This window comes from Synechococcus sp. Cruz-7E5, assembly GCF_024345995.1.
Classification (GTDB): Bacteria; Cyanobacteriota; Cyanobacteriia; order PCC-6307; family Cyanobiaceae; genus Regnicoccus_A.
Window position 1 is genome coordinate 1 of sequence record NZ_JAGQCE010000006.1, and the last position, 114545, is coordinate 114545.

The window sequence follows — 114545 nt, forward strand, 5'->3', positions numbered from 1 at the left end:
CAGGAACATTTGGCAGCTTGAAATGGCTGATTCACTGGTCGCTGTATAAATGTGTGTGCGAGCAGCCTACGCGCCTCTAGCTGGCAGCATTCGCATCGAGCCTGCAGTCTGCTTTTTCAGGAGTCCCTAAGTGAGCACATTGTCATAGAGGAGGAAGTCGGCCACGCTTCGGTCAGGACGACAGGTCCCCCGCAGGTCAAGTGCTGCACCTTCAGGCAGAAAGCGGTCAGCCAGCAACCTCGCCGCCGATCTCCTGACCAAATACGCAAAAGCTCCCCAGAAATGTGGCTCCCAGCGCACCCAGAGGATGCGGTGCTTGAGCTGCAGGTTCAGCAAGCGCTCGGTGTGGGCAGGATTGTTCAGGCCCAGTTGAAGGATCTGCCAATCAGGAGGTGCCTTGCTCAGCAATCTGTCGAGGCGAAGTCCGGGCCGAAGCAGGCAGTCGTCCTCCAGGATCAGCGCCGCATCATCCGGATCGCCGGGTTCAGCGCCAATCTCTCGCAGCAGGCGAAGATGACTGGTGAGACACGCCAGCTGCCTGGGCTCGTTCAGCACAGGCAGATCATTCAAAATCGGGGGAAGATCAGCAGGTGTGCAGGCCCTGAAACGAACCGGCTCAAAACCTTCTGCGGTGAGATGCACCCATAGAGCCTCCCGCCGGGTCTGCTCGGATTCAAGATTGATGAAATGGGCTTTCATCTAAAAGGCAGTCTCATGTCTTCGCAACAGCAGGGTAACGACCAGGGAAACGCGCTTCCAGGATCGCATAAACGCTGGCCAACTGTTGATGGCCTTGGAGAAGGCGGTCCGGCGTCAGTCTCAGGTCAGACTGGTCTGCATTGGGCCGCCTGTGGAAATCAGGATCGGTGAAGCGAACACCAAGAAAATTGGTGATCTGGCGGATCGAGCACTCCTGAAAGAGGGATTCGTAAAATTCAATCAGGACATCGGCAGGCGCGAAGGCTGCATCAATGGCAGCAAGGGTTCTGCCGTAATCGGAGCGATAGCCGCCAGGCAAACCTCCGTCCTGGAGGGCTTCATCGTAGAGGGCCAGAGGATCGCGCCCATAGCCGGGCGACCAGGAGGCGCGGGAGTGGTGCTTGCACATCGAGAATAAACGCTCCACGGGATCGCGGATCAGGTAGATCACCCTCAGGCGGAAATGGGGCGCCAGCAGATTCCTCACCTCACGCAGCTGATCGGCGCTGAGCCCGCAATAGGATGGGGTGATGTCACCCACAACATGGTGTTCCCTGGCCAGGGTGATGAAATGATCCCGGTAAGCCTGAAGATCCAGGCCCATCAGGCTGTAGCGAAGCACTTGGACCAGATCCCGGTTGAGCTTCTCATTCGGCCCATTCTTGTGATAGTCCTGCATCAACAGGGCCAGCCTTCTGAACCGCATCAGCTGGGCATTGGGCTCCAGGCCGAAATAGGAATCGAGCACGTGGTACTCCTTTCGACCACCGAACTGCACGAGGCCGTTCACGCTCAGATAGTCGTGCAGCCAGGTGGTTCCCGCCTTCTGGGCACCAAGTCCTAAGAGAAATGTAGGTCGAGCCATCCGTGTCAGCGCAGATACCTGCGCAGGCTCAGAAATGGTTTCTCCAGCACCCACCAGGCCAGCCAGGACAACCCGATCGACACGGCCAGATAGGCCAGAAAGGGGGCCAGGCCAGGCGCTGGGCCCACGAACCAGTGGTGCAGTGGCAGATGCAACAGGTAGAGGCTGTAGCTCACCGTGGAGAGGGTCCTGATCGGCAGCACCAGGGGTGCCCAGAGCATCGTGAAGCTGAACGGCCAGAGGGCAAGCAGGAACCAGCAGCTCAGCAGGCCCGACAGTGGATAGCCCAGCACCGCCAGGCACTGCCAGCCCAGCGTTTCGGAGATCCAGCCCAGATCCCCCTGCTGGCGCAGGACCAGGCTGAACAGCATCATCACCGCCAGGCAGGCGGCAAGATACCGCCAGGTTCCCTGACTCAGACGTTGGAACAGGGCCGGTGCCGCCGCCGCCGCCAGGGCCAACAGGGCCCCGTAGGCCAGGGAGTCGAGTTGCAGCGTCAGCACCTTCTTAAGCACCCCCCAGCTGGGGTCGGGCCCTGCGACATAACGAAGCCGCACAGCCATCGATATCACGATCACCGCCACCACCACTGCCGTGGAGATCCAGAGCACCACCCGCCGATCGGGTGGACGGCGCCACAGGCCCACAACCACCAGGCCGATCACACCGAGAATCAGATAGGACCATTCCTCGATCACCAGGCTCCAGGCCACCTCCAGCAAGCTCGGCTCCACGGAAGTGAGGCTGTGCAGAAACAGGGCATTGCGCCACACCACCTCTCCAGCCCAGCGGCCCGGCTGGAGCACCACCAGGGCGGCCAGCACCATCCAGTAAGTGGGCACCGTGCGCAGCCAGCGGCGCAACAGAAAGGTGACGGACCCCTTGCGGGAATGCCTGAGGATCACCTGCAGCACCTCCCGGCCGATCAGGTAGCCACTCATGGCGAAGAAGATCCGTACGCCCCACCAGCCGGGGCGCAGAAAAGCGGGGTTGGCGTAAGGCCGCCAGGGTTCCGGCAGCAGATCGATGCCATGGACCCACAACACCAGGAATGTGGCCGCGGCCCTGGCCAGCTCCAGACCCTCGATCCAGCGTGCGGGGGCAGCTGCCTGGATAGTGCGGTCGCAGGGTTGGGGCTGCTGCAGCGCCAGGGAGACCATCAGCCCTTCATCCATTGCGGGCCATCCTGCATGAACCGGCCGTCTCGCAGAGAGTTCTTGGTCAGGTGAGCATGAAGGTCATATCCGCCAGGTCAGCACAGCGGAATTCATCCCTTGGCGTCCTGCAGCGGTTGCAGGGCTTCCCTGAGCACACCTGCGTCAACGCGGCAACCAGGCGAATCCGGCACAACCACAAGCAAAGTGCGTTGGTTGTCGGCATATCAGAGGCTGGGGACGAAGGCTCGAGTCTTCCTCACCAGTGCAAGTCCGGCCGGCCAGACTGGCCTCGCTGAGCTGCAGCTCCCGTCAAAGCCACGACTCCTAAATCAACTCACTGGCTCTGGCAAAGAGGTCAGGCTGGTAGCCGTCCGCGTCAATGCCGCTCTTGTGATGCGTACGGAAAGCCACGCCAGATTGGCACCTGGTGTAAGTGATCACCTGGTCATATTGATGGAGTAGACGTCCATCGCAGGGCGCGGGCCCTCACCGCATCCGCACCGTAGGCGGCTCCCAGCTGATGCCGCAGTCGCGGGCCATGGCTTGGTAGGTGGAATCCAGCTGCGCACGCAGCCGCTGCCTCACCGCCGCCGGCACCGCCAGCGCCTCACCGCCGCCGGCATTGGCCACCGCCGGCGCCGGTGGCTGCCAGGGCGCCAGCTCCAGAAACGTCAGCAGCCGGCGCCAGAGCTCCGGGCTGCCGGCAAAGAGATCTTCGCTGCGCAGCACCAGCAGCTGCTCGGGGGCAAACAGTGCCTGGTAGCGCGCCAGCTGCTGCTCGTAGCGGCTGCGGCTCACGTAGCTGTGCTCCTGGTGGCTGCGGTGGCGTCCCCCATCGGCGCGCAGCACCTGCTCGGCGCCCGCCAGCCGCTCCGGCTCGGCCGCCAGGGCCTCCTCCAGCTCCAGGGGTTCGAACCCCAGGCGCCTGGAGTGGAAGTACTGCGAGAGCGCACGGTCCACAGGGTCCCGCAGCAGCACGATCAGACGGACCTCGGGCAGCAGGGCCTGAATCCGGCGCGGTGCCTCTGGATGGAAGATGTAGTAAGGCGTGATGTCGCCGCAGAGCGAGCCTGGCGGAGCATCAGCGAACCGGGCGGCGTACCAGGCGGGTCCGCGCTCGTGGTGCAGACTGAAATAGTGCAGTTCCTTGACCGGCGGCAGGTGAACCTGGGGATGGGAGGACAACCATCCGTGCAGCGTGGTGGTACCCCCTTTTTGCACCCCCAGCCCCAGAAAAACCGGGAGAGATCCTTCCATACACTCACCCCTCGGGAACGGAGCTGCGGAGCATGATCATCGCCGAGCGATTCCTCTGGCTCCACCTCCCCAAGACGGGGGGCACCTCGATGAACCGCCTGTTCCGCACCTGGGCCTTTCCCGGCATCAGCATCGATCCCGACGGCGATCGCGCCAAGCACGACTCCATCGCCCTGCGTGAAGCAGGGGAGGACTGGCGGGCAGGATCGCGGCGGCGTTTCATCACCATCCGGCGGCTGGACAGCTGGCTGTTGAGCGACTGGCAGCACAAGCGGCGGCACCTGTCCCTGCCGGATCTTGCCTTCGAGCCGGTCCAGCAGGGCCTCTTTTATTCATTGCGCCTCGGTGGGGTCTGGGTGGCCGCCGACTGGTGGCTGCGCTATTTCGAGCTGGACGAGCACGTCACCAGCCTGCGCCTGGAACACATCGCCGACGATCTGAACCGGCACCTGCTTCCCCTGCTTCCGGCAGGCACGCGGCGGCTGCAGCCCGAGACCCTGCCCCAGGAGAATGCGGCCCCACCGTCGGGCGCCACCACCAGCTCCCAGCTGGAGCCGATCTCCACGGCGGGCCTCTACGCCGTGAATCCACTCTGGGCCGCCTGGGAGCAGCGGGTGTACGGAACACGACCAGCCAGCTCCACCTTGCTGCGACAAGCCTCGCCATGAGCGGATCCGGGCGCGCACCCCTGATCCTGCTGCTCGGCATGCACCGCAGTGGCACCTCCCTGCTCGGGTCCCTGCTGCCGGCGCTGGGGGTCGCCGTGCCCGGCAAGCTCATCGATGGGGACCCGCACAACCCCGAGGGCTATTACGAGCGGGAAGACATCACGGCCCTTCAGGAGCAGCTGCTGATCGATCTGGGGCGATGGTGGCCCAGCGCGGATGGAGTACTCCCCCTGCCCGCCGGCTGGCTGGAGGCGCCCGCCACCCGCACGGTCCGGGAGAGGCTGCTGGAGATCCTCGTCAGCGAGCAGCGCCACCAGGTCGGGCCCTGGGCCGTTAAGGATCCCCGCACGAGCCTGCTGTTGCCGCTGTGGCGCGAGGTGGCCGGCCAACTGGATCTGCCCCTGCGTCTGGTGCCTGGGGTGCGCGATCCAGCCGAGGTGATGCTGTCCCTGGTGCGCCGGGACGGCCAGGCAGCAGGAATGACCCCGTGGCGGGCCCAGCAGCTCTGGTGGAAGCACAACCGGCAGGTGTTGCTTGATGGCGCGGGCCTGCCGATGCTGCTCATCGACTACGACGCCTGGTTCGAGCCGAACGCAGCCGAGCGGCAGCTGGATCGGCTGGCCCGGTTCTGCGGGCTGGAAACGACACCCTCGCTGCAGCGGGCCGAGGCCCTGGGGCGGATCCGGCCCGAACATCGCCGCAACCTGCCGCAGGATCGCCTGCCCCTGCCCCTCCACCACCAGGTGCGCCGGCTTCACAGGCAGCTCCAGGCCCTGTCAGCCCTCCAGGGGGCGTCCGGGGAGCGGCGACGGGAGCGGCTGCGCTCGGCTCTCGCCCCATCGCAATTGGAGGTCCTCCAGCCCGAGCGCAGCCCCAGCAGCAGGCTGCGCTCGGGCTGGAGCAGGGTCTGGAGCCGGCCGGATCCCCCTGCCGGCGAGCCAGCGGTGGCCCCTGCCTTCCATCCCTGGCGCGCCGCGGCCCTGGCCTGCGCCGGGGGCGACCCCGCTGCGGGGGAAGCCCGGCTGCAGCACTGGTTGAAGCACGGACTGGGCGCCCCCGATCTGCAGCAGATCCGCCGGGCTCCGGCCGAAGGCTTCCCGGAGCGCCCCCCGGAGCGCGACCCTGGCGCCCAATGGCCGCGCCGCTGCCGGGTGGTGGCTCTGGGCAGCCATCTCAGGGACTGGACCCTGCATGCCTGGCTGCAGCACTGCCCTCTACCGGAAGGCTTCGAGCCCCTGGACCCGGATCAGGACGACACAGGCAACGAGGCGGCGGTGGCTCTGCAGTTGCGCGAGCTGCCCAGCGGAGCCGAGAGCCTGGCGCTGGTGGCCTGGTGCGCCTTTCCCCTGGTGCTGGATCCCGACCCGGAGAGGGTCATTCTGCTCCAGCGGCTGGGAATCCAGGCCCATCCCCTGGAGCCCGGCGAGGGCGCAGCGGGCTGGCTGGGACGCGAGGGTGATCTGCAGGCAGCCAGTGCCAGGCTGGGCCTGCCGCCCCCAGGGGCGCTGCGAGCCGGCCTGGGGGCTGGCAGCGCGGGGCAGAGCACCGTGCTGCTCTGCCTCGGAACAGCTGGAGAAGCCTGGGAGCAGGAGCTGGAACCGGGGTCGGATCCATCCCTGGTCTGTCTCCCCGGCTTCGATCAGCTGGAGCTGAAAACGGTGGAGGAGGCCAGGCTGCTGGCCAGCTGGCTGGATGCGGCATCACGGCTGGGGCTCCAGCTGGTGCGCATCGATCCATGGGAGGGTGCCGACGCCTCCTTCAACGGAGAGGTCGCGGCGCGGGCTTGGAGGGCCCTGCGGCCGCCGGATCTGCCGCCGCAAGGTCCAGTCCCTGGGGCGCAGTGGCTGCCAACCCAATACTTCAGTGCTCCGTTATGCCCCTCGGAGCTGCGGGAAGAGCTGAGCTGGCGCTGGAGCGGCTGCCCGGAGCCACTCCCCCCCATCACGCCCCAGCCCGAGGCCAGCGTTCTTTGGCAGGGGGGCCGGGGTGACGTCCCCCCAAGGGCAAGCGTCTGCATCAGCCTGTTCAACTACGCCGATCGGATCCTCGAGGCCCTGGAGAGTGTTCACGGCCAGAGCGCCGCGCAGCTCGAGCTGATCGTCGTGGACGATGCCTCGAGCGATGGGGGAGCGGCGCTGGTGCGGACCTGGCTGGAAACGCACGGCGACCGCTTCAGCCGCTGCCAGCTGCTGGAACATGACCGCAACGGTGGCCTGGCGGCGGCAAGGAACACAGCCTTCGCTGCCACCGCAGCACCCTGGTGCTTCGTTCTAGATGCCGACAACGCCCTGCATCCCCGGGCCGTGGCAGCCTGCCTCGCGGTGGCGGAAGCCTCGCCGGCGGATACCGTCGTGGTCCATCCGCTGGTGATGGTGCACCGGCACGGCCCCTCCGACCAGCTCTTGTCCAGATCACTCCTGAGCCGGATCAGCTGGCAGCGCGGATGGCTGGAAGGCGGCAATCAGATCGATGCCATGGCCCTGATCCGGCGCTCGGCCTGGGAAACGGTGGGCGGCTACACCCACATCGAGGGCGGCTGGGAGGATTACGACTTCTGGTGCCAGTTGATCGAGGCCGGATTTCACGGTGTGCTCTGTCCCCAGATTCTGGCGATCTACCGAAGCCATGATCAGTCGATGACCGCCACTTCGACCCGGCGCGGGCTCAGGCGGATCAGCCGGCTGCTTCAGCACCGTCATCCCTGGCTGGAGCTGCCATGGGCCGTCCACGACCCGTTCAAGCCGGCCATGCAGCCATGACGGCGATCTGGGAGCTGGAGGTGATCCAGCAGCGTGAAACGACGGTGTTCATGACAGGCTGGCTGTTCGACACCCGGAGCCGCACCGAGGAGCTGGAGCTGGAGCTGGTGGAGCCGGGAGGGCGAGTGGTAGGCAGGATTCCGCTCGCCGCTGGAAAGCCGCGACCCGATGTCAAGGCAGTACACCCGCGGTACCCGTCCAGCCTCCATTCCGGCTTCGTGGCCGTAGGCGCCTGGCCCCGCAGACCCCGATCCAGCGATCAACTGCGCATCGCCGGGCAGCTGGAGGACGGACGAGCCGTGGAGGTGACCATCGCCAGCGAACGGTGGCAAGGGGCTTTCGCGACGCAGGGCCGGTGGCATCGCCTGCTGATCGGCCTGCGCACTCTGAGGTACTACGCCCGCCGGGCCCTGCTGCTGGTCGCCACCGGGCGCTTCGGCAGTTTGCGGGAGAAGGTCAGCCGTCAGCTGGCGGATCGGCCCCAGGCTCCACTCCCCACCCCCCCGGCCTGGCAGGCGCTGCTGAAGGGCACAGACCCGGAGGGTGGTGATCCGGAAACCCATCTGATCGTGGATCACCGCCTTGGTGGAGGCGCCAACCAGTACCGCCAGCGGCTGGTGGACGAGCATCGGGATCGAGGCGCGACGGTGCTGGTTCTGACCTTTCATCTGGCCAGCCTCAGCCCGATGCTGCTGGTGGAAACGGCCCGGAAGCGCCTGCGGTTTTCACTCGAGAGCACAAGCGAACTGCTGGACGCTCTGGCTGACCAGCCGCTTGCGAGCATCACCTACAACACCGCCGTCTCGTTCTCCCAGGCGGAGTCGATCCCGGCTCTGCTGGTGGCGCTGAAACAACAGAGTGGCGCCAGGCTCACAGTCCTGCTGCACGACTACTTCAGCATCTGTCCCTCCCACTTTCTGCTCGACGCCGACGGGACCTTCTGCAACATCCCCGATCTGGCCACCTGCCGGCGTTGTCTGCCTCGCAATCCCCACGGGTTCACGACCCTCTACGGCGGTGATATCGAAACCTGGAGGCAGGCCTGGGCTCCCCTGATCGGTGCTGCGGACACCATCCTCGCCTTCTCTGAAAGCTCGGCCCAGTTGCTGCGGCGGGCCTATGGGGCCGTCCTCGATGACCGAGCGATCCAGGTGCGGCCCCACACCGTGAACTATCTGCAGGCCCGCAGGATTCCATGGCCGGCCCAGGATCAGTTCACGATCGGCATTGTGGGACAGATCGGATTCCACAAGGGTTCGGAGGTGGTGCGCCAACTGGCTGATGCCATCAAGCGCGCAGGCGGACAGGAACGCATCGTGGTGATCGGCACGCTTGAAAGCCATGCCGATCCAACCATCCTGCGGCAATCAGGTCCCTACACCCACACGGAACTTCCGGCCCTGATCGAACAGTCGGGGATCACGGTGATGCTGATTCCGTCGATCTGGCCAGAAACATTTTCCTTCGTCGCCGAAGAAGTGATGCAGCTTGATCTTCCAGTTGCCTGCTTCGACCTGGGGGCCCCGGCCGAGCGCATCAGGCGTTACGCCAAGGGCATTGTCCTGCCATCCAGAGAACCGGATTCCATCCTGGAGAACCTGCATCGACTGGCCGATGAAACCGCTTCTTCAAGGGATCCCTGAACAGATCCTCGCCAGTCCATCTTCCCCAGCAGCTCCCAACCTCTCAGGTGATCATGATGCCTCAGAACATCCACGTCTTCACCAGTGCCGCACTGAACTATCTTCCGAAGGTGCGGATTCTGTTTCACTCACTGCGCCGACATCATCCAGAGTGGAAGCTGCATCTTCTCCTGGTCGACGAGTTACCGGCTGATCTCGATCTCAGCGATGAGCCGCTGGATGCAGTCACCCCGATTTCGGAACTGGGAATCGAGGAATGGCGCGGTTGGGCTTTTTGCCACACGATCACGGAACTGGCCACGGCCGCCAAGCCATTCATGCTGAGGCGGTTGCTTGATATCAGCGGCGAAGGGGGGAAGGTGCTCTATCTCGACCCCGACACCGTTGTCTTTTCCAGGCTGGACGACATCGCGGAGGCACTGGATGAAGCCTCGATTCTCCTGACCCCGCATCAAACCAGACCAGAAACCACTTTGGCCGCGGTGATTGACAATGAAATCTGCAGCCTCAAGCATGGCATCTACAACCTTGGCTTCATTGCCGTTGCCAACACACCAACGGGCCGTGATTTTGCGAAGTGGTGGAGCGATCGCACCTACTTCTTCTGCCGTGACGATATTCCCAATGGCCTCTTCACTGACCAGCGCTGGATCGACCTGGTACCCGCGCTGTTCACCGACGTGGCGATCATGCGCTCAGGTCGCCACAATCTGGCCACATGGAACATCACTACACGCACCCTTACAACCACACCGGATCACGCCTTTGAAGTGGATGGCGAACCTCTGGGCTTCTATCATTTCACCGGCTTCGACAGTGGCGCTCACCGGGTCATGGCCCTCAAGAATGGCGGCGACAATCCTGCCATGGCGGAACTGATTCAGTGGTACAGCGACAAAATCAAACCTCTGGCCACAGATCCCCTGACCCATCGCCGCTGGTCCTACATGGCATTCAGCGATGGCACGGCGATCAGCCGTGATCAGCGGCTGATCTACCGCCTGCGACGGGATCTGCAGCGACGCTTCCCTGATCCATTTCTGGCGGGAGATTATGACCAGTGGTGGGCATCCACTGCCCAGAAGGAATATCCCGATCTGTTCGTCCCCCAGCGGCAGGAGGCCGCCCGTAACAAGCTCACCGCATCCCTCACCCCAGGGTTCTTCGGCGCGGCGGAGACAGATCAGGCACCGCTCTCTTTGCCGTCTCTGCTTCAGCAGGCCATCCGTGATCCCAGAAGCGGCCTTGCTCTGGGCCGCAAGGGATGGGAGGTGCTGCGCAACGAGGGGATTGGAGGCGTCAAGCGCCGGCTTGGTTGATGCCTCTTCAGAGCCAGCGAAACCCCCACTTCCTGAAATACAGCCAGGCACTCTGAAAATTCACCAGGGTCAGCCACCAGCTGTGGTGATTGCCCCTGCCCCAGTTGTGTTGAATTGAGGCCACGGGCAGGTGAACGCAGCGACCACGGGCCCGCATCATGCGCGTCAGGTCGGCGTCCTCAAGATAAAGAAAGAACCTCGGGTCGAATCCTCCCACTTCCAGAAAAGCCCGGGAGCGGATCAGCATGCAACAGCCGCTCAAATAGGGCACATCAAAGACCCCATTCAGATCGCTATCCACCATCACATAGTCCGCGTCATAGCGACGCAGCCAGGCTGGTTTGAGCCATTGCGGCCAGAAACGCCTGCTCAGCAAGGCCAGGAGCGTTGGATCCTGCTTGCAGAGCGCCTGCTCCTGTCCTGCAGGGTCCTCAATCCTCGGCACGGCCAGCACCACCTCAGGATGCGCCTCCAGCCACTCGCCGAGCGACTCGATGCTGCCTGAGCTCCAGCCGAGATCGGTATTGAGAGCTCCGATCAGCGGCGGCAGGCGCCCACTGGATTGCAGTGTCGCCACAGCCAGATTCACGGCTCGGCCATAACCAAGATTGTCGCTGCTCCGCAGGAACAGGTCGGCAATCGGGGAAAGACGGTCGACCGGCTCTCCAAACTTGTGGTCGTTGGCAACCACCACGACACCGATCCAGGCAGCCAGAGCCTTCAGGCAGGAAGCCAGTCTCTCGACCTCGCGGAGCGACGGGTGAAAGGCGACGATCACCAGAACCAGGCGCCGCTGAGGAAACACCCTGGGCGACTGGTCAGCGGCCGGCTGGCCCCAGCTCATGGTGCTCAACCCGGCAGCGTCGCCATCAGGCTGCCCATCTCAAGCGCCTGCAGGGCATAGCTCCAGCCGAGGTTGCTCTTGATGCCCGCCCGCTCCAGGGCCTGTTGCATCGTGTCGGTGGTGAGCACACCGAAGATCACCGGCACGCCAGTGCTGCGCGACACAGCAGCCACCCCCTTGCTGACCTCTGCGCAGACGTAGTCGAAATGGGGGGTGTCCCCCTTGATCACGGCGCCCAGGGTTATAAGCACCTGATATCGGCCCGTAGCTGCCAGGCGCTGGGCCACCAGCGGAATCTCGAAACTGCCTGGCACCCAGGCCAGATCCAGCTGTTCGCTGCTGGGACTGGTGTCGATGCCGTGGCGAGAGAGAGCATCCAGGCAGGCGCTGAGCAGTTTGCCTGTGACCAGATCGTTGAAACGACCGACAACGATGGCGATGCGCAAGCCGCTGACGTCGGTGAAGCGTCCTTCGAAAACGGCCAAGGGCCTGGTGCGGCGGGCCTGCTCAGACTACGAAATAGCTCATGCCCCAGTTGAGCAGCACCAGGGCCACCCAGGCGGCACCACCCAGCAGGATCAGGCGGTTGGAGCGACCGCTGTCGTCGGTGCTGGCGTAGAGCACGGGAACCGCGACCACGAGGGCAAACGACATCACCACCAGGGCCAGAACGGTGAGGGTGTTGAGGATCTGCATGGGTCCGGCGGGGGCCTGTGCGTGCTGGAAAACGATTGTTTCACGCCGTTACGGCCGATCAGGAAGGCGGCTCGCGATCCTTCACAACTTGTCGGGAGGGGCCGTCAGCGCAAGGCCCTGCGCGACTTGCTCAAGGGTCCATGCCGACCCACCTACGATCGCGCTCTGGTGCGGGCGAAGCGTGACGGAGGAGGCCCAGACACAGTTGTCCCTGATCGCCTCTGCGGCGGTGCAGGGGAGCCTGTTCGGCCCCAGCGAGCCATCAGCGGCCCCTGGCTCTGAAGCATCCACGCTCAACTCAGTGAGCGCTGCCCCGGCCGGAACCGAGCTGGACGACGAGGCCCTGATCGCCGAGGCCACCGCCCGCCCCCGGCGGCGCCAGGCCAGGACAGCCGATCCCAAAGCCGACGGAACAGCGCCGGTCGCCGAGGCCGAGGAGTCGGCTGAGTCCGGGGAGCCCGCCGATGCGCTGCCCCCCTGGCACCACCACAGCCTGGTGGATCCGGAGGCGCTGCCACCGGTGCTGCGCCACTACGTGGAACTGAAGGCCGCCCATCCCGAGCGGGTGCTGCTATACCGCCTCGGCGACTTCTTCGAGTGCTTCTTCGAGGACGCCATCCGGGTGTCGCGGCTGCTGGAGCTCACCCTCACCGGCAAGGAGGGAGGCAAACGGATCGGACGGGTGCCGATGGCCGGCATCCCCCACCACGCCGCCGAGCGCTACTGCGGCGAACTGGTGCGCCGCGGCCTCGCCGTGGCCCTCTGCGACCAGCTGGAGAGCACGCCGGCACCGGGCGCCCTGCTCAGGCGGGGGATCACCCGCGTTCTCACCCCCGGCACCGTGCTGGAGGAGGGGATGCTGGCGGCACGCCGCAACAACTGGCTGGCGGCCGTGGTGCTGGAGCAGGGCCAGTGGGGGCTGGCTGTGGCCGATGTGAGCACCGGCGAATTCCAGCTGATGCAGCGCCAGGGCAGTGATCAGCTGCACCAGGATCTGCTGCAGCTGCAGCCGGCCGAGCTGCTCTGGCCCAGTGCCGAGCCCAGCGACGAACCCAGCGGGCCGGCCTGGGCGCCGGAGTCGATCCACCGCACACCGCTGCCGCTCACCCCCTTCACCCTGCCGGAGGCACGCCGCACCCTGCTGGAGCGCTTCGAGCTGGCCAGCCTCGAGGGCCTCGGCCTGGGCGAGGCGCCCCTGGCCCTGAGGGCCGCCGGCGGCCTGGTGCGCTACCTCGATGACACCCAGCCGGCCACCGACGAGCCAGCTGAAGCCACCGCCATTGCCAGCACCAGCCGCAACACCCTGGGGCAAATCCCCCTGGATCTGCCCACCCTTCTGCAGCGCAGCGATCAGCTGGTGCTCGATGCCCAGACCCGCCGCAACCTGGAGATCACCCAGACCCAGCGGGACGGACAGTTTCAGGGGTCCCTGCTCTGGGCCCTGGATCGCACCATGACCGCCATGGGCGCCCGGGCCCTGCGCCGCTGGCTGGAGGCCCCCCTGATGGACATCAAGGCGATCGAGGCTCGTCAGGAGGGCATCGGTGTGCTGGTGCAGCAACGGCCACTGCGGCTGGCCCTGCGCCGGTTGCTGCGGCCCATGGGCGATCTGGAGCGCCTGGCGGGCAGGGCCGGGGCCGGCAGCGCCTCGGCCCGGGATCTGGTGGCCCTAGCCGATGGACTGGAGCGCCTGCCCCGCCTCGCCGCCCTGCTGGAGTCGGTGGACGCGACCGTGTTCGGCCCCCTTCAGCAGCGCGATCCGCAGCTGGCGCAGCTGGCGGCCCTGGTGCGCCACACGTTGGTGGTGGCACCCCCGCTCAGCCTCAACGATGGGGGCCTGATCCACGACGGCGTCGACAGCCGCCTCGATGGGCTGCGCAACCGGCTCGACGATCAGGACCAGTGGCTGGCTGCCCAGGAGCAGGGGGAGCGCCAGCGCAGCGGCATCCCTGCCCTGCGGCTGCAGTTTCACCGCAGCTTCGGCTACTTCCTTTCAGTGAGCCGGGCCCGGGCCGAGCGGGTGCCGGAGCACTGGATCCGGCGCCAGACCCTGGCCAACGAGGAGCGTTTCGTCACCCCCGAGCTCAAGGCCCGTGAAGGCCGCATCCTGCAGTTGCGGGCCCGGGCCGCCCAGCGTGAATACGAGCTGTTCAGCCAGCTGCGCCAGCATGTGGGGGAGCTGGCTGGACCGATCCGTCAGGCCGCCAGGCGTGTGGCCGGCCTCGATGCCCTGGCCTCGCTGGCGGAGGTGGCCGCCACCCAGGGCTACTGCCGGCCGCAGCTTGAGCACAGCCGCTGCCTGCAGGTGGAGGCGGGACGGCACCCGGTGGTGGAACAGCTGCTGGTGGAAGAGTCGTTCAGCGCCAACGATCTGCACCTGGGGGAGGAGGGGCGCCCCGACCTGGTGGTGCTCACCGGACCCAATGCCAGCGGCAAGAGCTGCTATCTGCGCCAGAACGGGCTGCTGCAGCTGATGGCTCAGATCGGCAGCTGGATCCCGGCCCGATCGGCCCGCATGGGCCTGGCCGATCGCATCTTCACCCGGGTGGGGGCCGTCGATGACCTGGCCACGGGCCAATCCACCTTCATGGTGGAGATGGCCGAGACCGCCAATATCCTTCACCACGCCACTGACCGCTCCCTGGTGCTGCTCGATGAGATCGGCCGCGGCACCGCCACCTTCGATGGCCTCTCGATCGCCTGGGCGGTGGCGGAACACCTGGCGGCGGGGCTGCGGGCCCGGGCGGTGTTCGCCACCCACTACCACGAGCTCAACGAACTGGCCTCACTGCTGCCGGGCGTCGCCAACTACCAGGTGCTGGTGGAGGAAACGGGCGATCATCTGCTGTTTCTGCATCAGGTGCGTCCGGGTGGCGCCAGCCGCAGCTACGGCATCGAGGCGGCCCGGCTGGCAGGGGTGCCGCCCCAGGTGGTGCAGCGGGCCCGCCAGGTGCTCGGACGGATCGAGGCCAACAGCCACGTGGCGGTGGGACTTCAGGCCGCCGCCTAGGGCGTCAGAAACGATCCAGCCAGGCCCGGCGGAACGTCGATCGCCAGCCCCCTCAGTCCCCCCCGTACGACTTCTCCTCCACCAGGGCAGAACCGCTGCATTGATTGATGCGGCGCTTGAGGGCGGCCCGCACATCGTTGAGGCGATAGACCGATCGCGCCAGGGCGACAAATTCGGCGTCGAAGCGGCCGACCCGCTCCTGGGCGCGGATCGCCTCCTCCACATCCCAGAGCTCCCGGTTCACCCCCTCGAGCTGTCGGCCCAGCTCCGCCACGACGCCCTCGCCATCCCCCAGGCCCAGCTGCTGGGCCACGGCCTGGAGCTGATCGAACTCGGCGCACACATGACGGGCGCGCTCGGGCTCGACGATTCGTTCGCGCTTGATCGCCAGGATGGTGAGCTTGTCGATCAGCTCCCCCACGGCCACAGGCACCAGAGGCCGCGGGGCCCCACGCTGCCGATCCAGCCAGGCCCGGCGGAGCAGGGCGTTGCAGGTGGCTCCCACCAGGCCAGCGCCGCCCTTGCTGCCCTCGAGCCGGATCTGGGGCAGATCACTGGCGGCCAGGCGCCGCTTGCTCTCGGCCACCCCCACGAAGCCCACCGGCATGCCGATCACCAGGGCCGGCTGACTGGCGCCGCCGGGCTGATCGAGCAGGCGCTCCAGTGCGGTGGGGGCACTGCCGATCAGCACCACCGCCCCGGGGCAGGCCGCCAGGGCCGCCGCCATGCCCTCGGCCGTACGCGTGCCGCCCGGCGGCGCAACGGCCGGCGCCCATTCGAGAATGCTGCGCACCGGGTTGGCGAAGGTGCGCCGGCTCATCGGTGTGACGGCCGCAGCCGCCATGGCCGTGTCGGTGAGGATCACCGATCCGGCGGCCAGGGCCTGCAGTCCCCGGGCGCAGGCCTCGGCGCTGAAGCGCAGGTCGGCCGCGATCGCCAGATCACCGCTGCTGTGCACCAGGCGCTCAAGCACCTCCTGCTGCACCGGATCCAGATCGGTGGGGCCCAGCCACTGGCGGATACGCCTCACACTTTCACTGAAGATCGGATGATCCAGATCCAAGCCAGGCCGCCCCATGCCCATCCATCTCTACTGGGGTGACGACGAGGCCGCCAGGACCCGGGCGATCGAAGACCTGATCAACAGGGAAGTGGATCCGGCCTGGCACAGCATCAACCTCACCCGCCTCGACGGCTCCGACTCCGCCCAGGCGTCGCAGGCCCTGAGTGAGGCACGCACGCCGCCCTTCGGCGGCGGTTCCCGGCTGGTGCTGCTGCAGCGCAGTCCCTTCACCAGCGCTTGCTCGGCTGAGCTGGCCAGCCAGCTGGACGCCTGCCTTGACCTGATTCCCGAGAGCTGCCACCTGGTGCTGGTGGGCAGCGGCAAACCCGATGCCCGCCTGCGCACCACCAAGGCCCTGAGACAACGGGCCCTGGAAAAGAGTTTTCAGCTGCCATCGGCCTGGGATGGAGCCGGCCTTGTGGAGCTGGTGGCGCGCACGGCGCGGGAGCTGGGGGTGACCCTGGCGGCGGGAGCCGCCGAAGCCCTGGCGGAGGCGATCGGCAGCGACAGTGCCCGGTTGAGCAGCGAGCTGGAGAAGCTGGCGCTTTACAGCGGCAAGGCACCGGTGCAGGTCGCGGCGGTGATGGCCCTTGTGGGCGGCCACAGCACCACTGCCCTGGCCGTGGGGGATGCCCTGCTTGAGGGGAACGCCGGTGAGGCCATCGCCCTGGTCGACGACCTGCTGCAGGCGGGGGAGCCGGCCCTGCGGCTGGTGGCCTCGCTCACCAGCCAGGTCCGGGGCTGGCTGTGGGTCTGCCTGCTGGAGAGCCGGGGCGAGCAGGACGTGACCGTGATCGCCAAGGCGGCCGGCATCGGCAACCCCAAGCGGATTTACGTGATGCGCCGGCAGATCCGCGGGCGGAGCCCAGCGCGCCTGCTGACGATGCTGGCCCAGGTGCTGGAGGTGGAGGCCGCCCTCAAACGGGGCACCGAGGCCGGTGAGGCCTTTCGCGATGGGCTGCTGCTGGCCACCGCCCGATAATCGCGGCATCCCATCACATCTCCCGAGCGGAATGGCCCTGCTGGTTCAGAAATTCGGGGGAACCTCCGTCGGCAGCGTGGAGCGGATCCAGGCGGTGGCGCGGCGGATCGCCGCCAGCCGGGAGCAGGGCCACGACCTGGTGATCGTGGTCTCGGCGATGGGCCACACCACTGATGAGCTCACCTCCCTGGCGAGGGCGCTCTGCCCTGAGCCTCCCCAGCGGGAGATGGACATGCTGCTGGCCACGGGCGAGCAGGTCTCGATCGCCCTGCTGGCCATGGCCCTGCACAGCCTCGGCGTGCCGGCCGTCTCGATGACGGGGGCCCAGGTGGGCATCGTGACCGAGTCAGCCCACGGCCGCGCCCGCATCCTTGAAGTTCGCACCGAGCGGCTGCGCAAACGGCTCGAGGATGGCCAGGTGGTGGTGGTAGCCGGCTTCCAGGGCACCAGCAGTGGCAGTGCCGGCACACCTGAGATCACCACCCTGGGCCGAGGCGGCTCCGACACCTCCGCCGTGGCCCTTGCCGCCGCCCTGGGGGCCGACGCCTGCGAGATCTTCACCGATGTGCCCGGGGTGCTCACCACCGACCCGCGCCAGGTGAGCGATGCCCAGCTGATGGAGGAGGTGAGCTGCAACGAGATGCTTGAGCTGGCCAGCCTCGGTGCGGCGGTGCTGCATCCCCGGGCCGTCGAGATCGCCCGCAACTACGGCGTGCCCCTGGTGGTGCGCTCCAGTTGGAGCGATGCGCCCGGCACCCGGCTCACCAGCGGCATGCCCCGGCCGATCGGCAGCGAGGGACTGGAACTGGGCCGCCCGGTGGACGGGGCGGAACTGGAGAGCCAGCAGGCGGTGCTGGCCCTCACCCGGGTGCCCGATCACCCCGGGGTGGCCGCCCTGCTGTTCGAGGCCCTCTCAGCAGCCCAGCTGAATGTGGATCTGATCGTGCAGGCCACCCACGTCGGCGCCAGCAACGACATCGCCTTCACCCTCTCGGAGAGCCAGCTGGACGCCGCCCGGGAAGTCTGCCGGGGCCTTTTGCAGACGCTGGGGGTGGAGGACGGCGCCCTGAGCACCCAGGCGGGGCTGGCCAAACTCAGCATTTCCGGAGCCGGGATCATGGGGCGGCCCGGCATCGCCGCACGCCTGTTCGACACCCTGGCCCGCTACGGCATCAACCTGCGCATGATCGCCACCAGCGAAGTGAAGGTGAGCTGCCTGGTGGAGGGAAGCCAGGGAGCTCGGGCCCTGCGCGCCGCCGCCGAGGTGTTCGAACTGCAGGAGCACCAACTGCACCAGAACCCGCTCCCATGCAACGTTAATGATCCGGCGGTGCGCGGGGTGGCCCTCGACCGCGACCAGGCCCAGGTGGTGGTCCGCCAGGTGCCCGATCGTCCCGGCACCGCCGCAGCCGTCTGCCGTGCCCTGGCCGATGCCGGCATCAGCCTCGACACCATCGTCCAGTCGGAGCGCACCCATGGCTCAGCCCCCCAGCTCAGACGTGACATGAGCTTCACCCTGCGCCGCGACGACCTCAACCGAGCCCGGCAGGCCCTGCAACCGGTGCTTGCCCCCTGGCCGGAGGCACGCTTCGAAGAAGGCCTGGCCATAGCCCGGGTCAGCGCCGTGGGCGCCGGCATGCCCTGCACTCCCGGCACTGCCGCCCGCATGTTCCGGGCCTTGTCGGAGGCCGGGGTGAACATCGAAATGATCGCCACCAGCGAGATCCGCACCAGCTGTGTGGTGGCGGAAGCCGATGGGGTCAGGGCCCTGCAGGCGGTTCATGCCTGCTTCCAGTTGGGCGGCAGCACCGCCGCTGCCGTGGAGGCCATGGCCTAGTGCACTGGCTCCGCCACCGCCGCTGGCTGGCCCTGGCCGCGGGACTCGATGCCCTCGGCGTCAGCCTGTTGGCGGCCTGGATCGACCGGGAGCGGGATGGCTTTCTCGAGAATCAACTGCCCCTGCTGGTGATGCTGGTGGCGATCTATCTCAGCCTCGGCTGGCTGTTCGGATCGTTCACCCTGGTCAAGATGCGGCGTCTGCGCTGGAGCCAGCTGGTGGTGCGCCTGGCTATCACCAGTTCGGCCACCACGGCCAGCGGTGCCGTGCTGGGCTGGCTGTTGCGCACGGCCCCCGAGGTGACCCTGCTGCACCGCGGCAGCCTGCTGCCCCTGTTCGCCCTGGCGGCGCTCTGGAGTGGTGGGGTGCGGCTGCTGTTGCGCCAGCTGGCCCACGCCACCCGCCAGGATCATTGGGAGATCGTCAGCCTGCCCGCGGAGCAGGAGGCGATCCGCAGGGAATGGGAACGGATCGGTGCGATCAAGGCTCCCCCCATCCATGCGTTCAGCCAGGACATGACCCAGCTGGTGGCTGGACCGACGGGCAATGAGAGCAGTGGTCTTGCTCTCAGCCAGGGGGTTCTCGACCAGCCCGACGGGCTCGACATCTGCGTCTGGGCCTTGGGGGAGGATCGACCCGTCACCTCCCTGGCCCTGGCGGCCGAGCAGGAGCTGCAGCGGATCCCGCCCCGCTGGGTGGTGGATCGGTGGCTGCTGTTCTCCGATCGCGGCGATCAGCGCAGTGGCGGCTTCGAGCGCCAGCTCAAGCGCTATGCCGATGTGATGGTGAGCCTGCTGCTGCTGCTGATCTGCACCCCGGTGCTGGCCTTTGCGGCGGTGCTGATCCGCCTGAACGATGGGGGGCCTGTGCTCTACCGGCAGTGGCGCACTGGCCTGCAGGGGAAGCGCTTCGAGGTGATCAAACTGCGCACGATGGTCCCCGATGCGGAGGACGAGGGGGAGGCGATCTGGTCGGGGCCGAACGACGGACGCATCACGCCGGTGGGCCAGTGGCTGCGGCGCACCCGCCTCGATGAGCTGCCCCAGCTGATCAATGTGCTGCGGGGAGAGATGAGCCTGATCGGCCCGAGGCCGGAGCGCCCCGAGCTGGAGACGGACCTTGAGCGGCGCATTCCCAATTACCGGCTACGGCACTGGATCCGGCCGGGCCTGAGCGGCTGGGCCCAGGTGAATATGCCTTACAGCTCCACCATGGAGGACGCTGAACTGAAGCTGAGCTACGACCTCTTTTACCTGCGCAACAGCAGTGTCTGGCTGGATCTGCTGATCCTTTTCAAGACGATCAAGATTGTGCTCAAGGCCGCCGGACGTTGAGATCCTGGGCGTGGCCAACCAGCATCTGATCACAGACAAAGAGGTCAGAGCTCACTGCAACGAAAAAGTTGGCAGAAAGTTCGCAACGGTGCAGAGTTCAATATCTATGGCTCCAACATCGGTGAAATCCTGATTCGTCTCTCTTGTTCGCTCAATGAATCGAGCCGTTCTATCCCGCTGCTTTGTCAACCTCAGCAAGCGGTCAGTCCAGTGAGCTCGGGGCAGGTCAGGCGTGAGGCCCTGAAGGCCAAGGAACCAGGGAATGAGTGAACTGATGAGCTCAAGCGAACCAGACGATCGACGCGGGAATGAAGGCATGGAAATTCTGATCGACCGAATAAAGTCATGCTGCGACTCGGTGAGCAGCAGAGGCTCGACCAACCTAATAAGATCTACTCCAGTTGCACTCAAAGCCGCAAGAAAACGAACAGGATGACTACTGTATGAATCGATGCAATTAGATGGCTGTATACTTTTCAAGAGAATGCATTGTCGCATCTTCTCAATGTCAGTGCGGCCAAGCGAATAGTCATTGTGGCAATCATACCAGCGGCCTCGCTCATACCGAACTGGGCAGAGATACATTGGATTCACCAACTCAGAAGCAGCAGCATGATCGCCACAAATCACTGGCACCCCCGCAAAGCTTGCCTCAACAAGAACCCGGCCAAGGGTCTCCAGATTGGAGGTGCTTGGGAAGAGGAGCACATCGATCTGAGCCAGAAAGTCCCAGATCTCACCGTGAGCGCAAGCAGGGAAATAGCGAAACACATCGGAAAAACCAAGAGCCTCTTCCAACGTTCGAGCAACCAACCGTGGATGACAACTGGGCGAATGGACATGCCCGCAGGCAAAGAGCCGAAAGCGACGGCCGATCGATGACGGAGACGTTGCATGGAGCTCAATCAGCAACCGAATGAGATCCGGAAAGTTCTTGTCTTCCGAAATGCGCCCAAGATAACCAAGAGTAAGATCTGATTCTGGCCTTATTGTGTGCTGCCGCCAAACACTCTGGCGCTCCGGGAAACAGGCCGACAATGGATAGCACAATAGCGTGGGGTATAATGCAGTTCTTGGGAAAAGCGCCTCATAGACACCACGAGCATAAAAACTAGAAACCAGAAGAGTATCATCACTTCTCAGCAAAGAATGGCAGAGATACTCCTGGAATAGATAGCTACTCCACAGAGCCGTGCGCACATCCCTGATAATACGAAATGCAAGCCGGAAGCGCTCCCGCAGATAAAAATAATAATGGGCATGAGGCCCCACATTGCTAACTACGCAATCAGTGCTGCCTAATATCTCAATTGCATAGGAGTCATCGGCAAGCAGCCTGTTAAAATCATGAAAACGAACATCCAAGCCAGTGCCTGGCCGATGCTTCAACAGCCAGGCAATGCTCTCGTGAGCCAGATTGACGCCATCACGCTGGGAAAGTGCTGGGTCGGTGTGGTAGTCATGAAGGGTAATTCTGATGGTTTTCAGATCAAACTCTCCCCATCCATATTCTCATCCAATGGCAGACCTGCCAAAGTCAGAATCGTTGCCGGCACATCCTCAAGTCGACCAGATCGCAGGGAGGTGCCCGGCTGAATGGCCGGACCAAGAACTAAAAGAAGACTACTGACCTCCGTGCCATGCATCACATGCCCGCCTGAGCGGAAGAAGGGAAGAGGCCCGATCCGTCCAAACTCCTCGCACTCCAATGCATCGGCCGGAGGACCTGACTCACTCCATCGCACGACCAGATCGGGCGGCACATCAGGCCTTTGCAATGGCGTGTCACGCATGATCAGCGCATCATGAACCAAGGGCCGACCCGTGCGTGGGTTGACACAACCCAACAGCAGGTTACGCAACTCCAACAGTATGTGACCAAACTCCGCCGGATTGATGAGGCCATGGGCTTCCCGCCCACACACGTTCAGACGCACATAGCCATCGGACACGCTGGGGAGCGCGAAGGCGCGCATCCGGGGCCAGAGATTCTTATACCAGTTGGCCGGATTCCAACTGAGCGGATCTGCCTCAGCTTCCTGCTCAAACGGGCTGGCGATCCGAGCCTTTGCTGCCTCCGCAACGGTTGTCCAGACCTCGGCCTTCCAGTGCTTGGCGTAGTCCAAGCGCGGGGAGGGGAGCGGCGATCCGGCCGAGAAGACTGATCCAATCGCCTGCTGACCAGGGAAAGCCCAGCGATAGAGCAGCTCAGGCAGAAGAGCCATGGTTGGCACATCCATCCGATTGGAAACCGTATGGTCAATGGTATAGACAACAAATGATGCCTTTCGATCGGCCAACGCATGCAGCTTGGCGATAGAGCTGTCGATTTCACGATAGATCTCCCCGAAAGTCGAGCTGCCCTTGTCAGAATCAGGGCCAAGGGGATGGTCATGGCACAAGTGCCAGAGCATATGGTTGGCTGTATGGCATTCTGAGTAAAGCGCAAGGAAGAGATCCCAGCGATCTGCTTGCAGAAGGTCCGCACAGATCGCCGTACGACGGCGGATCGATTCAAGCAGTTGCCTCTTCAAACGCAGCAGGTCCTGCTCGACGTAAAGACTGGGAAGCGGAACTGAGCGCTCCGCCAGACCTGAGATCGGATCAATCACCGACTGGAGGCCATCCTCGAATCGAGGATTTAGTCCATGCATGGCCTCAAGCTTCGCCAACAGCCCCTCGGGCTGGCTCATGGGTGCGCAGGCATTGAGCTCACTACCCCAGCCGGTGATTTGAACGCCATTGAGCCGACGAGCGATCGGTGCCGGCAGATCGAACACACAGATGTGGTTAGAAAGGTAACCGGAATAGAACAGAGGTGTTGAACCAAGTTTTTGATGTACAGACAGATTGGCATAGCAATATGTTTCGGCATCGAAGCTGGATCCTGGATTCTGCAAAGACTGGCCAGAAAGGAAAACATCCCAACAGGATTCGTTGCGAAACAGTTTGGTGTGCGTGCATGTGCCGATCGCGCCTTGCTCGCGCATCCTGGCCAGAAAGGGGAGATCTCCATCATCCATTGCAGCCAGAAGCAGATCGGCATTCGGAGCATCGATTCCCAGTGCAATGACCGGGTGATTTCCTGTAACCGCCATTGAACCGCAGCAATCGGATGGTTGAGGAGAAAGGCTAGGCTGGGGTGATCCTTGCACTATCACGGCTGCGCAGAACCTCAACGTGGGGCTTGATCAGCTGCAGGAGCCGTCTGACGGTGTCGCTCTCCTCCGCCGCCGATCCAAGCAGGGTGCCCGTGGTCAATCCAGCAGCCGGAAGGCCGCGCTGCAGAATTTCAGTAACGCTCATCACAATCAGGCCTGATCTCAAGACCTGATCATGAATCATGACCTGAGCGGCAGAGAAGCCGTTGGAAGGCTGACAAGCCAACAACTTTCCATCAATCCATACACCATCCGCAGTTGCCAGCCCATTGCAGTTCAGACGCTTCGCTAACAGATGGGCTTGCCCATGCAGGACTCCAGACTCCATTCCTTCAGGGACAACCAGAAGATGCAGCTCAACAGGACCTGCAGCCTGAACCATTGACGCCATGATTTCATGATAGATCATGGGAGTGTCACGAATACCGATCTGAGGTTGTGCGTTCACTTCGCAGATGACGCCACCACAGCATTTCCAAGACGCTTTAATGTCGGGAATGATCAGATCAACCCCTGCGATATCAAGACGGAAGATTCGTACAACCTGAAGAGCGAGGTCCAGATTATCAGGGTGGACCTGCTCATGGTGGACCAAGACATGGGAGCCACCGGCTGAAATGTTGGCTTTTCCACGCAGACGCACAACACGGCCAGCCTCTGGAATCGAATCGGAATTCAGACCCTGGTAGCCCAGATGCATAAGCGCCTCAGCATCGAGCTCGAGGCGCATCTTTCCTGACATTCGCAAGATCTTCTGATTCCTCTCCGTTGACTGCTCCCTGGCAACGAGCTCGGCAACGGTCATCCTGTCATCGCCAACCACTCCACCTGGAACTCGGTGCATGATCTTGACGACACGACCATGAGCCACCGTAAAGCGATAGTCATCTCCAATGATAAACTTCTCAACGAGAATTTTGCTTGATAACTTTGCTGCTTCACGATATGCCATCCCAACGGATTGAGCATCCCTCAATCCAGCAAAGACCCCACGGCCCTGCTCCTGGTCCGCTGGCTTGATCACCACTGGAAAACCCAGATCGCCAGCCAGTCGAATGGCCTCTTCCTCTGAGCGGCAAACCCTGTGGGTGGGTGCCGGTAGCCCATGGTGCTTAAGGAACATGGCTGTCCGCTCCTTGTCCTTGGCCAGAGCCACGGACATGAAGGGCGCATGATCCGTCAGTGAACTGTCGATCCAGCGCGTCGAGACACCATGACCAATTGCCATGATGTTGCTGTCGATCCGGGTGGCTGGCAGGGCGAGATCGTGGGCTGCCTTTGCAAAATAAAAGTTGTTGGTCCCCTTCAGGCCGAAGGCACTCAGGTGGCTGATCAACTGATCCCTGCTCCGGCGAATCTCATCTCCGCGATTGCTCACGGCGGCAGGAGATCGCGCAAAGGCATTGATCAGGGATTCCAGCCAGCGCAGAGTGTCGACAGAAGCCCTTGGAAAGGAGTAAGGAAGGATGAGATCATGGACCTCCATGGGGCCATCCCTGCTTTCGGACCTTGCAAGAGTCGAATGACAGGGAGCAAAGACGGGAAGATTGGCCCGCTGCTGAAGCTCAAGATGGGTCGTCAGAAGCACATCGAGCAGATTCAGCGAAAGGGACTCGCACCGCTCGTGCTCAGGACTGGAGACAGGCTCAACGATGCTGCAGAGAAAGTCTGTGACTTGATCCGCTTCCTCTGGAAGGTGGCGGCGGATCTCGATCCTCGCTTTGAGGATCGGCTGACAGATGCCGAATCCCATGCCTTGATAGGCCCGGAACTGGCTAGAAAAACGAACCAGGGGCACTTTGTCGTCTGGTGGCTGAGATCGATTGAACTGTTCGGCTGTAGGGAGCGACACGTCTCAGGCCTCCAGGTGGCTCGACCTTCCGATGGGTTCCGTACGGAGTGACTCCAGAATGATGGTCTTGGCCGTATGGACCTCAAGGGCATGGACCAGAACGGCATCACCAGGAGCAGCTTCATCAAGGAACGCGGGAATGGCTGCATGGACCTCGCCGACATAGCGGAGGTCCACGGTCGGATCGGCAGCGCGGCCAGCCGCGAGAACCATGGCAGCGACCTCATCCTCGACACGCCCAGCAAGCTTTTCGCCTCGGGCGATCCGGACCACGTCGAACAGACGGCAGGCTTCCGCTGCCATGCTGCACAGCCAGCGATCGGGGGCACTGAAGCCCACCCGAAGCAGGATACGAGTTCGGGAATTCTGCGCTGATCGGAGCGACTCCAGCAGCACCGCCAAAGCCTGGAGCGCCTCAGGCGACCCCGCCCAACTCAGCAGAACGGATCTCGACGCCGCCTCGATCCTTTCGGCCCGGCCTGGATTGAGACTGGCATCAAAGCCAAGAATCTGCTCCCGGATCAGATCCGGAGCCACACCCATCCGCTCGGCCATCACCGCCACGAATGCCGCTGAGATCACGGTCCCACGACACAGGCCTCCCCAGGCTGCTCGAATGTCGGCGGCCGGGATCATGCAGAGCTGGGTATCACCGCGACAAAGCACCACCACACCATCCGGCCCATCACTCCACAAAGCCGCCAGTCCTCCGGCCGCGAGATGGTCGAGGAGCAGCCCATGGGGCGGCATGGAGCCGACCAGGCAATGCTCACAGGCGGCCTGGCGGTCGTAGACCCCCCGCAACAGGGGATCGTCAGCATTGAGTACCAGGGCACGGGTGGCGGCGCGGGCCACCAGAGACTTGATCTGGAGCAAATCCTCCCGCGACGACACACCGTCCTCACCGAGGTGGGCGTCAAGGATGTTGAGAATCGCGCCGACATCGGCCTCGAACAACCGCAACCCACCCTTGAGCAATCCTCCTCGGGACACTTCACCCACCACGGCCTCGACGCGAGGATCCTGGAGAAACCGGCGGATGGTGCCGCCATGGGCTGAATCCTCCTGGTTGACGATCAGATCATCCAGTTGAGAACCCGAGGTGGAGCCGAAGGCCACCCGTCGCCGGGTGCCGCGCATCACATGGGCCAGCATGCGGGTAGTGGTGGTCTTGCCGATGCTGCCTGTCACCAGAGCTGTCGGGATTCGTGCCGCCTCCGGCCCTCCGGTCCAGCGGAGAACCAACCTGCGGCAGAGATCCGAACTTGGATCTGCCACCAGATGGGGGCGGAGGCCCGGTGAGAGGTTGGCTTCGAGGACTCGAAGCCCCCCCTCGGTCCAGGACCTGCCGACATCCAAGGCCATAACGTCAAGGCCAAGGACATCCGTGCCAAGCAGGGAGGCGACATCCAGAGCAAGACGACGGTTGTCAGCGTGGAGCCGATCCGTCACGTCCGTGGCCCCACCCCCCTGAGAGATGTTGGCGGTGCGGGAGAGTTGTACCCGCCGGCCAGCAGTGGGAACGGACGCCAGGGTCAGTCCCTGCCGCGCCAGTTCCGCCTCCAGACGTTCATCCAGGGGAATCCGGTTCATCAATCGCTCATAGGCCACACCGCGCCGGGGATCGTCATTGACGGACCTGATCAGTTCATCCAGGCAACGGAGCCCATCCCCACAGACTTCAGCGGGATGACGGCGGGCTACTGCCATGACCTCGCCGTCACAGATCAGGAGACGATGATCATGGCCAGGCAACACCTCTTGCACCAGTTGGGTCGATCCGTCACCTGCATTGACCTGCCAGGCCCGCTCGAGTGCGTCACGTTGATCCAACCCAACCCAGACGCCCTTGCCCTTGCCCCCCTCGGCCGGCTTGAGCACAACCGGCCAGCCGAGCTCATCAGCCGCCTTCATGGCTTGATTCCTCGTGCGGGCGATCCGTTGCCGGGGGAGGGGAAAACCATGACCAGCAAGGACTTGATGCAAGGCTTCCTTGCCGTGGAACAGCTTGGAGAACAGACTGGTGCGGTCGGTCAGGGTTTCATGCAGCAGGCGCCGCCGCGCACCATGTCCGAGTTGAAGGAACTGCTGGCCGGCCCTTTCGATGCGGAAAAAGGGCACACCAACAGCACAAGCGGCTCGTGCCAAATGGGCATGGGTCTGATTCCAGCGACGGCTGTGGAAAGCACGGCAGAGCTCGACATCCTCCGACGACGGACTGGTGCCACGGAAGGCGCCGTCGAACCAGCGGCAGAGGAACTGGCCAGCCAATCCTGCCCCAGGGCCATCATCGATGGGCAGCCAGAGCCTGAGCTCCGTTGCCGTCGCCGTCAGAATCCGTGATTCAGCCGGCTCTAGCCGGCAGGGCTCGGTCAGCGCCATCAGCAGCCGCGACATCACGACGGGCAGAGCCCCCCGGAGATCGACGCCGGCCAACACCGACAGGAACGGAAAGCCCTGGATCCAGTGGAACAGGGCTTCGGGCTTGGGCGAAGCGTTTCCCGGGAGATCAACGAAGTGGAGGACAGCACCGCTGGTGGGACCCATCAGATTGAGACCCTCAAGCAACTGGCAGCCGCACACTCTCACCTCATGCCCTCCCCACCAGCTTCTGACGCAGCTTCTTGATGCGATCGCGCAGGTTGGCAGCTTCTTCGAACTCCAGGTTCCTGGCGGCTGCTTTCATCTTGTCCTCCAGCTCCAGGATCAGCTCAGGCAGCGCATCGAGGGGCACCATCGCGAACGAGGCCTGCTCAGCCTCGGGTTGTGGCCCATCATCCTGAGCTCGTCTGGACACTTCCAGGAAGCTGAGGATGGCATTGCCAGCGCGCTTGCCTGCCGGGCTGGGGGTGATGCCGTGGGTCTCGTTATAGGTCTGCTGGATAGCCCGGCGCCGTTCGGTTTCGGAGATGGCACGGGCCATCGAGTCGGTGAGGTTATCGGCATAGAGGAGTGCCATCCCGTCCACATGACGGGCCGCCCGACCGATGGTCTGGATCAAGGAGCGCTCCGCCCGCAGGAATCCCTCCTTGTCGGCATCAAGAATCGCCACCAGGGACACCTCCGGCAGATCCAGTCCTTCCCGCAGCAGATTCACCCCCACCAGGGCATCAAAGTCGCCGTTGCGCAGATCCTGGATGATTTCGATCCGCTCGATCGAATGGATCTCCGAGTGCAGATAGCGCACCCGGACGCCATTTTCAGCCAGGTAATCGGTTAGGTCTTCGGCCATTCGTTTGGTGAGAGTGGTGATCAGCGTGCGCTCATCCCGCTCCGCCCGCAGCCGGATTTCACCGAGCAGGTCATCCACCTGGCCCTCGGTGGGGCGCACCTCCACCACCGGATCGAGCACACCGGTGGGGCGGATCACCTGCTGGGTCACATGGCCGTGGCTCTGCTCGATTTCCCACGTCCCTGGCGTAGCTGACACGAAGATGGTCTGGCGGGCCTTCGACCAGAACTCCTCGGCCTTGAGCGGACGGTTGTCGGCGGCACTGGGCAGCCGGAACCCATGCTCCACCAGCACCTGCTTGCGGGCCTGGTCGCCGTTGTACATCGCATGGAGCTGGGAGCAGGTGACGTGGCTCTCATCCACCACCAGCAACCAGTCGTCGGGGAAATAGTCGATCAGGCACTCGGGCGGTGTACCGGCCTGGCGGCCCGCCAGGTGGCGGGCGTAGTTCTCGACGCCATTGCAATAGCCCACCTGCTGCAACATTTCCAGGTCGTAGGTGGTGCGCTGCTCCAGCCGCTGGGCCTCCAGCAGGCGGCCTTGGCCCTGAAGGTGCTCCAGGCGCTGGTGCAGTTCCTCGCGGATCGCCGCGATCGCTGAATCGAGCCTGTCCTTGGGGGTGACGAAGTGCTTGGCAGGATAGATATTTATAGTTTCCAAACTCTGCAGGATTTCGCCGGTGGTCGGATCGACATAGCGAATCGCCTCCACTTCATCGCCAAAGAGTTCGATGCGCACCAGCCGGTCTTCGTAGGCGGGGCCGATCTCGAGCACATCCCCCTTCACCCGGAAGCGGCCACGCCCGACTTCGATGTCGTTGCGGGAATACTGGTTGTTCACCAGCTCGCGCAGGGAACCGCGCAGGTTAAGAGGCTCACCCACCTGAAAGCGCACCGCAGCCTTGAGATATTCCGAGGGAATACCGAGGCCGTAGATGCAACTGATCGAAGCCACAACGATTACATCCTGGCGCTCGAACAACGAGCGGGTGGCGGAGTGCCGCAGCATGTCGATCTCTTCGTTGATCGAAGCCGTTTTGGCGATGTAGGTATCTGAGACCGGAACATAGGCCTCCGGCTGGTAGTAGTCGTAGTAGGAGATGAAATATTCGACAGCGTTGTTAGGGAAGAACTCCCGCAACTCATTGCAGAGCTGGGCCGCGAGAGTCTTGTTGTGGGCCAGCACCAGAGCCGGACGACCGGTGCGGGCAATCACGTTGGCAATGGTGAAAGTCTTGCCGGTGCCCGTGGCACCCAGCAGGGTCTGGTATCGCTCACCCCCATCAACACCGTCCACCAGGGCTTCGATGGCCGTTGGTTGGTCGCCCTTGGGCTCGTAGGGAGCCTGGAGCTCAAAGCGCGCCATGGCCGCTGGTTCCAGGTGGCCCCTGGATAAAGACAAAATTGATCCTAGGAATAAGCCCCTACTTGTGCCCGCCTGCAACACGGTCGGCTAACCGCATCAACCTCGGCAAACAACCAGCTGCGGCAGGCCCTCAGATCACTCAGCCAACGCCGACTGCCGCGGAGAGAGCGGCCGACGCTCGAGTGAAGCTCACATCAAGGCCAAGCCAGCCCAGGATCAAGGTGCTGAGCACGCTGTAAACGATGGCACCGAGGGCCGCGCTGATCAGACCGTTCTTGAGCCGGAAGCCCTGGATCAACCAGGCCGCCAGGGCAAACAGCACGATCGTGATCACCCAGTTGTAGACAGCGGTGATCGGTGTCACCATGCCGCCCAGGCTGGTGAGGGCCCAGGGCAGCGCCAGCACCAGCCTCAATGGCCAGATCAGCAGCGTTCCCAGCAGGCCGATCACCGCTGCTGAGAGCAGGGCGGTGCCAAAACTGTTGAATTCGACTCCGAGGGGCAAGACTCCCACGAACAACAGCACAAGAGCCCGGATGGGCCATTGCAGGAGCCAGAGGAACGGGCCCATATCAGAAATCACGGCGTCGGGGTCACGCTAATCAAAGCCCCCTGACTTGGCCAAGTCAGGGGTGTTGAACCGTCACAAGCAGGCGGTGTACTCGTGTCCTCAGGCGACCGACACCCGCGCCGGGGCAAGAGATTCACGCAGGCCGCGCACCACCGCCACCATGGCGAGTTCGTCATCAAGCCTGTTCACTGCCGAGCCCACACCCACCCCATGGGCACCGGCAGCGATGGCCAGGGGCAGGGTGACGGCCGACAGTCCGGAGGCGCAGAGCACCGGCAACTCAACCGCCCGGCTGATGGAGTGGGCAGCCGCCAGGGTGGGCGCTGCTTTCTCAATCAGGCCAAGGGCCCCGGGACTGAAAGGACGGGCGCTGGTGCCGCCTTCGGTCTGGATCAGGTCGGCGCCGGCAGCGGCCAGATCAATGGCCAGCTGCTGCTGTTGATCAAGGGGGAGCCCATGGGGCACCGTGACCGAGAGCACCACTTCCGGCAACAGCTCCCTGGTGTGCCGGGTCAGAGCGAGCACCTCCTCGGCGCCGAAGATCCGACCTTCGGGGTAGAACGAATCGAAATTGCCGATCTCCACCATCGCGGCGCCAGCGGCCACAGCGGCGGGGAACAGCTCCGGATCGACGGCCGAGACGCAGACCGGCAGGCCGGAGGCCGTAGCAGCCAGGCGCACAAGATCGGGATCGCAGGCCACATCGAGCAGGTCGGCGCCACCGGCTCCGGCCGCCCGGCTGATCCGCTCCACGCTGGCCGCCTCGAAGTTGCGCAAGCCGGCGATCACCTTCAACAGCCGCCGGGAGTGAAGCGCCGCTTGCAGGGGAGCAGGCAGGCTGGTGAGGCGCGACATCGGCGAGCGGGGCATATAGCAACGATTCTCCCATGGGGTCCCCTGCAGCACCGGCTGCACCGGCGTCTGCTGGCGGACCCCCAGCTCCTGCCCAGGGGCAGCCGCCTGCTGCTGGCCATCTCCGGTGGCCAGGACTCGATGGCCCTGACGGCCCTGCTGCTGGAGCTGCGACGCCTGCACGACTGGGAGCTTCACCTCTGGCACGGCAACCACGGCTGGCGAGAGGAAGCCGCCGATCAGGCCGCTGAGCTGGCGGCCTGGGCCGGCGGCCTGGGCCTGCCGATGTGGGTGGAGAACGCCCCCGCTGGGCCTGCCGCCCCCACCGCCGGCCAGGAAGAGGCTGGGCGCCGCTGGCGCTACGAGCGGTTGAACCAGCAGGCCCTGAGCCTGGACTGCCCCCGCGTCGTGACTGGCCATACCGGCAGCGACCGGGCGGAGACCCTGTTGTTCAACCTGGCCAGGGGTTGTGGGCTGCGGGGGCTGTGCAGCCTGCGAGCACGCCGTCCCCTCAGCGGCAGCATCGATTTGGTGCGTCCCTTGCTCGGCTTCTCGCGAGCAGAGACCGCAGCCTTCTGTAAGCAGCAGCGCCTGCCTTTGTGGCTGGATCCCAGCAATACCGATCTCCGCTTCAGCCGCAACCGGCTGCGCCTGGAGGTGCTGCCGGTGCTCGAGCAGCTCCATCCCGGGGCCTGGCGTCGTCTGAGCGCCACGGCCGAACGCCTGGAAGCCAGCGAGGGCATCACCGAGGAGCTGGCCCTGCTGGCCCTCGCGGCCCTGCAGGCGCCGGCTGCCCTCCCGGCTGCAGGCCAGTCAGAGCTCGGACCAGGGCTTCAACGCGAACGGCTGAGCGAGCTCTCCGCCAGCTGTCAGGAGCGGCTGCTCGATCTCTGGCTGGAGCGCAGCGCCGGGGTGCGGCTGGGGGCCCGGAACCTTGAATCCCTACGCCGCCGGTTGCAGCTGAGCCAGGGGCCTGGCAGCCTGGAATTGCCCGGAGGCAGGAGCCTCCTCTGGGACCGGCAGAGCCTGCGGCTGCAACCGGTCCCGAGCGAGCACGCGGATCCATCCGGCCCTGCCGAACCCGGTGCGGCCTCAGCCCCCTCCAACTGATGACCTCCAGCGGCTTCGATCAGGCTTACAAGAGCGTGGAGCTGGCCTACAGCCAGGGGCGCTTCGCCGAAGCCCTGCAGGAGGGGCAGGACCTGCTGGAGAAAACACCACTTGAGGCCAGTGATCCCCACAGCCTGCGACTGAAACTGCTGCTGGGGCACATTCACTTCTACGGACTGCGCCAGCCCGAAGACGCCGGCGAGCTGTACCGCCAGGTGCAGACCACCGCCGCCAAGGGGAGCACATACAACGACCTGGCCGCGGAGGGACTGGCACTCTGCGAGCAGAGCCGACCCGTGCCCAGCGAGGCGGCAGCCATGCCCTGGGCCACGGATCTGGCATCGATGGGGTCAGCCCCCCTGAGCCTGGCCCCGGCTCCTCCGGACAGCGGCCTCGAAGACGAGAGCAGCGTGGACGGGACACCCCAGGCCGTGGAAGCTGTGCGGGTGGAAGTGCTGGCCGAACCGGCCAGCTCCAGCCGCGATGTCCCAGGCGAACGCCGTTTCAGCCCAGAAGAGGAGGCTGAGCTGGCCAAGGGTCTGCTGCGGGTGGTGCTGGGCTGAGCGGCAGCGTGGCCGCCCAGCCCGCTGCCGCTCAGCTGGCGGCGGTGGAGCGACGACGACGCACCCGGTTGGCGGGCATCTCCGGTTCCTCCCGCTTGGCCTCTGCGACCTGCACAGCGGGTGCGCTTACGGGGGTCATGACGGCGACAGGCGTCGCGGCCACGGCCGCGACAGCACCGGAAGCCTGTACCCGCTGGGGAGCAGGTGCGTGGTTGCGGATCACAGGTTCACGTCCTGAACTTTCCCGGCGAGCGCCGCGGGGGGCTGGACGGCTGTCGGGCTCGGCATCAGCACGGCCCTTGTAGGCCGGGGTGCCCGCCGGAGCTGGCTGCACCAGGCAGATGATCAAGGGTTCCACCTGCAGTTCGCGCCGCAAGCGGCGCTGGAGGCCCACCTCGATTTCCCTCTGAACGCCCACCCAATCGACCTCGGGGGCCGTGCCACCGGTGTTGCGGGCCAGCTGATTCCAGCGGTTCTCCAGAACCCAGCCGATCTCCCGCTCGGCCCAGACCGAGAGCCGGCGGGCATCAGCGGTGGTGACCACACCGCGCAGGTTGACCCGCGGCGGGGCGCCCATCACGCCATCGGTACTGATCACGGTCAGCAGGGTGATCACCCCGTCTTCGGCCAGTTGCTGACGTTCCTTGAGCACACGGTTGTCGACGATGCCGTTGCGGGAGGCATCCAGCAGTTCGATGCCGGCCTTGACCGGATCCCCCTTGTGAATGGTCGTGGGGGTGAGCTCCACCACATCACCGTTGTCGATGATCAGCATGTTGTCGGCGGGAATTCCCATCGACTGGGCCGTGCGCGAGTGGCACACGAGCATGCGGTGCTCCCCGTGGACAGGGACGAAGAACTTGGGCCGGGTGAGCGCCAGCATCAGCTTGTGGTCTTCCTGGCAGCCATGGCCAGACACGTGGATGCCTTCGCCTTTGCCATAGACCACCTTGGCCCCCATCATCATCAACCGGTCGATGGTGTTCACCACCGAAATGGTGTTGCCGGGGATCGGGCTGGCGGAGAAGATGATCGTGTCGGTGGATTTCACCTGCACCTGGGGGTGCTCTCCACGGGAAATGCGGCTGAGGGCGGCGAGCGGTTCACCCTGGCTGCCGGTCATCAGCAGAAGCGTTTCACGATCGGGAAGATCGCGAATCTGCTTGATCGGCACAAACAGCTCGTCAGGGCAGCGGATGTAGCCAAGCTCACGCGCTTTGGCGATCACGTTGAGCATGGAGCGGCCAAGCAGACCAACCTTGCGGCCATGCTTCATCGCCAGCTCCAGGATCATCGAAACCCGGTGGACGGAACTGGCAAACGTGGTGACGATCACCCGGCCTTCGGAATTGGCGAAGTGACGATCGAGATTGGGGAACACCGACCGCTCGGGCGGGGTGAATCCGGGCACCTCGGCATTGGTGGAATCGCTGAACAGGCAGAGCACTCCCTGCTCGCCGTAGTGGGCCATCCGCTGGATGTCGAAGTATTCACCATCGACAGGGGTGTGATCAAACTTGAAATCGCCGGTAAAGATCACCACACCCACGGGGGTGGTGATCGCCAGGCTGAAGCTGTCGGCGATCGAGTGGGTGTTACGGATGAACTCCACCTGGAAGTGCTGGCCCACCTTGACCACATCCCGGGGGCTCACCGTCTGGATCACGGTGCGATCGGTGACGGCAGCCTCTTCCATCTTCCCCTGAAGCATCGACATGGCCAGCCGCGGGCCGTAGATCACGGGGATGCTGAAGTTCTTGAGGTGGTGGGGAATGCCGCCGATGTGATCTTCGTGACCATGGGTCACGATCATGCCGCGGATGCGCTTCTGGTTTTCACGCAGATAGCTGGTGTCGGGCAGCACCACGTTGACTCCGTGCATGCCATCGCTGGGGAAGGCCAGGCCGGCATCCACCAGCATCAGCTCATCGCCGTATTCAAAAACACAGGTGTTCTTGCCGATCTCATGAAGCCCGCCGAGGGGAATCACCCGCAGGGCGGGCTGTTTGTTGGCGGGGGAGGTCTTGTTGTTGCTTGAGCTCATGGGGTGGGTAACGAAGGGGTGCAGAACAGAGGAACGGGATCAGGGTGTTGCTGGTGCGAGAACTCCAGGCCGCACTGCGCTGGAGCTAAGCCATGGCGTCAGGTAGGACGCAGGGCAGCCAGGGCGGAGGTCAATCGGGCACGGACGTCGCTGTCGGCGGAGACCAGCGGAAGACGGGGGGACCCCACGGGCCAGCCCTCCAGTTCAAGGGCGGCTTTGACGGGAATGGGATTGGTGGTGGCGAACAGGGCCCGGCAAAGGGGCAGCAGGCGTTCGTGCAGGGCCAGAGCCGCAGCCAGCTCACCGGCGAGGAAGGACGAGATCATGCGCTGGATCTCGCGCCCCACCAGATGGCTGGCCACGCTCACCACGCCGACAGCACCCACCGCCAGCATCGGCAGGGTCAGGGCATCGTCGCCGCTGTAGATCGCCAGCCGGTCGCCGCAGAGCAGCCGCAGCTGGCTGACTTCATCGGTGCTGCCACTGGCGGCCTTGTAGCTGACCACGTTGGGGAGGTCGAGCAGGCGGGCCGTGGTGCGGGGCTCAAGGCTGCAGCCGGTGCGGCCGGGGATGTTGTAAAGCATCACCGGCAGGCCTGGGGCCGCCTGGGCGATCGCACGGAAATGGGCTTCCAGCCCATCCTGGGGCGGCTTGTTGTAGTACGGGACTACCACCAGGGCCCCATCGGCGCCTTCCTCGGCCGCCCGCTCGATCGCTTCGATCGCCTCGGTCGTGCAGTTGCTGCCTGTGCCGGCGAGCACCAGGGCTCGGCCCTCGACGGCCCGCTTCACCGCCTCGAACAGCTCGTGCTGTTCCTGCCAGCTCAGGGTGGGAGATTCACCGGTGGTGCCGCACAGCACCAGTCCATCTGAGCCGTTGTCCACCAGGTGAGCAGCCAGGCGAGCAGCCAGATCGAGGTCAACCGAGCCATCAGGGCTGAACGGAGTGACCATCGCGGTGAGCAATCGACCGAAGGGCGGTTGCGGCTGACTCGCGACGCTCTGTTGAGCCGTGGTACTCAAACGGCACCTCCGACACTGGAAGCGGATGGGACACCCGCCGTCTGGGTGGCGGCCTCTCGCCAGGCCGGATCCAGCAGCAACTCGGCGATCTGCACGGCGTTGAGGGCCGCCCCCTTGCGGATCTGATCACCACAGAGCCAGAGCTCGAGGGCGTTGGGATCGCTGATGTCCTGGCGAATGCGTCCCACCGCCACCGGATCCCGGCCGGTTACATCGGTGGGCATCGGAAAGCGATTGGCGGCGAAATCCTCCAGCAGCTCCACCCCTGGTGCCTGCGCCAGCAGGGCCCTGGCCTCCTCGACGGGGAAGGGTTGCTCGAACTCGATGTTCACCGCCTCGGAGTGGGCCCGCAGCACCGGCACCCGCACACAGGTGGCCGAGAGCCGCAGCTCCGGCAGAGCCATGATCTTGCGGGTTTCGTGCAGCATCTTGAGCTCCTCCTCGCAGTAGCCGCTGGGCTGCAGAGGAGAGTTGTGCAGGAAGAGATTGAAGGCCAGGGAGTGGGGCAGCACCTCGCTCACCGGCTCGCCCCCGTCCAGCACGGTGCGGCTGAGCTTCCGTAATTCCTCCATCGCCCGGGCCCCTGCACCGCTGGCCGACTGATAAGTGCTCACCACCACGCGGCGGATCGGACGGCGAGCCTGGAGGGGTGCCAGGGCCAGGGTGAGCAGGATCGTGGTGCAGTTGGGGTTGGCGATGATCCCCCGGTGGCCCAGGGCCGCCTGGGGGTTCACCTCCGGCACCACCAACGGCACCTCGGGATCGAGGCGGAAGGCACTGGAATTATCGATGACAACTGCGCCAGCTGCCGCCGCCACCGGCGCCCAGCGCCGTGAGATCGAGCCGCCGGCCGAGGCCAGAACCACATCCACGCCCTCAAAGGCGGCGGCGTCGACAGCCTCGATGGGGAGCTCGCGCCCTTGCCACACCAGCCGGCGTCCAGCTGAGCGGGGGGAGGCCAGCAGCCGCAGTTCACCGACCGGAAAGCGGCGCTCAGCCAGCAGAGCCAGCAGCTCCTGTCCAACGGCGCCAGTGGCACCGAGCACAGCCACCGTCAGGGGACGGCTGGGGAGTGGGTGAAAGGAGGAGGTGCTTGACAACGGCAGTAGAGGGGTGAATGCACTGGTCGTGAAGGCTGGACCCGTAGCTCGCAAAGGGGTACGACCCGGGCTCGGCTTGCGGCGGACGCTACGGCCTGAACAGAGGTGAACCTGATGGGCAGGGCTGAGCCTTCAGGCAAGAACTGGAGGGGAGAGGAAAGGGTTGCAGAGGAACAGGAAAACTTCGAGAGCCTGAGCCAGCGTCTCGCTCCGTGGGGCGGAGGGAGCTGAGCACGGAGGACCTGAGGCTCGGAATGGAACCAGTTGGTCCTGGTGGATATCAACGACCACATGTCGTTGAGCACACAATACGCGGCCTGGGTCTCAGGCGGGTCCGCTGGAGGGGCTGGAGCACGAGTTCATAGGATCAGGGGCTGCATCGCCGCGGCCCGGCCGTTTCGCCATGAGCTCCGCCCTGAAGGTCAAGACCAGCCCCCGCCCCGGCAGCCGGCTGGCGCTGGAGGTGGACGTCCCAGGCGGCCGCTCCCAGGCCAGCTACGAGGCCGCCGTGGTGAAGCTGAGCCGCAGTGTGCGCCTGCCTGGATTCCGCCAGGGCAAGGTGCCCCGGCCGGTGCTGCTCCAGCAGATCGGCCCGCTGCGAATTCGCGCCACCGCCCTCGAAGACCTGGTGGACAGCGTCTGGCGTGATGCCCTGGAGCAGGAGAAGATCGAGCCTCTCAGCAGCCCCGAGCTGAGCGGTGGCTTCGAGGCCCTGCTGGAGCGCTTCAGCCCCGGTGAAGACCTCACCCTCACCCTCGAGCTGGATGTGCAACCCACCCCCAGTCTCAAGGCCACCAAAGGACTCACGGCCGAAGCTGAGCTGATCAGCTATGAACCCGCACGGGTCGATGAGATGCTCGAGCAATCGCGCCGCCAGCTGGCCACCCTGGTGCCGGTGGAGGATCGACCCGCCGCCACTGGCGACGTGGCGGTGGTGGCCTTCAGCGGCAGCTTCGTCGACACCGGAGCGGCGATCGAGGGCGGCAGCTCCGATGCCATGGAGGTGGAGCTCGAGGAGAAGCGAATGATTCCCGGCTTCGTGGCGGGCATCCTCGGCATGGTCGTGGGCGAGGAGCGCGAGGTGAACTGCCGCTTCCCCGACGACTACCCCCAGGAGGAGGCTCAGGGCCGCGAGGCCAGCTTCAGCATCACCCTCAAGGAACTCAAGGCGCGCGAACTCCCCGCCCTCGATGACGCCTTCGCCAAGGAGGCCAGTGACAAGGACACCCTCGAGGAGCTCAGAGCCGATCTTGAGACCCGCCTGCGTGAGGACGCCGAGCGGCGGGCCCGCAGCAGCCGCCACGACGCCCTGCTGGCGGCACTGGTTGAGCAGCTGGAGGTCGACCTGCCCGAGACCCTGATCCAGCAGGAGATCCGCTCGCTGATCGAGCAGACCGCCTCCCAGATCGCCCAGCAGGGGATGGATGTGAAGAAGCTGTTCAGCCCTGACCTGGTGCGCAGCCTGATGGACAGCTCCCGCCCGGAGGCCGAGCAACGGCTGCGGCGCAGCTTCGCTCTCAAGGCCCTGGCCGAAGCCGAAGGCATCCGCCCGGAGGCCGCGGCGATCGAAGCCAAGGTCAAGGAGGTCAGTCAGGGTCTGAGCGACACCAGTTCGATCGATCCGCTGCGCCTGCGCGAAGCCGTGGCCGAGGATCTCCTGCGCGAGAGCCTGCTGGAGTGGCTCGAGGCCAACAGCACTGTCACCGAGAAAGCCCCTGAGGTCGAGACTGCTGACGGCGCCGACGACCAGGCCTGAGGCGGCCATAGATTGACGGTCTGTCCCGTTTCCCCTGCCCCAGCCGCGTGATCGAAGCCATTCGCTCCCATCCGATCCACAACAGCTGGCAGGCCTCGCCAGGCGTGCTGCCCACGGTGGTGGAGCAGTCGGGGCGCGGCGAGAGGGCTTTCGATATCTATTCGCGCCTGTTGCGGGAGCGGATCATCTTCCTGGGCACCGGTATCGACGATCAGGTAGCCGACTCCCTGGTGGCCCAGCTCCTGTTCCTGGAAGCGGAAGATCCCGAGAAGGACATCCAGATCTACGTCAACTCACCGGGCGGCTCCGTCACGGCCGGGCTGGCGATCTACGACACCATGCAGCAGGTGGCTCCTGACGTGGTGACCATCTGTTATGGCCTGGCGGCCAGCATGGGGGCGTTCCTGCTCTCGGGTGGCGCCAAGGGAAAGCGCATGGCACTGCCCAGCGCGCGGATCATGATCCACCAGCCCCTCGGAGGCGCCCAGGGACAGGCTGTCGACATCGAGATCCAGGCGAAGGAGATCCTCTTCCTCAAGGACACCCTCAACGGTCTGATGGCGGAGCACACCGGTCAGCCGCTCGAGAAGATTGCCGAAGACACCGACCGGGACTACTTTTTGTCTCCCCCCGAAGCCGTCAGCTACGGATTGATCGATCGTGTCGTGGATGACACGACTCCGGTTTGATCCTTAAGGTCTGCTGACGAACCACGGGTTCCGGCCGATCCTGGAATTCCGGCCCCTGCCCTACCCCCTGACCAGGACGCCCCAGCCCGATGGCCAAGTTCGACGCCCATCTCAAGTGCTCGTTCTGCGGCAAGTCTCAGGAGCAGGTGCGCAAACTGATAGCCGGACCCGGGGTCTACATCTGCGACGAATGCATCGATCTCTGCAATGAGATCCTTGATGAGGAGCTGGTTGAAAGCCATGGCAGCGCCAGGCCTCACGGGGACCACGGTCGCAAGCCAGCCGTCAAAAAGAGCAGCAAGCCCGCCCCCACCCTGGCGACCATCCCCAGACCCAAGGAGATCAAGGCCTTCCTCGATCAACAGGTAGTGGGCCAGGACGAGGCCAAGAAGGTGCTCTCGGTGGCGGTCTACAACCACTACAAGCGCCTGGCCTGGCAAGGAGACGGAAAGGGTGAGACCGACCGCAGCGCCACCCGCCTGCACAAATCGAACATCCTGCTGATCGGCCCCACCGGCAGTGGCAAGACCCTGCTGGCCCAGACCCTGGCCGAACTTCTTGATGTGCCGTTCGCGGTGGCCGACGCCACCACCCTCACCGAGGCGGGCTACGTGGGTGAGGACGTGGAGAACATCCTGCTGCGCCTGCTGCAGAAGGCCGACCTCGACGTGGAGCAGGCCCAGCGCGGCATCATCTACATCGACGAGATCGACAAGATCGCCCGCAAGAGCGAGAACCCCTCGATCACCCGCGATGTGTCCGGCGAAGGGGTGCAGCAGGCGCTGCTCAAGATGCTGGAAGGCACCGTCGCCAACGTGCCGCCCCAGGGGGGACGCAAGCATCCCTACCAGGACTGCATCCAGATCGACACCAGCCAGATCCTGTTCATCTGCGGCGGCGCCTTCGTGGGCCTCGAAGACGTGGTGCAGCGGCGTCTGGGGCGCAATTCGATCGGGTTCCTGCCCGCTGATGGCCGCGGCCGCGGCCACCGCGAACTCAAGGCCAGCCACGTGCTGCGTCACCTTGAACCCGACGATCTGGTGCGCTACGGCCTGATCCCCGAATTCACCGGCCGGCTGCCCGTTAGCGCCGTGCTTGAGCCCCTCGATGTGCGTTCCCTGGAGTCGATCCTCACCGAACCCCGCGACGCCCTGATCAAGCAGTTCCAGACGCTGATGAGCATGGACAGCGTGCGCCTGGAGTTCGAGCCCGGCGCCATCGAGGCGATCGCCCATGAGGCCCACCGCCGACGCACCGGTGCCCGTGCCCTTCGCGGCATCGTCGAAGAGTTGATGCTGGATCTGATGTACGACCTCCCCTCCAACACCGAGGTCAGCACCTACACGATCACCCGCGAGCTGGTGGAGCAACGCAGCAAGGCCAAGGTGCTCCCCTATCCCAGCGTGGTCAGCCAGCAGGAATCGGCCTGAACGGCAATCCACCCCTGACCGTCCTTGATCCACCCGCCAGCCCGGCGGCAGGGTGAAGCGGTTCTGCCCCGCGATCACGGCCCATGGCAGCCGCCGACCATCTCCAGGTACCCCGGCAGCACGGGCTGTTCAACCACCACGGCATCGACCTGGGGGATGGCAGCGTGGCCCATTACCTGGAAGGCAGGGCGATCCTGCGCTCACCCCTCGAAGACTTCAGCCGCGGTGAAGCCGTGGCGGTGGTCGGCTACGACCCCACCGAGGTCTCTCCGGCGGGCACGACCCTGCGCCGGGCCATGGGCCGGCTGGGGGAGCAGCGTTACAACCTGATCTTCAACAACTGCGAGCACTTCGCGATCTGGTGCAAGACCGGTCGTCACCGCAGTGCCCAGGTGGACAGCTGGCTGCACACCGGCAGCCTCGGAGCCCTGATGCTGGGCCAGCTGGTGCCGGCGGCCCTGATCACCGGCGTGCGCCTGCTGCTGCGGCAGGGGCTCAACCTGGATGGGGAGCAGCTGGAGAAGGGCCGGACACTGGCAGTTCAGAGCCTGGAGCAGCTCGATGGCCTGCGCCTGAAGCTGCAGCAGAAGCTGGAGACGGAGCTGGCCCGTGCAGAGGCCCGCTGGGGGGAAGGCCGAGACGGCGCATCGGAGTCGTTCGCCAAGCTGCGCCTGGCAGCCCAGAACCTGGCCGATCAGCTTGAGGAGGTGGAGGAGATGGAGGACCGTCTGGAGCGCCTGCTGGCCCCGAAACCGGCTGAGTAGCCTCATGGGCCAGGCCGTCCGGGGAGCAGCCTCCATGACCCAGGCCCGTGCCTATCTGCCCCTGCCTCAGAAGTACAGGCCCCAACGCTTCGACCAGTTGGTGGGACAGGAGGCGATCGCCTCCACCCTCACCAGTGCCCTGCTCCAGAACCGGATCGCTCCGGCCTACCTGTTCAGCGGGCCCCGGGGCACGGGCAAGACCTCCAGCGCCCGGATCCTGGCGCGATCGCTCAATTGCCTGACGGCAGCCGGACCCACCCCCGAACCCTGCGGCACCTGTGAGCTCTGCCGCTCGATCACCGCCGGCAACGCCCTCGATGTGATCGAGATCGATGCCGCCTCCAACACGGGCGTCGACAACATCCGGGAACTGATCGAGCGCTCCCGCTTCGCTCCGGTGCAGGCCCGCTGGAAGGTTTACGTGATCGATGAGTGCCACATGCTCTCGACCGCCGCCTTCAACGCGCTGCTCAAGACCCTGGAGGAACCACCGCCGCGGGTGGTGTTCGTGCTTGCCACCACTGATCCCCAGCGGGTGCTGCCCACGATCCTCTCCCGCTGCCAGCGCTTCGACTTCCGCCGCATTCCATTGCAGGCCCTGGAGGATCACCTGCGCTTCATCGCCAGCGAGGAGGAGATCGGCATCACCCCCGAGGCCCTGCACGTGGTGGCACTTCGGGCCCAGGGGGGGCTGCGCGATGCCGAAAGCCTGCTTGATCAGCTCAGCCTGCTGAGGGCGCCGATCGAGGCGACGGCGGTGTGGGACCTGCTCGGTGCAGTGCCTGAGCAGGAGCTGCTGGAGCTGGTGACCGCCATGGGAGAGGCCGATCCCCTGGGCATTCTCGAGACCTGCCGGCGCCTGCTCGAGCGGGGGCGGGAGCCCGGAGCCCTGTTGCAGGGTCTGGCCAGCCTGCTGCGGGATCTGGTGCTGGCCGGGGTGGCCCCGGACCGGCTGGAGCTCACAGCGGTCAGCGCCCAGCTGCAACCGCTGTTGCCCGAGCAGGCCCACCGCATCGGCAAGGCGCGGCTGCTCAGCTGGCAGGCCCAGCTCAAGGGCAGCGAACAGCAGCTGCGCCAGAGCGCCCAACCCAGGCTCTGGCTGGAGGTGCTGCTGCTGGGGTTGCTGGCGGAGCCAGCGTCGGCAGGGGGCGGTGGCCCGGTGCGGCCTGTCTCCGCGTCAGCGGCAACCAGCACCGCAACATCGGCGGCGTTGCCTCAGGAGCCGAAGGCAACACCAACACCAACGCCAAAGCCAAAAACTGCCGAACCACCGCCAGCAGAGCCCCGGTCGACCCCAGCGCCAGGCCCGGAACACCAGGATCTAGGGGAGCTCTGGCAGCAGATCCTCTCCAGCCTGGAGCTGCCCTCCACCCGCATGCTGCTCTCCCAGCAGGCCTCCCTGCTGCGCCTCGATCAGCAGCGGGCCGTGGTGCGGGTCAGCGGCAAGTGGATCGCCATGGTGCAGAGTCGGCTGCCCCTGCTGGAGTCGGCGCTGCACCAGGCTCTGGGCGCCCCCCGCCAGGTGCTGCTGGAAGCCTCCGACCAGCCCGCCAGCCCGACTGTCGCCCCACCAGTAGTGGCCAGGCCCGCTATGGAAGCTCCAGTAGCACCAGCTGTGGTGCCAGGTCCTTCAGTATCCGCGCCAGCGGCGACTTCCCAGGCGATGGCCACAGCCCAGACACCATCGCCTGGGCCCATCAAGGCCGGGCCAGGCCCATCGGCTGATCGACCTGAACCCCAACCTCTCGATGACCAGGCGCGCCGCCTGGCCGATTTCTTCAACGGCGAGGTGGTGAATCTGGAGGACTGAGCCAGGACTCCTCAGGAGACCTGAGTGGAGGGATCAGGCAGCTGATCAGCCAGGGGGTCGATGGCGAGCGAGAGATCGTCGGCGCTGCTTTCGGTGCCAGCTTCGCTGCCGAGGTGCTGGGTCTTGGCCCAGACCAGGCGCTTGGGCAGCAGGGCCATGCGCAGGGTGACCCAGGGGATGACCACGAACCAGTGCATGAGGTAAGCAATCCCGAGCGCGGCCGCCAGGGGATTCATCGCCGGCAGAGCAGGGCCTTCGCTGGGGCGGCGGCAGCCAGCCACGATGGCTGCGCCGGACAGGCCCAGGGCCACTATCGACAAGGGCCAGACCGTGGGGGCGGTGCGGGTGACCAAGGCGGTGAGCAGGTCGACGACCGAGACCATCGGCAGTACGTACTGCAGCAGGAAGAAGTTGGTGAGGTCGAACTTCTGGGCAGGGTTGAGGCGCTCCGAGAGCAGCCCCGGCCAGTAGTCAAAGAAGCGCTGCAGGCCACCTTCCGCCCAGCGCTGACGTTGGCGCCAGAGGGCTTGAACGGTGAGTACCGCCTCTTCCTCCACAGGGGGATCCCAGAGCACGCCCACGGGCTCACCGGCCAGCAACAGCCGAAAACTGAGGTCGAGATCATCGGTGACGGTGTCCTCGTTGAACCCGCCGGCCCGGGTGATCGCCTCCCGGCGCAGCAACTGGCCGTTGCCCCGCAATTCCGCCACCCCGCCGCCGGCCAGCCGGCCCTCCTGCACCAGCGCATCGAGGGCCATTTCCATCGCCTGGGCGCGGGTGAGCAGGTTGCAGCCAGCATTCACCACAGCTTTGCGGAGCTGCATCGCCGACCAACCGCCCTGCTCCGCCAAGGGGATCAGCCGCTCGAGCAGGTCCTCCTGCAGGCCGGCGTCGGCGTCGAGCACCAACATCCAGCTTCCTTCGAGCTGCTCAAGCACGGCATTGAGGGCCCCCGACTTGCCGCCACCGGCATGGCGTGGCCGCCGCAGCACCCGCAGCATCGGCGTGCTGGCCTCAAGCGCCTTCAGCAGCTCGGGTGTGCGGTCCTCGCTGCCGTCGTCGACCACCCAGAGGCGCAGAACCCCATGGCGGTACCTAAGACGGCTGACCCGCTCCACCAGACGGCCGACCACAGCCTGCTCATCACGGGCCGCCACCACCACATCCACCGCTGGCCAGGGCCCCGGCCAGGAACCCTCCCCGCTGGCGGCCTCGAGGCCGGGGCCGTCGGCTGAGCTCTGCGCCCGGTTGCGGTGCCAGAGCTGTCCGAGCACGTTGCGCACTAAATACGCGCCCAGCAGAAGGGTGAGACTGGCTGCAGGCAGAAGGTTGCGGGGCGGCTCCAGCCAGTGGGGCGCCACCCCGGCCCAACTGCAGAGCACGACAAACAGGGCGGCTTTGCCGCGACGGCCCCTAGGGCTGGAACCGGTGGGTGTCATGGCAACTCCGTCATGGCAACCGCGCCGGCGTGGCTGGTCCGCGTCGGATCGAACTCTAAAGGCCACCACTCAGGGCTTCGAGAGTCACCAGCTCGGTGCCCGGGTAGTAATGAGCCAGGATCCTGTTCTGGCTCCAGCCTCGACCGCCCAGATCGATGGCCCCCTGCTGGGATAGGCCGGCGCCATGGCCGAAGCCACCACCGGTGAAGCTCCAGCGGCCGGGCCCGTCGGGCTTGACCACAAACAGGGTGCTCGGCAGTTGACGAAACGTTCGGCGGATCGCGTCACGGCGCAGCACCCGCTGGCCGCTGCTGCCCACCAGCGAGAGGGCCAGCACCCGGCCGCTGGGACCGCGCTCGAGCACCTTGATCTCCCGGGGCTCTCCGACGCCGCCGGGGCCCTTCTCCAATGACTGGCGGGTGCGGGCGCTATCCAGCTGCCGGGTCCAGCGAAACAGCGGATGGTCGGCTCCATAGGCGGCGCCCCCCTGACGCAGCAGCTGCGGCAAGGAGGCGTCGGGCAGCGGCACCCCGAAGCGCTTGGCAAAGGCCGGCGGCCCATCTGGGCGGGCCTGGAGGTAAGGCAGGGGCGGCCCGCTCCAGACCTCCTCGAATCCCGCCGAGATACCACCGTTGCTCGCGTGGTACACCGCGTGAATGGGCTGACCCTGCCAGCTCAGCACCTGCCCGCGGGTGGCCTCCACGGCACGGCGCACGGCGGCGCCGGCCTGGCGTGGATCGGCATACACCTGGCACTGGGTGTCGGAGCAGAGGTGATACCCGTCAACGTCGTAGCGATGGCTGTTGCGCAGGGCCCAGGTGCGGGCGAGGACCGCCTGGACCGCAAGGGCCGCCGCTGGGGAGCCGGCACCGATCTCGTGGGGAACCACTCCCAGCAGGTAGCGCTCCAGGGGCACCTGCTCGATCAGGCTCCAACCGCCATAGGCATTGGCCTGCAATTGGAACGGACCTTGGAACACACCCTTGCCCCAGCGCAGGCCCTGGGGAGCCTTCAGGCGCAGGGGGCCCTCCAGCGCAACCACACTGCCGTCGGCCGTCGTGGCCTCCAGCTCCAGACGGGTTGTCTCCTCCCGCGTCCAGGCTCTGGCCTGGAACCCCTCGGGGGCAGCCGTGCGGGCAGGCGCCCAAACCTCCCACTCAGCCGGATGGGCGATCACTGGCTCCACTCCAAGCTGGCGCCAGGCCACGGCCGCCTGATCCGCCGTTTCGAAACTGGGGAAGGGACCCAGCACGGTGCGCTCCAGCAGCAGGGGCTCCTGCAGGGGCCGCTGCCGCCAACGCAGACTCAGGCTTGAGCCCTGGAGTTTGCGACCACCGGCGTCCTCCAGCTCGAGGCTGCCGGCAGCGGCCTTCAGCAGCAGGGGAGGCGCCTTGGCGGCAGCCACCCCGGGAGCCGGCCCCAGCCGGGCACCCACGGCAACCCAGAGCACCGGCGCGGTGCGCTCGATGGCGGGGCGAGGGGAGGTGGGCCAGTGCAGGGCAGCCGCCGGCATGGCACGGCAGCCCGGGGCCAGCAGCAGGGAGCCCCCGATGCCCATGGCGAAGGGCACCAGACGCGGCAGGGCGCACACTGAGAGCAGAGCGGGGAATCGCATCGAAAAACCGTACGACCGAGCGGATGATCCTGGAGGAGTTGGCGGAAGGGACATCTACGTCGTACTTTGGTTGTTTGTGAACGGGCGCCAGACATGCCGAAGCTCAAGACCCGCCGAGCAGCTGCCAAGCGGTTCAAGGTGACCGGCAGTGGCAAGTTCATGCGTCGGCGCGCCTTCCACAACCACCTGCTCGATCACAAGAGCCCCAAGCGCAAGCGCTATCTCGGCACCATGGCGGTCGTCGATGAGCGCGATGCAGACAACGTGAGCCGCATGCTCCCCTACGCAGGCTGAGGCCGGCCGAAAGCCGGCACCATCTTGAATTCAACTGTTCAACTGAGAGATTTTCATGGCCCGCGTCAAGAGGGGCAATGTCGCCCGTAAACGCCGCAACAAGGTTCTCCGTTTAGCCCGCGGCTTCCAGGGCAGCAACGGCAGCCTCTTCCGCACCGCGAATCAACGGGTGATGAAGGCCCTGTGCAATGCCTACCGCGACCGTCGTCGTCGCAAGCGCGATTTCCGTCGTCTCTGGATTGCCCGGATCAACGCCGCCGCCCGCCTCAACGGCCTGAGCTACAGCCGCCTGATCGGAGGTCTCAAGCGCTCCGATGTGCAGCTGAACCGCAAGATGCTTGCCCAGCTCGCCCTGGCTGATCCAGCCAGCTTCAGCGACGTGGTGGGCGCCGCCCGCGCCTGATCCCAGCCCCCGCACCAACTCCGCCCATAGCCCACACCCGCAGGCCCGATGGACCTTCTCCTTCCACAGGCCTATCTGATCGGCCTGATCGTTCTGCTGGGTGGGGCCGCCGTGGTGATCGGTCTGCAGGTCTGGCGTGTGCGCGCTGATGAAGTTCGTCTGGCCAAGCTGGAGATCCAGGTCAAGGAAGACTCAAAGGATTCCGCCACGCTCTACGAGCTGGCCTCGGTGCAGCTGCGCAAACGGCTCTACGACCAGGCGGTAGATACGCTCAAACTGGCCTTGAAGCGCTCGGATGGCGAACCGGGAGAAGCGAAAGCTCTCATCCAGAACGCTCTTGGCTTTGCCCTTGCCGCCCAGGGCAACCATGCAGCTGCCATTCGTCACTACAAATCGGCCCTGCAGGCCAAAGCCGATTACCCCGTGGCCCTGAACAACCTGGGCTATGCCCTTGAGCGTCAATCGTTGCCCGTAGAGGCCCGCATTGCCTACAGCCAGGCCCTCGCCCTCGATCCCAGTAACAAGACCACAAGCAAGCGTCTGAAGCTGCTCGACCGTCGTTTCCCTGCCGATCCGGCTGAACCGGTCGGCCCTGCCAAGGGGATGGGTCCAAAGGCCGGATCCACTGGAAACAAAACCGGCCCAGGCTCTTAGGGCTCTACTGAGAACGGTGTCTGAGAAGGCGCCTTTGGGCCGAAGCATGCGACCTGAAACCGGCAGCATGCCCTGACCCTGGCGATCAGCCTCTGGTCACCACAACCCTCGAACAGGTGCTCCCCCGGAAGGACTTGCTGCAGATGGGGCTACCGTCTGAGCAACCGGGCGCAGATCAAAGCGACCGCCGGGATTGGTCAGCCGCGGCGCTACCCAGCCCGCCAGCTCAAGCCCCTGCACACCGCTGATCTCCCCACCCGATTCCATGCCGCCGACCTCGCAGTCGCAGAGCATCAGCAGGTCGAGCTGATCGGATTTGGCGTTGAGGTTGCCCTGCACCGCCACGGTGGTCTCTCCCAGCTGCATCTCACCGCGCAGGTCGACCATCTGGCCCATGGGGGTGGCCTCCGCCAGGCGCAGCTGCACCGGCAGGGGTTCGCCGCCAGCGAAGGAGCGGTAGACGCCCGACCAAACCCTGGGCAGGTCGCGGGCCAGATCGATGGCCCGACCCGTGGGATCGAAGGTTTCCACGGGCCCGAGCTCGGCCTCGAACACCTGCGCCGCTGCAGAGGGCGGGGCGCCGAACGGCACCACACTTCCCACCGGCAGGGGATTCATGGCCAGCTGGGGGTCGGCGGCAGCCAGCAACAGCGGCAGAAGCAGCGGCATCGAAATGGTTCAGGGCTCGTGAGCGCAGGCTAAGGGCGGAGACGCCATCAGGCGGTGCAAAACAGCCGCCGGGGTCACCGTTCGCGGTAGTTTCGCGGCATGGCCTGGGCTTCGACGACATCCCGATGGACAGCGAAAGCCTGGTGATCGCGGGACGGCCTTTCCGCAGCCGCCTGATGACCGGTACCGGCAAGTATCCGAGCCTGGCGGCGATGAAAGCCAGCCTGGCGGCCAGTTCCTGCGAGATCGTCACCGTGGCGGTGCGCCGGGTGCAGTCGCTGGCAGCTGGGCATGAGGGCCTGATCGAGGCGATCGACTGGAGCCGCCACTGGATGCTCCCCAACACCGCCGGATGCGCCACCGCCGAGGAAGCGGTGCGGGTGGCGCGGCTCGGACGGGAGCTGGCGCGCCTGGCCGGCCAGGAGGACAACAACTTCGTGAAGCTTGAGGTGATTCCGGACAGCAGGCACCTGCTGCCGGATCCGATCGGCACCCTCCAGGCCGCTGAGGCCCTGGTGAGGGAGGGCTTCGTGGTGCTCCCCTACATCAACGCCGATCCGATGCTGGCGCGGCGGTTGGAGGAGGCCGGTTGCGCCACGGTGATGCCGCTGGGCTCTCCGATCGGCTCTGGCCAGGGGATCCGCAACGCCGCCAACATCGCCCTGATCATCGAGAGCGCCCGCGTTCCTGTGGTGGTGGACGCCGGCATCGGTGTTCCCAGCGAGGCGGCCCAGGCCATGGAGATGGGAGCGGACGCCCTGCTGATCAACAGCGCCATCGCGATGGCGGGCAATCCGGCGGCCATGGCCCGAGCCATGGCAATGGCCACTGAGGCGGGCCGCAGCGCTTACCTGGCCGGGCGGCTGCCGATGCGCCCCGAGGCCAGCGCCAGCTCACCGCAGCAGGGAATGGTCGGTACATCCGCTCAGGCCCAGGTCCCGTAACAGTCCTTCTCAGGGCTGGGCCAAGCCGGCCTGCGCTGGGTAACTTGCGGCTTCCCCTGCGCCCCAGCCATGTCAGTCACCGAGGAAGACGGCGGCAAGCTCAATGCCTTCGCCAGGGAGCCCCGCATGGAGGTGATCGAGACGGGGACAGGGCGTAGCCGCTCGACCATCCTGCTGCTGCTGGGGGGCGTGATCCTGGTGCTGCTGATGCTGGCGGTGGCGGCGGCGATCAGCTGAGCTCCTGGATCCTGGCTCTCTGCCGGGGGGGGGTCGGAACGCCTGTAGTAGCTTGCCCCCAGGAGCATCGGCTCGTTCAGCAGGAGTTCAGACGTGAAGGTTCTCGTTCTCGGCGGCGACGGCTTCTGCGGCTGGCCCTGCTGCGTGAACATGGCCCAGGCCGGCCACGACGTTGTCATGGTCGACAACCTCAGCCGGCGCAAGATCGACGTGGATCTGGGGGTGGAATCACTGACCCCGATCGCCACGGTGCACGACCGCCTGCGGGCATGGGAAGAAACGGGCGGCCGTGCCATCCGCTTCGTGCACCTCGACATCGCCCAGGATTACCACCTGCTGCTGGAGCTGCTGCGCAGCGAGCGCCCGGAAGCCGTGGTCCATTTCGCCGAGCAGAGGGCAGCGCCCTACTCGATGAAGTCGAGCACCACCAAGCGCTACACGGTCGATAACAACGTCAACGGCACCCATAACCTGCTCTGCGCCATCGTTGAAAGTGGCCTCGACATCCACATCGTGCACCTGGGCACCATGGGTGTGTACGGCTATGGGTCCCATCGGGGCGCCACGATTCCCGAGGGCTACCTCACGGTGGAAGTGCCCCAGGCCGACGGCAGCCGCTTCCGAGAGAAGATCCTGCACCCTACGGATCCTGGCAGCGTCTACCACATGACCAAGACGCTGGATCAGTTGCTCTTTTACTACTACAACAAGAACGACGGCATCCGTGTCACCGACCTGCACCAGGGCATTGTCTGGGGCACCAACACCGATCTCACCGACCGGGACCCCCGCCTGGTGAACCGCTTCGACTATGACGGCGATTACGGCACGGTGCTCAACCGCTTCCTGATGCAGGCCGCGATCGGCTATCCCCTCACCGTGCACGGCACGGGCGGCCAGACCCGCGCCTTCATCCACATCCGTGATTCGGTCAAGTGCGTGGAGCTGGCGATCGACCACCCCCCCGCCTCCGGGGAAAAGGTGCGGATCTACAACCAGATGACCGAAAGCCACAAGGTCAAGGATCTGGCCGAGAAGGTGGCGGCCGTCACCGGTGCCCAGGTGAGCCACCTGCCCAACCCGCGCAAGGAGGCGATCGAGAATGATCTGATCGTTGACAACCGCTGCCTGATCGAGCTGGGCCTCAAGCCCACCACCCTTGAGGACGGCCTGCTCAGCGAAGTGGTCGACGTGGCCAGGCGCTGGGCCGACCGCTGCGACCGCTCCCGCATCCCCTGCGTGTCCTCCTGGACCACCACTCAGGCAGCGGCCCTCAAGGCCGTCGTCTGAGCTGATGGCCAGGACCATGCCCCGACGGCAGCGCCCGTGAAGATCGCACTGTTCACCGAAACCTTCCTCCCAAAGGTCGACGGCATCGTCACGCGTCTCACCAAGACCGTGGAACACCTGGTGCGCGCCGGGGATGAGGTGCTGCTGTTCTGCCCGGAGGGTGCCCCCTCTCTGTTTATGGGAGCCCGGGTGATCGGCGTACCGGCCCTGCCCCTGCCGCTCTACCCGGAGCTGAAACTCGCCCTGCCCCGTCCGGCCGTGGCAGAGGCCCTGGAGGCCTTCCAGCCGGATGTGGTGCACGTGGTCAACCCGGCGGTGCTGGGCCTGGGAGGCATCTGGATGGCGCGAACCCGCCAGATCCCCCTGGTGGCCAGCTATCACACCCACCTGCCCAAGTACCTCGAGCACTACGGCATGGGCGTGTTCGAGCCCTTGCTCTGGGAGCTGCTCAAGGCCGCCCACAACCAGGCCGTGCTCAATCTCTGCACCTCCTCGGTGATGGTGGAGGAGCTGAGCCAGCGGGGCATCCAGCACACCGCCCTCTGGCAGCGGGGCGTCGACACGGAGATGTTCCGGCCTGAGCTGCGCTCGGTCGCCATGCGGCGGCGCCTGATGGGCCGCCACCCCGAGAGCGACAGCCTGCTGCTCTACGTGGGTCGGCTTTCGGCCGAGAAGCAGATTGAGCGGATCCGGCCCGTGCTCGACGCCCTGCCCCAGGCCCGGCTGGCTCTGGTGGGAGACGGCCCGCACCGTGCCCAGCTGGAGAAGGTGTTCGAGGGGACCGCCACCACCTTCGTGGGCTATCTGGGCGGCGAGGAGCTGGCCGGCGCCTATGCCAGTGCCGATGCTTTCCTCTTCCCCTCCAGCACCGAAACCCTGGGGCTGGTGCTGCTGGAAGCGATGGCGGCGGGCTGCCCCGTGGTGGGCGCCAATCGGGGCGGCATCCCCGACATCGTCACCGATGGGGTCAACGGCTGCCTGTACGACCCCGATGACGACGCCTCGCTCACTGCCGCCACCATGCGGCTGCTGGCAAGTCCCGAGCGGCGTGAGCAGCTGCGGCAGGCGGCCCGCCATGAAGCCGAGCGCTGGGGCTGGGCGGGAGCCACCGCCCAGCTGCGCCGCTTCTATCGCGATGTGGCCGGTGCCAACCTTCAGCTGGCGGCCTGAGCCGGCTTGAACCAGGTGGCCAGCAGGGCCTTCACCATCGGCACGGCGATGGTGCCGCCGTAGCCGCCACTGTTCTCGCCGAAGGCAATGATCACCAGATCGGGCTTGCCAGCCGGGGCATAGCCGCCGAACCAGGCGTGATCCGGCCGCGGGGGGTCTTCGGCGGTGCCGGTCTTGCCGGCCACCGCTGGCAGACTGGGATCGTTGAGCGTGGTGGCCGTGCCGTTGGTGACCACCTCGCGCAGACCCTGGCGCAGCACCTGGAGGGTGGTGGGCTTGAGGCCGATCCAGGTCCGGGGGGTGTCCCGCTCCACCAGGTGGGGAGTGACCAGCCAGCCGCCATTGGCCACGGCCGCGTAGAGGCGGGCCATCTGCAACGGCGTCACCGAAACCGCCCCCTGACCGATCGACGAGGTGATCGTGTCGACCGAGGTCCAGGGCTCCCCCAGCACCTCCTTCTTCCAGGCCTTGTCCCCCAGCAGCCCAGGACTCTCCTCATCCCGCAGCTCAATACCGGTATAGCTGCCGTAGCCAAGGCGGCGCGCCGCCTTGAACAGCTCCTCGGATCCCACCTTCAGGCCCAGCCGGTAGAAGAAGCTGTTGCTGCTCACCGCCAGGGCGAAGGGAAAACCGATGCTGCCGAAGCTGCCGTGGTCGGCGTAGCACTGGCCGTCGTAGCAGAAGGACCCGGAGGTGGGAATGGTGGAGGTGGGACCATAGCGGCCTGATTCGAGACCGGCGATCGCGCTGATCAGCTTGAAGGTGCTGGCGGGGGGAAAGGCCCGCATCGCCCGGTTGAGCATGGGCGCTTCCGGGCGATTGAGATTGTTCCACTGGGCCGTGGTGGGGCCGGTGGAGAAGATGTTTGGGTCGAAGTTGGGGCGGCTCGCCATGGCGCGGATGGCGCCGGTGCGGGGATCCATGGCCACGATCGCCCCTTTGGCCACGCCATCGAGGGCCTTCTCGGCGGTGCGCTGCAACTCCAGATCCAGGGTCAGGCGCAGGTCCTTGCCAGCGCGGGCCTGCTTGTCGCCCAGCACCCGCTGCACCTGCCCTGCGGCATTCACCTCCAGTTGCTGGCCGCCCCACTCGCCCCGCAGGTGGGATTCGTAGACCTGCTCCAGCCCGGTGCGCCCGATGCGGTCCTGGACCCGATACCCCTTGTCGGCCAGGCGGGCGAATTCCTCCTCGGTGATGCCACTGGTGTAGCCGAGCACGTGGGCGGCCAGGGGGCCACCGGGGTACGAGCGCAGGTAGTCGACATCCACCTCGGCGCCATCGAGATTTCCCGCCTGCTCCCGGAAGCGCAACACCTGAACACTGCTCAGGGAACTGGCCAGCTCGATCCGATAGCCATCACCCTGGAGCCCCTCCTTGTAGTTCTGCTCCAACTGCTGCACCGGCAGCGCCAGCAGCGTCGCCAGCTTCTCGCGCAGGGCCGGCCAGCGTTCCTTCGGCACCAGCCGAGGCTGCAGATAGAGGTTGTATGTGAGGCGGCTGGTGGCCAGCACCTCCCCATGGCGATCGAGCAGGCGGCCGCGGACCGGGTGACGGGGCACCAGGCGGATGCGGTTCTGGTCAGCCCGCAGGCGGTTTTCAGCGCCCTGGGCCAACTGCAGCCAGGCCAGGCGGGCTCCCATCGCCGAAGCCGCCAGCAGCACAACCGCCAGCAACCAGGCCGGCTGATGGCTCATCCCCGACTGCCGATGTGAACCGGGCTGGAATCCAGTGGCCATCGCCTCAGGCCCCGAGGCGACGCTCGAGTTCCTCCAGGCAACCGGAGATGCGCGCCAGGGTTTCCTGCAATGCCCGCCGCTCCTCAGGCCCGCCGGGTGATGGGGGTGGAGGGACGCTCAGATCAGTGGGGGAGTCGGCGGGCACGTCGCGCACCTCCACCTTCACCACGGGGTTGCCCAGCCCTGGTTGCACCTGGTCGAGACTCGCGCGCACGGCCTTGGCAGCCGCATCCCCCTCCTGACGCAGCTGTGCCAGAGGATCATCCGTGGCGGTGAAAGCCTCAACCACCTGGCGAGGTCCACCCCGACGAGCCCGGTCGACCACAGCGATGCCCACCGGAAGCAGGTCTTCCATCAGGGTGAGCCTCAGGGCATCAAACGGATCGGCAGCCATGGCAGGACTCCTGAAGCAAACGCCGCTGGCAAGCACCATCGGACCGTTTTCACAGTCTGACTCCCAGGAGAGCTTCGGCGGGTTCAGGGGGTGCGCTGGATCCCAGGCTCGAGAATCACCGCCCGGCAGAACTCGCGCGATCCCAGCCACCACCCACCCACCACGGCCAGAGCGACGGCGGCGGTGAACGGCAGCAGGGCCTGGCGGGTCATGTCAAGACTGAACCACTCGCCCCAGCCGCGCAGGGCACGCTCACGATCAAACCGACGCCGTTCCCGCTGCTCCAGCTTCTGGCGGCGCTGCAGGGATTTCTCAACCCAGCGCTCGAAGGCCCGCTTCTTGGTGACCGCCATCTTGCGCTCCACCTCCAGCAGATGGCCGGCGCTGAGATCGGGATGGAAAGTGCTGATCAGCTCCAGGCTCTTGATGAACATCTCCACGGCGCCATCCTTGACCTGGCATTCACCGTCACTGAGTTCCTCCCAGTGCACTTCCGGATAGAAACGGCCACGGTTGGCCAGAATCTGCTCCTCCGGCAGCTGACCTGGTTCCCGCAGCCAGCGGTCGGTGTTGGCATCGAAGCGACGCCAGTAGAGAAAGGGATTGAGGTAGATGGTTTTTCCACCCAGCAGGATGCTGTCCTGCTGCAGGCGACGCTGCACCTGGGGATCCTGCTGGGTGACGGCGGTCAAGGGAAACAGGCTGGGAGCCGATGGTATCGAACGCCGACCGGAGAGGCCAGAGCCCGGCCAACACTCAACCTGCTGTCCAAGACCAGGCCTATTCCCACTCGATCGTGCCGGGGGGCTTGCTGGTGATGTCGAGCACGACGCGGTTCACCCCCTGCACCTCATTGACGATCCGGTTGGAGATCCGCTCCAGCAGGTCGTAGGGCAGGCGGGACCAGTCGGCGGTCATGCCGTCTTCGCTGGAGACGCATCGCAGCACGATCGGATAGGCATAGGTGCGCTTGTCGCCCATCACGCCGACGCTGCGCACCGGCAGCAGCACCGCAAAGGCCTGCCAGATCTCGTGATAAAGCCCAGCCGCCTGCACCTCCTCACGCACCACCAGATCGGCATCGCGCAGGATGTTCAGCTTCTCGGCACTGACCTCCCCGAGGATGCGGATCGCCAGTCCTGGCCCGGGGAAAGGATGGCGGCGCACGATCTCCTCGGGCAGGCCGAGGCTGCGGCCCACCTTGCGAACTTCGTCCTTGAACAGGCGCCGCAGGGGCTCCACCAGCTTGAACTGCAGATCCTTGGGCAGCCCGCCCACGTTGTGGTGGCTTTTGATCTTCACGGCCACCCGCTCACCGGTCCTGGGGTCGACATTGGTGCCGGCTGATTCGATCACATCGGGGTAGAGAGTGCCCTGGGCGAGATAATCGAAGGGCCCAAGCCGCTTGCTTTCCTCCTCGAACACACGAATGAATTCAGCTCCGATGATCTTGCGCTTCTGCTCCGGATCGGTGATGCCGTCGAGCTTGGCAAGAAAGCGATCGCGGGCGTTGATGTATTCAACGCGAATGTGAAACTGGGTGTCGAAGAACTCGGTAAGGAACTCCGGCTCCCCCTTGCGCATGAATCCCTGGTCGATGAACATGCAGGTGAGCTGATCACCGATGGCCCGATGCAGCAGGAAAGCCAGCGTGGAGGAATCGACCCCGCCCGAAAGCGCCAACAGCACCCGCTTGTCCCCCACCCGCTCCCGCACGTCTGCAAGCGCTTCATCGATGAAGGCTGCTGTGGTCCAATCAGGTTCACAGCCGCAGATGTGATAAACGAAGTTGCGAATCATCGCCATCCCACCATGGGAATGCACCACTTCAGGGTGGAACTGCACCCCGTACAGACGCCGCTGGTGATCAGCCACCGCCGCTTCCGGAGTGTTGTCGGTGTGAGCCAGGCGACTGAAGCCAGGCGGCAGGGCCTTTACCGAATCCCCGTGGCTCATCCACATCGTCGAGCCTTGCTCAACGTTGGTGAGCAGATCGATCGGGTCATCCACATAGAGGGGCGCCTTGCCGTACTCGCCCCGGCCGGCAGCCTCCACCTGGCCGCCGAGCTGCTGCACCATCAACTGCATGCCATAGCAAACCCCCAGCACCGGGATCCCCAAGCTCCAGATGGCTGGATCGCACAGGGGCGCCCCCTCGTCGTACACCGAGCTGGGACCGCCGCTGAGGATGATTCCCTTCGGGTCCAGGCGCCTGATCTCCTCCACGCTGGTGGCATAACCCAGCACCAGGGAATACACCTCGGTTTCCCGCACCCGACGGGCAATCAACTCGGAGTACTGGGAGCCGAAATCGAGGATGACGATCGCCGGCAGGCGTGAGCTCTCAGGCTGCTCGGTCGAGGGGGACGGGTGGGACATAACGACCGAATAACGGCCTGCCAGGCCTTTTGGGCTCACCCTAGGTCGTGCCGGAAAGCCTCCAGCAGCTCCACTCCGCAGGGGCCCGCCACCCGCAGCTGCCGTTGCCGATCGAAGAGCGCCGCTCCGATCCTGGTGCGGAAACGGCCGTAGCGGGCCAGGTAGGCCTGGCTGCGGGTCTCGATCGCCAGGGCCAGCCGCGCCTCGATCCGGGCCGCCAGCGGCCCATCGAGCTCCTGCAATCGCGCCAGAGCGGCCTCCACTGTGGGCGCCGCGAACAGCCGCTCCAGCTCAGGGCCAGCCATCCCCTCAAGGGCCGCCAGGGCCGTGAGCACTTCGGCGCGACCATCGGCCAGGTGGTGGTGAGTGTGGAAGATTCCGCCCGCCAGCTTGATCAGCTTGCCGTGATAGCCGAAGAGCAGCAGCCGCTCGACACCGGCTTCGGCCGCCGCCACGATCAATGGCCCCAGCCAGTTGCCGGCCTTGAGCAACAGGCCAGCATGCAGGCCGAGTCGTGGAGCCAGATCAAGCCCATTCTCGCCGATCACCAGCACGAGATCACCGGGGTGGGGCGATTGCGGCCACTGGCGCAAGGTCTCGAGGCACTCATCGAGCCGATCAGGGGCGGCGCTGCGCTGCACCACGGCCTGGGTGCCGATCAGGGCCAGTCCGTCGACCACCCCGAAGGCTTCGTTGCTGGTGCGGCCTGCCAGCTCCCGGCCCCGGGGGAAGACCAGCTGGAGCCGCAGTCCGCGGCCTGCTGGCAGCAGGGGCAGAAGGTTGACCTCCAGCAGCCGACGGGCATAGGCGGAGAGGCAAAGGTCCCGGCTTCCGGCCCGCACCCCCAACCCCTCCCCCGCCTCCAGGAGCAAGCGCTGGGATGGCTCTGCCTCCTGCGCCGGAGCCCACCAGCTCGCCCGCACCCACACCAATAAGCCCCGGGTGAGATCCAGACCATCGCCCGGATCGCAGCGGGCCATGCCAAGGGCCTGGCCATGGCCGAGGGCGGCGGCAGCCTCCACCGGCACCAGCTCAACGCCGGGCGGCTCCAGCAGCTCCAGCGGCTGGGCCTCCCCGGAGCCCCTGAGCTCAGCATCAGGGAGGGCAAGGCCCTCAGCCTCCAGCAGCGTCTCCAGAGCCGCACGGGCGGCGGCCGCCACCCAGACCGGCAGGGTGAAGGGCGTCAGGTTGGTAATCGGCAGGGGCATGGCTGCGGTGTTGGTCGGGGAGTTGTGCCGGGGTGGGGGGACCTTGGTTTTTTAAGGTGATGGATTGGGCCGCCGCGCCCGTCCCCCCAGCGCCCACCATGCAGGACAAGCTCACCCTGATGATCCCCGGCCCCACTCCGGTGCCGGAGACCGTCCTGCTGGCCATGAGCCGCCACCCGATCGGCCATCGCAGCGGTGAATTCCAGTCGATCGTGAAGCACACCACCGCGCAGCTCAAGTGGCTGCACCAGACGAGCGGTGATGTGCTGGCCCTCACCGGCAGCGGCACCGCCGCGATGGAGGCCGGCATCATCAATGTGTTGAGCCGGGGCGACAAGGTTCTCTGCGGGGACAACGGCAAGTTCGGCGAGCGCTGGGTGAAGGTGGCCAGGGCCTACGGCCTGGAGGTGGAGGTGATCCGCGCCGACTGGGGCCAGCCCCTTGATCCGGAGGCCTTCCGCCTGGCCCTCGCAGCCGACAGCGATAAGAAGATCCGCGCGGTGATCCTCACCCACTCGGAAACCTCCACCGGGGTGATCAACGACCTGGAGACGATCGCCCGTCATGTCCATGCCCATGGCCAGGCTCTGGTTGTGGCTGACTGCGTCACCAGCCTGGGGGCCTGCCCGGTGCCGGTGGATGCCTGGGGCCTGGATGTGGTGGGCTCAGGCTCCCAGAAGGGATACATGATGCCGCCGGGCCTGGCCTTCGTGGCGATGAGCGAGCGCGCCTGGGAAGCGCACAAGCGCTCCGATCTGCCCAAGTTCTACCTGGACCTGGGCAAGTACCGGAAATCAGCCGCTGCCGACAGCAATCCATTCACGCCTCCGGTGACGCTGTATTACGCCCTGGAAGCAGCCCTGGGAATGATGGAACAGGAAGGACTGGACGCCATTTTCGCTCGCCATGCCCGGCTGCAGCGGGCCACCCAGGCGGCCATGCGCGCCATCGGCCTGCCTCTCTACGCCGCTGAGGGCCACGGCAGCCCGGCGATCACAGCGGTGGCCCCCGAGGGTCTGGACGCCGAGGTCCTGCGCAAGGCGATCAAGGAGCGCTACGACATCCTGCTGGCGGGCGGCCAGGATCACCTCAAGGGCAAGGTTTTCCGCATCGGCCACCTGGGCTTCGTCTGCGATCGCGACGTCCTAACCGTGGTGGCCGCCATCGAGGCGACCCTGCAGGAGCTGGGCGCTACCCGGCAGCCGGTGGGGGCTGGCCTTGCCGCGGCGGCCCGGGAACTGACGATCTGAGGCACAGACGGACTGCTGGGGCTTGGCTCAGCAGTCCATTTGCTAAGATGAAAAAATGCGGGTGTAATTCAGTGGTAGAATGTCAGCTTCCCAAGCTGAACGTCGCCGGTTCGAGTCCGGTCACCCGCTTGCGCAAAGAAGAAATTCATCAGCTTCACCCTCTCAGGATCTGGGCTTGATCACCTGGAGAATCTGAGGCCCGATGCTGCCGGCACGCCGCTCGCAATCCAGAGACTTCAGAACAGCCTTGGCCGCTTCAACAACATCACCACGCAGGGCTGCAGCCTCAGCATGGGATTCATGCTTGGCCGCATCCCGCAGGAACTGGCTTCGTTGCTCTGATCCCTGTGACATGGCGATCGAAGATCGCGTTTGAACCGCAAGCACAACAACAAATCAATCTTCGGCCACTTTAACGGATGAGCGAGAAGTTGACTTGAAAGAGAGATGAATGCAGACAGGTTGGGACGAACTCAGGTGTCAGGTGCCTGGCTCTTCACCCAGATCACCGAGGACATCGATCTGGGACCGCAGCTGGTCGGCCCGACTGGTGTCACCACGGCTGATGGCGATGGCCAAGGCAAATTCCAGCTTCTCGAGCTGGTGGCCACCTTCGATGTAGCCAGGACGGTGGATGGAAGAATGGGGTGGCATAGACCCCCCGTTACGGGGCAGGGGGCAGGCCGGATAAATGCTGGCCATGGTTGTTTTTCTTTTCATTCTGCCACTCAGGACAAGGCCACTGCCAGCTTGAGTGATAAGGACACGCCAGGAATTTGGCTCAGGCGGCCAGATCCAGCTCCTGCGGCGGGGCAGGCTTGAGCCCCGCTGGAGCGGACATAGGGGCTGACGTCTCGAGCAGTTGGCGGCAGTCCCGCAGCAGCACCTCCACATTGGAGAGCGCCTGCAGTTGATCGGACTGCGGCTGCTGGTCATCCTCCAGCGCCATCTCCAGCAGGCCAAGCCGTTGCTCCAGATGCACCAGCCGGTGCGACAAGGCCGCCACCGTCTGGGCGAGATCTTCGGCCGTGCGGGTGATGCGGAACGACACCGATTCAGGGGCCATGGCCATCGAGCCAAGAAGGCCGATCACAACACAGAACCGCCCAACGCTCAAGCCATCTCCCAGACTGAGGCGTCCTGGCGTCTCGTGCGGGCATGTCCAGCCTGGCCACTCTGGCGATCTACATCCTGGCCGGTCTGGGCGGTGGCTTGCTTGCCCTGCGGACGGGAATTCCGGCGGCGCCCCTGGCGGGCGCCCTGCTCGGCGCGAGCCTGGTGAGCATGAGCGGGCACTGGGATGCGGCCCACTGGCCCCCTGGGACCCGCACGGGCCTGGAGATCGCGATCGGCACCGTGATCGGCACCGGCCTCACCAGTGCAGCGCTGACGGAACTGCGGCACCTGTGGCGGCCGGCGATCCTGATCACCGTCACCCTGGTGGCCACAGGCCTGGTGGTCGGCCTCTGGAGCAGCCGGCTGCTGGGTGTGGATCCGATCATCACCCTGCTGGGGGCCGCCCCTGGCGGCATCAGCGGCATGAGTCTGGTGGGCGCTGAATTCGGTGTCGGTGCCGCCGTTGCGGCCCTGCACGCGGTCCGGCTGATCACGGTGCTGCTGGTGCTGCCGATGGTGATCAGGTTTGTCCTGTCATTCACAGCTGGTCATTCCTCCAGTTGACGAGCCCGAGGGCCGCCCCCTCGACAGTTCGGAGTCGACCGATACGTTGGTGCCCGATGCCTGGCTCCACGCTCCGATTAAATGCTCTCCCGTCTCCTCTGCCCCCGACCGACTGCAACGGAGCCCAAGAGGGGCCCCAGGCTGAAGTGGGCTCTGCGGCGGATCCTGGCGCCCTCCCTGGTGCTTATGGCCAGCCCGCTGCCTTTGCTGAGCCAGCCTGTGCTGCTGGCCCAGGTCAGCCAGCCGGACCCCAGCAATCCCGCCAACAAGGGCGCCGAGGTGTATTGCTTCATGCGCAAGGCCGGCAATGACCACGAGGTGAGCTGGAGCGCCGCCTACGCCCTGATCAAACGCCAGAGCGCCAGTCTGTTCAAGACCTCTCCTGAACATGCCGCCGTGATGATCACCGAGGCAGTGGTCAAGTCCCCCGATGCCTTCCCCGACTGCGGCCGCTTCCTCGGAGCCCTCTACGGCAGTGAAAAGCCCGCACCGCTCAGAACCGACATCCCCGCGAGCGGCAGCACCGGCCCTATTGCCATCCCCAGCGGCGGCGGAACCACACGCCATGACCGCTATTCCTACTGATTTCCTTCGCGAGGAACCCCATCGGGCCCTGTGGTGCACCGCCCTGGCGCTGACCCTGGCCCTGGGCGGTTGTGCGGCGGCGGCACCCCCGACCTCGGACTCTCCACGGCTGCGCCAGGACGAGTGCCTCGATGAGGTCAAGGTGGATCGGCTGGATGAGGCCCTGGAGAACTGCGACAAGGTGGTGAACGCTTTCCCGCTCGAGGCCCGTCCCCTCAGCGACCGTTTTGTGATCCACACCCTCAGGGGTGAGCAGACCAGGGCCTGCCAGGACATCGAGAGGGCAGCGGAGCTGCTCAAGGCCACCAGCAACGGCGAACCGGCGAAGGATGCCGAAGATCCCCAACTGGTCACCGACATTGGTGTGCGCCAGGAAAGCTGCCGTGACATACCGGCCGCCGCGGCCCCCTGACTCACCAGGCCTCCAGCAACTGGCGCACCATCGCCGGCAGGGCCTGGCGGCGCAGGATCGCCTGACGTCCCCCCAGGGCCAGGGCAATCCGCTCGGCCTTGCTGGCAATCAGCCCATCCACCAGCTGATCGGCCACGCCCAGCTGCAGCCAGTGAGTGGTGAGGGGCCCGGTCATGCCGATGCGATGGGCACGGTCCTCCGCCTGCTCGGTGTCGCCCGGGGTCCAGGGCCTCTCCAGCAGGACCACGTGGCTGGCACGGTGCAGGGTGAAGCCGAGGCCCGCCACCGCAAAGGTGGCCACCAGCAGGGGCACCCGGCCCGCCTGGAAGGACTCCACCTGGCGCTGCCGCTGCGGCGGCCTTAGCCGGCCTGTGAGCACGGCACCACCCAGGTTCGCGGCCAGCCGCTCGGCAGGGGCCACGAAAGCCGTGAACACCACCACCGCCGCGCCGCCTGCAAGCAGCTCCGTCACCAGAGCCTGGGCTGCCGGCAGTTTGTATGCAGCTCCGATCTGCCTGAGGGCCGTGAGCATCGCCAGGGATTCCGCATCGCGGCGCACCTCGCCGCGGGCGGCCCGCAGGCGGTAGTGCTCCACACGCTGCTGCAATTCATGCTCGAACCCCTGGGCCTGGCTGGGATCGAGTGTCACGGGGCAGATCAGGCGGCGCTTTGGGGGGAGGTCGAGGCAATCCTGCTTGCGCCTGTGCAGCACCAGTGGCTGAATCAGACGGTGCAGATCCTCCAGGCGTTCAGCGCCGTTGGCCTGCCAGTGGCGGCGCCCGCCGCTTTCGCGCCAATGGCCCTGGCAGTAGGTCTGCTCAAAGCTGAGCTGATCCCGCCCGAGGGGGTGATCGATCGCCGCCAGCAGGGGGAACAGCTGCGATGGGCGGCCGTTCTTCATCGGGGTGCCGCTCAGAAGCCAGATCGCCCGCAGGCGCGGATGACGGGCCAGGCGCAGCAGCGCCCGGGTGCGCAATGCCCCCAGATTCTGCGCGAAGTGGGCCTCATCCACGATCAGGACGGTGCCGGCGGGGGGCAGCTCCACTGGCAGCAGCGCCCAGCTGAACAGCTCCACGGCCAGTTCCAGGGCCAGGGACTCCTGCCGCCAGAGATCGTGAAGACCCACCGGGGCCACCACGGCAATGCGGCAGTCGGCGCAGCGAGACAGGGACCGTGCCGCCACCAGAGCTGTGAGGGTCTTGCCGAGACCCATCGCATGGGCCAGCACCGCCCCACGGCGAGCAAGCAGCCAGCGAGCCGCCGTACGTTGGTGGCCGAAAAGCTGCCGCCCATCCGGCAAGGGATCATCCAGCTGGGCCGCGGCCACCAGCTGACGGTGCGGCGGCAGGGGGGGCAGGGGCTGGCGCAGCCAGGCCATCCACTGGGCCAGGTCGGGCTCGATCGCGAAGCGACCCGCCAGCAGTGCCTCCAGCTGACCTGCTGCCTCCAGCGGAAACTCCCAGCCAGGGCGCTGGGGCCGCCAGCGGCCCGCCGGCCTGATCCTGCGCAGCTGAGCCTGAGTGACCGGATCAAACGGCGAAATCACCTCGATCAGGCCGCAGGATCCAAGCCGCAGCTGGCAGCGTGACGGCGTCCCTCGCGTGGCTCCCAGGGACACCGCCGCGCTTCATGGATGCGAAGTCTAGTCAGACTGCCACCGTGAACCAGCCTTGGCGATCAGCTTGGGGAATTGAAGTCGTCGACACATTGACAGAACAGAAGCCATGGGCAAACTGTCCGCAACCGAGGCATGGGAATGCAGGTCAGGGATGCGGTCTTCCTTGAGGATCTCTGCCCCAAGTTGCGTGTAAGGCGCTGGAGACAATCCCTGCACAAACAGACCCAACATCGCTGTATTTACTGCGGCAGTCGTTCCGAATCGATTGATCATCTGCTGCCACGCTGCCGCGGCGGTCTGAGCGTGACCGAAAACTGCGTTCCCGCCTGCCTGGCCTGCAACGGCCACAAAAGCGACGCCGATGCCTTCGACTGGTACCGGCGTCAGCGCTTTTACGACCCACGCCGGGCAATGGCGATCCGGGCCTGGATGGATGGTGACCTGCGTCTGGCCGTACGCCTGCTGCAGTGGGCCACTCCCGAACCAGCGGCAGCAATCCAGGGCTCGGTCCTGCCCCAGGGCCCGACCATGACCCTGCAGGCTGCCTGAAGCCAAGAGGCAGTCCATAACCCCATCACCAGACTCGGCAGGCCGCAGGTCCGTTGTGGCGTTCGCAGATTGCTCCGAGTTGATCGGGCTGCTCAGGCGCCACCAAGGCGGCCGTGAGCACCAGGCCCACCAACAACAGCGGAAGAGCAGCAACGGCATGGGGGGAGCTCCAGGGGCGTGCCCGGCCGGGACGAACCAGGCTCGCGGGGAGGAGACGGGGTGTAGAGAAGCAGGAGGCGGCCATCCAGGGAATCAAGCAGTGATACAGGTGTACTCATGGTGAGTGTCGTTGTCAACCGCAGCCCGTGGAGCGGGGCCTCCGGCCGGATGCTGGTGCTTGGTGGCGGCTACAGCGGCAAGAACTTCGCCGTGGCCGTGGCCGCCACCGGCATGCCGGTGCTGATCAGCCACCGTCCCGGTGGCGCTCCCGTGGTCGGGGAAGGAATCAACCCAGTGGCCTTCACCAGCGAGCTCAGGCCGGGACTCGAGCTCACCGCCCTGGAGGACGTGACCCATGTGCTGGTCACCATTCCCCCCGCCCGTGACGGCAGGGATCCTGTGCTGGAGAGCCTGGGCGCCATCCTGGCCGACCTGCCGCTGCAATGGCTGGGCTACCTCTCCACCTCCGGGGTCTATGGCGATCGCGACGGCGCCTGGGTCCAGGAAAGCGACACCCCCGCACCGGGACTGCCCCGCAGCCGGGCACGGCTGGCCTGCGAACTGGCGTGGCAGGCCACTGGCCTGCCCCTGCAGGTGTTCCGCCTGCCGGCGATCTATGGACCCGGCCGCTGCCCGTTCAAGGGCCTACGCAGCGGCAGCAGTCGCCTGATCCACAAACCCGCCCAGGTGTTCAGCCGCATCCACGTCGATGACATCACTGGAGCCCTGCTGCACAACCTCGCCCTGCCGTCTGCCCAGCGGCCGGCAGTGCTCAATCTGGCGGACGACAGACCCTGCCCATCCAGTGAAACCCTGGGCTACGCCGCCCACCTGCTGAACTGCAAATTGCCCGAGGTGGAACCCTATGGGCGGATCCAGGAGAGCCTCAGTCCAATGGCCCGCAGCTTCTGGAGCGAGAACCGGCGCACCAGCAACCGGCGCCTGTGCGTCGAGCTCGGCTACCAGTTGCGCTACCCCAGCTACCGGGAAGGGTTCAGGGCCTGCCTGCTGGAGGAAGAACGCCGGGCTGGAGGCTGACACCAAGGGCCCGGGCAGCTGCCGCCAGCGGGCTCAGCGGGGGGCTGGCTCCCCCTGCTCCGGGCACACCGGAGTCGCCAGCGGTTGAAGATTGGTGAGGCTGGGAATGTTCAGATCAGCGTTCAAACGGCACCAGTCGATCACCACCCATTTCTTCTGCAACCCGTGAGCCAGGCCCAGCACCAGTCCCCCCAGCAGCAACCAGCGGATCATGACTCTCCAAGCCACCGGCAAGAACGCTAAGCAAGGCGTGATCGCCGTGGCCATGGGTGATCCCGCCGGCATCGGCGCTGAGGTGACCCTCAAGTCCCTGGCGGCCCTGAAGGCGAAGGGCGCAGCTGTGGATGTGGTGCTGGTGGGCTGCCGCCGCTGGCTGGAGCAGACCTACATGGACCTGCGCGACCGCAGCGGGACGCCGCTGGCGGATCCAGCTGGCTTCCCCATCCATGATCTGCCCCTGCAGGCGAGGATCGACCCGGGCCAGGGGACCGCGGCCAGTGGTGACGCCAGCTTCGCCTGGTTGAGTGCGGCTGCGGATCTGGTGCTCAGCGGCCAGGCCCTGGCTCTGACCACGGCACCCATCGCCAAACATGCCTGGCACGCCGCCGGTCATCGCTACCCGGGTCAGACCGAGCGGCTGGCGGAACTCTGCGGGCGGGAGCAGGCCTCGATGCTGTTCACCGCCCGCTCACCAGGCGGCACCTGGCGGCTGAACACGTTGCTGGCCACCACCCACATCCCCCTGGCCCGGGTTCCCCTGGCCCTCAACCCCGCCCTTGTGGAGCATCAACTGGATGTGCTTCTGGCGTTCTGCCAGCGCTTTGTCGCCCATCCCAGCCTGACGGTGGCCGGTCTGAATCCCCATGCCGGCGAAGGCGGCCAGTTGGGGAAGGAGGAGCAGGACTGGCTGATTCCCCTGCTGGAGAGCTGGCGGCAGCGACACCCCAAGGTGACCTTGAGGGGGCCGCTGCCGCCTGACAGCTGCTGGCTGGGGGCAGCGGCTGCCTGGCGAGGCGAAGGGCAGGGAGCCGACGGTTACCTGGCGCTGTATCACGATCAGGGCCTGATCCCGGTCAAGCTGCTTGCCTTTGATGCGGCCGTGAACACCACCCTGGGGCTGCCCTTCCTGCGCACCTCTCCGGATCACGGCACCGGCTTCGACATTGCCGGTTCAGGCCTGGCCCGAGCCGACAGCATGGTGGCGGCCCTGGAAACGGCCTGGGAGCTGGCCTGAGCCGAGACACTGTCGGAGAAAACTCATGGCCGGGGGACTTCAGGCGGGCTTGACCCGCAGCAGCACCTGGCCGAACTCCACCGGTGTGCCGTTCTCCACCAGAATCTCCACGAGTTCACCGCTGACTTCGGCCTCCAGCTCGTTCATGAGCTTCATGGCCTCGAGGATGCAAACAGGCTGTCCAACACTGATGCGGCTGCCGATTTCCACGAAGGGGGGATCGGCAGGCGAGGGGGAGCGATAGAAGGTGCCAACCATCGGGGCGGTGATGTCGACCAGATCGGCCCGGAGCGCCGATGGGGCCGGCGGCGGGCTGGATGGAGCCGTGACACCGGCTGAACCCGGCGCCGGAGCAGCTGGCACCACCATGGGGGGTGGCGGAGGCAGCTGAGCTGGGGCAGCCACCGGGGCCGGCAGGTTGCGGCGCACCTCCAGGCGGAAGTCGTCACCCTCGAGCTTCAGCTCCTGGATGTCGCTCTGCTCCAGGAAGATGAGGAGTTGATGCAGTTGGTCGTTGTCGAGCTGCATGGCAATCAGGACTCTCGCCCGAGATACGTGTCGTTACGCGTGTCGATCTTGATCTTCTCGCCGATGGTGATGAACAGGGGCACCATCACCTGGGCACCGGTCTCGACGATGGCGGGCTTGGTCCCCCCGGTGGCAGTGTCACCCTTGACGCCAGGATCGGTCTGGGTGACCTCGAGCACCACAGAGTTGGGCAGCTCCACTTCAAGGGGGGAGCCGTTCCAGGACACCACATTCACCTCCATGCCCTCCTTCAGGTATTTGCGCCCATCACCGATCTGCTTAGCGGTGAGGCGGGTCTCCTCGTAAGAGGCCATATCCATGAAGACGTACTCCTCGGCCTCCATGTAGGTGTGTTGCAAGGTTGATTTCTCGAGCTGGGCCTGGGCAACGGTTTCGCCGGCGCGGAAGGTCTTCTCGACCACGTTGCCGCTCTGCACGGCCTTGAGCTTGGTGCGCACGAAAGCAGAACCCTTGCCGGGCTTGACGTGCAGGAACTCGACGACCCTCCAGACCTGTCCATCGAGCTCGATGGTGGTGCCAGTTCGGAAGTCGTTGCTCGAGATCATTCCGGCGAAACGGGTGAGCGGGATTGTACGGCTGGCCGTTGAACCCCCCTTTGGGACTGGATCTGGGGCCCATCGAGCTGTGCCAAAGTCCGAGGTACGGCAGAACGTCCGGAGATCGGCAGGGACAGCCATGAACAGGAGTTCGCAACAATCTCAGACCCCCCGGCCGGAGCAGCAGCCGACCGAGCAGCGTCGGAGCCCTTGGCGGGTCATCACGCTTCTGCTGATGGCGCTGGTGCTCGCCTGCGGCACCAGCTTTGGCCGAATCAGCCCGGCGGCGGCGGCCCTGCCTCCGGGGAACGCTGTCACCGATCCAGCCGCCCTGCTGCGCAACGCCTTGCCGATCGAGCAGCCGGATCTGCAGAAGCTGCAACATCGCCTCGAAGACAGCAGCGACGACCTGCGTGCCAAGCGCTGGAACGCCCTCACCGGCAATGCCCGCAAAACCCAGGCGCAGCTCAGCAGCCGTCGCTCCGCCCTGCTGGCAGCCTTCCAGCCAGAGCAGCGCGAGCAGGCCACGGCCCTGCTGGCCAACCTTGAGTCTGAATTGCAGGCCGTGGCCGAGGCCGCCGAGCGACAGGACCGCGAGGCCTTCCTGACCGCTCGCCGCAGGGCCCTGAGCACCATCGGTACAGCGGAAGCCCTGCTGGTGGGGCCGTTCCCCTTCGAGATTCCGGAACAGTTCTCCGACCTGCCAAGGCTGCTGGGTCGCGCCACTGTGAAGCTCACCACCACAAAAGGTGACCTGACCGCCGTGGTGGATGGCTACAACGCCCCACTGACAGCCGGAGCCTTCGTCGACCTGGTGCAGCGGGGCTTCTACGACGACCTGCCCTTCATCCGCGCCGAGGACTTCTACGTCCTGCAGACCGGCGACCCGAAAGGATCCGCCAGCGGCTATGTGGACGCCTCCGGCAAGGAAAGGAAGGTGCCACTGGAGATCATGGTGCCGGGTCAGACCAAGCCCTTCTACAACCAGACCTTTGAGGACCTGGGCCTGTTCAAGGCCACACCTGTGCTGCCGTTCGCCACCAAGGGAACCCTGGGCTGGGCCCACTCAGATACAGCCCTCGACGATGGCTCTTCCCAGTTCTTCCTCTTCCTGTTCGAAGCGGAACTCACCCCGGCGGGCCTCAACCTGATCGACGGCCGCTACGCCGCCTTTGGCTACGTGGTTGAAGGCTTCGATGTCCTCGAGGAGCTCACTGCCGACGACGGCATCGTCAAGGCGACCGTGGTGGATGGGGCTGGCAACCTGCGGCCCCATGGCTGAGGGCGTCAGCAACGCGCCCACACTCGCTGATCTGGGGGAATGGGAGCTGATCAGGCGGTTGGGAGCCTTCGCTCCTCCCGGTCAGTTCGCCGATGATGCTGCCCTGCTGTATGGCCGTTCGGAGCGGGCACTGGTGGTGAACACCGACGTCCTGGTCGAGGGAATCCATTTCAGTGACACCACCATGGCCGCAGAAGATGTGGGTTGGCGGGCAGCGGCGGCCAACCTCTCGGACCTCGCTGCCATGGGCTGCCGGGAAGTGCTGGGGCTGACGGTGGCCCTGGTGGCGCCGGCTGCCACCCCCTGGGCGTGGGTGGAGGGGGTTTACCAGGGGCTGAGCACTGCGTTGAGGTGTTATGGCGGCACGCTGCTGGGGGGGGATTGCAGTGGCGGTGGCCAGCGCCTGCTGGCCGTCACGGCCCTGGGACGGCTCGGAGCGGACGGACCGATCCGCCGCCTCGATGGACGCCCCGGTGATGCCCTGCTGAGTACGGGACCCCATGGGCTCAGCCGCCTGGGCCTCGCGGCGCTGCTGCAGGAGGTCCCGTCTCCGGCCGCTCCCAACTGGCACCAGGCCGCTCCGGCCCTGCTGGAGCGAAGCGTTCAGGCCCACCGCAGGCCGCGACCCCGGCTGGATGCGGTGGCAGCACTGGCCTCATGCCGGCCAGTGGGCTGCCCCTGGCGAGTGGCAGGCACCGACAGCAGCGATGGACTGGCGGCAGCGCTGAAGGTGCTGACCCAGGGGAGCGACTGCGACGCTCTTCTGGGGCGGCGGGACCTTCCGCTCGACCCCGAGATGGTGGCCCTGGCCAGGGCCGAATCCTGGTGCCTGAACGGGGGTGAAGACTTTGAACTGGTGTTGGCACTCAATCCCGCCTGGGCCCGTCAGCTGATCCAGGCCCTGCCCGGGGCCCGCCGGATCGGATCACTGGCCACGGGCTCTGGGATTCTGCGCTGGGCCGACGACGGTTCACCCCTGGCTGATGCCAGTGGAGGCTTCACACATTTTCACTGAGTACGTTGCATGAGCCATGAAAAAGCCGCCCCCAAAGAGGGACGGCCGGTGATGAAGAGCTCAGGGAGCGGAACTCACTTCCAGTTCTGGGCCACCACTTCGGCCAGATCAACTACCCGCTGGCTGTAACCCCACTCGTTGTCGTACCAGGAGATCACCTTGACCATGTTGTCCCCCATCACCAGAGTGAGGTCGGAATCAACGATTGTGGATTCGTCAGTGCCGGCGTGGTCAGAGGAAACCAGAGGCAGATCCGAGTACTTGATGATCCCCTTCATGGCACCTTCGGAAGCTGCCTTAAGCACAGCATTCACTTCGTCCCGGTTGGTGGGGCGGCCCACTTCCAGCACCATGTCCACAACCGAAACGTTGGGGGTCGGCACACGCATGGCGATGCCGTTGAGCTTGCCCTTCATCGGCGGATAAACCAGGGCTACGGCCTGGGCGGCGCCCGTGCTGGTGGGCACGATGTTCACCGCCGCTGCTCGGGCCCGGCGCAGGTCGCGGTGGGAAGCGTCCAGAATTCGTTGGTCGCCGGTGTAACTGTGAGTAGTGGTCATCGTGCCCTTGACGATGCCGAAGGTCTGATCGAGAACCTTCACCAGAGGCGCCATGCAGTTCGTGGTGCAACTGGCGTTGCTGAGGATGTCGAAATCCTCGTGCCGGTACTGATCAGCGTTCACACCCACCACGAAGGTGCCCACACCGGCACCCTTGCCGGGGGCGGTGAGGATGACTTTACTGGCGCCTGCTTGAAGGTGCTTGCTGGCGCCCACGTCGTCGTTGAAGACACCAGTGGACTCGATCACAAGATCGACACCCCAATCCTTCCAGGGAAGGTTGAGGGGATTGCGGTCAGAGAAGCACTTGATGTGACTGCCATTGACTACAATGGTGTTATCGGTGTGGCTCACCTCAGCATTGCGGATGCGGCCGAGCATCGAGTCGTACTCAAGTAGATGAGCATTAGTACGCGGATCGGAAGTGTCATTCAGACCGACCACCTCAATGCCAGTATTTTCGCCACGGCTGAGCCAACAACGCATAAAGTTGCGACCGATCCGGCCGAATCCATTGATCGCAACGCGCAGGGTCATGGCTGGAACGGGAAACCCGTTGACAAGGGGAGTTTGGGAGCAGATCATACAGAAATGGTCCCCCCCTCCTGGAGCCGCTCCGGCAGCGGATCCATTCGCGGAGCCAAACAAGCGTTAAAGGGGAGAGACAAGCGCAGCGTCAACACCTACCTTCGGGTGCGCATGGAGACGCATTTGGCACCGCTGCTCGACCACCGGGCTCCCCTTCACTTCATCGGGGTCGGCGGCATAGGGATGTCGGCATTGGCCGGAATCCTGGCCGACCGCGGTTTTCAGGTGAGTGGATCCGATCCGCGGGACAGTCCCGTGCTCGAGTCCCTGCGCCGCCGTGGGGTACGGGTGTTCGCCCACCAGGATGCAGACACCATTGCGACTTTGAACAGTGATGTCGGCACCTCACCGCTGGTTGTGATCAGCACAGCGGTGCCGGCTGGCAATCCCGAACTGATGGCAGCCCGCGAGGCCGGCCTGACCATCTGCCACCGCTCCGACGTGCTGGCGGCCCTGATCAACGCCCAGCCATCGATCGCCGTGGCCGGGAGCCACGGCAAGACCACCACCAGCACCCTGATCGCCACCCTGCTGGCGGCCACCGACCAGGACCCCACCGCCGTGATCGGTGGCATCGTGCCTGCGTTTCAGAGCAATGCCCGCAGCGGCCGCGGTCGCGTGCTGGTGGCCGAAGCCGATGAATCCGATGGCTCCCTGGTGAAATTCAGATCCAGCCTCGGGCTGATCACCAACCTGGAGCTCGACCACACCGATCACTACCCCGACCTCGAGGCTCTGATCCAGACGCTCCAGCGCTTCGCGGCCGGCTGCGGCTCCCTGCTCGCCAATGCCGACTGCCCGGTACTGCGCCAGAATTTCCAGCCCGGCGCCTGGTGGTCGATCGAGAGCAGCGAAGGGGTCGAGTTCGCCGCCCTGGCGGTGGAAGAGCACGGCGAAGGCACCGTTGCCGACTTTTACGAAAACGGAGAACTGGTGGGGCGCTTCAGCCTGCCCCTGCCGGGCCGCCACAATCTCAGCAACGCCACGGCCGCCCTGGCTGCCTGCCGGCTGGAGGGCGTGCCGTTCGCCGCCCTGGCCACGGAAATCGGAACCCTGCGCTCCCCAGGGCGCCGCTTCGACTTCCGGGGCCGCTGGGCCGGCCGCCAGGTGGTCGACGACTATGCCCACCACCCCAGCGAGGTGGAAGCAACGCTGCACATGGCCCGCCTGATGGTGACCAGCGGCCGCAGCCCCCTGCCGGAGGTGCCCCAGCGGCTGGTGGCCGTCTTCCAGCCCCACCGCTACAGCCGCACCGCCGAATTTCTGGATGCTTTTGCGTCTGCCCTCTCTCTCGCAGACATGGTGCTGCTTGCCCCGCTCTACTCCGCTGGAGAAGTGCCCATCCCCGGTGTCGACAGCCAGTCCCTGGCTGATCGTATGCAGCAACTGCGACCTGACCTGCCACTGATGGTGAGCGCCACGCTCGATGAGCTGGCCGAACAGGTCGTGAGGCAGAGCCAGCCCGGCGATCTGGTGTTGGTGATGGGAGCGGGCGATGTGAACGGCGTCTGGGCTCGACTCGAGACCCTCGCAGAACTGAAGTCGTCCGATGCGCCGGATGCCCCCGCCGCTCGCCTGGCCGCCTGAGCCGTGCCCCTCATCCCGGCTCGCGATCCAGTCCAAAACCAGGTGTCACTGGCCGACTACACCACCTGGAAGGTGGGCGGACCAGCTGAATGGTTCGCCGAACCGGCCAGTCGCGATGAACTGATGGCGCTGGCCCGCTGGGCTCGGGCGGAGAACCTGCCCCTGCGTCTGATCGGAGCAGGCTCGAACCTGCTGGTCAGCGACGGCGGCCTTGATGGGCTCACCCTCTGCAACCGCAGGCTGCAGGGCAGCGTGATCGAGCCGAGCACGGGACTGGTGGAGGCCCAGGCCGGCGAACCGATCCCCACCCTGGCGCGCAAGGCAGCAAGGGCTGGCCTGAGCGGACTGGAGTGGGCGGTGGGCATCCCCGGCACCGTGGGTGGTGCCGCTGTAATGAATGCCGGCGCCCAGGGTGGCTGTACGGCGGACTGCCTCCAGGAGGTGACGGTGCTCGATCCAGCAGGTGGGGATGAGCCTTTCGTGCTTCAGAGCAGCGAGCTGGAGTTCGCCTACCGCCACAGCCGACTGCAGCAGGAGCCCCTGCTGGTGCTGTCGGCCCGGTTCCGTCTCAGCTTCGGCCATGATCCAGCCGAGATCAGCCGGCGCACCAGCGCCAACCTCTCCAGCCGCACCAGCAGCCAGCCCTACCAGCAGCCCAGCTGTGGCAGCGTCTTCCGCAATCCCGAACCCCGCAAAGCCGGCCAGTTGATCGAGCAGCTCGGGCTCAAGGGCCTGGCCGTGGGCGGGGCGATGGTCTCACCGATCCATGCCAACTTCATCGTCAACACCGGCGGCGCCAGCGCCCACGACATCGACCAGCTGATCCGGCTGGTCCAGCAGCGGGTCTTCAGCGCCCACGGCATCGAGCTCCACACCGAGGTGAAGCGTCTCGGGCACTTCCCTGCCCCTGACAGCGCGGCAAGGAACCTGAGCGTCGAAGGGGAGGCCGTAGCCTGAACCGGTGCTCTTGGTTCCCGCATGGCCGGCTTCGGACTTCCCAACTTCGGACAGCTGACCGAAGCCTTTCGCAAGGCCCAGCAGATCCAGCAGGATGCTCAGAAGCTCCAGGACGAGCTCGACGCCATGGAACTGGAGGGCAGCAGCGCCGATGGCAGGGCCAGCGTCTGGCTGACCGGCAACCAGCAACCGCTGAAGGTGCGGCTCTCCCCCGAACTGCTGGCCGATGGTGCGGAGGCCACCGAAGCCGCCACGCTCGAGGCCCTGAAGGCCGCCTATGACGTTTCCACCGGCACGATGAAGGAGCGGATGGAAGAACTCACCGGCGGCCTGAATCTTCCCGGCCTGGGGGGCTGATGCGGCCCTGGGCTCAGCCCAGATCAGGGGCCTCCTGTCGCTGACGGCGACGGGAGGGGCCGCTTGGTTGCCGCTGGAAGCGGGTCTCCACGGCCGCGGGGCTGGCGTGCAGCAACTCCTCCAGGCCCTCGGCGTAATAGGCATAGCGGTCCCAGGCCGTTCCCACCTGGCAACCGGGATCCCCTCGGTGCTGGCAGTTGCTGAAGCGGCAGGGACCACCCTGCCGCAGGGCTTCCACGATTTCTGGGAAGAGCGCCGGCAGAACAGCGGGATCGCGCGGCAGCTCGGGCCTGTTGAAGCCAGGGGTGTCAGCAATCAGGGCACCGGAGGCGAGGGGGAAGAGCTCCACGTGCCGGGTGGTGTGGCGTCCGCGCCTGAGCCGACCGGACACGGTGCCGACCCGCAGGGCCAGAGCCGGCACCAGGGCATTGAGCAGGCTGCTCTTGCCCACCCCTGAAGGACCGCAGAGCACGGAGATTCCGGGCCGGGCAAGCCGCTGTTTCAGTGAGGCCATGCCTTCACCGCTGGCTGCGCTGACCGCGATCGGGTCATAGCCCCAGCTCCTCAGTCGTTGACACCAGCTCTCGAGCTGTACAACTGGAACCAGATCCACCTTGGAGAACACCACCTGCACCGGCTGACCGCTGTGCTCTGCGGTGATCAGAAAACGGCTGAGTTGCTCAGGATCCGGAGCAGGATCGGCCATCGCAATGACCACCACGATCCGATCACAGTTGGCCACTGGTGGCCGCCCCAGCAGGCTGGTGCGCGGCAGCAGATCGCCAACGGCGGCACGACCCGCCGGCCAGTCGATACCCTCCAGCGCCACCCGATCACCCACGTGGATGCGCGCACCCGCCTGACCCAGCCGGCTGCGCCGGGTGCAGAGCAACTGGTCGAGTCCGCCGGGGCCAGGGATCTCCAGGCTCACCTGGCAGAAGTTGGCCTGAATCGCAGTGACCAGACCCTTGACCATGGCCTCAGCCCCCATGGCGGCAAATCCAGAACCGGACCCCCTCCTCGACGTCAGCGTCCTGAGCGCCTGAGGCCTCTCTCGACAGGCGCTCAACCCGGTGGCCCTCCTGGCGCAGGCCCTCAGCCACCATCAACTCTGGTTCGCCGGTATCGAGGTCGAGCTGGAGCCACTCACCCGCAGCAATCGACTCGAGCGCCAGTCGGCTGCGGATGAAGTTGAGAGGGCAGGGAGTACCACGCAGATCAAGCCGCAGGGTGGGTTCCACCGGCGGGGACCCCGATGCAGGGCTGCAGGTCACAGGCAGACCATCGCGCTAACCGAACAGCCCGCCGAACAGGCCGCTCTTGTGAGGATGGTCCTTGGCGGAATGGTGACCGGCCAGCTGCTCGAGCAGCTCCCGTTCGTGGCTGCTGAGCTTGGTGGGCACCTGCACCTTCACCGTGAAGAGATGGTTGCCCCGGGCCACCGGGTTGCCCAGCTTGGGAACTCCCTTGCCAGTGAGGGTGAGGGTGGTGCCGGGTTGGGTGCCTGCCGGAATCTCAAGGGTGGCCGCACCATCCACCGTGTCCACCTCGATCTTGTCGCCGAGGATCGCCTGGAGGTAGTTCACCGCCACTTCGGAGTGAATATGGATCCCGTCGCGGCGCAGCTTGTCGTGGGCCTGAACGAACAGGTACACGTAGAGGTCCCCGGCGGGACCGCCGCGCTGGCCCGCATTGCCCTCGCCAGCCACGCGCAGGCGGGTGCCGGAGTCGACACCGGCAGGAATGGTGATCCGAAGCTTCTTGCGCACCTGCTGGACCCCCTGGCCGCCACAGGCGCCGCAGGGATCGGCGATCACCTGGCCGGTTCCCTCACAGGTGGGGCAGGGGGCCACCTGGGTGAAGCTGCCGAAGGGGGTTCGGGTGGCCCGGCGCACCTGACCCTGACCGCCGCAGGTGCCGCAGGTGGTGGGTCCGCTGCCGCTCTTGGCGCCGCTGCCCTGACAGGTTGCGCAGGTTTCCAGATGACGGATCTGCACCTCCTTCTCCTGGCCAAAGACCGCCTCGTTGAAGCTGATGCTCAGATCTAGGCGGAGGTCATCCCCCTGGCGGGGACCACGGCGGCGGGGGCCGGCTCCAGCTCCGCCGCCAGCAGCGGCACCTCCGAAACCACTGAAGAACGTCTCGAAAAGGTCGGCGAACCCTCCCATGTCGCCCATGTCGGGCGCGCCGGCACCGGAAACACCCGCTTCACCGAACTGGTCGTAGCGGGCCCGGGTCTGCGGATCACTGAGCACCTCGTAGGCCCGGCCGATCTCCTTGAAGCGGTCCTCCGCGCCGGACTCCTTGTTGATGTCAGGGTGGTATTGGCGGGCGAGGCGTCGATAGGCCCGCTTCAGGGTGTCGGCATCCGCGTCGCGGGACACCCCCAGCAGGTCGTAGTACTCGGCCATCAGCTGGATTCCTCACCACCCACTGTCCCGTCCTGGGCCGGGGACGCGGCCCCCTCCGAGGCCCCGGGACCCGGTCCCATCGAGACTTTGACCAGAGCATGGCGCAGCACGCGCCCATTCAGCTGATAGCCGCGCTGGAGTTCCTCAATCACCAGGTCCTCGTTCACCAGGTCACTGGGCTCGCGCAGCACCGCTTCGTGCAGGTTGGGATCAAACGGTTCACCCTCCACCCGCATCGGGGCCACTCCCAGCTGCTTGAAGGCATCCACCAGCTGCTTGTAGAGACCCTGATAGCTGCGATGGAGGCCCAGGGCCTCCTCACTCTGGGGATCGAGCTGCTGGCGGGCACGGTCGAAGTTGTCGACGACGGGCAGAATCTCGCTGAGGGTGGAGCAGGCGATCTGCAGGCGCAGGTCCTCCTGATCGCGGCTCTGGCGTTTGCGGAAGTTGTCGAAGTCGGCGGCGATGCGCATGTACTGACCGCGCAGGGTCTCATGCTCACGCCGCAGGGTCTCGAGTTCCGCGGACAGTCGCTGGGCCACGGACTCCGCGTCCGTCTCGGCACCGGCAGCTGCCGCAGCCTGCGGAGCGCCGGTGTCGGCCGGAGTATCCACCCCCGACTGGTCAAGGTTTTGAATCAGGGAGTCCGCCTCGGCGGAGAGATCCTGTGGGAAGGGAGTGGCTTCGCCGCTCATGCTGACTGCAACGCCAATCGGTCCTAAACATGTTGATGGTCGACGGGCTCCTCCCACAAGCGGCGGAAGCCCGCACCTGATCCCTTCGGCCCCGTCCTGGCCATGACCCTCTCGGCGACACGCCCGGTCCCTGCGGCCGAAACGCTCCAGCACAGGCGCCTGGAGGCCGAGCTGCTCAGCGGTGAAAAGCTTCTGCTGCCAGTCGAGCTGCAGCTGGCCGATCCACGGGCCGCCGAAGCCTGCCCCACGATCGAAGCCCAGCAATGGCGCGAATGGGTGGCCCTGCCCCTGGTGCGCCAGGGGGAGCGGCTCCAGGTCGCGATCCCCAGCCATTGGCAGGCGCAGCAGCGCCAGCAGCTGGAGGAGGCCGTGCTGGCCAACGGCATCACCCCCGACTTGCGCCTGGGGCTGGAAGAGGAGATCAGCGAGGCGCTGAAGCAGACAATGGCCGACCGTCGTCATCGCCCCAGCGAAGACACCGCCCTGGCCTCCCAGCCCAACGGCCTTTCCCTGCTGGAGGGCCTCAGTCTGGAGAGCCGCCTGGAGGAGGCCCCCGCCGATCAGGAGCAGGAGCTGGATCTGGAGGAGAGCCTCAGGGCCTCCAACGCCTCACCGGTGGTGAGCCTGGTGAACCGCATCCTGATCCAGGCGATGGAGTCGGAGTCGAGCGACATCCACGTGGAGCCGGAGGAGGACGGGCTGCGGATCCGCTTTCGCCAGGACGGGGTGCTGCATCCCGTCGAACACCTGCCCAGGAGCCTGGCACCAGCGGTCACCTCCCGCCTCAAGATCATGGCCGAGCTGGACATCGCCGAGCGGCGGATGCCCCAGGACGGCCGCATCCGCCGGATGTTCCGCGGCCGCACGATCGAACTGCGGGTGAGCACCCTGCCGGGCCGCTGGGGAGAGAAGGTGGTGCTGCGGCTGCTCGACAGCGGCAGCACACGTCTGGGCCTCGACCGGCTGATCACCGAGCCCGCCACCCTGTCGACGGTTCGCTCCATGGGCGCGAGGCCCTTCGGGATGGTGCTGGTGACCGGGCCCACCGGCTCGGGCAAGTCGACCACGCTCTATTCCCTGCTGGCGGAGAGGAACGAACCCAGCATCAACATCTCCACCGTCGAGGATCCGATCGAGTACATGCTCAAGGGGATCACCCAGACCCAGGTGAACCGCGACAAGGGGTACGACTTCAGCACCGCCCTGCGGGCCTTCATGCGCCAGGACCCGGACGTGCTGCTGGTGGGGGAAACCCGCGATGGGGAAACGGCCAAGACCGCCATCGAGGCGGCCCTGACCGGCCACCTGGTGCTCACGACCCTGCACTGCAACGACGCCCCCAGTGCCATCGCCCGGCTCAGCGAGATGGGGGTGGAGCCCTTCATGGTGAGTGCCTCCCTGATCGGGATCGTCTCCCAACGGTTGCTGCGCAAAGTCTGCGGGACCTGCCGTGTGCCCTACCACCCAGGGGAGGAAGAGCTGGGCCATTTCGGCCTCTTCGCCAGCCAGGAGCAGTCGATCACCTTCTACAAAGCCCGAAGGGGACCCAGGGCCGACGGCAGCAGCTGTCCCACCTGCCAGGGACGGGGCTACAAGGGCCGCATCGGCGTCTATGAAGTGCTGAGGATCAACGACAACCTCGCCAGCGCCATCGCAAAGGGCGCCAGCACCGACGTGATCCGCAATCTTTCGATCGAGACCGGCATGAAAACCCTGCTGGTCTATGGCCTGGAACTGGTCCGTCACGGCCAGACCACCCTCGAGGAAGTGGAGCGGATGCTGCTCACCGACACGGAACTGGAGTTACAGCGACGCACCCAGGCACTCACCACCTTGACCTGCCAGGGCTGCGGGGCGGGCCTCAGGGATGAATGGCTGGAGTGCCCCTACTGCCTGACCCCCCGTCGCTGAGTGTTGCGGGCCACCGGGGCGAGACTCAGAATCCAGATCAACCCGGCATGGTCCCGATGGAGCTCCAGATCGAGGAGTTGATGGAAGAGCTGGTCGAGCTGAAGGGCAGCGACCTTCACCTCTCAGCGGGCCAGCAACCCTACGGACGCTTCAACGGGGAACTCCGGCCGATGCGGGAGCAGGCCCTGAGCGAGGAATCCTGCAACCGCATGATTTTCTCGATCCTCACCAACTCCCAGCGCAAGCAACTGGAACAGACCTGGGAACTCGACTGCTCCTACGGCCTGCGCGGCCTGGCCCGCTTCCGCATCAACGTTTTCAGCCAGCGCGGCACCTACGCCGCCTCCATGCGAGCCCTGAACAGCAAGGTGCCCACCCCCCAGGAGCTTGGCCTGCCTCCGGTGGTGGTGGAGATCACCAAGCGGCCTTCGGGGCTGGTGCTGGTGACGGGGCCGACTGGATCGGGCAAGAGCACCACCCTGGCCTCGCTGCTCGATTACATCAACCACAGCCGGGCCGAGCACATCATCACGATCGAAGATCCGATCGAATTCGCCTACATCAATGACAAGAGCCTGATCCATCAGCGCCAGCTCAACGAAGACACCAAAAGTTTCAGCAATGCCCTCAGGGCAGCCCTGAGGGAGGACCCCGATGTGATTCTGGTGGGGGAAATGCGTGATCTGGAAACGATTCAGCTCGCCATCACCGCAGCCGAAACCGGTCACCTGGTATTCGCCACCCTGCACACCAGTTCCGCCGCCCAGACCGTGGACCGCATGGTGGATGTGTTTCCGGCGGGCCAGCAGGCCCAGATCTGCACCCAGCTCAGCAGCAGCCTGGCCGCGATCTTCGCCCAGACGCTCTGCCGCCGGAGTTCACCCTCCAGCCACAGCTACGGCCGGGTGATGGCCCAGGAGATCATGGTCAACACGCCGGCCATGGCCAACCTGATCCGGGAGGCAAAAACCGCCCAGATCTATTCCCAGATTCAGACCGGAGGCCAACTGGGCATGCAGACTCTGGAAAAAGCCCTGGCCGACATGGTCAAGCAGGGGGACATTGCCCTGGAGGAGGCCCGCACCCACTCAACCAAGCCGGATGAGTTGAATCGGCTGCTCAGCAACTCTCTCTGATCCGTATCCTCCATGCCTGCCTATCTGGCCACTTACACCAGCAGCCAAGGCGACCAGCGTGAGCTGCGGCTGGAAGCCTCCGATCTGCCCGCGGCCCGCCGCAACCTGCGCCGGCGAGGAATCCTTGCCAGCTCCCTGGTGCCGGCGCAGGAAGGATCCACCCCGATCTTCACCGCCACCTACGCCAATCAACGGGGCCAGCAGAAGGTGATCCAGCTGAAAGCCCCTGATCTGGCCAGCGCCAAGCGGGACCTGCGCCGACGCGGCATTGCCGCAACCTCCGTTGTGCCGATGGCCTCGACCCGCTCGGTGCAGGCCAGCGGCGGCAAGGGGAGCACCAGTCTGTTCAGCCGGGATCTGGGGACGATGTTCCAGGCCAGGCCTTCTGTGCGGGAGAAGGCGCTGTTCGCCAGCAAGCTCTCAGCGCTGGTGGATTCTGGCGTGCCGATTGTCCGGGGCCTCACCCTGGTGGCCAAGCAGCAGAAGAAACCGATCTTCCGGCAGGCCCTCCAAGCCGTCGCCAGCGAGGTGAGCCAGGGGGTGAGCCTGGGCGCAGCGATGCGCCGCTGGCCCAAGGTCTTCGATCGGCTCACCATCGCCATGGTCGAAGCCGGCGAGCTTGGAGGGGTTCTGGATCAAACTCTGAAGCGGCTGGCCCTGTTGCTGGAGCAGAACGCCAAGCTGCAGAATCAGATCAAGGGAGCCCTGGCCTATCCGGTGATCGTGCTGATGATCGCCATTGCCGTCTTTCTCGGCATGACGATTTTCCTGATCCCCACCTTTGCCGATCTCTACGCATCGCTGGGTGCGGAGCTGCCTGTCTTCACCCAGATGATGGTGAATCTGAGCGCCCTGCTTCGCTCGGCATTCTCTTTGTTTCTGATCGCCTTTCTGATCCTGGCCGGATGGCTGTTGGTGGTTGTTTACAACACTCCCCTGGGCAAACGGCGGATCGACGGCTTCATCCTGAAGCTTCCCCTGTTCGGCGACCTTATACAGAAAACCGAAACAGCCCAGTTCTGCCGAACCTTCAGCTCCCTGAGCAAAGCGGGTGTGCCGATTCTTATGAGTCTGGAACTTGTTCGAGACACCTCTCGCAACTCAATCTTTGCCGATGCGATCGAGGACTGCCGGGTGGAGATTCAGGACGGCATTCCCGTGAGTGTGGCCCTCTCCCGCAAGAACGTGTTTCCAGAGATGGCTCTGAGCATGTTGGCGATTGGCGAAGAAACGGGAGAAATGGATGCCATGCTATCCAAGGTCGCTGATTTCTACGAAGACGAGGTGGAGGTGGCAGTCAAAGCGCTCACCTCTCTCCTGGAGCCCATCATGATCGTGATCGTCGGCATCATCGTGGGTGTGATTCTCGTGGCCATGTATCTCCCGATGTTCTCAATCTTCGACAAGATTCGCTGAACTTCTACGCACCGCTCAGTCCGCCCGGGCCGCCCGGGCCGCCCGGGCGATGGCGCCTCCGGCCAGCCAGCCGCTGGTCCAGCAGTGCTGGAAGTTGAAGCCGCCGGTGACTCCGTCCACATCAAGCAGTTCTCCGGCGAAGTACAAGCCGGGCTGCTTTCGGCTCTCCATCGTGGCCAGGTTCACTTCCCCCAACGTGACACCGCCAGCCGTGACGAATTCCTCGCCGAAGGGGCCGCGGCCGCCCACCGCGTAGGAGCTGGAGCGCAGGGCGCCCAGCAGATTGTCCTCGTCGCGCCGGCGCAGATCAGCCCAACGCTGGTCGAGAGCCACACCATGACGGTCCAGGAGGTGAATCCAGAGCCGGCGGCTGAGCTCGGGCCAGGGGCGGGCATTCAGCAACTGGCGACGGGCCTGCTGAGCGCGGGCGTTCCGGAAACGTTGCCTGAGCTCATCGGCGGAGCAGCCGCCGCTCCAGTCGATGGAGAGCTCGGCCCGGTAGCCGCTGTCTTTCAGTGCCCGGGCCGCAAAGGCGGTGAGCCGCAGGGTGGCCGGACCGCTCACCCCCCAGCCGGTGATCAACAGCACCCCGCGCTCACGAAAGCGCCCTGAGGGCAGCCGCAGCTCCAGTCCCACCGGATCCATCACCACTCCGCGCAGGGCGGCCAGGGGATTGGCCTCCAGGGCCAGGGTGAACAGGGAGGGCACCGGTGCCACCACGGCATGGCCCAACTGACTGGCCAGCTGACGGCCACTGGGATGGCCCCCGGTGGCGAGCAGCAGGCGATCGGCGCTGAGGGTGCTGGAAGCCCCATGGGCCAGCCCCGGTGCCAGGCGCAGCCGCAGGTTGAAGCCACCACCCTCAAGCGGATCCACCTGGCGCAGGGAGGCCCCCCTCCACACCGTCACCCCGGCGGCGGCCGCCGCCGCCTCAAGCACGGCCACCACGCTGCTGGAGCGGTTGCTGCGGGGGAAGAGGCGGCCGTCGGGTTCCTCCACCAGTTCCAGTCCGCGCTCGGCGAACCAGGCCAGGCAGTCGCCGGGGGCGAAACGGCTGAACGGCCCGCGCAGGGCCCGCGACCCACGTGGATAGTGCCCCACCAGAGCCAGCGGATCCCAGCAGGCATGGGTGACGTTGCAGCGCCCGCCGCCGCTGATCAGCACCTTGCCCAGCGGCTGGGGTGTGGCCTCCAGCAGCAACACCCCCGCCAGCCCCTGCTCCGCGGCGGTGATGGCCGCCATGTAGCCGGCGGGCCCGCCCCCGGCGACCACCAGGGACCAGTCGACAGGCAGCATGGGGGAATGGGGCAGGGAGACGACGAGACGACGCCCGTTGCCGGGGCCTACCGCTTCAGTGTGGCGCCGATGATGGACTGCACCGATCGGCACTTCCGGGTGCTGATGCGGCAGATCAGCCGCCGCGCCCTCCTGTATTCCGAGATGGTGGTGGCCCAGGCCCTGCACTATGGCCGCCGCGACACACTGCTGGACTTCGATCCCCAGGAACATCCCCTGGCTCTGCAGCTGGGGGGCGACGATCCGGCGCTGCTGGCGGAATCGGCGCTGCTGGCGGCCGCCTGGGGCTACGACGAAATCAACCTCAACGTGGGCTGCCCCAGCCCCAAGGTGCAGCAGGGACAGTTCGGTGCCTGCCTGATGGCGGACCCGGATCGGGTCGCCCGCTGCGTGGAGGCGATGGCGACCGCCTCTCACCTGCCCGTGACGGTCAAGCACCGCATCGGCATCGACGAGCTGGACAGCTACGAGTTGCTGCTGGCCTTCGTGGACAGGGTGGCCGGCGCCGGCGCCAGCCGCTTCAGCGTGCATGCCCGCAAGGCCTGGCTCCACGGGCTGGATCCAAAGCAGAACCGCACGATTCCGCCCCTGCGTCACGACCTGGTGCATCAGCTCAAACGGGACCGCCCCCAGCTCACGATCGAACTGAACGGCGGCCTGCTGAGTCTGGAGAACTGCCAGGAGCACCTGGGCCGGGTGGATGGGGTGATGGTGGGTCGTGCCGCCTACGACCATCCCCTGCGCTGGGCCACGGTCGACCGGGAGCTGTTCGGCTGCGGGGAGCACCCTCCGGCCTTGGCCTCAGCGGTGGTGCGTGGCCTGATTCCCCATGCCAGCCGCTGGTGCGGGGCCGGCCATCGGCTCTGGCCCATCGCCCGCCACCTGGTGCACCTGGTGGAGGGGGTGCCGGGAGCCCGGCACTGGCGCCGCCGGCTGGGGGAACGGGCGGGGGAGCGCAGTGCGGGCCCTGAGGTGCTGGAGGCCGCCGCCCAGGAGCTGGAGCAGCAGGGTCTTTAGGAGGATGGGGCCTCAGGTCCCAGGCGCTCGCGGCAGAGCCTGAGCTGCTCCGCCACCCGCTCGAAGCCTGTACCCCCCTCACTTCGGCGGGCGGCCACCACCTGCCGCGGCTCGATCGCGGCGTGGATGTCCGCATCAAAGGCAGGATGAAGCTGGCGCCAGCGCTCCAGGGGCAGATCCCGCAGCAGCAGCCCCTCGGCCAGGCAGGTTTTCACCAGACCACCCACCAACTGGTAGGCCTCGCGAAAGGGAACACCACGGGCCACCAGGTAGTCGGCCACATCGGTGGCATTGGAGAAATCAGCCGCCACGGCCTGCTCCAGCCGCTCGGGCCGGAAGCGGATGCCCTCCTCCAGCAGGATCGTCATCGCCTCGAGGCAATCCGCGGTGGTGCGGACCACATCGAAGAGCGCTTCCTTGTCTTCCTGGAAGTCCTTGTTGTAGGCCAGGGGAAGACCCTTGATCATGGTCAGCAACCCCATCAGGTGGCCGAACACCCGGCCGGCCTTGCCGCGCACCAGCTCGGGGACGTCGGGGTTCTTCTTCTGGGGCATCAGGCTGCTGCCGGTGGCGCAGCGGTCTGTGAGGCGCACAAAACCGAACTCCTCACTGGCCCAGAGGATCACCTCCTCGGAGAGACGGCTGAGATGGACCAGGATCAGGCTGGCGGCGGCACTGAATTCCACGGCGAAGTCGCGATCGCTGACCGCATCGAGGCTGTTGGCATAGATCGCCTCGAAGCCCAGTTCCTCGGCCGTGAGCCGTCGGTCGATCGGCACCGGCGTGCCGGCCAGGGCCGCTGCTCCCAGGGGTGAGATGTTCACCCGGCGACGCACATCGGAAAGGCGCTGGCGGTCGCGTTCGGCCATCTCCACATAGGCCAGCAGATGGTGGGCCAGGGAGAGGGGCTGGGCGCGCTGCAGGTGGGTGTAACCGGGAATGAGGGTGTGCAGGTGGTTGTCTGCCTGGTCCAGCAGGGCCTGCTGGAAGCGCCACAGGCCGGCATCGAGTCCATCGATCGCCTGGCGCAGCCAGAGACGCAGATCGGTGCCGACCTGATCGTTGCGGCTGCGGCCGGTGTGCAGTTTCTTGCCCAGGGGACCGATCAGGGCGATCAGGCGGTGCTCCACCGCGAAGTGCACGTCCTCGGCCTCCACCCCAGGGCGGAACTGCCCCTCGGCCGCTTCCGTGCGCACTGTCTCGAGGGCCGCGATGAGTTGATCCGCCTCAGCGACGCTGATCACCCCGCAGCGGCCGAGCATGCGGGCGTGGGCGATGGAGGCATCAAGGTCCTGCTGCAGCAGGGTGATGTCGAAACCGATCGAGGCATTGAAGCGCTCGATCGCCGGATGGAGCCCTTCCTCGAAACGGTCACTCCATCGCGCCGGTTGGGAAGCCTGTGCCGCCATCGAAGCCAAACCGTGCCGCGAAGCGTCAGCTTGGCATCCGACCCTGGCGGCCGCACTCAGCCAGGCAGGGACGGAAGCACCACCTCCTCACGCACCTTCAGCACCACCATCGAGGCATCGTCGTTCAGCTGATGGTCAGCACCCACGAAGCGATCGAGCCGGTCGAACAGTGCATCGAGAACACCCTGGGCGCTCTTGCCCGCCCGGCAGGCTTCTGCCAGGTGCCGCTGCAGCCGCTCCTCCTCGAAGCGTTCGCCCGTGAGGCCGAGGGCTTCACTGACCCCATCGGTGTAATAGAGCACCACATCACCGGGCTCCAGCAGCACCCGCTCGCAGCCGTACTGGGCCTCCGGTTGCAGGCCGATCAGCAGCCCGGGAGCGTCGAGGCGCTCCACCCCATGGCGCTGGTGCCGCCAGAGCAGGGGCGGATTGTGGGCGGCGTTGGCATAGCGCAGCAGGCGGCTGCGGGGATCGAAGTCGGAATAGAAGAGGGTGACGAAGCGGTGCGAGTGAGCCAGATCCTCCTGCGCCAGTTCGTTGAGGTCATGCAGAATCCGGTCGGGTGCATGGCCGCTGAGCACCTCGGCCCGCAGCATCCCTCGCAGCAGGGTCATCAGCAGACCGGCTGGCACCCCCTTGCCCATCACATCGCCCATCACCAGGGCCCAGCGGGAAGTTTCGCGGCGGCGTCCGCTGAGCTGGGGCCGGGTCGGGATGAAGTCGTAGTAATCGCCCCCCACCTCGAAGGCCGGTCGGCAGCGGGCGGCCAGCTCCACCCCCTCAATCACCGGACAGTGGTCGGGGAGCAGCTGCGCCTGGATCTCGGCGCCCGTGTTGAGCTGGCGATCCAGGCGCTCATGACGGCGGCGGTCCTCCTGCAGCAGCTCGGTTTCAATCGCCACGCCTGTCAGGTCGGCCACCAGCTGCACGTGGCGGCGGTGGACATCGCTCCAGGTCAGGCCTTCGGCGCTGCCAAAGACGTAAAGGCGACCGCGGGCCCGGTTGCGGGCCACCACGGAGGTGCCGAACAGCTGCACCTCCCCCAGCAGACGGCGCACCTGCAGATCGAGCTGGGAGACCTCCTCCTCCTCAGCCAGACCAGCGGGCAGATCCAGCTCCCCCAGCAGGCGCACCAGTTCGCCGCTGCGGGCCGCGGGACTGGCCTGGGTGTGCTCCCGCCAGAGGCGCCCATCGGGGTGGAAGACCACCAACAGGCTGGCCTCGGCTCCCACCAGGCGAGAGGAGACCAAAGGAACCAGCTCCAGGAAGCGGTTCAGGTTGGTGAAGCTGCGTAGGGCAAAACCCAGGGAAGCCAGCAGCTCCTGATTGCGCCGTTGTTCGCGGCTGAGGCTATCGAGCAGTTGCCGCAGAGAAGCCGATGCCGTGAGGGCCTGGTGGGGCCGGGGCGATGGCAGAGGCACGCGGCTGGCGGAATGCGGCTCGAAACAGGCGGCCGCAGGGGCCGAACGGTAGCAGTATTCCCTCAGTGGCTGCCGCTCAGCTGGAGAGGAGAGCTTCGACGAACTCGAAGCTGTTGAAGGGCCGCAGGTCACGGATGCCTTCGCCGGCACCCACGAAACGGATCGGCAAGCCGGCTTCGGAGGCCACCGCCAGCGCCACGCCTCCGCGGGCGCTGCCATCGAGCTTGGTCAGCACCACCCCCGTAAGCCCGGCAGCGCTGGCAAAGGCCATGGCCTGGCGCAGGCCATTCTGCCCCTGGCTGGCATCGAGCACGAGCAGGGATTCCACCACCGCCTCCGGAGCCAGCTTGTCAACGATGCGCCGCACCTTGCTCAGTTCCTCCATCAGGTTGTTCTTGGTCTGCAGCCGACCGGCGGTATCCACCAGCACCAGCTCGATGCCTTTGGAGCGGGCCGCGCCGATGGCGTCATAGACCACGGCGGCCGGGTCGGCATTGGCGCTGGGGTTGGCGATCACCTGCACACCACTGCGCTCGCCCCAGATGGTGACCTGCTGCACAGCGGCAGCACGGAAGGTGTCGGCAGCGGCGATCAGGCAGCTGTAGCCACTGCGCACCGCCAGATTGGCCAGCTTGCCGAGGGTGGTGGTCTTGCCCACTCCGTTCACTCCCACCAGCAACCAGACGTTGAGCCGGTCCCGCTGTGGGGCCAGCAGGGGCTCGCCACTGGCCGCGATCGGCGCCTCGAGCAACCCGCACAACTGCTCCTTGAGAAAGCGCAGACCCTCAGCCGGCTCCACCACCTCTTCGTTCAGGCGCCTGCGCAGGGCCTCGATCACCTGATCGGTAGCCTGCACGCCCACGTCGGCACGCAGCAGACTGGTTTCCAGATCGTCGAGCACCTCCGGGGTGAGGGGATCGTCGCCCAGGGTGTCGAGCAGCTGGGTGACCAGGCCGCGACGGGTCTTCTCCAGGCCGCGTCGCAGGCGGCTGAGCCAGTCGATCTCCTCGAGCGACACCTGATCGACGCGCCGGCCCTGGGCCGCCAGCACCTCGGCCGACCAGGTGAAGTCGGCATCGAAGGACCCCAGTTGCGGGCTGGCTTCCTCACTCGAGGGGGCAGGAGCGGCGGGAGCCTGCGTGGGGATGGCAACGGCACTCGGCTCGGCCCTGGGCGGCGGGTCGGTGCTGGGGGCGAGCACGGTCTGCTGGCGCTCGGCCCGGCTGGCCGCGGCCAGCTCCAGCAGGGAGGGGCCGGCGGGGCTGCGACCCTCCAGCATTGGAGCTGATGGTGACTCCAGCGTTGGCAGCGGGGCGGGCACGGGCTCAGCCGCGTCAACTGGATCGGGTTGAGGGGCGGTGGTCTCATTCGCTTCAGGCGTTGGTTCAGACGCCTCGTGGACGGCAGACGCCTCGGGGACGGCAGCCGGCTGGCTGCGCTCCTGCTCCGCCTTGAGGCGGGCATAGGCCTGACGAGCCCAGTCCAGGGCGTCCTGATCCACAGCGGCGGCTGAGGCGGTGGCGGCTGAGACGGCTGAAGGCTGAGGTGCCTCCTCAGGCACGCTGGGGGGACCAGCGGCAGTTTGAGCTTCAGATTCAGCTCCAGATTCAGCCGTGTCTTTGCCTGTGTCTTCGGCTGTGTCTTCGCCAACCCCGGAGGCCGCGGCAGGCTCAGACGCCGCCTCGGTTGTGTTGGGGCGCCGCCGGAACCAGTCGAAGACCATGCTTGCTCAAGAGACGGAGGTGGTGAGCCGGCGCAGGATCCCGTTGATCATCCGGCGGCCCTGATCATCGCTGTAGCGGTTGGCCAGCTCCACAGCCTCATTGCAGGCCACCGGAGCCGGGGTTCCGAAGGTGTGAAGATCCACAGCCGCCAGCCGCAGAATGTCGCGGTCGATGCGGGGCAGCCGGCCGAGGCGCCAGCCTTCCATCACTGCATCAAGCTGAGAATCCAGGGCTTCGCGGTCCTGAAGGACGGCACGGGTGCGGGCGAGGGCCCCTTCGCGGATCTCGCTCTGGTCGGCAAGCATCAGCAGACGGGGCAGCTCCAGGCTGGCGGAGAGCCGATTGAGCGCCAACTCGGCATGGGTCAGACCCTGCTGCAGGTAATCCCGCACCCGCGGCAATTGATCGGCCGCATCGATCAGTTCACTCTCGAGCAGTTGCTGCTGTGCCTGCTGCAGATCGATCTCAGCATTGTCGAGGGCCTCACGCACGTGCTGGGCCAAGCTGGCCAAGGCCTGCTGCAGCAGAGTCTCCAGCGGCAGATCAGCCGGTGGAACGCGGTCATTGACCTGGCCCAGCATCAGAAGGGCCAGTTCTCTGGAGATGGATCGACTCGGCATCGGGTGGGTCGAGGGTGGCAAGCCGCAGATCAGGGCTTGTTGGGGGGAGAGGACGAGAACACAGGAGCACGCAGCTGGGCAAGCAGGCTGGAGAAGCTGCGGCTGGCTGGGATTTCTCGATCATCATCAGGGCTGACAATCCCTGCGGAGATGATCGTGCGAAACGCATCCTCCACCGAGAGGTCAAGATCGCGGACCGCGGTTTCCGGCACAACGGCGTACCAACCGGTGGTGGGGTTGGGAGCCGTGGGAATGAACACGCTCAGCATCGGTTGGTCGAAGCTTCCCTGCAAAGCACTGCCGAGGACACCGGTGACGAAACCGAGGGCAAACAGACCTTTGCGCGGATATTCCACCAGGACGACCCGCCGAAAGCGAGTGGAATTGTCACGGAAAACTGTTTCGAGCAGTTGCTTGAGTGTCTTGTAGACAGAGCCGGCAAGGGGAATGCGCTGGAGTGTTCCCTCGCCGAAATCCAACAGCCAGCGGCCGACGATGTTGCGGGCCATCAGGCCGATCAACAGAATTCCCAGCAAGGGAACCAGTAACCCGACACCCAGATTAATCAACTCTTGCAGGAGTGGATTAAGGGTATTGAAAGGATTGAACTGCTTGGGAATCGAGGTCAGGAATGCGAGCACAAAACGGCTCACCGTGGTCGCCAACCAGATGGTGGTGGCCAGGGGTATGACCACCAGCAGACCGGCGATCAGATCGTTTTTAAGGTCCTGCTGCAACCGGGTCCCCAACGGTTGATCAGGTCTGGGGCTCGACTGCACCAAGGATGGTCCCGGTTGTCCGGTTTTCGAATTGCTCAGATCAACCTAGCCAGCCGCCTGGTGCAGCAGCAGCTTCAGGATGGCTTCAAGGGATTCTCAGAGCAAAGCGGCCAGAGCCAGCAGGGTGAACGCCACAGCCAGCACCGCGGCTGAGCCGGTGCCTGCGTAACGGCGCTGATTCACCGCCAGACCCTGAGCCCGCTCCGCTTCCTGGACCTGCTGCTCCATCTGCTGCAGCTGGCGGTCGATGAAACCGCGGGCAGCCTGCTGCTTCTGCTCGTCAGTGGCCTGGGGCGGGACCTGACCCGACTGCTCGGCCTGGCGCACCAGTTGCTCCAACACCTGGGGATTCTGGCTCTGCTGCTTGGCCATCTCCAGCTGGCTGCGCTGGGCGGTCAAGGTCTGCTCGTTCTTGGCAGTCAGCACACCATCGCCGCTGATCGCCACCGGCACCGACACCGCCAGGCCAATGGCAAGCAGAGCAGCCAGAGCAGCCACGAGCCAACGCAGGGGGGTGCGGGAGTCGGTCTGATCGAGGCGTGAGCCGAACAGGGCCAGCAGCAGGCCCACCAGGGCCATCGGTGACTGGGTGATCAGGCGCTCGATCACCATCTGGCGGAAGGCCTCCTCCTGCCAGCTCCAGGCGGAAACCACCGCCGCCAGCTGCAGCACCAACAGCACGACAAGGGTGAGGCCGAGCCAGCGCAGGAGATAGCCGAGTCGGCCAGTTGAGGCAGGAGTCACAGCAGGATGACAATCAGCGGCAACTGTACGGGTGAGATCAGGCCATCCCCAGCAACCGGCCGCAACGCCCGAATCTGAGCTCCGCCTTCAGGAGCTGGCGATTGCACTCAAGGAACAGGCCAGGTCCCTGGGCTTCGAGCCGGTGGGGCTGGCAGCCTTACCAGGCGATGGGCGGATGCCCCTGCGCACTGCGGCGCTGGAACGCTGGCTGGAGGCCGGTCACCAGGCCGGCATGGCCTGGATGGCCGATCCCCGACGCCGCGAAGTCACCAGCCTGCTGCCCGGCGTGCGCAGCCTGCTGGCCGTGGGTCTCAACTATCACGTGGCCATAGGGCGTAAGCCGGGCAGCCTGGCCGTCGCCCGCTACGGCTGGGGCAGGGATTATCACCGGGTGATTGATGGACGTCTGCGTCGGCTGGGGCGCTGGCTGGAGGAGCAGTGCCCTGGCGTGGCCTGGCGGGCCTGCGTCGACAGCGCCCCCCTGCTGGACAAGGCCTGGGCCGAACAGGCGGGTCTTGGCTGGATCGGCAAGAACGGCAACCTGATCCACCCCCGACGGGGATCGTGGATGCTGATCGGCCACCTGCTCACCACGGCCGATCTGCCTGGCGATGCTCCATCTGAACCTCTCTGCGGCCGCTGCAGCCGCTGCCTCGAGGCCTGCCCCACCGGGGCCATCAGCGAGCCCTTTGTGGTGGATGCCAACCGCTGCCTCGCTTATCACACGATTGAAAACCGAGACGACACGCTTCCGGCGGCCATGACAGCGGCCATGGGTCCCTGGGTGGCTGGCTGCGACATCTGTCAGGACGTCTGCCCCTGGAACCAGCAGTCGCTTCCCAGCTCGGAGGATCCAGACCTGCAGCCCAGGCACTGGCTGCTCAACCTGCACGCCGAGGAGGCCCTCACCTGGAGTGATGCCGAGTGGGACGAGCGGCTGAGGGGGTCGGCCCTGCGACGGATCAAGCCCTGGATGTGGCGGCGCAATCTTCGGTCGGCCCAGGCCGAGACCCCAGAAGCAGACCCCTAGGCTGAACCATGGATCTCATAGCTGGCATGGCTCCGCGCTGGTTCAACTCTCTGGCGTCGGCTCCCCTGGCCCTGGCCCTGGCCATCGGCCCAGCAGCTTCGGCGCAGGCCCTCGTTCCTTATGTCTACGTGCCCAGGGCAGAGGAACTGGAGGCGGCGGGACTGGGCATCGCCCAGGCGGCCACGCGGCTGCTGCGGCTGGGCCAGGCCGACGACGCGGCCCGGTTGGCGGGCCTGACGGTGCAGCTCCTGCCCAACGACCCCCGCGGCTGGGTGCTGCTGGCGGAAGCGCAGCTGCGCAGCAACCAGATCAAACCCGCCGGCCAGTCGCTGGCGCGGGCAAAGGAACTCGATCCGCGCAACCCCGGCATCTGGTTCGCGGAAGGCTCTCTGGCCCTGCGGGATGGTCAGCCCGGCCAGGCGGTCGGTCTGCTGGAAACCGGTCTGAAGTTAGACGGCAAGAATCCCGGCGCCCACTTCGACCTTGGCAACGCCCACCTGCTGCTCAACAATCCCCAGGCGGCGCTGGGGTCATTTGACCGGGCCTCGGGCCTGCGCAAGGATTTCTGGGAAGCGATCAACAACCAGGGGCTGGTGCTCTATGAGCTCGGCCGCAACGACGACGCCATCCGGCGCTGGCGCAGGGCCCTGGCGATCAATCCCAAGGCCGCCGAACCCATGCTCGCTCTGGCTGCGGCACTCCACACCCGGCCGGGCGACCAGAAAGAAGCCCTGGAGATGGCCAGCCAGGCCCTGGCGATCGAGCCCAACTACGTACTGGATGCATATCAGAAGGAGCAACTCTGGGGTCCGCGGCTGCGCAGCAGCACCCGCGTCCTGCTTGAGAACCCGGCAATGAAGGCCGCCACCGACCGGGCCAATGCCAACGCCACTGGCAGCAGCGATGGGGAAGACTCCGGGGAGGAGTGAGGCCGGACGCTGGATGGGGCCCCACCAGAGAGGATCTGTAGGCTGAGCGCCTTCCGCCCTCAGATCCCAGAACCGGATGGCCGAGGAGCGCGTCCAGCCCATCGCCCTGCATCAGGAGATGCAGCGTTCATACCTCGAGTACGCGATGAGCGTGATCGTGGGCCGCGCCCTGCCCGATGTGCGTGATGGCCTCAAGCCCGTGCAGCGCCGGATCCTGTTCGCGATGCATGAACTGGGGCTGACCCCGGACCGGCCATACCGCAAATGCGCCCGGGTGGTGGGCGACGTGCTGGGCAAATACCACCCCCATGGCGACCAGGCGGTCTACGACGCCCTGGTGCGCCTGGTGCAGACCTTCGCCAGCCGCCATCCGCTGCTGGATGGCCACGGCAACTTCGGCTCGGTTGACGACGACCCGCCGGCCGCTATGCGCTACACCGAGACCAGGCTGGCACCGATCGCCCACCAGGCGATGCTCGATGAGATCGGCAACGACACCGTTGATTTCGCTTCCAACTTCGACGGATCCCAACAAGAGCCCACCGTGCTGCCGGCCCAGCTGCCGTTCCTGCTGCTCAACGGCTGCTCTGGCATCGCGGTGGGCATGGCCACCAGCATTCCTCCCCACAATCTGGGCGAGGTGGTGGAGGCACTGATCGCTCTGATCCGCAAGCCGGAGCTGGGCGACGAGAAGCTGCTGGAGCTGGTGCCCGGGCCCGACTTCCCCACCGGCGGGGAGGTGCTGGTAAGCAGCGGTGTGCGCGACACCTATCTGCTGGGGCGCGGCAGCATCCCCATGCGGGGAATTGCCCACATCGAGGAGGTGCAGCCCGGCAAGGGTCGTCACCGCCGCAGCGCTGTGGTGGTCACCGAGTTGCCCTATCAGCTGAGCAAGGCGGGCTGGATCGAGAAGCTCGCCGAGCAGGTGAACGACGGCAAGATCGGCGGCATCGCCGACATCCGTGACGAGAGCGACCGAGATGGTATGCGGGTGGTGATCGAGCTGCGCAGGGATGCCGAGGCCAGCAAGGTGCTCGCCGACCTGCAAAGGCGCACCTCCCTGCAGAGCAATTTCGGCGCCATCCTGCTCGCCCTGGTGAATGGCCAGCCCCAGCAGCTCAGCCTGCGCCAGATGCTCAACCACTTCCTGGAGTACCGGGAACACACCCTGATCCGCCGCACCAGCCATGCTCTGCGGCGTGCGGAAGACCGGCTCGAGGTGGTTGAGGGCCTGATCCGAGCCCTCGAAGCCCTGCCCGAGGTGATCGAGCGAATCCAGGCGGCAGCGGACGCCTCCAGTGCCAGAGCCAGCCTGCAGGTGCACTTCGACCTGAGCGAACGCCAGGCCGATGCCGTCCTGGCCATGCCCCTGCGACGGCTCACGAGCCTGGAGCAGGACGGGCTGCGCCAGGAGTCGGGGGAACTGCAGGAGGAGCGGGAGCGGTTGCGCCACCTGCTCGACGATAGACCAGCCCTGCTCGATGCCATGGTGGCCGAACTCAAGGCCCTCAAAAAGCGCTACTTCACCCCCCGCCGCACCCGGCTGGTGGCCGGCGGCGACGACCTGCTAGCCCAGAGGGCGGCGGCTGTGCGGCCCAACACCGAGCTGCAGCGCCAGCAGGCTCTCGATGCCCTGCCCGGAGATGGACGACTGCTGATTCAAGCCGATGGTGTGGTGCGGATCGTGGCACCCCAGGCACTGGGGCGACTGCACCTCGATGAAGCAACGCCCCTCGGAGAACATCCGGCCCCGGCACGCCTGATCCTGCCCGTGTCCGAGAGGCCTTCCCTGCTGGCCTTCAGCGCCAGTGGCAGGGTGGCCATGCTGCGTTGGGAATTCGCCGCCCAGCAGCCCGGTTCCCTGGAGAAATTCCTGCCCGAAAGCCTGGTGGGTGATCCGATCGTGGAAGTACTGCCCCTGCCGCAGACGCCAACGGGAACACTGGGTCTGCTCAGCAGCGATGGCCGCTTCAAACGGCTGCCACTGGAAACGTTCCGCGAACTATCCGGCCGGGCCGCCACCGTACTGAAGCTCAAAGACGGTGTGCGACTGCGCCGGGTCGTGCCGTGCACAGACGGTCAGGATCTGGTGGTGGCCAGCACCACAGGTCGTCTGCTCAGGTTGGCCGTGAATGACAACACCCTCCCGCTGATGGGCAAGGCTGCGCAGGGTCCAACGCTGTTGCGACTGCTGCCTGGCGAAAGCGTGGTGGGGGCGGCCTGCGTCGATCCGGGGACCGATGTGCTGCTGGTCAGCCGCCACAGCCAGCTGAGACGGCTGGAGGTGGAGAGCCTGCGCCGCTGTGAGCGTGGAGACCTCGGTCAGATCGGACTGCGCTTCCTCCAGCGGGATGATGAATTGGTCGATCTGCAGGCTGGAAGCGCCACGATCGTGGGCCTGAGGTTCTCCACGGGCCGAAGCCTGCGGCTGGCGATGGCCGAACTCCAGCGCAGCACTGGCGAGGAGGGACCGAAAGAACCGCTCTGGACCTGCTCAGCCGATGAAACCGTGATTGACCTGGTGCCCTTGTTCAGCTGATCAGCCTGGATCAGACAAGGGCCGCCATCCCCGTGGGCTCAAGCATCAACTTGCTGGAGCGCACTGAGTCGTCCATTTCGATCGGGTAGTTGCCGTCGAAACAGGCGGTGCAGAAGTGAGAGGAGTTGTCGTGGGCAGCCTCGAGCATGCCCTCCTTGCTCAGGTAGGCCAGGGAATCAACCCGAAGGTGATCGGTGATCTCCTGGAGATTGAGGCGTGCAGCGATCAGCTGTTCCTGGTTGTCGGTGTCAATGCCGTAGAAGCAGGGGTGGGTGACCGGAGGCGAGCTGATGCGCATGTGCACCTCGGTGGCACCGGCCTCGCGCAGGGCGATCACCAGCTTGCGGCTTGTGGTGCCTCGCACGATCGAGTCGTCGATCACCACCACCCGCTTGCCGGAGAGCACATCCGGAAGGGGATTGAGCTTGACGCGGATGCCGGCCTCCCGCATCGCCTGGGTGGGTTGGATGAAGGTGCGGCCCACATAGCGGTTCTTGATCAGACCATCGGCGAAGGGAATGCCGCTGGCCTTGGAGAAACCGATGGCAGCGGGAATGCCGGAATCGGGCACGCCGATCACGATGTCGGCTTCCACCGCCGTTTCCCGCGCCAGCACCTCACCGATGCGGTGGCGATAGCTGTAGAGAGATTCGCCGAAGAAGCGGCTGTCTGGCCGGGCGAAGTAGATCATCTCGAACACGCAGAGCTTGGTGGGCTCTTCGCACCAGCGCTGGCGGGCCGGCACCGGATCGCCGGCGCTGAAGCGGATCAGCTCACCGGGGCCCACGTCACCGTCGTAAGCGGCGCCGATGATGTCGAGCCCGCAGGTCTCACTGCTCACCACCCACTGACCCTGGTGCTTATCGCCGATGTGGCCGAACACCAGGGGCCGCACCCCATGGCCATCGCGCAGAGCGAACAGCCCAGTAGGGGTACCGATCGCCAGGCTGAAGGCGCCGCGGCAGCGGCCTGCCGCATCGCGGATCGCCTCCTCCCAACCCAGTCCCCCATCAACCGCGTGTTGCAGGGCGAAGGCGATCAGCTCGGAATCGGTTGTGGAGGTGAACTGAATCGCACTGGCCTGGACCGACTGGCGCAGATCCTCGACGTTGACGAGATTGCCGTTGTGGGCGAGCGCGAACGGACCGAGGCGGGTCATCAGCACCACCGGCTGGGCGTTGCAGACACGGCTGCTGCCGGTGGTGGAGTAGCGGTTGTGGCCCACGGCAAGATCACCGGGCATGCGCTCGAGCACGTCCTGATCGAAGACCTGGCTCACCAGGCCCATGTCCTTGTGCAGCCGCACCTTGTCGCCGTTGAACACAGCGATCCCTGCCGACTCCTGACCCCGGTGCTGCAAGGCGTAGAGGCCGAAGTAGGTGAGGTTGGCCACCTGCTGGCCAGGGGCGTAAACGGCGAAGACCCCACAGGCCTCCTCCATCCGGTCGGGCCGTTCCGGAGTGGGGTGCGCGCTTGCCACAGGCCCGTTCACCTTTCTTTTACCTTTTCATTGTGCCTCAGCCGGCTGCGGCCAGTCGGCGCGGCAGAGCGTTCTCGTAGCTCATGCGCAGGTCCTCCTCCACTGCCAGCGTCAGAAGGCAGCTGCCGGCCTGCTTGAAGCTCAGTGCATCTCCGGCCTCACCCACCCGACCGATCGGCCTGGCCAGCGCTTCCTGCTCCCCTGGCCGCTGCATGCCCAGCAGCTCCTGCCAGGCCCGCTCCTGATCTGGCTTGATCGACACCAGCACCCTGGCGCCCCCTTCAGCGAACAACAAGCGATCAAGGCGGCCCGCGTCAGCGGGCATCTCCAGGACGGCGCCAAGGCCAGAAGCGATGCAGGCCTCGGCGGCCGCCACCGCCAGACCCCCGTCACTGAGATCGTGGGCAGAGGCCACCAGGCCCGTCGTGATCGCCTGGCGCAACAGGGCTTGCACGGCCCGCTCCAGCTTCAGGTCGGTCAGAGGAGGTCGGCCCGTGGCCAGACCATGGACGCTCTCCAGATAACTGGAAGCAGCCAGGCCCAGCCGCCCGTCGCCATCGCTTGTGGCCAGAGGCACCCCCAGCAACCAGATGGGATCGCCCGGGGCCTGCCAACCCAGACCAGTGACGTGATTGAGGTCATGCACAAGGCCAACCATGCCCACCACGGGGGTGGGATGGATCGGCTGCAGGCTGCCATCGGGCCTCCGGGTTTCGTTGTAGAGGGAGACGTTGCCGCCGGTGACGGGGGTGTCAAGTGCCCGGCAGGCTTCCGACAGGCCGCGGCAGGCCATGGCCAGCTGCCAGTAGCCGGTGGGGGTATCCGGCGAGGGGAAGTTGAGGTTATCGGTGACCGCAAGCGGTTCGGCACCGACGCAGCTGAGATTGCGGGCGGCTTCGGCCACCGCCGCTGCAGCCCCCCGCTCCGGATCCAGAGCCACCCAGCGATTGGGACAGTCGACGGTGGCGGCCACCCCACGGCTGGCAGCAGCCATGGCGCCTTCACCCCGCTGGGGCCGCAGGCGCACCACGGCCGCATCGGCGCCACCGGGAGGCATCACCGTGTTGGCCTGCACCTGGTGGTCGTACTGGCGGTAGACCCAGCGCTTGCTGGCGATGGTGGGGTCATCGAGCAGGCGAAGCAGCACAGAGCCCCAATCCAGGGGCTGGCCTGCCAGGGGACCACCCGTCGGTGTGATCCCTTCGGCGGTGGCGGCAGGCAGGTCGGCTTCGCTCCAGCGCCAGTGGGCCTGGATGGCAGCCGGCGGCTCACTGATCAGCTCGTGGTGGTTGATCGGAGTGTCATCGGCGAGGGCGCTGGCAGGCACCTCCGCAGCCACTGCACCTCCCTGCAGCACCCGCACCACGTTGTCGGCCAGCACGCGGCCCACCACAGCGGCCTGCAGACCCCAGCGGCGGAAGCGGGCCATCAGGGCCTCCTCGCATCCGGGTTTGACCACGAACAGCATCCGCTCCTGCGACTCGCTGAGCAGGAACTCATAGGCGCTCATGCCGGTCTCCCGGGCCGGTACCCGGTCGAGATCAAGCTCGATGCCAAGCCCCCCCTTGGCGGCCATCTCCGAGCAGCTGCAGGTGAGGCCAGCGGCGCCCATGTCCTGGGCAGCGAGCACATCACCACTCTGGAAGGCCTCCAGGCAGGCCTCGATCAGTCCCTTCTCCAGGAAGGGGTCACCCACCTGCACTGCCGGACGGTCATCCAGTGATGCAGCACTCAGCTCCGCCGAAGCGAAGCTGGCGCCACCCATGCCGTCGCGGCCGGTGGTGCTGCCCACGTACACCACCGGATTGCCCACCCCAACTGCACCGGAGCAAACAATCTCCTCGGTTTCCATCAGACCCAGGGCCATGGCGTTCACCAGAGGGTTGCCGGAATAGCTGGGGTCAAAGGCCACCTCACCACCCACGGTGGGGACCCCCACGCAATTGCCGTAGTGGGCGATGCCTGCCACCACCCCCTCCATCAGGCCCACGTTGCGCTCATCCTCAAGGGGACCGAAGCGCAGGGCATTGAGCAGGGCGATTGGCCTGGCGCCCATCGTGAAGATGTCGCGGAGGATGCCACCCACACCGGTGGCAGCACCCTGGAACGGCTCCACCGCCGAAGGGTGGTTGTGGCTTTCGATCTTGAAGGCCAGCCTCTGGCCCTCACCCAGATCCACCACACCGGCATTTTCGCCGGGGCCCACCAGGATGCGTGGCCCACTGGTAGGGAAGCCCTGAAGCAAGGGCCTGGAGTTGCGGTAGCAGCAATGCTCCGACCACATCACCCCGAACATGCCCAGCTCGGCGCGATTGGGCTCACGACCGAGCCGGCGACGGATCTCCTCGTAGTCGGCCTGGCTGAGGCCCTCCTGGCGCAGGGCCTCAGCGACCAGAAAAGAGGGTGTGGCAACCACAGCATGGAATCATCAGGGCTCCAGTGTGGCCGAGCCCGTGGCCCCGGCCGGCCACCGGTCAGGGTTCAGATCCAGGGATCTTCCGGCTCGATTGGATCGGCATCCAGGGGCCGTCGCCGCTCACTCCCGGCCCTGCGCCGTGGCGGGGCCGAAACCTCCCGTACCGGCTCCCCCCAGGCCTCCGGGTCATCCCAGTCCTCCTCCTCGTCAAGCCGATTCAGGGGGAGATCATCTGGACGTGATTTTGATTCGAGGGGATCAGGCCCCTGCCAGGGCGGCTCCTCCAGCCAGCCCTCCAACCGTTCCTCGAAGCGCCCACCCACCTCCTCGAACTGCTCCCGCCAGCGGCGGGAGCGCCTCAGGAACTCCTGACGCACGCTGGCCCGCGCCAGGGGCAGATCATCGAGGCCCTGCAGAGCAGTCATCACCTGGCCGGGCTGCTGATCGACGATGCGCTCGGGCGAGAGCAGCCAACGGCTGCTGCCAGGCAGACGCGGATCGCTGCGGGCAACCAGATAGTCGAGGATCAGGCCGCTGCGCAACTCCACGTTGGCGTCGGCGATCACACCCAGCAGTTGGTTGTCGGTACCGAGCAGGGCCGCATCCAGAAGGGTGGGCAAGCGCTCCAATGTGGCGGGTTCGGTCTCTGCGGGCTCTCCCAGCACCAGAGCCTCCTGATCGGTGAGACCGCGCAGCTGGTTGAGCCGCCAGACCAGCCGGCGGGTCCCGAAAGCCGAAGGCTTGCTCACCCAGCCCAGCAGACGGTGCACGGGCGGGTGCATCCAGCCCAGCAGACCAGCGCCATGATCGATCCCCTGGTTGCAGCGCACCCGGCGGCGCAGCAGGTCGCTGAGCAGCAGTTGCTCGGGCAGGGTCACGGGCTCAGCTGCGGATCTGAACTGGCATCACCAGGTAGGTGAAGGTCGGATCCTGCACAGAGGTCAGCACCGCCGGGGTGGTGGGGGCATTGCAGCGCAGCTCCACCCGCTCGGATGTCATCGCCTTGAGCCCATCGAGGATGTAGCGGACATTGAAGGCGATCTCGATCGGATCACCGCTGATCACCGCCGGCAGGTCTTCGGAGCCGCTGCCCACATCCTGGGCATCGGCACTGATGTGAAGCTGACCGCTGCCGGGATCACTGCTGAGCTTGACGACATTGTTGTGTTGGTCGGCGAGGACAGCCACCCGCTCGAGTGCCTGCACGAAACCACGGCGATCAAGCTCCAGGGTTCGGGTGAAGCGATCGGGGATCAGCTGGCGGTAGTTGGGATAGGTGCCATCGAGACTGCGGCTGGTGAGCACCTGGTCAGCCCAGAGGAACACCACCTGCCCGCGATCGCAGTAGAGGCTCACCGGATCGTCACTGCTGCAGGCGGAAAGCAGCCGCTCCAGTTCCCTCAGGGAGCGGGCTGGCACAGTGACCGCAAAAGGCTCACTGCCATCCTCGGCGCCGGAGAAGGCCTTCTCGAGGCGCAGAACCGAAAGGCGATGCCCATCGGTGGCGGCGCATTCGAGATCCTGATCCGCCAGGCCGAGGTGGACGCCGGTGAGCAGCTGCTTGGCCTCATCACCGCTGCTGGCAAAAAGGGTGGCCCGCAACCCCTTCACCAGCGCCTCCGGTTGGAGGCGCAGCGGAGTTCCGCTCTGAACCAGGGGCAGATCGGGAAAGTCCTCGGCAGAAAGACCGCGCATCTGGTAGCTGCCGGAGCGACTGGTGAGCTCCACCTGCTCCTGACCTTCTTCGCAGCTCAGGCTGATCGGACTGTCGCTGGAGAGGCGAGCCACGATCTCACCGAACAGGCGTGAAGGCAGGGTGATGGTGCCGCTGCTCTCAACGGAAGCGGGAAGGCTGGTCTGGATGCCAAGGCTGAGATCGAAGCCAGTGAGGCTGAGCCGGCCAGTGCCGGCATCGGCGGTGAGCAGCACATTCGCGAGAACCGGGTGGGTTGGGCGTGAAGCCACGGCACGGCTGACCAGCTGAAGGCTGGCGCTCAGTTCCGCCTGAGAGCAGACCAGCTTCATCTCGATACGACTCCAGAGAGGACCAGCCCGCCAGGGGCAACACCACGCTTCCACACCGCTGTCGGAAGCGCAACGAGTTCCAGCTTGCTCGAACCGGTCTGCAGCTGCCCTCTCCCCAATCCTGTTACTGGTTTTGTCTAAATCCAGAAGAAAACAAATCCAATCCGTAGTCGTAGGGGCTGGGGAAAAAGCGGAAAAGATCCATATGCCAGTCCCAGTCTCAGATTTTGCGAATCAGAACTGAGGAAAGAGCGCCGGAATATCGGCTGAAAACATGGTTTTCCACTCTTTCCCGGATCTGGGGAAAACGTCGACATTTCAGGAGTGCTCGCTTTGCTCCTTTTTTCCCCGTGTTGAGGCTGTTTTTCCCGTGGACGCTTTGATCAGTGCACCCCAGCTCTGTTTCGATCCGCAAGGGCGGCCAGGGGTTCTCCACAGTCCAAAGCCCCGCACCGGAAACTCCGGTGCGGGGCTTATTGAGCTGTTGTCTTCAGATTTTCGCGTTCAGAAGCCCATCACCTTGGCCACCACATCCACCTCAGGGGCCAGGCCGGCATGGAAGGCCCCATCGCAGTTGTCGATGGCAGTGTTGGGATCCTTCAGACCGTTGCCAGTGAGCACGCAAACCACCGTGGCTCCGGCGGGCACCTGGTCGGCCTGCTGGAGCAGACCGGCAACGGAGGCAGCGCTGGCTGGTTCGCAGAACACTCCTTCCTCCCGGCCGAGCAACTGGTAGGCCTCAAGAATGTCCTGGTCGCTGACAGCGTGGAAGGAGCCGCCGCTCTGTTCGCGCACGCTGAGGGCTTTCTCGCGGTTGGCAGGATTGCCGATCCGGATCGCGGTGGCGATCGTGTCGGGTTGCTCGACTGTGTGACCCAGCACCAGCGGCGCGGAACCACTGGCCTGGAAGCCCATCATCCGGGGCAGGCGTCGGCTGTGGCCTGCCTGCCGGTACTCCTGGAAGCCCATCCAGTAAGCACTGATGTTGCCCGCATTGCCCATGGGGATACAGAGCCAGTCCGGGGCGTCACCTAGGGCATCCACCACCTCGAATGCGGCGGTCTTCTGCCCCTGCAGGCGGTAGGGGTTGAGGGAATTCACCAGCGTGACCGGGTAGGCATCGGCGACTTCGCGCACGATCGCCAGGGCACGATCGAAGTTCCCCTTCACTGCCAGCACTTCGGCGCCGTAAACCAGGGCCTGGGCCAGCTTGCCCTGGGCCACATAGCCGTCGGGGATCAGCACGAAGGCGCGCATGCCGCCGCGGCGGGCGTAGGCGGCGGCCGCCGCACTGGTGTTGCCGGTGCTGGCGCAGATCACCGCTTCGGCGCCTGCTTCCCGGGCCTTGCTCACCGCCATAGTCATCCCCCGGTCCTTGAAGCTGCCGGTGGGGTTGAGGCCGTCGTATTTCAGGAACACCTTGATGCCACGGCCCAGCCGTGCCGCCACCGACGGCGCCGGGATCAAGGGAGTCGCCCCTTCCCGCAGGGTGATCACAGGCGTGGCATCACTTACCGGCAACCAGCGGCGGTAGGCCTCGATCAGCCCCGGCCAGTCCTGCATCGTTGGTTGCTGGCCCAGTCGCCGAAGAGCTGAAAGCAGGGGCACGTCGACCGGAGGACAGGCTGATACGAATCTACGCGCCCAGTTCCCAGCAGCTCCCTGCAACGAGATCGGTGTTTCAGGGGGCCGGCGACGGGGTCGTTGGCTGGGCTGCTGGGGAGCTGGCTCTAGGCGCTTTGCCGCCGGACTGGGCAGCTCCATCCCCGCGTAACCCATCAAGGGGCGATTCGGAGAAAAAGCGCACAAGATCGGAGATTGAGCTTGCTTTGCTGATCACCCCCAGCAGGGCCGGAATGTTCACCGCCAGCTCCTGGGACGGATAGGCCTGCAGAAACCCAGTGGCGCTGAGGCTGCCGTTGCCGTTGGCCAGGCCCGTGATCAGGGCGCCCCGGATGGCCTGGACCCCCTTCTGGGGTGTCCGCAAGGGAGAGAAAATCCCCGCGAGTCGCTGAAGTAGCGCTTCGCCGATCCGCGTGGAGAGCAGCCGGCTGGTCAGCACGATCGGCAGGGTGAGTTGTTGGTTCAGCAACTTGGCCACCGAGGCCGGCTCCTGATTGCTGAAACGCAGTACATCCGCCAGAAGGCCCCGGGCCTGACCCGTCTGGGCCAGGTGTTCCAGGTCGGCCACCGGAATCGAGCGCCGGAAGGCTCCACTCACGAACACCACCTGTTCGGCGGCCTGCACCTGCAGCCCTGGCGTGACTGCACTCAATGAAAGGCCCAGCAGGACGGCCAGGAGTTTGGGCGGACGGGCCAAGATTTAAGACCTGGTGGTGACTTGACTCTAAGAGCTGCCGGTGGCGCTGAGTACGGCGCTCTGGCGAAGCTCCGGAGCCACCAGGACATCGCGCAGCAGGCGCACCACGCTGCGCTCCGCCAGGCCCTGGGCCAGCTGCACGCCCATGCGGCGCAGGTCTGGTTCGCCCAGAAGCCTGGGCAGACGTCGCAATAGCAGCTGGGGCTCGAAGCCGGGCAGCTGACGCAGGATCATCAGCAGTTGCTGGACCGGCTCCAGACTGAGCAGGGCCTCCTCGCTGCTCTCGAGGCGGGGACTGCGCAGTCCGGGAGGTTGCAGGCGGCGGGGCAGGCGGCTGCCCAGCCGACGAAAGGCCCGCCAGCTGATCGCATCCACCCGGTCCACCAGGGCGTCCACCAGCTGCTGGCGCAGCAGGCCGCCCTTGGAGGAGAAGAGAAAGTCGAGTACCTGATCAAGCAGTCCCTCCAGGTCCAGCTGGTCCTGAAGGGAGGCGCTGCTGATCAGGTTCTCCAGGCGCTGCCAGCGGAACTCTTCGCCGTCGAAGAGCATCTCGCGAAGGCTGCTGCGCAGGGCCGGATCCGGGTCCTCCATCAGCCTGCGGGCGAAATAGGGGTAAGCAGCACCGAGGATCTTGAAGTCTGGGTCCACACTCAGTGCAATGCCTTCCAGTGTCACCAAAGAGCGGATGATCAGGGCGTAGTAAGGCGGCACCTGGAAGGGGAACTTGTACATCACACCGGAGAGATCGTCGGTGACTGCCTTGAAGTCCATACGGCTGACTCCCATCTCCAGAGCCTGGCCGAACACATTCTCGAAGGCCGGAATGATGGGCTCGAGATTCACCTCCTCTCCGAGAAATCCGAGGTTCACGAAATCTCGTGAGAGGGAGCTGAAATTACGGTTCACCAGATGCACCACCGCCTGGATCAGCCCCGTTCTCGACTCGCGGCTCACCTCGCTCATCATGCCGAAGTCGAGATAGGCCAGCCGGCCATCGGGCAGGGCCAGCAGGTTGCCGGGATGGGGATCGGCATGGAAGAAACCGTGTTCCAGCAATTGCTGCAGGCTGCAGTTAACGCCCACCTGCACCATGTCGTCTGGGTTGATGCCCAGGGAGCGCACTGCCTCGAGGTTGGTCAGCTTCACTCCCTCGATCCACTCCATCGTCAGCACCCGGCGGCTGGTGAGTCTGTGGTAGATGCGCGGAACGGCGATGCGGGGATTATGCAGGTGCAGGCGAGCGAAGTGTTCGGCGTTGCTGGCTTCGTTGACGTAGTCCATCTCTTCGAAGACCCGTTTGCCGAGCTCATCGATCAGGGCCACCAGATCACTGCGGATCAAGCGCACGTTCCGGTTCAGCCAGGCCGCGATCTGGCGAACGATGTAAAGGTCGAGGGTGATCTGCTCACGCAGCCCCGGCCGCTGCACTTTCACCGCCACGGCCTCGCCGCTGAGCAGGACCCCGCGGTGCACCTGGCCGAGGGAGGCAGCTGAGATCGGCTCCCGGTCCAGCTGCTGGAACAAGCTGCTGACCGGTGCGCCGAGGTCTTCCTCGATGCATGCCATCGCCAGGGAGCTATCGAAGCCGGGCAGCTGATCCTGCAGCTGGGCCAGTTCTTCCAGCAGCAGCGGCGGGATGATGTCCGGCCGGGTGGAAAGGGCCTGGCCGGCTTTGATGAAGGCCGGCCCCAGGGCCGCCAGAAGTTCGGTGAATTCCCGTGCACGCTCGCGGGCGCGCTCCTCATTGCTGAGTACCCCGAAAAACTTGTCAAAGCCCACCCCGATCAGAAACAGGCTGATGGGCACCAGGGTCTGCCAGAGACGCCTCAGCAGCCGCTTGGGGTGTCCGGCGTAGATCCGCGTGATGGCCTGTGGGTCGTAGCTCAGCAGACCGGCGGCTTCGATGAAGTCGCTGAGTTCCTCGGGGCTGCTGGTTTGTTCGGCGATCGTGTCCCCGGTGATCGTGGCCTGATCCGAGCGGACCATCAGCGAGGAGTTCAACTGTTTCTCTTCTAAACGAAAGCGACCGCCGCTACGGTCTTGGCAATCACCGGAGACCGGCGTGCTCACGGGTCTGCGTCTGGAGAACATCGCCCTGATCGATGCTCTGGATCTCAGCTTCAGGCCCGGCTTCACCGTTCTCACCGGGGAGACCGGGGCGGGTAAATCTCTCCTTCTCGATGCCCTCGATGCCCTTCTCGGCGGTGCCCAGGGGGTTGAGGGCCTGCGGCTGCTGCGACCTGGCTGCGAGCGGGCCTGCATCGAAGCCGGTTTCTCCTGCTCGGAGCCTGTGCGGGCCTGGCTGATCCAGCAGGACCTCGAGCCGGAAGACTCCGATCTGATCATCAGCCGGGAGTGGCGCCAGCAGGAGGAACGCAGCCGCAGCCGCAGCCGTATCAACGGGGTGATCGTCAACCGCGCCCAGTTGCAGGAGCTGCGCCCCCTGCTGCTGGATCTCACCGTTCAGGGGCAGACCCAGCAGCTGGCGCGCCCGGGGCAGCAGCGCCGCTGGCTGGATCGCTTCGGTGGAGAGCCGGTCAGCGAGGCACTGCTGGCGGCCCGCTCGGCGGTTCGTGCCTGGAAAGCAGCGGCGCTGGCCCTGCACACCGCCAGGGCTGAGCAGCAGCGCCAGCAGCTCGACCGTCAACAGCGTCTTCAGTTGCTGGAGGATCTGGAGGCGGCGCAGCTCGAGGATCCCAACGAGCGGCAGCGGCTGCAGCGTGAGCAGGACCGTCTGGCCCATGCCGTTCGCCTGCAGGAGGGGGTGATGATCGTGACGGGACGGCTGGTGGAGGGCCTGGACGGGGGACCGTCGGTGCTTGATCACCTCGCCGCCATCGAGCAGGAGCTTCAGCATCTGCAGGGGTTCGATGCAAGCCTGCAGCCCTGGCTGGAGCGCTGCTGTGAGGCTGCTCAGCTGCTGCAGGAGCTGGCTTCAGGCCTCGATCGCTACGGCGGTGGCCTGGAGAGCGATCCTGAAACCCTTTCGGGCCTGCAGGAGCGGATGGCCCAGCTCAAGGCTCTGGAGCGTCGTCACGGACAGGAGCTGGGGGCCCTGATCGCCCTGCGCGACGACCTCCGCTGCCAGTTCGATGCCCATGGGCTGGAGGCCTCGCTGCGGCAACTGGAGCAGCAGGAGGAGAGCAGCCGCCTGCTGCGCGACCGGGCCTGCGCCCGGCTCACCCAGCGGCGGCAGGCTGCCGCCACCGCCCTGGAGCGGCAATTGATGGACACCCTGCGGCCCCTGGGGCTGGCCCATGTGCGCTTCTCGGTCTCGATCGAGCCGGCCCCTCCCTCTGATGAAGGGGCTGATGCGATTGGATTCCTGTTTTCGGCCAACCCTGGTCAGCCGCTGGCCCCCCTGCAGGAGGTGGCCTCCGGCGGGGAGATGAGCCGCTTCCTGCTCGCCCTGAAAACCTGTCTGGCGGCGGCCGATTCCCAGGTCACCTTGCTGTTTGATGAAATTGACAGCGGCGTCAGTGGCCGGGTCAGTGGGGCCATCGCCGTCCTGCTGCGCCGTCTTGCCGAGCAGCACCAGGTGTTCTGTGTCACCCACCAGCCCCTGGTGGCCGCCATGGCCCAGCACCACTTCCGCGTGAGCAAACAGGTGGAGGCGGGGCGTACCCGCACCGGGGTGACGGCCCTGCAGGAGAGCGATGAGCGGGAGCGGGAACTGGCCGAACTCGCCGGGGGCGATTCCGGAGAAACCCGCAGCTATGTCGCCAGCCTGCTGCAGCAGGGAGCTTCGTAAGCAGCAGCTACAGCCCGTAGACTCCAGGTTGTCAGGGTGACTGAATGCCCCGCGCCAGATCCGGCTCCGGATCCAAGAGCCTCGCCACGAATGGAGGAGGTCCCGAGGCCCTGTCCAGCCTGGCCACGGCCTCCGGGCTTGATCCCAGCGCCATGCTCAGTGGTGGCACCCTCGAGGATGTGATCCGGGTGCGTGGCGCCCGACAGCACAACCTGTGCAACGTCGATCTCACCCTGCCGCGTAATCGGCTGGTGGTGTTCACCGGCGTGAGCGGCAGTGGCAAGAGCTCGCTCGCTTTCGACACGATCTTCGCCGAGGGTCAGCGTCGCTATGTCGAAAGCCTTTCCGCCTATGCGCGCCAGTTTCTCGGTCAGGTGGACAAGCCCGACGTCGACGCGATCGAGGGACTTTCCCCGGCGATCTCGATTGATCAGAAATCCACCAGCCACAATCCCCGCTCCACGGTGGGCACCGTCACCGAGATCCAGGACTACCTGAGGCTGCTGTTCGGACGTGCCGGTGAGCCCCACTGCCCCCAGTGCAATCGCTCGATCCGGCCCGAGAGCATCGACGAGATGGTCGATCGGATCGCCACCCTGCCGGAGGGCACCCGCTACCAATTGCTGGCTCCCGTGGTGCGCGGCAAGAAGGGCACCCACACCAAGCTGCTCTCCGGTCTGGTGGCCGAGGGATTCGCCCGGGTGCGCATCAACGGTGAGGTCAGAGAGCTGTCCGACAACATCGAGCTCGATAAGAACCACGCCCACAACATCGAAGTGGTGGTCGATCGGCTGGTGGCGCGCGAAGGCATCAACGAGCGGCTGACCGATTCCCTGCGCACCTGTCTCAAGCGCGGCGATGGTCTGGCCCTGGTGGAGGTAGTGCCCAAGGCCGGTGAGGAGTTACCTGAAGGCATCGATCGAGAACGGCTTTATTCCGAGAACTTCGCCTGCCCGGTGCACGGCGCCGTGATGGAGGAGCTCTCCCCCCGGCTGTTTTCCTTCAACAGCCCCTATGGCGCCTGCCCCGATTGCCATGGCATCGGCCATCTGCGCCGGTTCACCCTGGAGAGAGTGGTGCCCGACCCCTCCCTGCCGGTGTACGCGGCGATCGCCCCCTGGAGTGAGAAGGACAACAGCTATTACTTCTCCTTGCTCTACAGCGTGGGCGAAGCCTTCGGCTTCGAGATCAAGACCCCCTGGAACCAGCTCAGCGATGAGCAGCGCCAGGTGGTGCTCCATGGCAGCGAGCAGCCCATCGAGATTCAGGCCGACAGTCGCTACCGCAAGAGTCAGACCTACCAGCGGCCGTTCGAGGGAATCCTGCCGATCCTGGAGCGCCAGTTGCGCGACGCCAGTGGCGAGTCGGTGCGCCAGAAGCTGGAGCAATACCTGGAGATGGTGCCCTGTGGAACCTGTCAGGGACTGCGCCTGCGGCCCGAGGCCCTGGCGGTCCGGGTGGGCCCCTACGCCATCCATGAGCTCACCGCGGTGAGCGTGGCCGAAACCCTTGAGAGGATCGAGGCCCTGATGGGGCTGGCCGAGGGGGCCAAGCCCCTGCTCACGCCGCGCCAGATCCAGATCGGTGACCTGGTGCTGCGCGAGATCCGCATGCGGCTCAAGTTCCTGCTGGATGTGGGGCTCGATTACCTCAGCCTCGATCGGCCAGCCATGACGCTCTCGGGCGGTGAGGCCCAGCGCATCCGCCTGGCCACCCAGATCGGCGCCGGCCTCACCGGTGTGCTCTACGTGCTGGATGAACCCAGCATCGGCCTGCACCAGCGTGACAACGATCGCCTGCTGAACACGCTCTTCAAACTGCGCGATCTGGGCAACACCCTGATCGTGGTGGAGCACGACGAGGACACGATCCGTGCCGCCGACCACCTCGTTGACATCGGCCCCGGAGCTGGCGTTCACGGGGGCCACATCGTGGCGGAAGGGTCCCTGCAGAACCTGCTGGAGGCCGAGGAGTCGCTCACCGGCGCCTATCTCAGCGGCCGCCTCGCCATTCCCACCCCGGCCGAACGGCGCGCTTCCGGCAGCCGCAAGCTCACCCTGGTCAACTGTCGCCGCAACAACCTCCAGGGCCTTGATATCGACATTCCCCTCGGTCGTCTCGTGGCTGTCACCGGTGTGAGCGGCAGCGGCAAGAGCACCCTGGTGAATGAGCTCCTGCATCCGGCGCTGGAGCACAAGCTCGGGCTGCGGGTGCCTTTCCCATCCGGCATGGAGGAGCTGCGCGGTATTCAGTCGGTCGACAAGGTGATCGTGATCGACCAGAGCCCGATCGGTCGCACCCCCCGCTCCAATCCGGCCACCTACACCGGCGCGTTCGATCCGATCCGCCAGGTGTTCGCGGCCACGGTGGAGGCCAAGGCCCGTGGCTACCAGGTGGGCCAGTTCAGCTTCAACGTCAAGGGCGGGCGCTGCGAGGCCTGCAGTGGCCAGGGGGTGAACGTGATCGAGATGAACTTCCTCCCTGATGTGTATGTGCAGTGCGATGTATGCAAAGGGGCTCGCTACAATCGCGAAACCCTCCAGGTGGCTTACAAGGGTTTCAACATCGCCGAAGTGCTGCAGATGACGGTGGAGCAGGCAGCAGATGTATTCAGCGCCATCCCCCAGGCCGCAGATCGTCTGCGCACCCTGGTGGACGTGGGCCTGGGTTACATCAAACTCGGCCAGCCCGCTCCTACGCTTTCAGGTGGTGAGGCTCAGCGGGTGAAGCTGGCCACCGAACTCTCCAAGCGCGCCACTGGCAAGACGCTTTACCTGATTGATGAGCCCACCACCGGATTGAGTTTCTACGACGTCCACAAGCTGATGGACGTGATGCAACGGCTTGTGGACAAAGGCAATTCGATCGTGGTGATCGAGCACAATCTTGATGTGATCCGTTGCGCCGACTGGCTGATTGATCTTGGGCCCGAGGGCGGCAACAAAGGGGGTGAGATTGTCGTGGCCGGCACCCCTGAGCAGGTGGCTGAGCACCCCACCAGCTACACCGGTCGCTACCTTCGCCAGGTGCTGGCTCAGCATCCGCCTGTGACCATGGTGGCCTGACGTACCGGACCACAGGCGGTCAGGGGAGATCATGGAGACTCTCGGGTGCCATCACGTGCGCACGCTTCGTTCCGCTCCGGCTGCTTCGCTATTGCTCACCGTCGCCGGGCTGCTTGGCGCCGCGCCATTTCTTTCAGCTCCAGCCCGTGCTCTGGAGCAGGTGGAGATGCGCTTGCCGTTTCTCGAAACCAGCTTCAGGGTGAAGCTGGAGGAGTTGAGCAATCCGGCGAGGCTGATCAGCGGCACCAGTGATTTGGCCGAACTCGATCAGGCCACCGACGGTGCCATTGGCCGACAGCTGGTGGCCCTCTTCAATGCACCACTGCCGCTGCAGGTGCCGGCGGTGGTCAATGAGGCTCAGGGATCGCCGATGCTCAACCAGGCGTTGCTGCTGATCTCCGCCCTCGGCGGTATCGATGGACTGCCTGCCCAGTTGGACAGCAACGACCTCTCCATGGTGCTGGACAAGGCGGCGGCCAATGGACCTCCCACCATGCTCAGCGTGATGCAGGCTCTGCCTGGCACCACGGCCTCGGTGGATCTGGGCCGGGCGCTGTATTCGGTACAGCGTCTGGCTTCCCAGCAAAGGCCGGCCGATCGCCTCCTGACGGGCCAGAGGCCTGCCGGCGTTGATCCGGCCCTCAGCCAGCCCGGTCCCCTCACGGTGGAGCGGAAGCTGATCTCGATCTCAGCGTCCCACCGGCCCAAGCCCCTGCAGGTGATACAGATCAGCCCCTCGAAAGCTGCGAGCGGTCGGCTGGTGGTGATCTCCCATGGGCTCTGGGATGGACCGGAGAGTTTCGAGGGGTGGGCCAGCCATTTGGCCAGCCATGGCTTCACGGTGCTGTTGCCCTTCCACCCCGGCAGTGATCAGGATCAGCAGCAGGCCATGCTCTCCGGCAAAGTGCCGCCCCCTGGGGCGGAGGAACTGCGTTTGAGGCCCCTGGATGTTTCGGCAGTGATCGACGGGGCAGCGGCTGGTCTGCTCGGACCGAGCACCCGCGTGAACACCGAATTCGTGGCGGTGCTCGGTCACTCCTGGGGGGCTACCACCGTTCTGCAGCTGACGGGGGCGAAGCCGAGCGATGCCGGGCTCAAGGAGCGCTGCGATGAGGTCTTCGATCCGGAGCGGAACCTCAGCTGGGTACTGCAGTGCAGTTTTGTTGGCACGGCAGATCAGGCGGCCCTGAGCGACCCCCGCGTCAAGGTGGGCGCGGCTGTGAGTCCGCCGATGTCGCTGCTGTTCAACACAGGGGCCGGACAGGCGATGCATGCCCGGGTGTTGCTGGTGAGCGGCACCCGAGACTGGGTGGTGCCGCCTGAACCGGAGGCCATTCGCCCGATGCGCCTGGAGGCCAGCCGTGGCGGCGCGGGCCATCGCCTGGTACTGGCGCAGGGAGGCGATCACTTCAACCTGCGCTCCACCCTTTCTGAGGGAGGGGGGCCCCTGCGTGGGTTGCTGCTGGCCTGGACCAACGCTGCCTTCGCTGCTGGTGCCGCCGTTCAACCTGGTCCCGGAGCTCCAGAACTTCTGCCGGACAATGGTTGGGGCGATGCGTCCATGCCCCTGGTGGGGATATCCCGTGATCAGCTGGGGGCGCCCTGATGTCGCGGCAGGAGAGCCGCCGGATCCTCAGCGCAGCTAGTTCGGCTGGCTGAGGTCAGCGTCACCGGTTTCCGGCTCCAGAGACTCGGCGTGCTGGGTGTTCAGATCCGGCATCCAGTAGCTCAGGTCGTCGTGCCAGTAAAGCCGGCCGGCCAGCCGATTGGTGCTGAGTCTGGTGCTGCCCAGTTTGTTGATCAGGTTCCCCAGCTCCAGCGGCGAGAGATCGGTGCTGATGTCGTTGCCGGCGATCCTGAGCAGCTCAGGCAGGCGGGTCACGGAGCTGGGTTGGGCCAGTTTGTGGAACACCTCGCGGAGCACCAGCTGCTGGCGTTCCATCCGGCCGATGTCGCCCAGCTCGTCGTTGCGGAAGCGCAGGAACCCCTCCAGGTCCTTGCCCTTGAGCAACTGCACGCCCGGGTAGAGATCGATGTAAAGATCCTGGCGGGTGTCGGTGTAGTACATCCGATTGGGAACATCCACCTCGACACCCCCCAGGGCTTCGGCGAGGTTCTGCACAGCATCCAGGTTCACCAGCAGGTAACGGTCCACCGGGTTGCCGAGCAGGGCGGTGAGCTCCTCCTTGACGGCTTCCACCCCACCGGAGGCGTAAAGGGCGTTGGCCTTGAGCACCCCGAAGCGACTGGATTCAATGAACGTGTCCCGCGGCACCTGGGTGAGCGTGGTGGTGCCGTCGTGGATGTCGGCGACCACCATCACATCGGTGCTGCCGCTGATCTGGTCGGTGCCCAGGATCAGGATGCGGTGTTGATTGATCGGCAGCGGCGGCACCAGCTCGCCCAGCGTTGGCGCCAGGTGGCTCAGGGCCGCCAGGGCGGGACCGATCAGCTTTGGCAGCGGGCCCGCCAAGCCGTAGCCAAGGCCGATACCGCTGGCGAAGGCCACCAGAATGGCCGGCCGCAGGCTCCGCCTGAGAAGAGCCAAGGGACTGGGCTTGGCCTCGCCGCGACCCTGGCGGCGGCTGAGGGCGATCACGGTGGCGGCCGCTCGCTCAGCATGATTGCCAGCGTCGCCCTTGCCGGTGCTTGAACGGTTGGGGCGACGCTGGGCCTGGGCCATAGGGAATCCTTACCGGCGCACCATAAAACCGAAAACAGCTCCAGGCCAGTGGGCAGCGCTGCTCATCCCGGCGCGACCACGGTGATTCGCTCGGCGGCACGATCAGCCCGTGCACGCGCCTCGGCCACGTCCGCCCCGGTCGCCAGGGCCACCCCCATGCGGCGATTGGGGCGGGCGTTGGGTTTGCCGAAGAGCAGCACCTGGGTGCCCGGTTCCGCCAGGGCATCGGCCACCCCGGTGTAGGCCACGCTGTCGAGGGTCTTATCCGCCAGGATCACCCGGCTGGCGGCGTTGGAGCTGGAGCGGATGGCCGGGATCGGCAGGCCCAGTACGGCCCGCAGGTGCAGCTCGAATTCGCTCAGGTTCTGCCCCATCAGTGTGACGAGGCCTGTGTCGTGGGGGCGGGGGGAGAGCTCGGAGAAGACCACCTCCTCCCGGCCGGGCTCGCCGCAGAGGAAGAACTCGACACCAAACAGCCCGGCGCCCCCCAGCTCGTCGGTGACGGCCAGGGCCATGGCCTGGGCGGCCGCCAGCTGTGCTTCGCCCATAGCGGCCGGCTGCCAGCTGCACTGGTAGTCGCCGCGCTCCTGAAGATGGCCGATCGGCGGGCAGAAGAGGGTGGGGCCCGACCAGGGCCTGACCGTGAGCAGGGTGATCTCCAGCTCAAAGGGCAGGAACTCCTCCACGATCACGCGGGAGCCGGCGCCCCGGGCCCCGTCGAGGGCCGCCTGCCAGGCGGCGGCGAGGCCCTCCTCAGAACGCACCACGCTCTGGCCCTTGCCGGATGAGCTCATCACTGGCTTGACCACCACGGGCCAGCCCAGGGGAGCCGCCACGGCCACCAGTTCCTCGGCACTTTCGGCGTAGGCGAACCGGGCTGTGCGCAGGCCGAGCTTGCCGGCGGCCAGATCCCGGATACGGTCGCGGTTCATGGTCATGGCCGTGGCCCGTGCGGTGGGAATCACCGTGATCCCCTCCGCTTCGACCTCAGCAAGGGCGTCCACCGCAAGGGCCTCGATTTCCGGGATGACCAGATCGGGACGGTGGCGTCTCACGACTGCCTTGAGAGCCTCCGGGTCGGTCATGGCAATCACCTCCGCCTGATCGGACACCTGCATCGCCGGCGCACCGGGGTAACGGTCGACAGCGATCACCCGGCAACCCAGCCGCTGGGCGGCGATGGCCACCTCCTTGCCCAGCTCACCGCTGCCCAGCAGCATCAGGGTTCGCGGCAAGTATTGGGCGGCCATGGGGCTCGTGGAGATCTCACATCGATCTTCGCCCCCGGTAAAGCCTGCTAGAGAAGGCATCCGCGCCTGACCGTCTTGCAGAGCCTGCTGTTCGCCTTCTCCACTGCCGGTGATGCCGATGCCGGACTGGTGTTCGGTCAGGACATCGCCACGTTCCAGAAGTGGGCCCTGATCTACCTGGTGCTCTCCTCGCTGGGGTTTGTGGCCGTGTGGGTGGTGGGTTACCTGCGTCGCTGAGGGCCCTGGAGCCGCTCAGCCTCCGGGGATCAGATCCAGCTGGCGCACCGGCGGTTCCTCGCTGATGAATCCGTAGGCCTCGAACACGCCCGCATCGGGATGGGTGATGTGCTGCCCGTCGCTGTGCCGCTCCAGGCTGAACCCCTCAGAGGCCATGCGTCGCATCAGCGCCGCCGCCTCCTCGAAGCGGGCCGCCATGGCCTCGAGGCTGGCGCAGTCGGCGGTCAGACCCTTTTCCTTCCAGGTGAAGTAGGCCACCTCAGTCTCCTGTTGCTTCAGTCACCCCTGAATTCTGCTGCGGATTCGCTCAGGGCATCAACAGCAATCCCAGCAGCACCAGCAGTGCGCTTGCCACCCAGAAGCGCATAACCACCGTCAGCTCGGGCAGGCCACCCAGCT

The 114545-nt window shown here is 65.8% G+C and carries 100 protein-coding genes, 1 tRNA gene and 1 pseudogene (1 of these 102 running past the window's edge); 46 read left to right on the forward strand and 56 right to left on the reverse strand.

The annotated features are described in order from the left end of the window. Window positions 1-126 precede the first annotated feature (126 nt). The 4 genes from KBY77_RS08545 to KBY77_RS08560 all read right to left on the reverse strand — a co-directional run bounded on the left by KBY77_RS08545 (window position 127) and on the right by KBY77_RS08560 (window position 3978). A complete protein-coding gene (locus tag KBY77_RS08545; RefSeq protein ID WP_255103200.1) occupies window positions 127-570 on the reverse strand; it encodes a hypothetical protein in 444 nt (147 codons plus the stop codon). A gap of 142 nt (window positions 571-712) precedes the next feature. After that, window positions 713-1618: a sulfotransferase domain-containing protein gene (locus KBY77_RS08550; RefSeq protein WP_255103202.1), complete on the reverse strand. Its 906-nt coding sequence runs from the start codon at window positions 1616-1618 to the stop codon at window positions 713-715. Continuing rightward, a complete protein-coding gene (locus KBY77_RS08555) occupies window positions 1570-2724 on the reverse strand; it encodes an acyltransferase (RefSeq protein WP_255103204.1) in 1155 nt (384 codons plus the stop codon). Before KBY77_RS08555 ends, KBY77_RS08550 begins: the two co-directional genes overlap by 49 nt. Before the next feature lie 483 nt (window positions 2725-3207). Continuing rightward, complete coding sequence (locus tag KBY77_RS08560) at window positions 3208-3978, reverse strand: sulfotransferase (protein WP_255103206.1); 771 nt, start codon at window positions 3976-3978, stop codon at window positions 3208-3210. 32 nt (window positions 3979-4010) lie between these two features. Between KBY77_RS08560 and KBY77_RS08565 the strand changes: the two genes are divergently transcribed. The 4 genes from KBY77_RS08565 to KBY77_RS08580 are packed head-to-tail and all read left to right on the forward strand — an operon-like array spanning window position 4011 to window position 10367. Next, the gene (locus KBY77_RS08565) at window positions 4011-4646 is read left to right on the forward strand and encodes a hypothetical protein (protein ID WP_255103208.1); all 636 of its coding nucleotides are present in this window, start codon (window positions 4011-4013) and stop codon (window positions 4644-4646) included. Beyond that, the gene (locus KBY77_RS08570) at window positions 4643-7405 is read left to right on the forward strand and encodes a glycosyltransferase (protein ID WP_255103210.1); all 2763 of its coding nucleotides are present in this window, start codon (window positions 4643-4645) and stop codon (window positions 7403-7405) included. The genes KBY77_RS08565 and KBY77_RS08570 overlap by 4 nt, the downstream gene beginning before the upstream one ends. Continuing rightward, the gene (locus KBY77_RS08575) at window positions 7363-9048 is read left to right on the forward strand and encodes a glycosyltransferase (protein ID WP_255103212.1); all 1686 of its coding nucleotides are present in this window, start codon (window positions 7363-7365) and stop codon (window positions 9046-9048) included. Before KBY77_RS08570 ends, KBY77_RS08575 begins: the two co-directional genes overlap by 43 nt. 56 nt (window positions 9049-9104) lie before the next feature. Further along, a complete protein-coding gene (locus tag KBY77_RS08580; RefSeq protein WP_255103214.1) occupies window positions 9105-10367 on the forward strand; it encodes a glycosyl transferase in 1263 nt (420 codons plus the stop codon). 7 nt (window positions 10368-10374) lie between these two features. Here KBY77_RS08580 and KBY77_RS08585 read toward each other — a convergent pair whose 3' ends face one another. The 3 genes from KBY77_RS08585 to psbZ are packed head-to-tail and all read right to left on the reverse strand — an operon-like array spanning window position 10375 to window position 11907. Further along, entirely contained in the window at window positions 10375-11211 is an 837-nt protein-coding gene (locus KBY77_RS08585) for a glycosyltransferase family 2 protein (RefSeq protein WP_255103217.1), read from the reverse strand. A gap of 5 nt (window positions 11212-11216) precedes the next feature. Continuing rightward, the gene (gene ribH / locus KBY77_RS08590; RefSeq protein ID WP_255103220.1) at window positions 11217-11696 is read right to left on the reverse strand and encodes a 6,7-dimethyl-8-ribityllumazine synthase; all 480 of its coding nucleotides are present in this window, start codon (window positions 11694-11696) and stop codon (window positions 11217-11219) included. 22 nt (window positions 11697-11718) lie between these two features. After that, a complete protein-coding gene (gene psbZ, locus KBY77_RS08595; RefSeq protein ID WP_094554848.1) occupies window positions 11719-11907 on the reverse strand; it encodes a photosystem II reaction center protein PsbZ in 189 nt (62 codons plus the stop codon). 181 nt (window positions 11908-12088) lie between these two features. On the opposite strand from psbZ, the gene mutS reads away from it, so the two are divergent. Beyond that, on the forward strand, window positions 12089-14917 hold the full coding sequence (gene mutS, locus KBY77_RS08600; RefSeq protein WP_255103222.1) for a DNA mismatch repair protein MutS: 2829 nt from the start codon (window positions 12089-12091) through the stop codon (window positions 14915-14917). Window positions 14918-15374: 457 nt separating this feature from the next. On the opposite strand, the pseudogene KBY77_RS08605 reads toward mutS, so the two are convergent. Then, window positions 15375-16001, reverse strand: a pseudogene (locus KBY77_RS08605) (precorrin-8X methylmutase); the annotation flags it as partial. On the opposite strand from KBY77_RS08605, the gene holA reads away from it, so the two are divergent. Genes holA through KBY77_RS08620 form a run of 3 tightly spaced genes read left to right on the forward strand, consistent with a single transcriptional unit; the run spans window position 15994 to window position 20133 of the window. Next, a complete protein-coding gene (gene holA / locus KBY77_RS08610; RefSeq protein WP_255103224.1) occupies window positions 15994-16962 on the forward strand; it encodes a DNA polymerase III subunit delta in 969 nt (322 codons plus the stop codon). The pseudogene KBY77_RS08605 and the gene holA sit on opposite strands and share 8 nt — an antisense overlap. A 31-nt stretch (window positions 16963-16993) precedes the next feature. Beyond that, entirely contained in the window at window positions 16994-18799 is a 1806-nt protein-coding gene (locus KBY77_RS08615; RefSeq protein ID WP_255103226.1) for an aspartate kinase, read from the forward strand. Beyond that, entirely contained in the window at window positions 18799-20133 is a 1335-nt protein-coding gene (locus KBY77_RS08620; protein ID WP_255103228.1) for a sugar transferase, read from the forward strand. Before KBY77_RS08615 ends, KBY77_RS08620 begins: the two co-directional genes overlap by 1 nt. 51 nt (window positions 20134-20184) lie before the next feature. Here KBY77_RS08620 and KBY77_RS08625 read toward each other — a convergent pair whose 3' ends face one another. The 7 genes from KBY77_RS08625 to KBY77_RS08655 form a co-directional block, all read right to left on the reverse strand. Continuing rightward, window positions 20185-21498 (reverse strand): glycosyltransferase, encoded by a 1314-nt coding sequence (locus tag KBY77_RS08625; protein WP_255103230.1) that lies wholly within the window; start codon window positions 21496-21498, stop codon window positions 20185-20187. A gap of 119 nt (window positions 21499-21617) precedes the next feature. Beyond that, complete coding sequence (locus KBY77_RS08630) at window positions 21618-23231, reverse strand: hypothetical protein (RefSeq protein WP_255103232.1); 1614 nt, start codon at window positions 23229-23231, stop codon at window positions 21618-21620. 34 nt (window positions 23232-23265) lie between these two features. Beyond that, window positions 23266-25146 (reverse strand): hypothetical protein, encoded by a 1881-nt coding sequence (locus tag KBY77_RS16615; RefSeq protein WP_255103234.1) that lies wholly within the window; start codon window positions 25144-25146, stop codon window positions 23266-23268. A 3-nt stretch (window positions 25147-25149) separates the two neighbouring features. Then, entirely contained in the window at window positions 25150-27693 is a 2544-nt protein-coding gene (locus KBY77_RS08640; protein WP_255103236.1) for a Mur ligase family protein, read from the reverse strand. 43 nt (window positions 27694-27736) lie between these two features. Beyond that, entirely contained in the window at window positions 27737-29743 is a 2007-nt protein-coding gene (gene uvrB, locus KBY77_RS08645; protein WP_255103239.1) for an excinuclease ABC subunit UvrB, read from the reverse strand. A 139-nt stretch (window positions 29744-29882) separates the two neighbouring features. Further along, window positions 29883-30314 carry a phage holin family protein gene (locus tag KBY77_RS08650; protein ID WP_255103241.1) on the reverse strand — a complete coding sequence of 144 codons (432 nt, stop codon included), beginning with the start codon at window positions 30312-30314 and terminating at the stop codon, window positions 29883-29885. Window positions 30315-30413: 99 nt separating this feature from the next. After that, window positions 30414-31169: a DUF561 domain-containing protein gene (locus KBY77_RS08655; protein ID WP_255103515.1), complete on the reverse strand. Its 756-nt coding sequence runs from the start codon at window positions 31167-31169 to the stop codon at window positions 30414-30416. A gap of 138 nt (window positions 31170-31307) precedes the next feature. Here KBY77_RS08655 and tilS point away from each other — a divergent pair, with 138 nt between their 5' ends. After that, the gene (tilS, locus tag KBY77_RS08660) at window positions 31308-32276 is read left to right on the forward strand and encodes a tRNA lysidine(34) synthetase TilS (RefSeq protein ID WP_255103243.1); all 969 of its coding nucleotides are present in this window, start codon (window positions 31308-31310) and stop codon (window positions 32274-32276) included. Next, window positions 32276-32839 carry a hypothetical protein gene (locus tag KBY77_RS08665; protein WP_255103245.1) on the forward strand — a complete coding sequence of 188 codons (564 nt, stop codon included), beginning with the start codon at window positions 32276-32278 and terminating at the stop codon, window positions 32837-32839. Before tilS ends, KBY77_RS08665 begins: the two co-directional genes overlap by 1 nt. Before the next feature lie 31 nt (window positions 32840-32870). Here KBY77_RS08665 and KBY77_RS08670 read toward each other — a convergent pair whose 3' ends face one another. The 3 genes from KBY77_RS08670 to KBY77_RS08680 all read right to left on the reverse strand — a co-directional run bounded on the left by KBY77_RS08670 (window position 32871) and on the right by KBY77_RS08680 (window position 37005). Further along, complete coding sequence (locus KBY77_RS08670) at window positions 32871-34883, reverse strand: ribonuclease J (protein WP_255103247.1); 2013 nt, start codon at window positions 34881-34883, stop codon at window positions 32871-32873. A 98-nt stretch (window positions 34884-34981) separates the two neighbouring features. Continuing rightward, on the reverse strand, window positions 34982-35905 hold the full coding sequence (gene dapA / locus KBY77_RS08675) for a 4-hydroxy-tetrahydrodipicolinate synthase (protein WP_255103249.1): 924 nt from the start codon (window positions 35903-35905) through the stop codon (window positions 34982-34984). Continuing rightward, window positions 35902-37005 (reverse strand): aspartate-semialdehyde dehydrogenase, encoded by a 1104-nt coding sequence (locus KBY77_RS08680; protein WP_255103251.1) that lies wholly within the window; start codon window positions 37003-37005, stop codon window positions 35902-35904. Before KBY77_RS08680 ends, dapA begins: the two co-directional genes overlap by 4 nt. A 403-nt stretch (window positions 37006-37408) precedes the next feature. On the opposite strand from KBY77_RS08680, the gene tig reads away from it, so the two are divergent. The 5 genes from tig to KBY77_RS08705 all read left to right on the forward strand — a co-directional run bounded on the left by tig (window position 37409) and on the right by KBY77_RS08705 (window position 43454). Further along, window positions 37409-38761: a trigger factor gene (tig, locus tag KBY77_RS08685; RefSeq protein WP_255103253.1), complete on the forward strand. Its 1353-nt coding sequence runs from the start codon at window positions 37409-37411 to the stop codon at window positions 38759-38761. 47 nt (window positions 38762-38808) lie between these two features. Continuing rightward, on the forward strand, window positions 38809-39450 hold the full coding sequence (clpP, locus tag KBY77_RS08690) for an ATP-dependent Clp endopeptidase proteolytic subunit ClpP (protein ID WP_255103254.1): 642 nt from the start codon (window positions 38809-38811) through the stop codon (window positions 39448-39450). Between the two features lie 89 nt (window positions 39451-39539). Continuing rightward, complete coding sequence (gene clpX / locus KBY77_RS08695) at window positions 39540-40880, forward strand: ATP-dependent protease ATP-binding subunit ClpX (protein ID WP_255103257.1); 1341 nt, start codon at window positions 39540-39542, stop codon at window positions 40878-40880. Between the two features lie 83 nt (window positions 40881-40963). Continuing rightward, on the forward strand, window positions 40964-41644 hold the full coding sequence (locus tag KBY77_RS08700) for a lecithin retinol acyltransferase family protein (RefSeq protein ID WP_255103259.1): 681 nt from the start codon (window positions 40964-40966) through the stop codon (window positions 41642-41644). A gap of 34 nt (window positions 41645-41678) precedes the next feature. Further along, window positions 41679-43454 (forward strand): DNA polymerase III subunit gamma/tau, encoded by a 1776-nt coding sequence (locus KBY77_RS08705; protein WP_255103261.1) that lies wholly within the window; start codon window positions 41679-41681, stop codon window positions 43452-43454. Between the two features lie 11 nt (window positions 43455-43465). Here the strand turns inward: KBY77_RS08705 and KBY77_RS08710 are convergent, their stop codons facing one another. Together KBY77_RS08710 and KBY77_RS08715 are read right to left on the reverse strand one after the other, a co-directional pair. Further along, window positions 43466-44893: a glycosyltransferase family 2 protein gene (locus tag KBY77_RS08710; protein ID WP_255103263.1), complete on the reverse strand. Its 1428-nt coding sequence runs from the start codon at window positions 44891-44893 to the stop codon at window positions 43466-43468. A 55-nt stretch (window positions 44894-44948) separates the two neighbouring features. Then, window positions 44949-46451 (reverse strand): SpoIID/LytB domain-containing protein, encoded by a 1503-nt coding sequence (locus tag KBY77_RS08715; RefSeq protein ID WP_399212579.1) that lies wholly within the window; start codon window positions 46449-46451, stop codon window positions 44949-44951. A 150-nt stretch (window positions 46452-46601) separates the two neighbouring features. Between KBY77_RS08715 and rpmI the strand changes: the two genes are divergently transcribed. From rpmI to KBY77_RS08730, 3 genes are read left to right on the forward strand one after another with little or no spacing between them, the layout of a single operon-like run. Next, window positions 46602-46802 carry a 50S ribosomal protein L35 gene (gene rpmI / locus KBY77_RS08720; RefSeq protein ID WP_094554864.1) on the forward strand — a complete coding sequence of 67 codons (201 nt, stop codon included), beginning with the start codon at window positions 46602-46604 and terminating at the stop codon, window positions 46800-46802. Between the two features lie 55 nt (window positions 46803-46857). Beyond that, the gene (gene rplT, locus KBY77_RS08725; protein WP_255093092.1) at window positions 46858-47205 is read left to right on the forward strand and encodes a 50S ribosomal protein L20; all 348 of its coding nucleotides are present in this window, start codon (window positions 46858-46860) and stop codon (window positions 47203-47205) included. A gap of 48 nt (window positions 47206-47253) precedes the next feature. Then, window positions 47254-47859 (forward strand): tetratricopeptide repeat protein, encoded by a 606-nt coding sequence (locus KBY77_RS08730; protein ID WP_255103267.1) that lies wholly within the window; start codon window positions 47254-47256, stop codon window positions 47857-47859. A gap of 96 nt (window positions 47860-47955) precedes the next feature. Here the strand turns inward: KBY77_RS08730 and KBY77_RS08735 are convergent, their stop codons facing one another. Continuing rightward, window positions 47956-48528 (reverse strand): hypothetical protein, encoded by a 573-nt coding sequence (locus KBY77_RS08735; protein WP_255103269.1) that lies wholly within the window; start codon window positions 48526-48528, stop codon window positions 47956-47958. 125 nt (window positions 48529-48653) lie between these two features. Between KBY77_RS08735 and KBY77_RS08740 the strand changes: the two genes are divergently transcribed. The 4 genes from KBY77_RS08740 to KBY77_RS08755 all read left to right on the forward strand — a co-directional run bounded on the left by KBY77_RS08740 (window position 48654) and on the right by KBY77_RS08755 (window position 52169). Further along, a complete protein-coding gene (locus tag KBY77_RS08740; protein WP_255103271.1) occupies window positions 48654-49472 on the forward strand; it encodes a thiazole synthase in 819 nt (272 codons plus the stop codon). A gap of 69 nt (window positions 49473-49541) precedes the next feature. Next, window positions 49542-49709, forward strand: coding sequence for a photosystem II assembly protein Psb34 (gene psb34, locus KBY77_RS08745; RefSeq protein ID WP_255103273.1), 168 nt, complete (start codon window positions 49542-49544; stop codon window positions 49707-49709). A gap of 93 nt (window positions 49710-49802) precedes the next feature. Then, entirely contained in the window at window positions 49803-50999 is a 1197-nt protein-coding gene (locus KBY77_RS08750; protein ID WP_255103275.1) for an NAD-dependent epimerase/dehydratase family protein, read from the forward strand. Window positions 51000-51035: 36 nt separating this feature from the next. Next, on the forward strand, window positions 51036-52169 hold the full coding sequence (locus KBY77_RS08755; protein WP_255103277.1) for a glycosyltransferase family 1 protein: 1134 nt from the start codon (window positions 51036-51038) through the stop codon (window positions 52167-52169). On the opposite strand, the gene mrdA is transcribed toward KBY77_RS08755, so the two are convergent. The 5 genes from mrdA to cbiD form a co-directional block, all read right to left on the reverse strand. After that, entirely contained in the window at window positions 52154-53905 is a 1752-nt protein-coding gene (gene mrdA / locus KBY77_RS08760; RefSeq protein ID WP_255103279.1) for a penicillin-binding protein 2, read from the reverse strand. The two genes, KBY77_RS08755 and mrdA, sit on opposite strands and share 16 nt — an antisense overlap. Window positions 53906-53909: 4 nt before the next feature. Beyond that, window positions 53910-54299, reverse strand: coding sequence for a hypothetical protein (locus KBY77_RS08765; RefSeq protein WP_255093100.1), 390 nt, complete (start codon window positions 54297-54299; stop codon window positions 53910-53912). 83 nt (window positions 54300-54382) lie between these two features. Further along, window positions 54383-54991, reverse strand: a complete 609-nt coding sequence (locus tag KBY77_RS08770; protein ID WP_255103281.1) for a hypothetical protein — start codon at window positions 54989-54991, stop codon at window positions 54383-54385. Window positions 54992-55079: 88 nt separating this feature from the next. Then, window positions 55080-56678 carry a glutamine-hydrolyzing GMP synthase gene (gene guaA / locus KBY77_RS08775; RefSeq protein ID WP_255103283.1) on the reverse strand — a complete coding sequence of 533 codons (1599 nt, stop codon included), beginning with the start codon at window positions 56676-56678 and terminating at the stop codon, window positions 55080-55082. A 35-nt stretch (window positions 56679-56713) separates the two neighbouring features. After that, on the reverse strand, window positions 56714-57886 hold the full coding sequence (cbiD, locus tag KBY77_RS08780; RefSeq protein ID WP_255103285.1) for a cobalt-precorrin-5B (C(1))-methyltransferase CbiD: 1173 nt from the start codon (window positions 57884-57886) through the stop codon (window positions 56714-56716). A gap of 98 nt (window positions 57887-57984) precedes the next feature. Between cbiD and KBY77_RS08785 the strand changes: the two genes are divergently transcribed. Both KBY77_RS08785 and KBY77_RS08790 read left to right on the forward strand, forming a co-directional pair. Further along, the gene (locus KBY77_RS08785) at window positions 57985-59136 is read left to right on the forward strand and encodes an alanine--glyoxylate aminotransferase family protein (protein ID WP_255103287.1); all 1152 of its coding nucleotides are present in this window, start codon (window positions 57985-57987) and stop codon (window positions 59134-59136) included. 57 nt (window positions 59137-59193) lie between these two features. Then, a tRNA-Gly gene (locus KBY77_RS08790) sits at window positions 59194-59265 on the forward strand. A 351-nt stretch (window positions 59266-59616) separates the two neighbouring features. On the opposite strand, the gene KBY77_RS08795 is transcribed toward KBY77_RS08790, so the two are convergent. Both KBY77_RS08795 and KBY77_RS08800 read right to left on the reverse strand, forming a co-directional pair. After that, on the reverse strand, window positions 59617-59838 hold the full coding sequence (locus KBY77_RS08795; protein WP_255103542.1) for a hypothetical protein: 222 nt from the start codon (window positions 59836-59838) through the stop codon (window positions 59617-59619). Window positions 59839-59917: 79 nt separating this feature from the next. Continuing rightward, a complete protein-coding gene (locus tag KBY77_RS08800) occupies window positions 59918-60202 on the reverse strand; it encodes a hypothetical protein (protein ID WP_261354121.1) in 285 nt (94 codons plus the stop codon). Between the two features lie 92 nt (window positions 60203-60294). Here KBY77_RS08800 and KBY77_RS08805 point away from each other — a divergent pair, with 92 nt between their 5' ends. The 3 genes from KBY77_RS08805 (at window position 60295) to KBY77_RS08815 (ending at window position 61813) form a co-directional block, all read left to right on the forward strand. Then, complete coding sequence (locus KBY77_RS08805; RefSeq protein WP_255103291.1) at window positions 60295-60816, forward strand: AbrB family transcriptional regulator; 522 nt, start codon at window positions 60295-60297, stop codon at window positions 60814-60816. A gap of 186 nt (window positions 60817-61002) precedes the next feature. Continuing rightward, entirely contained in the window at window positions 61003-61401 is a 399-nt protein-coding gene (locus tag KBY77_RS08810) for a DUF6554 family protein (protein ID WP_255103517.1), read from the forward strand. Continuing rightward, window positions 61382-61813 carry a hypothetical protein gene (locus KBY77_RS08815; RefSeq protein WP_255103293.1) on the forward strand — a complete coding sequence of 144 codons (432 nt, stop codon included), beginning with the start codon at window positions 61382-61384 and terminating at the stop codon, window positions 61811-61813. The genes KBY77_RS08810 and KBY77_RS08815 overlap by 20 nt, the downstream gene beginning before the upstream one ends. Before the next feature lies 1 nt (window position 61814). Here the strand turns inward: KBY77_RS08815 and KBY77_RS08820 are convergent, their stop codons facing one another. Beyond that, window positions 61815-63431, reverse strand: coding sequence for a DEAD/DEAH box helicase (locus tag KBY77_RS08820; protein ID WP_255103295.1), 1617 nt, complete (start codon window positions 63429-63431; stop codon window positions 61815-61817). A gap of 138 nt (window positions 63432-63569) precedes the next feature. On the opposite strand from KBY77_RS08820, the gene KBY77_RS08825 reads away from it, so the two are divergent. Further along, complete coding sequence (locus tag KBY77_RS08825; protein WP_255103519.1) at window positions 63570-63980, forward strand: HNH endonuclease; 411 nt, start codon at window positions 63570-63572, stop codon at window positions 63978-63980. A 25-nt stretch (window positions 63981-64005) separates the two neighbouring features. On the opposite strand, the gene KBY77_RS08830 is transcribed toward KBY77_RS08825, so the two are convergent. Next, complete coding sequence (locus KBY77_RS08830; RefSeq protein ID WP_255103297.1) at window positions 64006-64224, reverse strand: hypothetical protein; 219 nt, start codon at window positions 64222-64224, stop codon at window positions 64006-64008. Window positions 64225-64256: 32 nt separating this feature from the next. Here KBY77_RS08830 and KBY77_RS08835 point away from each other — a divergent pair, with 32 nt between their 5' ends. After that, window positions 64257-65177, forward strand: a complete 921-nt coding sequence (locus KBY77_RS08835) for an SDR family NAD(P)-dependent oxidoreductase (RefSeq protein ID WP_255103298.1) — start codon at window positions 64257-64259, stop codon at window positions 65175-65177. 33 nt (window positions 65178-65210) lie between these two features. On the opposite strand, the gene KBY77_RS08840 is transcribed toward KBY77_RS08835, so the two are convergent. Next, complete coding sequence (locus KBY77_RS08840) at window positions 65211-65390, reverse strand: hypothetical protein (protein ID WP_255093113.1); 180 nt, start codon at window positions 65388-65390, stop codon at window positions 65211-65213. Here KBY77_RS08840 and pdxA point away from each other — a divergent pair. Continuing rightward, entirely contained in the window at window positions 65389-66411 is a 1023-nt protein-coding gene (gene pdxA / locus KBY77_RS08845) for a 4-hydroxythreonine-4-phosphate dehydrogenase PdxA (protein ID WP_255103300.1), read from the forward strand. The genes KBY77_RS08840 and pdxA overlap by 2 nt on opposite strands. A gap of 39 nt (window positions 66412-66450) precedes the next feature. Here pdxA and accB read toward each other — a convergent pair whose 3' ends face one another. Both accB and efp read right to left on the reverse strand, forming a co-directional pair. After that, window positions 66451-66939 (reverse strand): acetyl-CoA carboxylase biotin carboxyl carrier protein, encoded by a 489-nt coding sequence (gene accB, locus KBY77_RS08850; protein ID WP_255103302.1) that lies wholly within the window; start codon window positions 66937-66939, stop codon window positions 66451-66453. Between the two features lie 5 nt (window positions 66940-66944). Beyond that, a complete protein-coding gene (gene efp, locus KBY77_RS08855; RefSeq protein WP_255103304.1) occupies window positions 66945-67505 on the reverse strand; it encodes an elongation factor P in 561 nt (186 codons plus the stop codon). 226 nt (window positions 67506-67731) lie between these two features. Here efp and KBY77_RS08860 point away from each other — a divergent pair, with 226 nt between their 5' ends. Together KBY77_RS08860 and thiL are read left to right on the forward strand one after the other, a co-directional pair. Next, entirely contained in the window at window positions 67732-68778 is a 1047-nt protein-coding gene (locus KBY77_RS08860; RefSeq protein WP_255103521.1) for a peptidylprolyl isomerase, read from the forward strand. Next, window positions 68771-69793, forward strand: coding sequence for a thiamine-phosphate kinase (thiL, locus tag KBY77_RS08865; RefSeq protein ID WP_255103306.1), 1023 nt, complete (start codon window positions 68771-68773; stop codon window positions 69791-69793). The genes KBY77_RS08860 and thiL overlap by 8 nt, the downstream gene beginning before the upstream one ends. Window positions 69794-69867: 74 nt before the next feature. Here the strand turns inward: thiL and KBY77_RS08870 are convergent, their stop codons facing one another. Then, window positions 69868-70890 carry a type I glyceraldehyde-3-phosphate dehydrogenase gene (locus KBY77_RS08870; RefSeq protein ID WP_255103308.1) on the reverse strand — a complete coding sequence of 341 codons (1023 nt, stop codon included), beginning with the start codon at window positions 70888-70890 and terminating at the stop codon, window positions 69868-69870. A 174-nt stretch (window positions 70891-71064) separates the two neighbouring features. On the opposite strand from KBY77_RS08870, the gene murC reads away from it, so the two are divergent. From murC to KBY77_RS08885, 3 genes are read left to right on the forward strand one after another with little or no spacing between them, the layout of a single operon-like run. Further along, window positions 71065-72528, forward strand: a complete 1464-nt coding sequence (gene murC, locus KBY77_RS08875) for a UDP-N-acetylmuramate--L-alanine ligase (RefSeq protein ID WP_255103523.1) — start codon at window positions 71065-71067, stop codon at window positions 72526-72528. A 3-nt stretch (window positions 72529-72531) separates the two neighbouring features. Then, window positions 72532-73485, forward strand: coding sequence for a UDP-N-acetylmuramate dehydrogenase (gene murB, locus KBY77_RS08880; RefSeq protein ID WP_255103311.1), 954 nt, complete (start codon window positions 72532-72534; stop codon window positions 73483-73485). Between the two features lie 21 nt (window positions 73486-73506). Beyond that, entirely contained in the window at window positions 73507-73842 is a 336-nt protein-coding gene (locus tag KBY77_RS08885; RefSeq protein ID WP_255103313.1) for a YbaB/EbfC family nucleoid-associated protein, read from the forward strand. A 13-nt stretch (window positions 73843-73855) separates the two neighbouring features. On the opposite strand, the gene rsgA is transcribed toward KBY77_RS08885, so the two are convergent. From rsgA to grpE, 4 genes are read right to left on the reverse strand one after another with little or no spacing between them, the layout of a single operon-like run. Beyond that, window positions 73856-74833, reverse strand: a complete 978-nt coding sequence (rsgA, locus tag KBY77_RS08890; protein WP_255103315.1) for a ribosome small subunit-dependent GTPase A — start codon at window positions 74831-74833, stop codon at window positions 73856-73858. Next, window positions 74823-75083 (reverse strand): sulfurtransferase TusA family protein, encoded by a 261-nt coding sequence (locus KBY77_RS08895; protein ID WP_255103317.1) that lies wholly within the window; start codon window positions 75081-75083, stop codon window positions 74823-74825. The genes rsgA and KBY77_RS08895 overlap by 11 nt, the downstream gene beginning before the upstream one ends. A 48-nt stretch (window positions 75084-75131) precedes the next feature. Next, window positions 75132-76253, reverse strand: coding sequence for a molecular chaperone DnaJ (gene dnaJ / locus KBY77_RS08900; RefSeq protein WP_255103319.1), 1122 nt, complete (start codon window positions 76251-76253; stop codon window positions 75132-75134). Next, entirely contained in the window at window positions 76253-76948 is a 696-nt protein-coding gene (gene grpE / locus KBY77_RS08905) for a nucleotide exchange factor GrpE (protein WP_255103322.1), read from the reverse strand. Before grpE ends, dnaJ begins: the two co-directional genes overlap by 1 nt. Window positions 76949-77050: 102 nt before the next feature. On the opposite strand from grpE, the gene KBY77_RS08910 reads away from it, so the two are divergent. The 3 genes from KBY77_RS08910 to KBY77_RS08920 are packed head-to-tail and all read left to right on the forward strand — an operon-like array spanning window position 77051 to window position 81411. After that, the gene (locus tag KBY77_RS08910; protein WP_255103325.1) at window positions 77051-78859 is read left to right on the forward strand and encodes a GspE/PulE family protein; all 1809 of its coding nucleotides are present in this window, start codon (window positions 77051-77053) and stop codon (window positions 78857-78859) included. 56 nt (window positions 78860-78915) lie between these two features. Then, window positions 78916-79995: a type IV pilus twitching motility protein PilT gene (locus tag KBY77_RS08915; RefSeq protein WP_255103327.1), complete on the forward strand. Its 1080-nt coding sequence runs from the start codon at window positions 78916-78918 to the stop codon at window positions 79993-79995. Between the two features lie 12 nt (window positions 79996-80007). Continuing rightward, entirely contained in the window at window positions 80008-81411 is a 1404-nt protein-coding gene (locus KBY77_RS08920) for a type II secretion system F family protein (protein ID WP_255103328.1), read from the forward strand. 15 nt (window positions 81412-81426) lie between these two features. Here KBY77_RS08920 and KBY77_RS08925 read toward each other — a convergent pair whose 3' ends face one another. Then, the gene (locus KBY77_RS08925) at window positions 81427-82707 is read right to left on the reverse strand and encodes an NAD(P)/FAD-dependent oxidoreductase (protein WP_255103356.1); all 1281 of its coding nucleotides are present in this window, start codon (window positions 82705-82707) and stop codon (window positions 81427-81429) included. A gap of 6 nt (window positions 82708-82713) precedes the next feature. On the opposite strand from KBY77_RS08925, the gene dusA reads away from it, so the two are divergent. Beyond that, window positions 82714-83724 carry a tRNA dihydrouridine(20/20a) synthase DusA gene (dusA, locus tag KBY77_RS08930; RefSeq protein WP_255103358.1) on the forward strand — a complete coding sequence of 337 codons (1011 nt, stop codon included), beginning with the start codon at window positions 82714-82716 and terminating at the stop codon, window positions 83722-83724. On the opposite strand, the gene argH is transcribed toward dusA, so the two are convergent. The 6 genes from argH to KBY77_RS08960 all read right to left on the reverse strand — a co-directional run bounded on the left by argH (window position 83721) and on the right by KBY77_RS08960 (window position 90421). Next, complete coding sequence (gene argH, locus KBY77_RS08935; protein WP_255103360.1) at window positions 83721-85133, reverse strand: argininosuccinate lyase; 1413 nt, start codon at window positions 85131-85133, stop codon at window positions 83721-83723. The genes dusA and argH overlap by 4 nt on opposite strands. 56 nt (window positions 85134-85189) lie before the next feature. After that, entirely contained in the window at window positions 85190-86554 is a 1365-nt protein-coding gene (locus KBY77_RS08940; protein ID WP_255103362.1) for a PP2C family protein-serine/threonine phosphatase, read from the reverse strand. Window positions 86555-86630: 76 nt separating this feature from the next. Beyond that, entirely contained in the window at window positions 86631-88277 is a 1647-nt protein-coding gene (ftsY, locus tag KBY77_RS08945) for a signal recognition particle-docking protein FtsY (protein ID WP_255103365.1), read from the reverse strand. 6 nt (window positions 88278-88283) lie between these two features. After that, window positions 88284-88898, reverse strand: a complete 615-nt coding sequence (gene nusB, locus KBY77_RS08950) for a transcription antitermination factor NusB (RefSeq protein WP_255103367.1) — start codon at window positions 88896-88898, stop codon at window positions 88284-88286. A 29-nt stretch (window positions 88899-88927) separates the two neighbouring features. Beyond that, window positions 88928-89680 (reverse strand): DUF502 domain-containing protein, encoded by a 753-nt coding sequence (locus tag KBY77_RS08955; RefSeq protein ID WP_255103369.1) that lies wholly within the window; start codon window positions 89678-89680, stop codon window positions 88928-88930. Window positions 89681-89773: 93 nt separating this feature from the next. After that, window positions 89774-90421 carry an HpsJ family protein gene (locus tag KBY77_RS08960; RefSeq protein WP_255103371.1) on the reverse strand — a complete coding sequence of 216 codons (648 nt, stop codon included), beginning with the start codon at window positions 90419-90421 and terminating at the stop codon, window positions 89774-89776. Window positions 90422-90452: 31 nt separating this feature from the next. On the opposite strand from KBY77_RS08960, the gene queG reads away from it, so the two are divergent. The 3 genes from queG (at window position 90453) to KBY77_RS08975 (ending at window position 94919) form a co-directional block, all read left to right on the forward strand. Beyond that, window positions 90453-91451, forward strand: coding sequence for a tRNA epoxyqueuosine(34) reductase QueG (queG, locus tag KBY77_RS08965; protein ID WP_255103373.1), 999 nt, complete (start codon window positions 90453-90455; stop codon window positions 91449-91451). Window positions 91452-91477: 26 nt separating this feature from the next. Further along, complete coding sequence (locus KBY77_RS08970; RefSeq protein ID WP_255103377.1) at window positions 91478-92380, forward strand: tetratricopeptide repeat protein; 903 nt, start codon at window positions 91478-91480, stop codon at window positions 92378-92380. 76 nt (window positions 92381-92456) lie between these two features. Further along, on the forward strand, window positions 92457-94919 hold the full coding sequence (locus KBY77_RS08975; RefSeq protein ID WP_255103380.1) for a DNA topoisomerase (ATP-hydrolyzing) subunit A: 2463 nt from the start codon (window positions 92457-92459) through the stop codon (window positions 94917-94919). Between the two features lie 10 nt (window positions 94920-94929). Here the strand turns inward: KBY77_RS08975 and purF are convergent, their stop codons facing one another. The 7 genes from purF to KBY77_RS09010 all read right to left on the reverse strand — a co-directional run bounded on the left by purF (window position 94930) and on the right by KBY77_RS09010 (window position 105146). Beyond that, a complete protein-coding gene (gene purF, locus KBY77_RS08980) occupies window positions 94930-96360 on the reverse strand; it encodes an amidophosphoribosyltransferase (RefSeq protein ID WP_255103525.1) in 1431 nt (476 codons plus the stop codon). A gap of 76 nt (window positions 96361-96436) precedes the next feature. After that, window positions 96437-98815 (reverse strand): phosphoribosylformylglycinamidine synthase subunit PurL, encoded by a 2379-nt coding sequence (gene purL / locus KBY77_RS08985; RefSeq protein ID WP_255103382.1) that lies wholly within the window; start codon window positions 98813-98815, stop codon window positions 96437-96439. 65 nt (window positions 98816-98880) lie between these two features. After that, entirely contained in the window at window positions 98881-99693 is an 813-nt protein-coding gene (locus tag KBY77_RS08990; protein WP_255103386.1) for an RNA methyltransferase, read from the reverse strand. Window positions 99694-99697: 4 nt separating this feature from the next. After that, window positions 99698-100840: a DNA polymerase III subunit beta gene (gene dnaN / locus KBY77_RS08995; protein WP_094554917.1), complete on the reverse strand. Its 1143-nt coding sequence runs from the start codon at window positions 100838-100840 to the stop codon at window positions 99698-99700. Window positions 100841-101344: 504 nt separating this feature from the next. Further along, the gene (gene thrC / locus KBY77_RS09000) at window positions 101345-102403 is read right to left on the reverse strand and encodes a threonine synthase (RefSeq protein ID WP_255103527.1); all 1059 of its coding nucleotides are present in this window, start codon (window positions 102401-102403) and stop codon (window positions 101345-101347) included. A 118-nt stretch (window positions 102404-102521) separates the two neighbouring features. Then, complete coding sequence (locus KBY77_RS09005) at window positions 102522-103160, reverse strand: alpha/beta hydrolase (RefSeq protein WP_255103388.1); 639 nt, start codon at window positions 103158-103160, stop codon at window positions 102522-102524. Between the two features lie 27 nt (window positions 103161-103187). Continuing rightward, a complete protein-coding gene (locus KBY77_RS09010) occupies window positions 103188-105146 on the reverse strand; it encodes an AarF/ABC1/UbiB kinase family protein (RefSeq protein ID WP_255103390.1) in 1959 nt (652 codons plus the stop codon). A 76-nt stretch (window positions 105147-105222) separates the two neighbouring features. Here KBY77_RS09010 and recN point away from each other — a divergent pair, with 76 nt between their 5' ends. The 3 genes from recN (at window position 105223) to KBY77_RS09025 (ending at window position 111582) form a co-directional block, all read left to right on the forward strand. Then, window positions 105223-106911 carry a DNA repair protein RecN gene (gene recN / locus KBY77_RS09015; RefSeq protein ID WP_255103392.1) on the forward strand — a complete coding sequence of 563 codons (1689 nt, stop codon included), beginning with the start codon at window positions 105223-105225 and terminating at the stop codon, window positions 106909-106911. Window positions 106912-107063: 152 nt separating this feature from the next. Further along, window positions 107064-109976, forward strand: a complete 2913-nt coding sequence (gene uvrA, locus KBY77_RS09020; RefSeq protein WP_255103530.1) for an excinuclease ABC subunit UvrA — start codon at window positions 107064-107066, stop codon at window positions 109974-109976. Between the two features lie 31 nt (window positions 109977-110007). Next, entirely contained in the window at window positions 110008-111582 is a 1575-nt protein-coding gene (locus KBY77_RS09025) for a dienelactone hydrolase (RefSeq protein ID WP_255103394.1), read from the forward strand. 36 nt (window positions 111583-111618) lie between these two features. Here KBY77_RS09025 and KBY77_RS09030 read toward each other — a convergent pair whose 3' ends face one another. Continuing rightward, window positions 111619-112659, reverse strand: coding sequence for an LCP family protein (locus tag KBY77_RS09030; RefSeq protein ID WP_255103396.1), 1041 nt, complete (start codon window positions 112657-112659; stop codon window positions 111619-111621). 62 nt (window positions 112660-112721) lie between these two features. Beyond that, window positions 112722-113909, reverse strand: a complete 1188-nt coding sequence (gene purT / locus KBY77_RS09035; protein ID WP_255103398.1) for a formate-dependent phosphoribosylglycinamide formyltransferase — start codon at window positions 113907-113909, stop codon at window positions 112722-112724. Between the two features lie 75 nt (window positions 113910-113984). Between purT and KBY77_RS09040 the strand changes: the two genes are divergently transcribed. Beyond that, complete coding sequence (locus KBY77_RS09040; RefSeq protein ID WP_094554925.1) at window positions 113985-114146, forward strand: cytochrome B6; 162 nt, start codon at window positions 113985-113987, stop codon at window positions 114144-114146. A gap of 15 nt (window positions 114147-114161) precedes the next feature. Here the strand turns inward: KBY77_RS09040 and KBY77_RS09045 are convergent, their stop codons facing one another. Both KBY77_RS09045 and mraY read right to left on the reverse strand, forming a co-directional pair. Beyond that, on the reverse strand, window positions 114162-114404 hold the full coding sequence (locus KBY77_RS09045; protein ID WP_255103401.1) for a hypothetical protein: 243 nt from the start codon (window positions 114402-114404) through the stop codon (window positions 114162-114164). A 49-nt stretch (window positions 114405-114453) separates the two neighbouring features. Next, window positions 114454-114545: the final stretch of a phospho-N-acetylmuramoyl-pentapeptide-transferase gene (gene mraY / locus KBY77_RS09050; protein ID WP_255103403.1), read on the reverse strand. 997 nt of this gene lie beyond the right edge of the window; the window shows 92 of its 1089 coding nt (coding positions 998-1089); the start codon falls outside the window, past its right edge; its stop codon occupies window positions 114454-114456.

Bases quoted from the DNA above. Each gene is read 5' to 3' on its own strand.
- KBY77_RS08555 (WP_255103204.1), bottom strand. From the start codon at position 2,724: ATGGTCTCCCTGGCGCTGCAGCAGCCCCAACCCTGCGACCGCACTATC.
- KBY77_RS08560 (WP_255103206.1), bottom strand. From the start codon at position 3,978: ATGGAAGGATCTCTCCCGGTTTTTCTGGGGCTGGGGGTGCAAAAAGGG.
- KBY77_RS08565 (WP_255103208.1), top strand. From the start codon at position 4,011: ATGATCATCGCCGAGCGATTCCTCTGGCTCCACCTCCCCAAGACGGGG.
- KBY77_RS08570 (WP_255103210.1), top strand. From the start codon at position 4,643: ATGAGCGGATCCGGGCGCGCACCCCTGATCCTGCTGCTCGGCATGCAC.
- KBY77_RS08575 (WP_255103212.1), top strand. From the start codon at position 7,363: ATGGGCCGTCCACGACCCGTTCAAGCCGGCCATGCAGCCATGACGGCG.
- KBY77_RS08580 (WP_255103214.1), top strand. From the start codon at position 9,105: ATGCCTCAGAACATCCACGTCTTCACCAGTGCCGCACTGAACTATCTT.
- KBY77_RS08585 (WP_255103217.1), bottom strand. From the start codon at position 11,211: ATGAGCTGGGGCCAGCCGGCCGCTGACCAGTCGCCCAGGGTGTTTCCT.
- psbZ (WP_094554848.1), bottom strand. From the start codon at position 11,907: ATGCAGATCCTCAACACCCTCACCGTTCTGGCCCTGGTGGTGATGTCG.
- holA (WP_255103224.1), top strand. From the start codon at position 15,994: ATGCCCATCCATCTCTACTGGGGTGACGACGAGGCCGCCAGGACCCGG.
- KBY77_RS08615 (WP_255103226.1), top strand. From the start codon at position 16,994: ATGGCCCTGCTGGTTCAGAAATTCGGGGGAACCTCCGTCGGCAGCGTG.
- KBY77_RS08630 (WP_255103232.1), bottom strand. From the start codon at position 23,231: ATGGCGGTTACAGGAAATCACCCGGTCATTGCACTGGGAATCGATGCT.
- KBY77_RS08640 (WP_255103236.1), bottom strand. From the start codon at position 27,693: ATGGGTCCCACCAGCGGTGCTGTCCTCCACTTCGTTGATCTCCCGGGA.
- uvrB (WP_255103239.1), bottom strand. From the start codon at position 29,743: ATGGCGCGCTTTGAGCTCCAGGCTCCCTACGAGCCCAAGGGCGACCAA.
- KBY77_RS08650 (WP_255103241.1), bottom strand. From the start codon at position 30,314: ATGGGCCCGTTCCTCTGGCTCCTGCAATGGCCCATCCGGGCTCTTGTG.
- KBY77_RS08655 (WP_255103515.1), bottom strand. From the start codon at position 31,169: ATGTCGCGCCTCACCAGCCTGCCTGCTCCCCTGCAAGCGGCGCTTCAC.
- tilS (WP_255103243.1), top strand. From the start codon at position 31,308: ATGGCCCTGACGGCCCTGCTGCTGGAGCTGCGACGCCTGCACGACTGG.
- KBY77_RS08665 (WP_255103245.1), top strand. From the start codon at position 32,276: ATGACCTCCAGCGGCTTCGATCAGGCTTACAAGAGCGTGGAGCTGGCC.
- KBY77_RS08670 (WP_255103247.1), bottom strand. From the start codon at position 34,883: ATGAGCTCAAGCAACAACAAGACCTCCCCCGCCAACAAACAGCCCGCC.
- tig (WP_255103253.1), top strand. From the start codon at position 37,409: ATGAGCTCCGCCCTGAAGGTCAAGACCAGCCCCCGCCCCGGCAGCCGG.
- clpX (WP_255103257.1), top strand. From the start codon at position 39,540: ATGGCCAAGTTCGACGCCCATCTCAAGTGCTCGTTCTGCGGCAAGTCT.
- KBY77_RS08700 (WP_255103259.1), top strand. From the start codon at position 40,964: ATGGCAGCCGCCGACCATCTCCAGGTACCCCGGCAGCACGGGCTGTTC.
- KBY77_RS08705 (WP_255103261.1), top strand. From the start codon at position 41,679: ATGACCCAGGCCCGTGCCTATCTGCCCCTGCCTCAGAAGTACAGGCCC.
- KBY77_RS08710 (WP_255103263.1), bottom strand. From the start codon at position 44,893: ATGACACCCACCGGTTCCAGCCCTAGGGGCCGTCGCGGCAAAGCCGCC.
- KBY77_RS08715 (WP_399212579.1), bottom strand. From the start codon at position 46,451: ATGGGCATCGGGGGCTCCCTGCTGCTGGCCCCGGGCTGCCGTGCCATG.
- rpmI (WP_094554864.1), top strand. From the start codon at position 46,602: ATGCCGAAGCTCAAGACCCGCCGAGCAGCTGCCAAGCGGTTCAAGGTG.
- rplT (WP_255093092.1), top strand. From the start codon at position 46,858: ATGGCCCGCGTCAAGAGGGGCAATGTCGCCCGTAAACGCCGCAACAAG.
- KBY77_RS08730 (WP_255103267.1), top strand. From the start codon at position 47,254: ATGGACCTTCTCCTTCCACAGGCCTATCTGATCGGCCTGATCGTTCTG.
- KBY77_RS08735 (WP_255103269.1), bottom strand. From the start codon at position 48,528: ATGCCGCTGCTTCTGCCGCTGTTGCTGGCTGCCGCCGACCCCCAGCTG.
- KBY77_RS08740 (WP_255103271.1), top strand. From the start codon at position 48,654: ATGGACAGCGAAAGCCTGGTGATCGCGGGACGGCCTTTCCGCAGCCGC.
- psb34 (WP_255103273.1), top strand. From the start codon at position 49,542: ATGTCAGTCACCGAGGAAGACGGCGGCAAGCTCAATGCCTTCGCCAGG.
- mrdA (WP_255103279.1), bottom strand. From the start codon at position 53,905: ATGGCCACTGGATTCCAGCCCGGTTCACATCGGCAGTCGGGGATGAGC.
- KBY77_RS08765 (WP_255093100.1), bottom strand. From the start codon at position 54,299: ATGGCTGCCGATCCGTTTGATGCCCTGAGGCTCACCCTGATGGAAGAC.
- guaA (WP_255103283.1), bottom strand. From the start codon at position 56,678: ATGTCCCACCCGTCCCCCTCGACCGAGCAGCCTGAGAGCTCACGCCTG.
- cbiD (WP_255103285.1), bottom strand. From the start codon at position 57,886: ATGCCCCTGCCGATTACCAACCTGACGCCCTTCACCCTGCCGGTCTGG.
- KBY77_RS08785 (WP_255103287.1), top strand. From the start codon at position 57,985: ATGCAGGACAAGCTCACCCTGATGATCCCCGGCCCCACTCCGGTGCCG.
- KBY77_RS08795 (WP_255103542.1), bottom strand. From the start codon at position 59,838: ATGGCCAGCATTTATCCGGCCTGCCCCCTGCCCCGTAACGGGGGGTCT.
- KBY77_RS08800 (WP_261354121.1), bottom strand. From the start codon at position 60,202: ATGGCCCCTGAATCGGTGTCGTTCCGCATCACCCGCACGGCCGAAGAT.
- KBY77_RS08805 (WP_255103291.1), top strand. From the start codon at position 60,295: ATGTCCAGCCTGGCCACTCTGGCGATCTACATCCTGGCCGGTCTGGGC.
- KBY77_RS08810 (WP_255103517.1), top strand. From the start codon at position 61,003: ATGGCCAGCCCGCTGCCTTTGCTGAGCCAGCCTGTGCTGCTGGCCCAG.
- KBY77_RS08815 (WP_255103293.1), top strand. From the start codon at position 61,382: ATGACCGCTATTCCTACTGATTTCCTTCGCGAGGAACCCCATCGGGCC.
- KBY77_RS08825 (WP_255103519.1), top strand. From the start codon at position 63,570: ATGCAGGTCAGGGATGCGGTCTTCCTTGAGGATCTCTGCCCCAAGTTG.
- KBY77_RS08830 (WP_255103297.1), bottom strand. From the start codon at position 64,224: ATGGCCGCCTCCTGCTTCTCTACACCCCGTCTCCTCCCCGCGAGCCTG.
- KBY77_RS08835 (WP_255103298.1), top strand. From the start codon at position 64,257: ATGGTGAGTGTCGTTGTCAACCGCAGCCCGTGGAGCGGGGCCTCCGGC.
- pdxA (WP_255103300.1), top strand. From the start codon at position 65,389: ATGACTCTCCAAGCCACCGGCAAGAACGCTAAGCAAGGCGTGATCGCC.
- KBY77_RS08840 (WP_255093113.1), bottom strand. From the start codon at position 65,390: ATGATCCGCTGGTTGCTGCTGGGGGGACTGGTGCTGGGCCTGGCTCAC.
- accB (WP_255103302.1), bottom strand. From the start codon at position 66,939: ATGCAGCTCGACAACGACCAACTGCATCAACTCCTCATCTTCCTGGAG.
- efp (WP_255103304.1), bottom strand. From the start codon at position 67,505: ATGATCTCGAGCAACGACTTCCGAACTGGCACCACCATCGAGCTCGAT.
- KBY77_RS08860 (WP_255103521.1), top strand. From the start codon at position 67,732: ATGGCGCTGGTGCTCGCCTGCGGCACCAGCTTTGGCCGAATCAGCCCG.
- thiL (WP_255103306.1), top strand. From the start codon at position 68,771: ATGGCTGAGGGCGTCAGCAACGCGCCCACACTCGCTGATCTGGGGGAA.
- KBY77_RS08870 (WP_255103308.1), bottom strand. From the start codon at position 70,890: ATGACCCTGCGCGTTGCGATCAATGGATTCGGCCGGATCGGTCGCAAC.
- KBY77_RS08885 (WP_255103313.1), top strand. From the start codon at position 73,507: ATGGCCGGCTTCGGACTTCCCAACTTCGGACAGCTGACCGAAGCCTTT.
- rsgA (WP_255103315.1), bottom strand. From the start codon at position 74,833: ATGGGGGCTGAGGCCATGGTCAAGGGTCTGGTCACTGCGATTCAGGCC.
- dnaJ (WP_255103319.1), bottom strand. From the start codon at position 76,253: ATGGCCGAGTACTACGACCTGCTGGGGGTGTCCCGCGACGCGGATGCC.
- grpE (WP_255103322.1), bottom strand. From the start codon at position 76,948: ATGAGCGGCGAAGCCACTCCCTTCCCACAGGATCTCTCCGCCGAGGCG.
- KBY77_RS08910 (WP_255103325.1), top strand. From the start codon at position 77,051: ATGACCCTCTCGGCGACACGCCCGGTCCCTGCGGCCGAAACGCTCCAG.
- KBY77_RS08915 (WP_255103327.1), top strand. From the start codon at position 78,916: ATGGAGCTCCAGATCGAGGAGTTGATGGAAGAGCTGGTCGAGCTGAAG.
- KBY77_RS08920 (WP_255103328.1), top strand. From the start codon at position 80,008: ATGCCTGCCTATCTGGCCACTTACACCAGCAGCCAAGGCGACCAGCGT.
- KBY77_RS08925 (WP_255103356.1), bottom strand. From the start codon at position 82,707: ATGCTGCCTGTCGACTGGTCCCTGGTGGTCGCCGGGGGCGGGCCCGCC.
- dusA (WP_255103358.1), top strand. From the start codon at position 82,714: ATGGGGCAGGGAGACGACGAGACGACGCCCGTTGCCGGGGCCTACCGC.
- argH (WP_255103360.1), bottom strand. From the start codon at position 85,133: ATGGCGGCACAGGCTTCCCAACCGGCGCGATGGAGTGACCGTTTCGAG.
- ftsY (WP_255103365.1), bottom strand. From the start codon at position 88,277: ATGGTCTTCGACTGGTTCCGGCGGCGCCCCAACACAACCGAGGCGGCG.
- nusB (WP_255103367.1), bottom strand. From the start codon at position 88,898: ATGCCGAGTCGATCCATCTCCAGAGAACTGGCCCTTCTGATGCTGGGC.
- KBY77_RS08970 (WP_255103377.1), top strand. From the start codon at position 91,478: ATGGCTCCGCGCTGGTTCAACTCTCTGGCGTCGGCTCCCCTGGCCCTG.
- KBY77_RS08975 (WP_255103380.1), top strand. From the start codon at position 92,457: ATGGCCGAGGAGCGCGTCCAGCCCATCGCCCTGCATCAGGAGATGCAG.
- purF (WP_255103525.1), bottom strand. From the start codon at position 96,360: ATGGAGGAGGCCTGTGGGGTCTTCGCCGTTTACGCCCCTGGCCAGCAG.
- dnaN (WP_094554917.1), bottom strand. From the start codon at position 100,840: ATGAAGCTGGTCTGCTCTCAGGCGGAACTGAGCGCCAGCCTTCAGCTG.
- thrC (WP_255103527.1), bottom strand. From the start codon at position 102,403: ATGCAGGACTGGCCGGGGCTGATCGAGGCCTACCGCCGCTGGTTGCCG.
- KBY77_RS09010 (WP_255103390.1), bottom strand. From the start codon at position 105,146: ATGGTCCGCTCGGATCAGGCCACGATCACCGGGGACACGATCGCCGAA.
- uvrA (WP_255103530.1), top strand. From the start codon at position 107,064: ATGCTCAGTGGTGGCACCCTCGAGGATGTGATCCGGGTGCGTGGCGCC.
- KBY77_RS09025 (WP_255103394.1), top strand. From the start codon at position 110,008: ATGGAGACTCTCGGGTGCCATCACGTGCGCACGCTTCGTTCCGCTCCG.
- KBY77_RS09030 (WP_255103396.1), bottom strand. From the start codon at position 112,659: ATGGCCCAGGCCCAGCGTCGCCCCAACCGTTCAAGCACCGGCAAGGGC.
- purT (WP_255103398.1), bottom strand. From the start codon at position 113,909: ATGGCCGCCCAATACTTGCCGCGAACCCTGATGCTGCTGGGCAGCGGT.